Here is a 115343-nt window from a genome sequence, read left to right on the forward strand (position 1 = left end):
TACCGATCGCGGTCGATCGGCGAAGGCGTTCTCCGTCCGCGCACGATTCCGACAGCGACTAAACCTTGTTTGGACTTGAGAAACGTAGCTTGTATTAGGGTGGACGGTATGGTATAGACCGTGAGGTCGCATATGTGCACTGTTCGCGACGGAGGGACACGATGAGTTCCGGAACGGACGAGGACAGCAGTCACTGTTCGACGCCGGACAGCGACGGGGAAGTTGCGTCGGAGATCGCGATCATCTCCTTCGAACGCAAACTGGACACTGCCGAGAAGATCAAAGCCGAGATCGGTGACCGCTACGACGCGGTCGACATCATCGAGTACCACGGCGACGTCTTCGAGGAGCACTGGGGCGAGTACGACTGCTTCGTCGGCCTGATGGCCTCCGGGATCGCGATGCGGAAGACGGCCCACCTGCTCGACGACAAGTGGGACGACCCCGCGATCTGTGTCGTCGACGAGGAACTGACCTGGGCCATCCCGATCACCGGCGGCCACCACGGCGCCAATCAGGTCGCCCAGGACTTAGCGACGATGGGCGCCGTCCCGGCGATGACCACCGCCTCGGAGGCCGCGGGCAAGCAGGGCGTCGAATCGAAGGCGAAGGCGATGGACGCCCACGTCGTCAACGGCGACTCGACGGTCAAGACGAATCTGGCCGTCCTCGACGAGAACCTCGGGCCCGTCGCGCGACTCGACGGCCCTCGGGCCGTGCTGGTCAGCGACGACGTGACGGTTCTCAAGCGCAACAAAGACGACGGCGTCGTCATCGGCACCGGCAGCGTCTCCGGCGCGGACAAGGAGGCGTTCCTCGCCGCCTGGCGGAAAGCGCTCGACCAAACGGAGTACGACGTCGACGACGTCGAGTTCGTCGGCACCGCGACGCGGAAGGAAGACGAGGACGGACTACTCGAAGCCGCGCAGGAACTCGACCTCGGCGTCGTCGCTTTCGACAAGGAGACGCTGCTCGATCACGAGGGGCCGACGCCCTCGAAATCCAAGGAACTGATCGGGTGGCCAGGCGTCTCCGAAGCCTCGGCCATCGCGGGCGGGCGCGAACGGGAACTGGTCCTCGAGAAGATCAGCTACGAGGACGAGGTCACGGTGGCGATCGGCAAATGAGCGGGCGCGAGAGCGACGCCGCGGCCACGGACGCTGCGGATGCGACGACTGACGGCACGCCCGACGATCACGGGACCCTCTACGTCGTCGGCATCGGACCCGGGCTGCCGGATCACATGACCACGAAGGCCAAGCGGGTCATCGAATCCGCCGACGTCGTTATCGCCTCGAGCCTCTACCAGGCGTTCCTGCGCGACGACGGGACGATTCCGCAGGAGGAGCGAACGGACGAGGACGGGATCGCCACCCGCGAGGACGGCACCGAACAGGAGATCGTCCGCTCGACGATGGGGCGACAGATCGAACTCGCCCGCGCGGCGTTCGACTACGTCCGCGAGGGAAAGACGGTTGCCCACATCTCCGGCGGCGACCCCTCCGTGTACGGCAAATCGGACCTCATCTTCAAGATGGCCGAGGAGGAGGACGCGACGGACGTCCCCATCGAGATCGTTCCCGGCCTCACCGCCGCGCTGGGCGGCGCGGCCAACGTCGGCGCGCCGCTTTGCAACGACTTCTGTACCGTCTCGCTGTCGGACAAGTGGCGCGGCTGGGACGAGATCGAGGAGAAGCTTCGCGCGGCCGCGATCAGTGACTTCGTGATCGTCCTCTACAACTGCTGGCGCAACTACGAGAAGGCCGTCGAGATCGTCCGCGAGGAGCGGACCGACGACGCCCTCGTGGCGATCGTCAACGACGCCGGCCGCGAGGACGCCGGCCGGAACGGCGAGAGCCAGCACATTACAACCCTCGGCGAGGCCGCCGACCACGACGACAAGGTCTCCGGGATGGGCACCTCGCTGATCATCGGCAACCACGAAACCGAGACCTGGCGCAACGACGACCGAACGTATCTGGTCACCCCGCGCGGCGGGCGTGACGTCGACGACTTCTGATCCAGACACACGATTCAGCCATGAGTACGGACACTAACCCCGACGCTGACGACGAATCGACTTCGAAGTGCGGCGCACCGACGAGCGACGCCGATACCGAGGCCTCGAGTTCGGGCTCCAAGTGCGGCGGCTCCTCGAGCAACGCCGACGACTCCAGCGGGTCGAAGTGCGGCGCCTCCTCGAGTTCGTCTTCCTCTTCGAGTTCGAAGTGCGGCGCCTCGAGTTCGAGTGACGACGACTCGGGCAGCAACGAGAAAGAGGTCGGCGCGACGATCGAGGACTTCGACGCCGAGCCCGGCCAGCTGATCGCCGTCGGCCTCGGCCCCGGCCACCCCGAAGGGATGACCGAGCGCGCGAAGGACGCGCTGCTCGAGGCCGACCACATCGTCGGCTACACGACCTACATCGAACTCATCCCGGACGAGATCACCGAGCAGGCCGACGACATCTACGACACGCCGATGTGCGGCGAAGTCTCCCGGACCGAGGAGTCGATCGACCGCGCGCTGGCGGGCAACGACGTCGCCATCGTCGGCAGCGGCGATCCCAACGTCTACGCGCTGGCCGGCCTGGCGCTCGAGATCCTCGAGTCGAAGGGCGCGACGGCCACCATGGTCGACTTCGAGGTCGTGCCCGGCGTCCCGGCGGCCCAGTCCTGCGCCGCGCGCCTGGGTGCCCCCCTCGTGAACGACACCGTCTCGATCTCGCTGTCGGACCACCTGGTGCCGATGCCCGAGATCGAGTCGCGGCTGCACTCCGTGGCGAAGGAGAACTTCACGATCACGATCTACAACCCCTGGAGCCGCAAGCGCCGCGAGAACTTCGAGAAGGCCTGCGAGATCCTCCTGACCCACCGCGACCCCGACACGCCGGTCGGCATCGTCCACGGCGCGGGCCGCGAGGACGAACAGGTGCTGATCACCGACCTCGCCGAACTCGAGGAACTCGGCGAGAGCGAGATCATCGACATGACGACGACGATCGTCGTCGGCACCGAGGACACCTACGTCTGGGACGACCGGATGGTCACGCCGCGGGGCTACGAGACGAAGTACGACTACTGAGCGCTGCACAGCGGTTTCCCAACTACAATGCCACGATACGAAGTCACCATCGAGAAAGACGCCTGCGACGGCATCTTCGCCTGTCTGACCCGGGACCCGCGGTTCGTCGAGGGCGCGGACGGCCTGGCGACCGTCGATCCCGACGCGGACCCGGTCTACGACTGTGAGGGAGAAGTCACCGACAACGCGGAGCGAGTCGTCGCGACGTTCGACGACGACCGCATCGACGAGGCTCGCCAGGCCGCCGCGGCCTGCCCGACGGACGCCATCGTCGTCCGGGAGGTGGGCGAATGAGCGACGCCGAGAGCGAGACCGGCGACGAGCCGGTCGCGATCGAGGTCCCGTCGGATCCGCTCGCGGGCCACCCCGCGACGGCGTACTTCTGGGGCCACGTTGCCGGTAGCGGCGAGGTTTCGGATGGCGCGGTTCGGAACGAAGTGAGAACCGCGGACGGCGCACGGCGCAGCCGTGCGCACATCGAGGTTGTGACCAACGACGAGGAGTCCGCCCGGGTGCTCGCCGCGGTCGTGGGCGGCGACCTCGAACACGACACGATCAGTCGCGACTACGCGCACGACACGTCCATCACGCGCACTGAAGACGAGTACACGCTGTCTGTCGACGGCGACGAATCCGGACTCCTCGGCCGCAGCGGCGCGCTCGGCCTCCCCGTCGACGGCCGCGGCAACTACCGCTTCGGCGCGTTCTCGGAATACGACCGGGAACTGCTCCGCGGGCTGCTCGAGGGCTGTGGCACGATCTGCTTCAAGTCCTCCAGTGGCACCGTGGGCATCTCCTTCGTCCACGACGATCGCGAACTGCTCGAACTCGTACAGGAGCTGATCGACGGCTGTCCGGTCGGGGCCCCGTACGACGACCTCTCCGAAACGTCATCGGGCGGCTACTGGTTTGGCGTCGACGACGACGCCGCGCCCGCGTTCGGCACCTGGCTCTACGAGAACTGCGAGGCAACCGGGCTGTTCGCGCCCAGTCGCCGCCGCAAGCTCGAGAAGAGCCTTGAGCAGGCGGAGGCGTACGACGAGTAAGCGACCGACACACGAGTCACGAATCCCACTCACGATGAGCACACCCGACGAACCCGCGTCCGGCTCCGCCGCGTTCGACGACGAGGCCGTCCTGCTGGTCGGCCACGGCTCCCGGCGCGAGAAGTCCAACGAACAGGTCCGCGACCTGGCCGCCGGCCTCGAGTCCCGTCTGGGAATCCCGGTCGACGCCGCGTTCCTCGAACTCGCGGAGCCGGCGATCGACGACGCCGTCGCAAGTCTGGCGCCCGTCGCCGACCGGGTGACGGTCGTCCACTGCTCGCTGTTCGCGGCGAGCCACGTCAAGAACGACGTGCCGCTGGCGATCGACCAGGCCCGCGCCGAGCACGACCTCGAGATCGACAACGGCGCGCACCTGGGAATCCACCCCGCGATCCTGGACTTGCTGGACGACCGCGCCGCCGCGGTCGCGTCGGAGCTGGGCGTCGACCGCGAGGCAGACGACGTCGCGGTCGTCCTCTGTGGCCGCGGGTCGAGCGATCCGGACGCCAACGGCGACGTCCACAAGCTCGCCAGGCTGCTCTACGAGGGCCGGGCGTTCGACCGCGTCGAAGCGACCTTCATCGGCGTCACGGAGCCGACGCTCGAGGACACCCTCCACGGGCTCTCGAAGCACCGGCCTGACGCGGTCGTCGTCCTCCCCTACATGCTGGGAGACGGCGTCCTCACCCAGCGGGTCCGCGACCGGACGGCGGAGTTCGACGAGGAGTACCCCTACGTCGACGCGCTGGCCGGGGATCCGCTCGGGACCGACTCGCGGCTGCTGGACGTCTTCGCCGACCGCTGGCAGGAGGCCAGGTCCGGAAGCGTCGAGATGTCCTGTGACACGTGCAAGTACAAGGTCGATCTCGAGGGCTACGAGGAGGACGTCGGCGGCGCTCGCGCGATGTTACGGGCGCTGGCCCATCAGGAGGCCCACGCCGACCGCGAGGACGTCGACGACGAACCCCACAGCCACGACGCGCCGGAGAAACACGTCGCGGTCTGTACCAACCGGACCTGCGCCGAGATGGGGTCGCCGGCGGTGCTCGAGCGACTCCGACAGGAAGCCCGCGACTCCGAGCACTGCGACGCCCGCATCACCCGCTCGTCGTGTCTCGGCCGCTGCGGCGACGGGCCGATGGTCGCCGTCTACCCGGACGGGGTCTGGTACGGCGACGTCGAAAGCGAGGACGCCGAACGGATCGTCGCCGACCACCTCGATCGGGATCGCATCGTCAGCGACCTCGTCGATCAGACGCTGTAGTACCGAGACGAAAGACACGACACTGCCGATTCGATACGACCATCCACCAACACCCATGAGCTGCTACGAAATCGAAGCACTGCGACTCGGACTGATGAACGTCCTCGGCGTCGGGGACCAGCACGCCCGCGAGCACGCGGAGAAAGAACTCGAAGGGAACCTCGAGGGGCCGATCGAGGGCCTGGCGAACGCCGAGAGCGTAGCGGAAATCGAGCGCCACCTCGACGCCGCCCTCGTCGATCTGGAAGAGGAAGTCGCCGCGATGGCCGCCGACGACCCCGAGTACGACTACACGCGGGGTCGGCTGCTGGCCGTCCGCGACGCCGAGCGCGCCGTCCAGCGGCTGCAAACGCAGGGCGAAAGCATCGTCGACGGCCTCGGGGACGCCCACGACACCCTTCACGAGACCTTCCCGGTCGAGGAGTAAGCGACGATGGCCGACACCGAGAGCCAGACCGACCGCGAGACCGCGACCGACGGCTCGGCCGAGTTCCGCCGAGCGCCCCTCGGCGAGATCGAACCCGCCCGCAGCCGGCACATGTGGACCAGGTCCGCCGTGCACGCGACCGCGACCGACGGCCTGGTCGTCGCGGGGCAGTGGGACGGGACCGTGACCGCCTACGACGTCGACGTACTCAACGGGGACGCGCCCGAGTCCGACTCCGATCCGGACCCGCGATGGACGGTCGACCATCCGGACCACGCGGTCGGTATCGCGTCGCTCGGAGCTGGCACAGGCGAGGGCGACGGATCGATCGTCGTCGCCGGCCGCGGTGACCGCGGAACGATCACGGCCTACGACGCCGTGACGGGCGACCGGCGCTGGCGCTACGATACCGCCGACGACGTCGGCGACCCCGTCAAGGACACCGTCTTCTACCTGCCCTACGTCGTCGCCCTCGAGACCAGCGTAGACGCCGATGGAACGGATCGGCTCTACGCCGCCGCGCGACGCTACGAGCGCGACGGCGAGACCCGACGCTGGGACAGCACCGTGTATTCGTTCGACCCCGACGGGGAGGTTCGGTGGCGCTACGAAACCGACGCTTCCCCGATCGCGCTCGACCTCGCCGCCGACGGCGAGCGCCTGGCGGTCGGCTACAACCGCTGTCTGGGCGACCACGACGTCAGCCTGGTCGTCCTCGATACCGACACGGGAGAGCTGACGTGGACCTGGGACCCCGGGACCGAGGGCGACCGCCGGGTCGGCGACGTCTCGTTCGACGGGGAGACGATCGCCGTCGCGAGCCACGGCGACAAGCGCGGCTACCTCCTGGGATCGGGCGGCGCCGAGCGCTGGCGTGTCGACCTCGCCGTGGAGACCGAGATCGACGGCGAGCGGTTGTACGCGTATCCGAACCACGTCCACGCGGGCGACGGCCGCGTGGCGTTCGTGACCGGCAACACCTACGCGGTCGAGAGCCGCGAGACCGAGAGTCGCCATCCGAACGAACACCGGATCGCCGCGTTCGACGCTGACGGCGAACCCCTGTGGGACGACCCGGTCCGCGGCTTCGTCCACGGCCTGGCCGCCGACGGCGAGCGGCTCGTGGCCCCCTGCGCCCAGAACTTCCGGGTGCGCGACCCCGAGACCCACGCCGTCCGCTGGTTCGACCTCGGTTCCGGGGCGGGCGGCGTCGAGCGCGTCGACGGCATCGCGACGGCGGCGAGCCTGGCCGGCGACGTCGTCACCGCCGTCGAGGAACCAGTTCGGTATCACGACGACGACGAAACCCGCGGCGAGTACGCGCTCCGAGTCGGCACCCTCGCGGAGACCTCATCGGCAGCACCGATCGAACGTCGCTGACCGGGTTTCGCACGGTATTCCGATTTTCTCGCTATCGTGTTCGATAGTCGCACACGCAAGGGCAACCACCACAACGCTCACTCCCGTCTTTTCGTTCCGTACAATGACAGCGGATCTCGAACCTGACGGCGAGGATCGTTCGGATCCCGAGAGGGACGAGCGCTCCGCGGGCCGTTCACGAGCGGACGAGCAGACTGGTCCCCCGCAGCGGGTGCTGACCGACGGCGGCCAGGCGGAGATGGAAGAAGAAGCCGAAGAGACGGACGCCGACGAGGAAGCCGAACCGGACGAGGACGACGCGGAGGCCGAGGAGGCGGGAGACGAAGAGAGCGAGGAACCGGCGGACGAAGACGTAACGGACGAGGAATCCGCCGACGAAGACGAAACGGAGACCGAGAGCGAATCCGAGGACGAGACGGACGAGGAGGAAGGTGAAGCACCGGAAGAGGAGACGGAAGAAGAGGAAGGGGAAGAGGACGTAGAAGGTGAAGCTCCGGAAGAGGAAGAGGAATACCACGTCGAAGGCGCCGACGACGTCTACCAGAGCGACGAGACGTCGGGCGTCCTCCACCTCGACCTCGACGGGCTGTTCCTCGATCTGCTCGGACTCGAGGTCAACCTCGATCCGGTCACGCTGGACGTCTCGGCGCGACCCGGCGAGAACAACCTGCTCGGAAACCTGCTGTCCGCGGTCTCGGGACTGCTGGACGGCCCGGGTGCCATGGTCGATAAGGCGAAGTCGATGCTCGGCAAGCCGATCGAGTTCGTCAAGAACCTGCTGAACAAGCCCGTCGAGCGGCTCACCGGGCTCTTCGGCGGGGGCGAGGAAGCACCCGACGAGGAGGGTGAAGAGACCGAGGCCGAAGACGAGTCGCCTGGCCGGATCGCCTCGGCGGTAAGCCGGCTGAAGGCGGGCGTCTCATCGGCGGTGAGCGGGCTGAAGCAGCGCCTGGCCGGGCTCGTACCTAGCTTCCCGACCGAGGAGATCGTGTCGGCGATCGTGAGCGCGATCCTCGAACAGCTGCTCGAGCAACTCGAACCGGACCGCGACGAAGAGGCCGGCGGACAGCCGGAACCGTCACAGGCGGAGGCATCATCATGAGCGACGAATCGACAAGCGACGACTCGGAGTCACTGTCCCAGCGCATCGACGCGGAAAAGATTACCGACAACGTCGACGTCGAGAACCTGGTCGAGGGCACTCAGTGGGAAGACGAGATCGACGAGGACAAGCCCCTCGGCGAGGCCTTGGGCGGTCAGATCGGCGCGATCCTCGGGCGAGCGATCGGCGAGTCCCTCGGCCGGACGATCGGGAACATGGTCGTCGACGAACTGCTCAGTCCCGACGAGGAAGAAGCGGAAGAGGAGGACGCCGAAGAAGCTGAGGAATCCGAAGGAGAAGAAGAGACCGAAGCCGAGGACGAGGAGACAGCCGACGGAGACGAATCGGAGAGCGACGGCGAAGGGGACGAATCGGAAGCCGAGGACGGCGGTGAAGGCGACGGCGAAAACGGAGACGAAGCCGAAGACGGATCGGACGCGGACGACGCCGAGGAACAGGAGCAAGACCAAGAAGCGGAAGCCGAAGCGGAGGAGTAAGACCGTGACCGTGATCGAAACGAGGGGGAACTTCCCCGACCGTGGAGCCGCACGAGGTGATCGCCGTGAGTGACGGAGCCGGCCTGAAGAGCATGGTCGCCAAGGAAGTCAGTAACCAGGTCGACGTCGCGGATATGCTCAGCGACGGGAGTCTCGAGGACAGCATCGACGGCGGCGAGATCGGCGCCGCGGTCGGTCGCCGGTTCGGCGAGCAGTTCGGCCGCGAACTCGGCGCGTCGATCGGCCGCGAGGTCCACGAGACGATCGCGGACGGCGTCGAGGAAGGGAAGGAACTCGGCGAGATTCGGACCGACCTGGCGACGGCGATTCAGAACGCCATGCGCGAATCGGTCTCGGATATCGAGGGACGCGACTCGCTCGAATCGCTGGCCGAGGGCGTGAGCGAAGGCGGCGGCGTCGAGGGGCTCGTAGACGGTATCGGAAGCGCCATCAGCGGCGAGAGCGACGAAGCGGCCGACGCCGACGAAGCAGACGAGGACGAGACCGAAAGCGACGCGGAAGCGGCCGCCGACGAGACGGACGAATCCGAGAGCAAGGCGGCCAGCGCTCGAGACGCGGTCGAGTCGGCCGCCGAGTCGGCCGGCGAGGCCGCCGAATCGGCCGGGGAGGCCACCGGACTCGGCGACGTGCTCGGAAGCGACGAGGGCGAGAGCGACGCCGAGTCCGTGCCGGAAGCCGAAAGCGATGAGGAAACGACGACCGAGGACGAATCCGAAAGCGAGGTCGAAGCCGACGAAACGGAAGCCGAGGAAGAGCCGACGGACGAGGCGGAAGCCGAGAGCGGGGACGAAGCCGAAGCCGCGACCGAAGAGAGCGACGAGAGCGACGAACCCGAGCCGTCGATGGACGATCTCGAGGATCTCAGGCGGGACACGCTCGAGGACTTCCTCGGGATCATGTCCTACAGCGATCTGCAGTCGATCGCCAAGGACGTCGGCGTGAAGGCCAACCTCAGCCGCGAGGAGATGACCGCGGAGATCATCGAGACGGTGACGGACGACGAGTCGGATTCGGAGTCCGACTCGGAAGCGGAAGCAGAGGCCGAGTGATCGACCGAACGGCTCGCCGGTTCCCGATTCCGAACCGGCCGGCCAGGCGGCCGTGAGCGAACCGCGGCGAGCGATACCGGAGCCAAACCCATGACCGAGACCGATCACGACCAACTACGCGACCGCGTACGCGAGGTACTGAACGCGGCCGATACGTCCAGCGGATCGCTTATCGGGGGCGATTCGGACGGCGAGGAAATCGAGGAACGCGGAGACGAATCGGCCGAGACCGACCTGCTCGAGACCGCCAGACGAGCCAGCGACATCCTCGAGTCGTCCGACCCGGACGAGTTGCTCGACGCGGTCGGCTTGGATACGCTTGCGGACGGGACCGAACCGGACTCGATTCCGGAGGCCATCACCAAGGGTGAGCAGGAGAACGTCGAGGACCTCCGTCGGCTGTTGAACCTCGCGAACCTGGCCGACCAGGCCGACGACGACGGCCTCGGTGACGCCGTCGGCGAGCTCCGGGAGGCGATTAGCGAACATCGGGCGAGCGCCGACGAGTCGGCCGCGGAGGTGTCCGGTGATGGGACCGAAGGGGAAGACGACGGAGGATCGGCCGGCGAGCCCGATCAGGCGACCGACGACGACGGTGACGCGAGCGGCGACCTTCAGGACCGGCTCCGGTCGGCGATGAGTTCCTCGTTCACAGACTTCGGCGACGAAGTCCAGCAGTTGCGGGATCGACTCGAGGAGGCGAGCGGCGGCGCCATCGGCGACGACGAAGCGGACGAGAGCGAGGCGGACGAAGCGGAGGAGACGGCGGCCGACGCCGAGGCCGAGACGGAGGACGAAGCGGACGAGGAGGAAGACGAAGGCCTGCTGGGATCGGGACTCGGCTCGGGTCGGGACCGCGGGACATCCACCGGCGGCGCGTCCCGTCATTCGACGATGGCGCCGCCGCCGTCCAAACGGGCGGACATGCGCAGCCCGGCACGGTTCTCGACGATGCCCGACAAGCACCGCGACTGAACGGGATGCAAGCCGTCGCGGTCGCCCGCACTCGGTCGCGGCCGATTCGGTGAGCCAGTGGCGACCGGTGACGTTCGCGGATCGAGGCGGGCCGACGCGCGCTGCAATCACAGCTCCGCGCTCGTAGACGGCCGGGTATGGCGAGACGCATCGGCGAAACTTGGGTACGCCACTGGCTGGGCGACCATCAGGGATCACGTGCCACGCCGATGAGGACATCGCATTCAATTCGCAGTTTCAGGGGTGGTCGGAGTAAATTCTCAGTCCGCTCCGTTGCGAACCACGAATCCGATCTCTACGTAGAGAGACCGCTGTATCTGAGAGCAGCGTATCACGACCGCTCGAGTCGGTCACGCTACGAGAATCACAGATGATCCTTCGGGTCCCTTTTCGACGACGCAAAAGACGACAGTTGTGGCCCGGATCGGCCCCCAGACGGGGGAGATTGCGCCCGCGATCCGGCGACAGCAGCGACCCGAGCGAGCAAACGCGGGCCGCGAGCATTTACCGAGCAGTCCGGTACCCGGCGATGGATGGTACGAACTGACGCCGACAGGAATCGCTGGCTGATCGCGCTCTCAGCAGTGGCGATCCACCTGTCGATCGGTTCGATTTACGCGTATAGCGTGTATCAGAACCCGTTGCGCGACGAGTTGGGGTGGGCGATCTCGGACGTGTCGCTCGCGTTTACCGTCGCCATCGTCTTCCTCGCGTTGTCAGCGGCGTTTCTCGGCGGCTTCGTCGAGCGACACGGCCCGCGGATATCGGGGCTGCTCGCCGCGGCGACCTTCGGTCTCGGCATCGTCGGCGCGGGGGTCAGCGTCCAACTCGGGAGTTACGTCGGGTTCCTGCTGACCTTCGGCGTGATCAGCGGGATCGGGATCGGGCTGGGATACATCTCCCCGATTTCGACGCTGGTTCAGTGGTTCCCCGACCGGCGGGGGATGGCTACCGGGCTCGCGGTAATGGGTTTTGGTGCCGGCGCGCTCGTAACCGGCCCCATCGCGAACGCCATCATCGAGGCCGCGAGCATCCCGGTCACCTTCTACGCGCTCGGGGTCGCCTACTTCGCCCTGATGGCCGCGGGCGCGAGCTATCTGCAGAAGCCGCCGGCCGACTGGGTCCCAGAGGGTGTCGACGAGAGCGAAATCGACACCGACGCAGAGAAGGGCGTCTCCGTCAACACCGACCTCGAAGAACTGACCGCAAGCGAGGCGCTGCGGACGCCGCGGTACTACCTCGTGTGGCTGGTCATGTTCATCAACATCTCGGCCGGGATCATGCTGCTGTCCGTCGCCTCGCCGATGACACAGGTCATCGCCGAGGTCGACGCGGCGACCGCGGCGTCGGTCGTCGGTCTCATCGGCATCTTCAACGGCGGCGGTCGCATCTTCTGGGCGACCGTCTCCGACTACATCGGGCGGACGACCACGTACGGGACGTTCTTCGGCCTCCAGATCGCCGCCTTCCTGCTGATGCCCCAGATCACCCACCTCTGGCTGTTCGCGGGGCTGCTGTTCCTCATCATCAGCGTTTACGGCGGCGGGTTCGCCTGCTTACCGGCGTATCTGGGCGACCTATTCGGCACGAGGGAACTCAGCGCGATCCACGGCTACACCCTGACGGCCTGGGGCGCCGCCGGCGTCGCGGGACCGATGCTCATCTCTGAGATCGTCGAACGGACCGGCAGCTACGTCATGTCGTTCTACGTCATCACCGGTGCGTTAACCGTCGGGCTGTTCGCCGTGGGCCTGCTGTACTACCGGATCGAGGACGTCCGGGAGTCCACCCACCGGGCCGAGCCGGAGGCGGTCTGATCGGTTCGGTTTCGCGGATCCGGACTCGTCCTCAACCTCGCAGCGTCCCGTCCCTACCCCTTCCCTTGCGCCGTGACGGACGAAAGCCTATCCGTGACGGCGGGGAACGGTGACTCATGTTCGGCGATCGAACGCCGTCGGAAGCGACAGCGCAACCGGACCGCGGCCGACGCGGGCGACCGTTCCCCCTCGCGCTCGCCGCGCTTCTTACCGCAGTCGCCCTGCTGGCCCTCCGCGTTCGTCGCAGGGACGAGTCGACGCTGGACCCGCCCTTCTGATCGTCCGCCGAGTAGCGACGCGAACTCGCCGCAGACATTTGTTATATTAGTGATGTTATTCGAATCGGCCGCTCCCATTACAAGCCGTGCTTTTTCGGACGATGACATACCACCAGTGTCTGATGGACAAACGGAGCGAGTCGACCGACGGAGAGCTGGTCGTCCGCGTCGCCGGCGGATCGCGGCGCAGACGACGGAAGCAGCGCGCGCTCGACGAGATTCGCTCGGTGGCCGAGGACGTCCGCGTCGTCGAGACCGGTCCGACCGGAATCCGGAGCCACGAACCGCTCATCCTTTTGACTCGCGACGGCCGGACGGCGTTCTATCCGGCACCCGTCACGGGACGGGTTCAGTCGCTGGTCGAGACCCTAGAGCGCGGCGATCTTCCGACCGACAACGCCGTTGCAGTCGTCGAACACGACACCGACCCGACGTCGCTCCCGACGCCGGACGACGGCCCGCTCTCGGTGGGCCGACGCCGCGTCCTCGGTCGCTGCGGCTGGATCGAGCCCGCATCGATCCCCGACGACTCGGCGGCCGAGCTGGCGAGCGACCGTCCCGACGAGGCCCGGTCGCGCGTCCGAGAGATTGGCCTGCTGGGTCGCGGGCGAGGCGACTGGAGCACCGACGACCCGGTCGGAGACGAATGGGAACTCGCTCGCCAGGCGGCCGCGGCGGGCGACGCCGAGTCCGATACCGACGTCGACGCCGCTGCCGACGATCCGATCGTCGTCGTCAACGCGAACGAGAGCGACGACCGCAACGAGACCGACCGGACGCTTCTGGAGGGCGCGCCAGGCGAGGTGCTCGACGGGGCACTCGCGGTCGCCGAACTGGTCGGGGCCGCGGACGTCGTCGTCTACTGCAACGAGGCCGACGATCGGGCTCGCGAGCGCGTCCACGAGGCCGCCCAGGCCCTCTCGGAAACGCTAGCCGACCGGATCGGCCGGGAGGAACGCCCGGAGGTCGTCGTCGGGCCGGACCGGTACATCGCCGGCGAGCCGACGATGGCTCTCGAGGCGATGGAGGGCAACGACCGCCTCGAGGCCCGCCTTCGGCCCCCCTCGCCGGCCGAACACGGGCTCTACGGCCGGCCGACCGTCATCCACACGCCGCGGACGATGGCCCAGGTCCGCCAGGCGATGCTCTCCCCCGAGGCGTTCGACGCCGACGACGCCGATCCCGGGACGCGCCTGGTCACCGCGACCGGCGACGTCGACGCGACGGCGACCGTGGAACTGCCGACCGGCGGGAGCCTCGAGGACGTTCGCGAGGCGGTCGACGTTGAGGGCCAGTTCAAGATGGCCTGCGTCGGCGGGCAGTTTGGCGGGTTCGCGCGGTCGCTCTCGCACTCTCCGTCGGCGCCCGCGCTCGAGGGGGCCGGCCTCGGGACGGAGGGCGTGGTCGAACTGCTGAACGGAGACAATTGCGTCCTCGCGACGGCCGGGCGCAGGGCGAACTTCGCGATGGAGGAGAACTGCGGTCGCTGCGTCACCTGTCGCGAGGGAACTCAGGAACTCACGAACATGCTCCGAGACATCTACGACGGCGAGTACAGGGACGCGACGGTGCGCGAACTGACCCGCGTGATGGGCGAGACGAGCATCTGCCGGTTCGGCCGCACGGCGATCCGGCCGGCCGTCACGGGGATGAGCGAGTTCGAGCGGGAAGTGGCCGCCCACGCCGAGGGGCGCTGTCCCAGCGGCGAGTGCGAAGCCGGTAGCGTCGGAGGGGGACGATGAGCGGCACGGACCCGGCGAGTCACGTCGACGACGCGGAGACCGAGCGGCGGCCGACGTCGGTCGAGCGACTCCCGTCGGTGCCGGACGTGACCGATCCGCGGCCGAGCACGCCCCTGACCGAGCAGTTCGAGACCGGCACCGCCAACGACCCGGACGTGACCTCCGACGGCGACCAGATGACCCACCTCACGGTCGATGGCACGTCCGTCGCGGTGCCGCCGGATTCGACGATCATCGACGCGATCGAGGCGACGGAGCCGGCCGACGAGATCGCCGCGCTCTGTTACTACGACCGAGACACGGACCAGGCCGATCAGATCGGGCCGCGGGGCGAGTGCCGGACCTGTACCGTCCACACCGAGGAGCACGGGCTCGTCCCGGCCTGCTCGTTCCCGGCCGAAGACGGCCTCGCGGTTCGGACCGATCAGGACGACGCCGCGGAGGCCCGCGAGGTGAACCTCGATCTCCAGCTGTCGGATCACAACCTCCGCTGTACGACTTGCGGCCAGAACGGCCGCTGCGAACTGCAGGACACCTCGATCGAGCAGGACGTCGAGGAGCCCCGGTGGGGCGTCTTCGAGGACCGCGACCAGTACGAGCCCCTCGACGACACCTCGCCGGCCATCCAGATCGACCGCAACAAGTGCATCCTCTGTAATCGCTGCGTCGAGGCCTGCAACGACGTGCAGGTCGAGGGCGTCCTCCGCATGGAGGGCAACGGCCAGGACACCCGCATCGCCTTCCAGAACGACGAGGAGACCTTCGACGAGTCCACCTGCGTCTCCTGCGGTCACTGCGCCACTGTCTGCCCGACCGGCGCCTTGGTCGAGCAGGGACTGACCGACATCGCGACGATTCCCCTTCCTGGGTTCACACAGGAGAACTCCATCGGCGAGGTCTTAGAGAGCCCGAAGGCGGAGACGGCCGACCAGACGGAGGCACCGAACCGCGACCTGCCGTACGATACCGAACCCAGCGAGGCCGACGCAATCGAGGAGAAGTCCGGCGTCGCCCGCTTCATGTCGGTGGCGAAGGCCCGCGCCGGAGACGCGGCGCAGCACGCCGGCGACGCCGTCAAGCGGGCCGGCGACCGCGCGCTCGAGGAGTTCGAACACGTCTCCGAGGGGATCGCCAGCGAGGCGATGCCGGCAGGCCGCCTGTTCGACGTCGCGACGACGATCGGCGACGCGCGCCTCTCGCAGGTCACGAAGGCCGAGACGACCTGCAACTACTGCGCGGTCGGCTGTCGCTTCGACCTCTACGGCAAGGACGGCGAAGTGGTGGGCGTCCGGCCCGCCGACCCCGACTCGGCGCCAGCTAACGACTTCTCGACCTGCGTGAAAGGCAAGTTCGGCTACGACTACGTCGACGCCGACGACCGACTCGAGCAGCCGCTGATCCGGAAGGAAGACGCCCCCGACGGGCCTGTCGGTCGCGAGGGGTTCCGCGAGGCTTCGTGGAAGGAAGCCATCGAGCGCGTCTACGAGGGGCTCTCCGAGATCCGCGAGGAACACGGAAGCGATTTCCTCTCGGTTGTCTCCTCCTCGAAGACGACCAACGAGGAGAACTTCTTAAACCAGAAGTTCGCCCGCCAGGTGCTCGGGACGCCCCACGTCGACAACTGCGCGCGGCTCTGTCACTCCTCGACGGTGGCGGGGCTGCAGCAGACGGTCGGCTACGGCGCCATGACCAACCGGATCAACGAGGACATCGGCGAGACGGACTGTTACCTCATCACCGGCTCGAACACGACCGAGTCCCACCCCGTCCTCGCCACGCGTATCAAGCAGAACGTCCGCGACGGCGCGGACCTCATCGTCTTCGATCCGCGCGAGATCGGCATGGCCGAACACGCCGACCAGTACGTCCGGACGACCCCCGGCGAGGACGTGGCGTGGATCAACGGGATGATCCGGTACATCGTCGAGAACGACCTCCACGACGAGGCGTTCATCGAGGAGCGGACCAAGAACTTCGACGACCTAAAGGAGAAGGTCGAACCGTTCACGCCAGAGAAGGTCGAGGAGCTGACGGCCGTCCCCGCCGAGGAACTGAAGAAAGCCGCCGAGACGATCGCCACCGCGGACACCTGCATCTTCGGATGGGCGATGGGTCTGACCCAGCACACCACCGGGACGCGGAACGTGCTGGCCATCGCCGACCTCGCGCTGGTGACGGGTCACCTCGGCAAACCCCGCGCCGGCCTCTCGCCGTTCCGCGGGCAGAACAACGTCCAGGGTGGCGGGGGCGACATGGGACCGGCCCCGCACAACCTCCCCGGCTATCAGGACCTCGGTGACGACGAGGTGCTGGACAAGTTCGAGGACGAGTGGGGCGTCCGTCCGCCGAACGACGTCGGGCTTCGACTTCCCGAGCAGTTCCACGCCATTTCCGACGGGGACCTCCGCGGGATGTTCATCATGGGCGAGAACCCCGTCCTCTCGGAGCCCGACCTCGACAACGCCGAGCAGGCGCTGCGGAAGCTCGACTTCCTCGCCGTCCAGGACATCTTCCTGACCGAGACGGCCGAGTACGCCGACGTCGTCCTCCCGGCCGCCTCCGCCGCCGAGAAGTCGGGGACGTTCACCAACACCGAGCGGCGCATCCAGCGGGTCCGCCCCGTGGTCGACTCGCCAGGCGAAGCGAAAGCGGACCGGAAGATCCTCACCCAGCTCGCAAAGCGCTTCGGCTACGACTGGGACTACGACGGGCCGGCCGACGTGATGGAGGAAATCAACTCTCTCGTGCCCATCTACGGCGGCGTCACCTACGAGCGCTTGGAGGAGGAGACGAAGGGCATCCAGTGGCCCTGCTTCGACGAGGACGATCCCGGGACGCCGTACCTCTACGAGGACGAGTTCAACTTCGAGGACGGAAAGGCCCGGTTCGTCCCTGCCGACTACGCCAACCCGCCGGAGATGCCCGACGAGGAGTACCCGCTGACCCTCTCTTCGGGCCGGGTGCTCTACCACTGGCACACCGGCACGATGACCAGGCGGGTCGGGACGCTGATGAATCACGTCCCGGAGAGCTTCGTCACGATCCACCCCGAGATGGCCGAGGAGTTGGGTATCGACGATCAGGAGTACGTCCGGGTCCAGTCGCGCCAGGGTGAGATCGTCGTGAAGGCGAACGTCGAGGACATGTCCGACCCCGGCGTCATCTACATCCCGATGCACTTCCCGCAGGGGGCGATCAACAAGCTCACCCAGCACGAACTCGATCCAACGTCGTTCATTCCGCAGTACAAGGTGACGAGCGTCCGCATCACGCCGCTGGACGTCGACCCCGAGGAAGCGGCCAACGTGGTCTCGCCGACGCCTGGCCAGCTCGAGGGGCAGCAGGGCGACCCCGAGGAGGTCGGCGGCCGCAGCGCCGACGACTGAGCGCGGATTAACAAAGGAGAGACGAACCGGTATCCTGGACCCAGAAACACCATCTTCTTGCGTTTAAGGTCCGAATTCGAATAACGTACTTCATTTATCAGTGAAGTCTTCAAACGTGTTAGAGATCCGTGGATCAACGCTTCGCGTTTCTCTAGGAACTCAGGAAAGTTGTCTATTCGATAGAGTCTCTTCTCATTCGGGATGCAATGGCGTGCTCTGTAGTCGTCGGTGCGAGTAGCGATCTTCTATCCTGCTGAACAGCAGTAGATATAAGACACTATGGGTCAACAATCAGAACGGAAGCCGCGCTCCAGCCGTCGCAGGGGGCATGCGCCGAAATGCCCCGGGTGGAACCAGCACCCGAGACGTGGCTTCCATCCCACACGGGATTCGAAGCCATGATTGCGTACATTCTACCGGGATATAAACGTCCCGCACGACCGACGAGTCGCCCGCCTCGAGCGTCTTTGCTACCGTCGCTCGATACCGACGCAGCCGGCTCTCCCGCCGCCCGAATCCGAGCCGCGATCCGCGAACGGGGGTCGCGATGAGCGGTGACCGCCAGGCGGATGTCGACGCCAACGCTGACGCCGCCGCCGACACCGACGCCGGGGACGATGAGAGACGAACGCGACCCGACTGTCCGAACTGCGGACAGCCGGTGGGGATCGTGACGGTCATCGGACCGACCGACGCTATCGCGGCGCCCTGTGGCTGTCGCGTGCCGGCCGACGCGCTTGCGGTGCCGCGACTCGAGTAAGGCGACCGCGAGCGTCGAATCGGTATTCCGCTCTCTTACTCGGTGAAGCCGAAATCAGTCAGTCTCCTCGAGCCACGCCTGCATCCGCGCGACCAGCGCCTCGGCGAGGGCTTCGCCGAGCCGTTCCGGCGCGTCGGAGAGGTCCCAGACGTAGTCGCCGCCCCGGGAGATCGTCTCCCACTCGAGGTAGTTGCGGCGGTCCAGTTCGAGCAAGAGATCCTCGAAGATGGCGTCGTTAAGACGGAGGCCGATCGCGTCCTCGATCGACGCGGTCAGCTGCGACGTCGTCGCGACAGTGCGCTCCTCGGCGGCAGCGGCGATCGAAGCCGTCGGTGTCGGCGTCGACGGTGTCGGCGGCCGTTCGGTCATTGTCGCCCGCCGGTTGTGACCCGGTCGTATTAATCCCCGTGGTAGTCATCGGAGCCCGACCGTGCGAATCGATTGAGAATCCCACACGCTCGTGGGACGCGTGCTCCGTCGCTCGATCGGAGGCGTCGATCCCTCCAGAATTCAGGATCGGTTACGATCGCCCCGCGGTTTACGTTCTTCCGCCAGTTCCCACTTCCCTCCTACGTCGTCCCCTCTCCATTACCGACAGGAATCGTGAAGAAGAACGTTGTTCCTTCGCCTGGCTCGGACTCGACCCAGATTCGGCCATCGTGAGTCATCACGATGCGTTCGCAGATGGCGAGCCCGATACCGGTTCCCTCGCGCTCGTCGGGAGCGTGGAGGCGGTTGAATACCTCGAATATTTCGTCCGTCTTCTCCGAGTCGATCCCGATTCCGTCGTCGCGAACCGAAAACAGCCACTCGCCGTCCCGTCGCTCGGCGGAGACGTGGATGGTCGGCGGGCCATCGCCCGCATACGTGATGGCGTTGTCAAGGAGGTTCTGGAAGAGCTGGATAAGCTGGCGTTCATCGCCGCTCACGGAGGGCAGTTCGTCCGACGTGATAGTGGCATCATGTTCGTCGATTGCCATCTGGAGGTTCTCCATCGCCTGGTCGAGGACTGTCTCGCAGTCAACCGGCTCAAAATCCTCTCCATCGGTGTTTACCCGCGAATATTCGAGCAATGCATTGACCATCTCCCGCATCCGGTCTGCGCCGTCGACGGCGAACTCGATGAACTCCATTGCGTCAGCATCGAGGTCGTCTCCGTAGCGATTTTCGAGTAGCTGGAGATAGCTAGAAACCATCCGTAACGGCTCTTGCAGGTCGTGGGAGGCGGCGTGGGCAAATCGCTTGAGTTCCGCGTTCGAGCGTTTCAGTTTGGCGTTGGCTTGTTCGAGTTCCCGCTCGTATCGTTTGCGCTCTGTGATGTCGCTTGCCATACCAACCCACTCGACGATCTCGCCGTCTTCGTCCAGCATCGGCACCGCACGCGAGAACGTCCAGCCCAGGCTCCCATCGACTTGCTCTACCTGGTGTTCCAGTTCGAAGATGCTCTTGGTTCGGATCGCTTCGTCGATGGCCTCCTTGACGCGCTCCTGGTCGTCCGGATGGATGTATTTCTCGAGCCAATCGCTGGTCGATTCGCGCGTATCGGCGATGAACTCCTTGCCTTCGAGGTGGTGCATTTCGCTCCAATCGGGGCTCATTCGGTACACGACGTCCGAGCTAGCGGTGATCAACGCGCGGAACCGCTCCTCGCTCTCCTGAAGCGCCTCCTCGGCCTCCTTGCGCTCGGTGATATCGCGCGTCGTCCCGGCGATGGCCTCGACTTCCCCCTCGTCGTTGAGTACCGGTGCGAAGATGTAGTCGTAGATTCGGCGGCCGAGCTCGGCGTGGTGAAACGCCACCTCGCCGCGGACGGGCTCTTTCGTCTCCACGACCCGATCGATCTCGCGTTTGTGCATCTCCGCGTGCCACTCCTTGTAGCCGTTTTCCCGCAGGGTCTTTCCGATGGACTCCTCGAAGGTTTGCCCCCACATCTCCAGCAGTGCGTCGTTGGCGAATATGAAGCGATAGTCGAGGTCGAACGCGTAGACAAGGTCGGGCGTACTTGAGATGAGAGTCTCGTAGAGCCGCCGCTCCTGCTCGGACTCGGCGGGCACTCTCGTCATCTCAGCCTCCGCTTCCTCGCGTTCGGCGCGATCGGTATTCGCGACCGGCTCCGCGTTTTCGAAGGCGTACGCGATCGTTGCCCCTAACTCTGCGAGCGATGCTCGCTCGGCCGCGCCGAATCCGTGCGGTCGGTCGGTAGCCAGGTGCAAGACACCGTACAGCGTCTCCTCGTAAACGAGGGGGATGACCGCGCAGGTTCGATCGTCGTGTTCGAGGGCGCGGTCGCGCCGATCCTCGTAAAGCGGGTCGTCCACGGGATTCTCTTCGACCGCGAGCTCCCGTGTGCGCACGGCCTCGCTCGTCAGTTCCGCTCGGCGTGAGTCCTCGGTGATGGAGACTCCATCGAGCGTCTCCTCCGCAATCCCGGCGGAGGCCGTCGGAACTACCTCCTCGTGCTCCGGATTATAGCGGCCAATCCACGCAAAGGCGTACACCTCCGATGCCGCGAACCGCTCGCAAACGCGTTGTCGGATCTCGTGTTTGGTGATGGCCGGAATCAACGCTCGGGTGACTTCTCCTCTCACCTCATTTATATACTGTTGGCCGTCACGACTCATTTTGTCACACTATATCACAGAATTGGTTTACCCCTATCGATTTCTGAAGACGAGAGCACTCCCGGATTTCAGCGGTCGTACAGAAGGACATCGGAGTCATCTATCACGCAGCCGAAATGATAGTCACTCACGCCGGCGGCGCCGACGCGGCCAGCGCCGAGGCATTTCCCGATCGTCGTTCTATTCAGCACGGCTTGCGATACATTTTTTCAATTTGATAAAATCGGCGTCACTCACTTTGCATGCGTCGTTACCAACCGCCCCGATCCAGTTCGCGTATGGATCAGGAGACGGAAGCTCTGCGACTAGTACTGCTATCGTCGCTCGCTCACTCGGCGGCCACGAGCTTGTACCCGCCGCCGTCGTCGTCGACGGCGTCCGCCGACCCCGCGTCCGCCGGCGGGTTCGGCGCACGCTCGGCGTAGTAGATCGCGCCGTCGATCACGCGCGGCGTGCTCGTGACCACGCCGTCGTGGTCGCGCTCCCAGACCAACTCGCCCGTGCGCTTTTCGAGCTCGTAGAGCCCGCTGTCCTTCGAGCCGACCAGCACCCGGTCGCCGCAGACGGTCGGACAGCCCGTGATCGGGCGATCGGTCTCGAACGACCAGTAGCGCTCGCCGGACCCCGCGTCGAGCGCGTACAGATTCCCGTCGTGGCTCCCGACGAACACCGCGTTCAGGTCGGGATCGATCGCCGGGCCCGACATCACCAGGTCGCCCGTCTCGAACGACCAGTCCTCGGTGCCGTCCTCGAGATCGACCCGGTAGACGTGGTGGTCCCACGAGCCGAAGTAGGCTCCGCCGTCGTAGGTCGCGATCGGCCCCTTGATCTCGCCGGCGTTGCCGGGGCTCTCGGTCTCGAACGACCAGGCGAACTCGAGATCGGGGTAGGACCAGCCGTACAGGAGGCCGTCGTTCGAGCCACAGACCAGGCGACCGGCCGCGGAGTCGATCGCCGGCGTCGAGTGGGGGTGGTCGGTCGGCCGCCGCTCGGGGTCCTCCCAGAGGACCTCGCCGCCGTCCGCGTCGAGGACGAAGATACTCCCGTCCGGATCGGGGTACTCGACCGCCATAACGATCTTCCCGTCGTGATACAGCGGACTCGAGCCGATGGCGCCTCCGAGATCGCGCCGCCAGACGACGTCGCCCGTCTCGAGGTCGACGGCGTAGAGCGCGCCGTCGTAGGCACCGATGTAGGCTCGCCCGTCGGCGACCGCGGGCGTCCCGTGGATGCCTCGGCCGTCGGTGTCGGTCCCCGCGCGCCAGCGCTCCTCGCCGTCGGCGTCGAGGGCGATCAGGTAGCCGGTGTCGCCTGGGAAGACGACCCCGCCGTCGGGCAGGGGCACGGCGCTGGCCTTCGCCGCGGAGTGCGAGCCCGTGTTGAGCCGGTCGAGTCGCCAGGCCTGGTCGACGTCGTCGGGGACCGACACGTCGGGGTAGTACCCCCACCGCTCGAGCGAGTGGCGGAACTGGGCGACGCCGTCGGGAACCGTCTGTTCACGGCCGGTCTCCGCGAGGGGGATCTCCTCGTCGCCGCTCCACCCCTGACCGAGACAGCCGGCGAGCGAGGCCGACGCTCCGGCCGCGGTGCCGATCGTCCGGAGGACGCCTCGTCGACTGCGGGGTCGCTCGGCCGCCCCGCCGACGGGGTGCGGATCGTTCGTCATGTCCCGGTGCTCGCCGCGGAGGACAACCAGTGTTACTGTTGCGGGTACGTCGCGCCGGCTCCGAGCCCCCCATTCGCGGGCCTGGCCGCGCGAACTTGCAGGATTCGACAGCCGTCTCGGGAACTAAGCGAACCGCTACACGTCGACGTCGGGGCCGTCGTTGATGATGACGACGGCCTCGCCGTCGATGACCGTCTCGTCGTCCTCGCCGATGACGGTCGTGTGCAATCGGTATCGGTCGCCGCCGAGGGCCTCGACGATCTCGCACTCGGCGGTGACAGTGTCGCCGATCTCGACCGGACCGGTGAACGACAGGTCCTGCGAGAGGTAGATCGTCACGCCCGGAAACCGCGCCAGTGCGGCGCTGATCGTCCCGGCGACGAGCGTTCCGTGGGCGATCCGGCCGCCGAACCGGGTGTTTTCGGCGAAGTCGGGCTCGAGGTGGAGCCGGTTCGTGTCGCCGGATACCTGGGAAAAGGCGGTGACGTCGGCGTCGACGATCGGCTTGCTGAAGCGGACGTAGTCACCGACGCCGAGCGAGTCGTAGTCGTCCGTCGACCGTTCCATGATCCAGCTCTCGTCGCCGAACGAGACTTCGGCGACCGACGACGATACTGTCGTGTCGTCGTCCGGGACCGTCCGAGACGGGTCGTCGTCCACGGAACTGCTGAGCCCCATCGCGGCGAGGAGTGCGTTGTTGGCCTCGACGTAGCTATTGAACACGTGTTTCGAGACGTTCGTCCAGTGGTCGGTCGCGTGAGCCGCGTTGGCGGTGTCGGTATCCGGATGGTGACTGCTCATAGATAGTGTGGTAGTGGATCCCGGTTGACGTGGTTCGGCGGTGCCGAATAGCCGTTTCACGCTTTCCCCCTTGGCGGTATCGCCAAATCACATTGGAGTGGAAACGATGACTGTCCCGATCTCTGACCGGTCGCGTCGGGTCGGGGTCACGCCGCGGCCAGGCCGTCTAGAAATGCGGCCGTCGCCGCGTTGAACGTTCGCGGCCGATCCCGATTGACGAGATGGCCCGACTCCGACAGCACCAGGCACTCGCCGTCGGCGACGGCCGAGGCGATCTGCCGACCCTGGCGCTTAACCGGCGGAGCCTCCTGATCGCCGTGGACGACGAGCGTCGGCGTCTCGACGTCGGTTAGCGCGGGCGGGTCGTAGCGGTAGAGCGCACCGAAGATTTTCAGGAATTCGTTCGCAGCGATGTCGCCGACGTCGGCGATCGCGTCGGCCCTGACCTCGGGATCGACGGACAGCCACCGCTCGCCGGTCGTCGCCTGAATCGATCGCAGCATCGTTCGGAACGTCCGCTCCGGTCCGGACAGCGACAGCGACGCGGACAGCGCGGGCAGCGGCGACCAGAACGGCTTCAGTGGCGTCGGCAGGTCGACCGGCGGCATCGAGCGGACCGCGCCGCCGAGAATCGCACCCGCCGCGCCGTCGGAACGCTCGGGATGGCGATCCAGATACTCCTGGACGACCATCGATCCTAGCGAGAGGCCACAGAGGAGCGGCCGGTCGATCTCGAGGTGGGCGAGCAGCGCCTCGAGGTCGTCGGTGAAGAGTTCGATCGAGTACCGGTCCAGTTCGGTGACGCCGGTCTCGCCGTGGCCCCGAACGTCGAGCGTGACGACCCGGTACTCGTCGGCGAAGCGATCGACCTGCGGGTTCCAGGCCCGCCCGTTCATCCAGCCGCCGTGAACGAACACCAGCGGCGGACCGTCGCCAACCGTCTCGTACCAGATCGTCCCGTCCGCGAGTGCGAGTTCCGCCATCGGCACCGTCTGCCAGCCGCGGACGCTTAGAAGAACGGGTTGCGTTAGCATCTCTGAGAAAACGGGTCGAACCACGTCTCACGCCGACGCGCGGATGCGGCCCCTCAGCGGTCACCGCCCGCCTCGCCGCCGATCCAGCGGTCCCAGAACGACTCGAACTCGGACTCGTCTTCGGTGATGCGCTCCCACTCCGCGAGACCGCGTTCCTCGCGGGTTCCCGGGATCGTGTTGTCGAAGAACAGCGCCGCGATCCCGCCGACGGCCATCCCGGTCGAGCCGATGATGTAGACCGTGTCGACGACGGCCTGGCCGGCGGCTTCGATCCAGGTCGCGGTCGTTCCCGCGGCGCCGGTCGCGTCGACCACCGACGCGATCGCCCCCTCGAGCCCGACGGCCTGGCGGAACTCGAGCGTGGTCTCGAAGTTGCCCATGTACGCCGGGATCGCCAGGCCGACAAACAGCGCGAAGCCGATGATGAAGGCGTTGCGCGAGGAGTCGAGGTCGACGTGGCGCAGGTTCGAGATTCCGACGGCGACGATCTGGCCGAACATGGCGATGAACAGGCCGCCGACGATCGGGTCCGGGATCGTCGCGATCAGCTGGCCGAAGTAGCCGATGAAGCCGACGAACAGCATGACGACGGCGCCGAACTGGACGACGTACCGCGAGGCGACGCCGGTCAGTCCGATTGCGCCGATGTTCTCGGAGTAGGAAGTCGAGCCGGCGGTGCCCATCACGCCCGAGAAGACGTTCATCAGTCCCTCCATCCCGATGCCGTGGTTGATCCGGCGCTCGCTGGGCGCGCCGGAGCCGGTCAGGTTCGCCACCGCGTAGTAGTCGCCGATGCTCTCGACGATCGAGGCCAACACGCCGGCGAACATTCCGACGACGAACGCGGTCGTGATCTCGGGCGTCCCCCACTGGAAGGGGTAGATCGGGAAGAACGGCTGCGTCTCGGTGATGTCGCCGAGAGCGACGTACCCCGGGTGGCCGCTGCCGATCACTCCGAATATCGACAGCGCCGCGGCGACGGCCCAGGCGATGCCCAGTGCCAGGATGACCGGGTACAGGCGGAACGCCCTGTGCTTGACGTCGAGGTACTGGGAGAACAGCAGGATGAGGCCGAGCGTGAGCGCGAGCAACAGCCAGCTCTGGTTCGGCGTCGTGATCTGGGGCGAGTTGAACAGCGAGAGGCCGATCAGCGCGATCGTCGGCGCGACGACCACCGGCGAGAGGTACCGGCGGAGCTTCCCGACCAGGCCGAAGTAGCCCATCGCGACCTCGACGATCGCGGCGACGATGATCGCGCCCTGTAACTGCAAGAGCGCGGCTTCCCATCCGGGTTGGCCTTGGACGCCGCCGGCGGTGACGACGCCGACGATGGCCAGTGCCGGCGCGAGCATCGAGAACGGCGCGCCCTGGACGATCGGGTACCGGTTTCCGAACGTCGTCTGGGCGAGCGTCGCGATTCCGGAAACGACGAAGAACGTGCCGATGAACCTGGCCGTCACACCGGGGGGCATCCCCATCGCGTTCGCCAGGATCAGCGGGACCGCGATGTTCGCGCCGACCATCGTCAGGTAGTGTTGCATCCCCAGTACGAACGATTCGTGTATCGGCGGCCGCTCGTCGATCCCGTATTCGATATCGGACCCGACGGCGTCGTCGGTCGCTGACTCGTCCCCCGTCATCGATCTCCCTCGGATAACAGCGGAGGGCGCTCAAAGGGGTGTTGATACGCCGCGGCCGCGTCAAAAGACGACGTTCCAGATATGCCCGCAGTTCTCGCACTCGAACGTCTTCTGCAGGCCGGACTCGAGGATGTTCCGTTCGATCTCGATTCCCGCGTCGGCCAGGCACTCCGGACACTGGACGGTCGTCACTGCCTGTGTCGAGGCGACGAATTACCGTAAATTGCGCACCAATGTAATTTGGGGCGAACGTAGCGAGAGATTGAATTATCAACGCTGACGACTTTCGGCGGGCCGCCCTGGCTACCGCTAGGTCCGGTCCTCGGACGCCGCGCGCTCGGCGGCGGCCCGCACCCGCTCGGTCGACAGCGCGGCCAGGTCGACCAGGTCGCCCCCGGTCTCGCCGGCGACCGTCTCCGTGAGACCCGCCCGAGAGTCGTCGCCGGCGTCGACGACGATCACCCGTGCGTCGGTGGCCGCGAGCGCGCAGGCCGCGGCCCGCGTGTCGGCGGTCGGACTCCCGTCGGCGACGGTCGCCCGGCCGTCGGTGACGAGGACGACGACCGCCGCATCGGTGTCGGCGCGCTCGACGACTCGCCGCGAGGTCTCGAGGCCGGCCGGCAGCGGTGTTCGATCGCCCGAGGGAAGATCCTTGAGGTGGCGCGCGGCCAGGGAAACGCTGTCGGTCGGCGGCAACAGGACGTCGGCGTCCTCCCCGGCGAAGGCGACGAACGCGACCTCGTCGCGGTGCTCGTAGCTGTCGCGCAGCAACTCGAGGACGACCCCCTTGGCGGTCCGCATCGCCGGCCGCATCGAGGCGCTGGCGTCGACCGCGAAGACGATCGTCACCGACGTCTCGCCGGCGCGAACGGACCGGCGGAGATCCTCCGTCTCGACCCGCGACTCGCCGCGAGCCGCCGCCGAGCGAACGGACGCCGCGGCGTCGATCGGACCGTCACCCGACGCGGGTTCGGTGCGGACTCGGGCCCCCCGGTTGTCCGCACTCGGCGTTGTGTTCGCGCGCGAGCCTGTCGCCGCGTCGCCGGTGTTGCCCTCGGCGGACGGCGTCTCGATTTCGGGCGCCGTGGCCTCGCCGATTCCGGCCCGCTGCTGGCCCGGGACCAACGGTTGGGCCGTCTCGTCCTCCTCGCCGCCTTCGCTCGACTCGCCGGAATCGGACTCGGACCCTGAGGCCCGATCGCCCGCGTTCCCCTCCGAATTTCCGGCGCCGGTTTCGGCCGGCGCCTGCGCCTGGTCGCCCGCCGTCGATCGCTCGTCCTCCGTCGGCCCCTGATCGGGACCCGCTCCGTCGCCGTCGGAATCGGGCTCGCTCTCCGAATCGCCGCCGTCGGCGCGATCACCACTGTCGTCGTCGGCACCGTCCCCCTCGTCCCGATCGCCCGTCTCGTCTCCGTCCCCGGACTCGGGGTTCGATTCGTCACCGTCGTTCCCGTCGCCGTTCTCATCGTCGGCGTCGCCTCCATCGGAGTCGGGTTCCTCGCCGTCTTCCCGCTCGGGGGACTGCTCGTCGAACCGATCCTCGAGCAACTCGTCGAGATCGGGTTCGTCCTCGAACGGGGTGCTCCGGAGTCGGTGGGGCAGCGCGTAGGTGGCGGCCTCGTGGACGTCGGACTCGATAACCGTCGTTCGGCCCTCGAGTGCGGCCAAGGTCATGGCGGTCCGGGCCGTCGCCACGTCCCCGCGGTGGCCGTCGACGCCGGCCTCGAGGCAGAGGTCGGCGATCTCCTCCTTGAACTCGGTCGGGAGGGCGACGTCCGAGCGCCGGTCGCGGGCGGCGGTCAGGTCCTCGCGCAGCGCCGCGACCTCGTCGGCGTACTCCGTCCGCGGGTCCGTTCCGTCGTCGGTCGCGAGCGCGCGGTCGATGATCTCGACGCGGTCGTCGATCTCGCGACAGCCCTCGACGGTCGCTCGGAGTGCGAACCGGTCGCGCAGTTGGGGCCGCAGGTCGCCCTCCTCGGGGTTCATCGTGCCGATCAGGGTGACGTTCGCGGGGTGGGAGACGCTGATCCCGTCGCGCTCGACGGTGTTGACGCCGCTGGCGGCCGCATCCAGGATGACGTCGACCAGGTGATCGTCCAGCAGGTTGACCTCGTCGACGTAGAGGATCCCGCGGTTCGCGCGGGCCAACAGGCCGGGATCGAAGTCGGCCTGGCCGGCCAGCGCGTCCTCGATCGAGAGGGTGCCGACGACCCGGTCGCGGGTCGCGCCCAGCGGTAGGGTCACGAGCGGGACAGGCCTGGTCTCGATCGGTAGCTCTTCGGGATCGCGCTCGCGGCAGTCCGCACACTGCAGGCTCGGATCGTCCGGTGCGCAGCCGTACGGGCAGTCCGCGACGGCCCGCTGCTCGGGCAGGAGATCCACCAGCGCCCGGACGGCGGTCGACTTCGCGGTTCCCTTCTCCCCGACGATCAGGGCCCCGTCGAGGCCGTCGTCGGCCGCGACGGCCAACAGCACGCGCTTCAGGTCGTCCTGTCCGACGATCGCCGGAAAGGGGAGTGACGATAGCTTTTTGTCTCCGGCCTCTACAACCATACTTGAGCTAATACAACAGAGGTTTAAAAAGTCGATGACAACGATCGCGATCTACACCGCGACGGAGAACGAACTCGGCTCGATCGGCCGGGCCGCCCGGCGGCTCGAGGACGTCGACCTGGTCGTTCGCTCGGAGAGCAACCTCGACGACGAGGCCGACGTCGAGGAGTTCGTCGAGGAATCGACCGACGCCGCGGCGGCGATTTGCTGGCTGCACGGGGCCGAAGACAGCATGCCGGGCTACGACTACGCGACGGGCGCGCTCGAAGAGGCGGGCGTTCCGCTGATCGTCAAGTCGACCGGCGACGCCTTCGCGTTCGAGGACACGACGGTCGCCGAGGCGCACCGCGACCGCGCCTACGAGTACCTGGAGAAGGGCGGGACGATCAACGTCGAGAACTGCTGTCGGTTCCTGGCCGCGGAGTACGAGGGCCGCGATCTCGAGTACGACGAGCCCGCGGAACTCCCCACGGAGGGCGTCTACCACCCCGATCATCCGGGCATCGAGTACGAGGAACTGCTCGAGACCCACGACCCCGAGAAGCCGACGGTTGCGGTCTGGTTCTACGAGTCCCACTGGACCCACGAGAACACCCGCTACGTCGACGCCCAGGTCCGGGCGCTCGAGGAGCAGGGGGCCAACGCCCTGCCGATCTTCTGTAACCCGGCAACGGACACCGACGAACAGGAAGACGCTGAGTGGGTCACGGACAACTGGCTCGTCGATGATGCGGAAGAGCCCATCGTCGACGCCGTGCTCTCCTCCTTTATGTTCTCGCTCTCGATGGACGAGCGCGGCCGCAGCGCCAGCGACGAGGGCGATTCCGCGGAGGACGTCTTCCTCGACCGCCTGGGCGTCCCGGTGCTCCAGACGGTCACCACGATGCGGTCCCGGTCGCGCTACGAGTCCAGCGACACGGGCGTGATGGGCTTCGAACTCGCGCTCTCGGTCGCGCTGCCGGAGTTCGACGGTAACGTCATCACCCACCCCATCTCGGGGAAGGAACGAACCGACGACGAGGCCGGCATCGGCTCCGCGCCGAAACACCACTTCCCGATCGAGGACCGGATCGATCACGCGACCCGCCTGGCGGTCAACTGGGCGAAACTACGGCACACCCCGAACGAGGACAAACGGGTCGCAGTCGTCCTGCACAACTACCCGCCGAGCGACGACGGGATCGGGACCGCGTTCGGTCTCGACAGTCCGGAGTCGACGGTCAACCTGCTCGAGGAACTCGACGTTCGAGGGTACGACCTCGGCGGCGAGGCGCCCGACGACGGCCAGGCGCTCGTCGAGAAACTCACGTCGCAACTCACCCTGGAGGACCGCTGGGTCGCGCCGGAGGACGTCCGCGAGCTGTCGGTCGACGTGGTCTCCCCGGACACCTACGAGGCCTGGTTCGAGTCCGCCGACGAGCGGTTCCGGGAGAACGTCGTCGAGGAGTGGGGCGAGGTCCCCGACCGCCCGTTCGCGATTCCGGGCGTCGAGTTCGGCAACGTGCTCGTCACCGTCCAGCCCCCGCGCGGATTCGGGATGGACCCCTCGAAAGTCTACCACGACTCGGACCTCCAGCCGCCCCACGACTACTTCGCCTTCTACGGCTGGCTTCGCAACGCGTACGACGCTGACGCGGTCGTCCACCTGGGCACCCACGGCAGCCTCGAGTGGCTCCCCGGCAAGACCGTCGGCCTGAACGGCGAGAGCGCACCTGATCAGCTGATCGACGACATCCCGAACGTCTACCCCTACATCGTGAACAACCCCGGCGAGGGGACCCAGGCCAAACGGCGCTCCTACGCCGCCATCGTCGACTACCTGACCCCGGTCATGCGAAACGCCGGAACGTACGACGAACTCTCAGAGCTCGAGGAGCTCGCGAACCAGTACCGCGAGGCCGGGATGGAAGACGCTCGCGCCGACGACGGCGACCACCTCGAGACGCTCATCCGGGAGGCGGTCGAGGAACTCGATCTCGCGGTCGAACTCGGGATTGCGGGGACGATTGACGAGAAGGCCGACGTCCGCGGCCCGGACGAGGCCGGCTCGACGCTCGCGGAGGGTAACGTGGACGGCGACGACGTCGATATCGACGAACTCGTCGAACGCGTCCACGAGTACCTCACCGACGTCAAGACGACCCAGATCCGACTCGGACTCCACACCATGTCCGAGCCGCCGGCCGACGAGCGCCTGGTCGAGTACCTCGTCGCGCTCACCCGTCTCGAGAACCCCGGCGCGCCGAGTCTGCGCGAGAGTGTGGCCGGCGCGCTCGGCGTCGATTACGACAAAATGCTGAACGCGCCTGGCGAGTACGACGAGGCCCTCGGCATGACCTACGCCGAAGCCGCCGACGTCGTCCACGAGACGAGCCTCGACCTGGTCGAGACGCTGGCCGAACACGACTTCGATATCCCCGAATCCGAGCGCCAGGCCGGCGCGGACGACGAGGTGAACATGAACCTGCTCGTCGTCGACCTCGAGACGATCGGCGACGCGCGGGCGAAATCGGGCGCTCACGACTACCTGCGGGAGGCGCTGGCCTACATCTGCGAGGAGGCCCAGCCCCGCGTCCAGGGCGCCGAAGACGAGATTCCCCGCACTGCAGATGCGCTCTCGGGCGAGTACGTCCCGCCTGGCGGCTCCGGTGCACCGACCCGCGGCGGCGTCGACCTCCTCCCCACGGCGCGGAACTTCTACACGCTCGATCCGCGGAAGGTGCCAGCCAAGCCCGCCTGGCAGGTCGGCCGCGAGGTCGCAGAGGGTGTCCTCGAGCGTCACCGCTCCGAGAACGGCGAGTACCCCGAAGAGATCGGCGTCGTCGCCTGGGGCACCCCGACGGTGCGCACCCGCGGCGAGACCATCGCTCAGGTGCTCGCGATGATGGGCGTCGAACCGCAGTGGACCGACGCCGGCCGGATCGACGACGTCGAACCGATCCCGCTCGACGAGTTGGAGCGACCCAGAATCGACGTGACGACGCGCGTTTCCGGCCTCTTCCGGGATGCCTTCCCGGCCGCGGCAGGGGTCATCCACGACGCCGTGGACGCGGTCGTCGACCTCGACGAACCCCGCGACATGAACTACGTCAAGAAGCACGTCGAGGAGGATGCCGAAGAGTTGCAGAACGAGGAAGGACTCGACGAATCCGACGCCCGCACGGCCGCCAAGCATCGGGTCTTCACGACCAGGCCAGGCGGCTACGGCGCCGGGACGAACAAGGCCGTCGACGAGGGCAACTGGGACGACCGCTCGGACCTCGCCTCGGTTTACGTCCAGTGGGGCGGGTACGCGATGGGCTCCAGAGGGCGCGTCTCGGACGCCCACGACGCCTTCGAGCGGCGGCTCTCGAGCGTCGACGCGACGGTCAAACTCGAGGACACGATGGAGCAAGACGAGTTCGACTCCTCGGACTGGTACGCCTTCCACGGCGGCTTCATTTCCGCCGTGAGCGAGATCTCGGGCGAGGAACCGGCCTCCTACGTCGGCGACTCCTCGGACCCGGACAACGTCGACGTCTACACGAACGAGGAGAAGGTCCGCAAGGCGATGCGCTCGCGGGTCCTGAACCCCGACTGGCTCGACTCCATGGAGGAGCACGGTTACAAGGGCGCGGGCGACCTCTCGACGACCGTCGACGTGACGCTTGGCTGGGACGCCACCACCGGCGTCGTCTCCGAGACGCTCTGGGAGGAAGTCGCCGAAAAGTACGCCTTCGACGAGGATCGCCAGGCCTGGCTGCGCGACGTCAACCCGTGGGCGCTGGAGTCCATCACGGACACCTTGCTCGAGGCGATCGAGCGCGACCTGTGGGACGCCGACGACGAGACGGTCGACCGACTGCGCGACCTGAACCTCGCGGTCGAGGGCGATCTCGAGGCGCGGACGACCAACGAAGCCGTCGGCGCGGAGGTGTCGACCGATGACTGACGGCGGACAGCAAGAGTTCGAGGAGGAGTACGCCGACCTAGGCGCGACGACCCAGAACGCGATGGACATCGCGGAGACCAGCATGGACATCGTCCGGCAGTTCGTGCCGGACGAGACGCTGGCGGACCGGATCCGCCAGAAGTCGGTCCACTCGATGGGCGACATCGAGTTCCAGCACCTGATCGAGTTCACCGGGAGCGACGACCGCGGCGACGACGAAGACGCACCGGTTCGCGCCGGCGCGCGGGCCGTCCTCGACGAGGCGACCATCGTCACCGACATTACGATGTCCAAGGCCGGGATTACCTCCCGCGGCCACGACTGCGAGAAGCGCAAGGCGATCGGCAACGGCGCCGAACTGGCGAAGGAGACAGGCATGACCCGGACCGCCGCCTCGGTGCTCGAACTCGACAAGCAAGGCGTCTACGACGGCGCGATCGCGACGATCGGCAACGCGCCGACGGCCGCCTTCGCGCTCGCGGACTGCATCGAGAACGGCACCAGGCCCGCCGCCGTCGTCGCCACGCCCGTCGGCTTCGTCAAGGCAGAGGAGAGCCGCCAGCGCATCCGCGAGGTCAGCGCAGCGTACGACGTCCCCGCGATCACCAACGTCGGCCGCCGCGGCGGGAGCGGCCTGGCCGCCGCGCTGACGAACGAGTTGATCCACGTCGCGAAAGACGTCCGAACCGGCGACGTGGAGCTGGACCGCACGGCTGCGGACCGCTCGGCGGCGACCGGCGAGGACGACTGATGAGCGGCGAGTACGACCTCGACGCGGGACCGGATCCGGCGACGGTCGCGGCCGCGGATCCGGAACCCGACATCGACGAGGAGACTGACGAACCCGTCTACGCCGTCGGCGTCGGTCCGGGCAACCCGGAGTATCTCACGCCTCGCGGCGAGCGCGCGATTCGCCAGGCGGACGTCGTCGTTGGCTTCACGACCGTCGTGGAGTTCGTCGAGGACGAGACCGACGCCGAGCTGTTGACCTGCGGGTACAAAGACGAAGCCGAGGCGCTTGCGGAATTCGGCGAGCGCGTCGCCGCCGGCGAGACGGGGACCGCGGTCGCGATGGGCGACCCCAACCACTCGGGCTACCAGTTCGTCGGGAAGGTTCAGGATGCCGTCGAGCGTCAGGACCCCGAAATACCGGTGCGGGTCATCCCCGGCATTTCGTCGCTCCAGCTGGCCGCGAGCCGCGCCCGGACGCCGATGGAGGACACCGAATTCGTCACGCTCCACAAGAGCGGCGACCTCGGGGCCGACATGGACCGGCTTGCGGCCGCGGTGACGACGGAGGACCGCCACCTGCTCGTGCTCCCCCGGCCGTTCGATCGGATGCCGGGCGACATCGCCGAATTTCTGCTCGATCGGGGCGCTGACCCGGATCTCGAGGCCCTCGTGCTCGAGAAGCTGACCCACGACGACGAGCGGATCCATCGGTTCGCGCTCGCGGACCTGGCGGACCACGCCGGCGGGACCGGGCGGGAGGACACGCCGTTTTCCGATCTGGTCGTGCTCGCCGTTCGACAGCCGGTCTCGTCGGGCCGGCCGCTCGATCGGTGAGCGGAACCCGGCGGTATTCGGCGGACCCGGTTCCGACCGAGAGGACGATAAAAAACGGCCGCTCGCTATTTATCTCGGGTGTATTCGCGAAGCACCGTCGAGACGGTGTTCGAGACCTCCTCGATGACGACGGCGTTCGTCTTCCTGAGATCCCCGTCCTGCGCTTCGCTGAGGTGTTGTAGTGCCTCTCGAAGGTGGTACTCGGTCTCGGTGGTGGTGTCCCCACTCATAGTGATCAAGGGAACGTTCCTAACCGACTCGCCCTGTTAAGTTCGTTGGTGAGACGGCTGCCTGCCGTTCGAGCGCGTCTCGAACCGCTTCCCGCCGGTTCCGAACGCGGTCGCGGCCGGTCCGGCCGTCGGATCTCACCCGCACCGAACGCGATGTCCGCATCCCGAATATCTGACGGCCTCGTACCGGGTGCTGCCGTTTTCTCGTCTCGATACGGACGCCTGGCTGGCACAGGACTGCATCATGCTTTTAGACGTCTCTGTCAAGCGCATAGCTATGCCTGAACAGAGGGGAGCGGTCGGCCGAGCCCCGGCCGTTCGAATCAGCAGTTCTGCGGTCACCGCTTCGGAAGCCGTCCTCGACGAAGCGCGCGAGGTGGCCGAAACGACACACGTCGTCGAGGTCGGTCCGGTCGGAATTCCCCGATTCGAGCCGCTCGTGATGGCGACGTCCGAGGGGACGACCGCGTTCCACACCAACGTCTCTCCGCGCGAGGCGCAGTCGCTCGTCGAACTGCTCGAATCGGGGGAGCCGCCGACCGACGGAGCGCACGCCACCGTTTCGCACGACCCCGAGACGGCGACGCTGCCGCGTCCCGAGGAGGGACCGCTCGCAGTCGGTGAGCGCGTCGCGCTCGCGCGGTGCGGATGGGTCGTTCCCGCGAGCGTCGCCGATTACGACGGCGGCGATGGGCTCGTCTCCGCGTCCACCGACGCCGACGACGCTCACGAACGGATCGGCGAACTCGGCCTCCGCGGACGCGGCCGCGGCGACGGAAGCACCGATGAGCCGATCGCGGAGACGTGGACGACGGTTCGGGAGACGCCAGGCGACCCGGTCGTCGTCGTCAACGCGAACGAAGCGGACGAGAACGCGCGCTCGGATTCGCTGCTGTTGGAGGGCGCGCCGATCGACGTGTTGGACGGGGCGAGAGTCGTCGCGTCGATCCTCGAGACGCCCGACGTCGTCGTCTATCTCAACGACGAGGACGAGCTGGCGCGCGAGCGCGTCGAGCGGGCGGCGGGGGCGATGGACCGCACCGTCGACGGACTGAACGTACAGGTCACCAGCGGCCCCGATACGTACAGGGCGGGGGAGATGACGATGGCGCTCGAGTCGCTCGAGGGAAACGACCGTCTCGAGGCGCGCCGCCGACCGCCGGGGCCCGCGGAGTACGGCCTGTTCGGTCGACCGACCGCGATCCACACGCCCCGCACACTCGCACAGGTTCGGGCCGCCCTCGCGACGCCCGAGGCGATGGCGACCCAGGAGTCCGATCCCGGCACGCGGCTCGTGACTGTCGCCGGCGACGTCGAGTCACCGGCGACGGTCGAACTTCCCACGGACGGCGCGCTCGAAACCGCGTTCGAAGCCGTCCTCGGCGACGGGCAGTTCAAAGCCGCCTGCGTCGGCGGCGTCTTCGGGGGCATCACCCGCGATATCCGCGTGGCGCCGAGCGCTGGATCGCTCCGCTCGTCGAACCTCGGGACCAACGGCATCGTCGAGCGGCTCAACCACGATCGGTGCATGGTCGCGTTCGCCGGGAAACGCGCGAAGTTCGCCCGTGAGGGCAACTGCGGACGCTGCGTGCCGGGTCGCGAGGGGACCAAACAGCTCGTCGAACTCCTGCGGAACATCTACGACGGCGACTACGACCGCGGCATGATCGAAGAACTCGCTCGCGTGATGCGTCGGTCGTCGATCTGCGACTTCGGCCGCACCGCGCCGCGGCCGACGACGACCGCGATCTCGAACTTCGACAGCGAGTTCACCGCCCACACTGAGGGGTACTGTCCGGCCGGATTCTGCGAAGCCCACGCGGAAACCGAGCGCCGAACCGAACCGCGACGACCCGAGTCTACCACCCAATGAGCGGCTACAAAGATCCACACCCGCACGTTCCGAACATCGACGACCCGCAACCGGAGACCCCGCTGACCGAGGACTTCAACAAGGGGACCGCGAACGACCCGAACGTCGACGTGACGACGGCGACGACCGAGATCAGCGTCGACGGCGAGCAACTAACAATGCGCCCGGGGGCGACCATCCTCGACGCCATCGAGGGAACCGACGCTCACGAGGACGTCCCCGCCCTCTGTCACTACGAACGGGGCGACGAGGGCGATTCCGGCGATCACGGCCGCTACGAAATCGGGCCGCGAAGCGAGTGCCGAACGTGCATGGTCGAGACGGACAAGTACGGCCTGGTCCCGTCGTGTAGCTTCCCGGCGGAGGACGGCCTGACCGTCGAGACGGACACGGCCGATGCGATGGAAGCGCGGGACGTCAACCTCGACCTCCTCCTCTCGAATCACAACCTTCGGTGTACCACGTGTTCGAAAAACGGCTGGTGCGAGCTGCAGGATGCGTCGATTCAGCAGGGCGTCGAGCACCCGCGCTACGGCGTCTTCGACGACCGCGACGAGTACGAACCGATCGACTCGACGTCGTCGTTCATCCAGATCGATCGGAACAAGTGCATTCTCTGTAATCGGTGCGTCGAAGCCTGCAGCGACGTGCAGGTCGCGGGCGTGCTCCGCATGGAGGGCAACGGCCCGGACACCCGCATCGGCTTCCAGAGCGAGGCCGAAACGATGGCCGACTCGAACTGCATCTCCTGTGGCCACTGCGCGACGGTCTGTCCGACCGGGTCGATCGTCGAAGAGGGCCTCACCGACATGACGACGCTGCCGCTGCCCGGATTCGATCAGGAGAACTCCATCGGCAAGGTGATCCGCGGGGAGCGAGCCGACACGATCGAGACGAGCGAGTCGCCGAACCGGGCGGTCACGGGACGGGTGCCCACCGACGTCAACGTCGCCAGGCAATCGGGCGTCGCAAAGATGATGGCCCGAGCGAAACGGCAAGCCGGGAGCACGCGAAAACTGGCGAGCGAGAAGGCCCGCGAGGCGGCGGATATGGTCCTCGAGGGAACGGAACACACGGCCGAGTTCGTCGCGGCGAACTCCCTCCCCGAGGGGATGCTGTTCGATATCGGCCACGCGGTGGGCGACCAGCGACTCAAGCGGGTGAACAAAGCCGAGACCACCTGCGGCTACTGTGCGGTGGGCTGTCGGTTCGATCTCTACGGGAAAGACGGCGAGGTCCTCGGGACGCGGCCGGCCGACCCCGACGCCACGCCCGCGAACGGCTACTCGACCTGCGTCAAGGGCAAGTTCGGCTACGACTTCGCCAACAGCGACGAACGAATCACAACCCCGCTCATCAGAGAGGACGGCGAGTTCCGCGAGGCGTCCTGGGAGGAGGCGCTCTCTCGCGTCGTCGACGAGTTGACGGACGCGCGCGAGACTCACGGGCAGGACTCGCTCGCGGTGTTCTCCTCGTCGAAGGCGACCAACGAGGAGAACTTCCTGATGCAGAAGTTCGCCAGGCAGGTATTGGAAACGAAGAACATCGACAACTGTACGCGGCTCTGTCACTCCTCGACGGTGGCGGCGCTGAAACAGACGATGGGGTACGGCGCGATGACCAACCGGATCAAGGACGTCGGCAACGCCGACTGCTACCTCATCACGGGTTCGAACACGACCGAGAGCCATCCCGTGCTGGCGACGAAGCTCAAACAGAACGTTCGGGACGGGGCCGACCTGTTCGTCTTCGAGCCCCGGCGGATCGAGCTCGCCGAACACGCCGACCAGTTCACGCGCACGGAGGGCGGACACGACATCGCGTGGATCAACGGCATGATCCGCTACATCATCGAGAACGACCTGCACGACGAGGCGTTCATCGAGGAGCGCACGAGGGGCTTCGAGGACGTCAAGGAGAAGGTCCAGCCGTTTACTCCCGACAAGGTCGAAGAACTCACGAGCGTCTCGCCCGAGGAGCTCGAAAATGCCGCCGAAACGATCGCCACGGCCGACACGTGCGTGTTCGGCTGGGCGATGGGAATCTCCCAGCACACCTACGGCACGCAGACGGTGCTCGCGCTCGCCGATCTCGCGCTCGTAACCGGCCACGTGGGCAAACCGAACGCGGGGATGTCGCCGTTCCGCGGCCAGAACAACGTGCAAGGGGGCGGTGGCGACATGGGAACGATACCCGATAACCTCCCAGGCTATCAGGACGTGACCGACGACGAGGTGCTCGATCAGTTCGAGGACGCGTGGGGCGTCCGGCCGCCGGACGAACCGGGTCTCCGCGTCACGGAGGTGTTCGACGAGGTCGACAAAGGCAACGTTCACGGGATGTACATCATCGGGGAGAACCCCGCTATCTCCGAACCCGACCTGACGAACGCGCGCGAGAGTTTGCAGAAACTCGACTTCCTCGTCGTTCAGGACATCTTCATGACGGAAACGGCGGAGTACGCCGACGTGGTCCTCCCGGCGGCGACCTTCACCGAGAAGTACGGAACCGTCACGAACACCGAGCGGCGCGTGCAGCTGGTCCGGCCGGCGGTCGAGCCGCCGGGAACGGCTCGGGCGGACTGGAAGATTCTGCAGGACCTCGCCGGGCGAATGGGCTTCGACTGGGAGTACGATTCTCCGAGCGACATCATGGACGAGATCAACGATCTGACGCCGATCTACGGCGGGATCACTCACGAGCGCCTGGAGGAGAAGGGCGACGGACTGCAGTGGCCCTGCTTCGACGAGGACGACCCCGGCACGCCGTACCTCTACGAGGACGAATTCAACTTCGAGGACGGGAAGGCCCGGTTCATCCCCGCCGATCTGGGCGAGCCCACCGAACTGCCCGGCGAAGAGTTCCCCATCGCGCTCACCTCGGGCCGGGTGCTCTACCACTGGCACACCGGTCAACTCACCCGCCGCAGCGAGGGGCTGATGGGCCACGTCGGGGAGAGCTACGCGGAGCTCCACCCGGAGACGGCCGGACAGATCGGCGTCGCGGACGGCGAGTACGTCAAGGTCGAGTCCAAGCGGGGATCGGTCGTCGTCCGCGCGGAGGTGACCGAACGTACGGCCCCCGGAAAGGTGTTCATCCCGATGCACTTCGCGGAGGGTGCAGTCAACGAACTCACCCAGGAGAAACTCGACCCGGTGAGCCGGATCCCGGACTACAAACTGGCTAGCGTGCGAGTCAGTTCGATGGGGCCCGATCCCGATACCGAGCCGATCGGCGCGCCGGGAGAGTCCCCGCCCGGGACGCACTCCGACGACGACTGACTGGCGAGCGATCGCAGGCAGTATCTCTATTCGCACTGCCGGTCACGGTTCGCGTACCATGACCGTCGAACTCACCGAGGACCTCCTGGGGAAATCGGTCACCACCGATAACGGACAGGAGATCGGGACCGTTGCCGAAATCGACGAGGACAACATCTACATCGATATGATGAGCGACGGCGATAGCGAACACGACAGGGACATCGCCGCGGACGAGATCAAGGAGATCACCGACGACGAAGTGATTATATCCGAACCCGAGGTGCGTTAGCAGCCGGTCACCGCGAGAATCCGAGGAAGGGGGAGCGGAAGGTGATGCAGTCGGCGGCACGCTCGATCCGTTCGAGCAAGAGCGGATTATAAGGCCAACGTCGTGGAACCGAGCGTATGGCAACTCCAAACGGCGTGCAAACGAGCGACGAATCGTCGCGATCGGTCCGATCGATCTGCCGCTGCGCCCTCGTCAGCGTCCTCGTCCTCGGAGCGTTCGTCGCGGTCACGAGACTCCGCGCTCGGTCCCGCAACCGACCCCAGTTCACCGCACCGTTCTGATCGGCGGAGCCGAACCGATAGCGCCCATCGAGCACCCGCTGAGTCCGCGGATAGCACTGAGAACAAGCGACGTCCGCGGGATCACTCGAGTACGTCGCGAACCGCCGCTCGACGTTCGGCGAAGGTCGCGTCGTCGAGAATCGGCGTCGTCAACGCGAGATCGAGTTCGACGTCGTCGGCCAGGCCGATCCAGGCGCGACAGCCCCGATAGGATCCCCGTTCCTCGACGAGTCGCGGCGTCTCGAGTTCGGCGACGCGGAGCAGGAGGACCCGCAGTTCGTCGTCCGGATCGTACTTGTCGCGGAGTCCCGCCGGCGTGTAGACGTAGTGGCGGGCGAGGGCGTCTAGGTCCGCCGTCGGGACGCTAAACTCCTCGCGAACGTCAGCGACGGCGCGGATCGGGACCCCCGCCTCGGGTTTCGCGCTCGCCTGGTGGTAGTAGTCCTCGTATCTGGCCTGGTAGCGTTCGGGCGCCTGGTGGCTGTAGGCCGGGTAGAGGACGAATCGGCCGTCGATGGTCCCCGGGTCGAGCGTGGGGTGGCGGACGAGCACGATCTGTGCGCCGTCGAGTAAGGCGTTGACCACGCCGGCGCGCTCTTTCAGTGCGGGAATCGTCTCGGTCGCGGTCGTCGCGTCGCTCATCGGTGTCGGGTTTCCGAACGGTGACGGCCCCCAATTCGGTTTCGGTCCAGCGAGACACTAGTCTGACCGACGGATTCAAGTTCAGTTGTGGAAACGCAAGCACAATGATGAACGGATTCGTCCTCGGCGGCGTCAGTTCCGGCGTCGGGAAGACGGTCGCGACGCTGTCGATCATCCGGTCGCTGGCGGACGCCGGCTACGACGTCCAGCCCGCCAAGGCGGGGCCGGACTTCATCGATCCGAGCCACCACGAGGCGATCGCGGGCCGCCCCTCCCGAACCCTGGACCTGTGGCTCGAGGGAGAAGACGGCCTCCGACGCAACTATCGCCGCGGCGAGGGCGATATCTGCGTCGTCGAGGGGGTCATGGGACTGTACGACGGCGACGGTTCGAGCACTGCGATGGTCGCGGAGGCCCTCGATCTGCCTGTCGTCCTCGTGGTCGACGCCAAGGCCGGCATGGAAAGCGTCGCGGCCACCGCCCTGGGGTTCGAGAACTACGCCGACACCATCGGCCGCGATATCGAGGTCGTCGGCGTCGTCGCCCAGCGCGCCCACGGCGGCCGCCACGAGCAGGGGATCCGCGACGCCCTGCCCGACGACCTCGAGTACTTCGGACGGATTCCCCCGTCGGACGACCTCGAAATTCCCGACCGCCACCTCGGCCTCGAGATGGGCGACGAGGCGGCGCTGCCGACCGACGCGCTCCGCGAGGCCGCCGAATCGCTCCGTCCCGAGCGCCTAGCCGCGGTCGCGAGCGAACCGCCCGCGTCCGAGACGGAACCGTCGACCGGCGTCCCCGCCGACCCGGTCGACGCCACGGTCGCCGTCGCCAGCGACGCCGCCTTCTGCTTCCGGTATCCGGCGACGATCGAGCGGGTCCGCGAGCGGGCCGACCTGGCGACGTTCTCGCCGGTCGCGGGCGACCCCGTCCCCGACTGCGACGGGGTCTACCTGCCCGGCGGCTACCCCGAACTCCACGCCGACGACCTCGCGTCAGCTGGCACGCTCGATGAACTCGGCGACCTGGCGAGTGAGGGAGTACCCGTCCTCGGGGAGTGCGGCGGCCTGATGGCGATGAGCCGATCGCTGACGACGGCCGAGGGCGAGCGCAGCGAGATGGCCGGCATCCTGCCGGCCGACGTGACCATGCACGACCGGTACCAGGCGCTCGATCACGTCGAACTCGAGGCGATCGAGGGGTCCCTGACTGCGGACACCGGCGAGACCGTCCGCGGCCACGAGTTCCACTACTCGAGCGCCGATGTCGACAGCGATGCCCGCTTCGCGTTCGAGACCGTTCGCGGCGACGGCATCGACGGCGAGCACGACGGCCTCACGGAGTACGAGTCGCTGGGCACGTACGCCCACGTCCACCCCGAGAGCGGGGCGTTCGATCGGTTCCTCGAACGCGTCGAGCCGCCGCGGAAGTGATCGGACGGCGGTAAGCGACGGCCGACCGTCCGCCGTTGCCGTCACCGTCGCTTGGTCCTCGCCGCGATCCGCGTCCGATTTCCGCTCGCGAACTCACGACAGCGATTCTCCAGCCGTTCTTTCAGTTCGGGCGTAAGTCCATCGTCCTTCGACAACTACTGTTGTGCTCCCTCAACCTCACCTGAGCAAGCACAGTTGTCCTACCCCAAACAAAATTGTTTTAGGGGTGGCCGCTGTTCCACCGGGTGATGCCACCCATCGCGCTGCCCCACGACGCGAAGGCCGGTCCGACGAAGTCGGAGGTCCGGGCCGTCGTCCGCTCGAAGCTCGCGCTCGGGCCGGACGACCACTTCGCGGAGGTCGGCTCCTGTACGGGGGCCGTTACGATCGAAGCCGCACAGCGAGCGGGTCGGGTGACCGCCCTAGAGCGGAAGGCCGAACGCCTCGAGACGACCGATCGGAACCTCGCCGCCAACGAGGACTCGATTCGGGCCGACGTCGAACTCCGGAACGCAGAGGCGCCCGAGGGCCTGCCCGACGACGCCGACGCGCTGTTTCTCGGCGGGAGCCGCAACTTCGAGGCGGTCCTCGACCACGCCGTCGAGACCGACGTCGACCGCATCGTGATGAACGTCTCGCGGCTCGAGGTCGCCGGAAAGGCCACCGAGGCCTTCCGCGAGCGCGACATTCTCGAGGAGGTCGTCCAGTTTCAGGTGAGCCACGGCTACGAGCTCGCCGGCGCGACGAGCTTTAATTCGGATAACCCGGTCTACATGCTGGTCGGGAGCGCGACGCCCGACGCGGACGGCGACGACGAGAACGGCGGAGAGACGGTCGCCGCCGACGGCGGCCACATCGTCGGCGACGATACGACGCTCGGAGGTGCCCAGCGATGACCCTCTACGGCGTCGGCCTCGGCCCAGGCGAAGCCGACCTAGTGACCGTCCGCGGGAAGGACGTTCTGGAGCGCGCCGACGTGGTCTACTCGCCTGGCCGCCTCTCCAGAACCGTCGCCCTCGAACACGTCGACGAGGGGAAGATCGGGGATCTTGACTTTCCGATGACGAAAGACGAGGAGAAACTGCGGCGGGCCTGGAAGGAGGCCGCCGCGGAGGTCGCGCCGAAGGCCCGCGAGGGCGACGTGGCCTTCGTCACTCTGGGCGATCCGAACGTCTACTCGACGTTCGGTCACCTGCACCGGACGATCGACGCCTTCCACTCCGACGTCGACCTCGAGATTGTCCCCGGCGTGAGCGCGGTGACGGCCTTCGCGACCGCGATGGGGATTGAGATCGAGGCCGGCGCGGGCCTCTCTTTACGGGAGGCCGCCGCCGGCGCGAGCCCGACGGGGCCGGATCGGATGATCCTGTTCAAGGTCACCGACGCGCCGGCGACCCACGAGGGACTCGTCGAGGCCGGCTACGACGTGACCTACGGCCGCCGGCTATTCATGGAGCAGGGCGAGACGATCGTCACTGACGACCCGGCGGAGATCGACGAGCGCGACTACTACACGCTCGCCTACGCCGAGAAGGAAACCCTCGAGGTCGAGCCGGCGACGGCGGCCTTCGAAACGGAACGTACCGGTACCGAGTCGGAGCTGCGCTCCGACGGCGGCCGCGAGCTGAGCGACGAGGAACTCGCCGCCCTCGAGCGCGCCGAGGGGTGCGAAGGCGGCGACTGCGACGGCAGGGAGCACCGCGGCCGCGGAGGGAATCGATGACCGACGACGCGTCGTCGGACCCGACCCCGGATCCTCAGGCGGCGATCGACTCTCAGGGCGACCGCCGGGAGGACCTCGACGATCGGGTCTTCGAACACAGCGCCGGCGACGAGCAAGAGGGTATCCCCTTCATCGGCGCTGGCCCCGGGAACCCGCGACTGCTGACCGTCGCCGGAAAGGAACTGCTCGAGGCGGCCGACCTGGTCGTCCACGCGGGCTCGCTGGTCAACAGCGAACTGTTAGACGAGTACTGCGGCCACGCGGAACTGGTGAATTCGGTCGGCAAGGACCTCGAGGAGCTGATTCCCCTGATGCGGGACGCCTACGAGGACGGCGACGACGTCGTCCGCCTCCACAGCGGCGACCCCGCGATCTACGGGGCCGCGCTCGAACAGATGGACGCGCTCGAACACGAGGGCGTCCCGACCTACTTCGTGCCCGGCGTCACGTCTGCCTTTGCGGCCAGCGCGACGCTGCGGACCCAACTGACGCTCAACGAGGTCTCGAACCACGTCGCGTTCACCAGGCCCCAGGGCAAGACCCTGAGCGCCGAGGAGGACCACATCTCCGACTTCGTCGAGATGGGCGACGTGACGACCTGCATCTACCTCGGGACCCACGCCGTCCGGGACACGATGGATCGGCTGCTCGACGACGATCACGACCCCGAGACGCCGGTCGCGGTGATCTACCACGCCTCCTGGCCGGACGAGGACGTGATCGTCGGCTCGATCGAGACGATTGCGGACAAAGTCGAGGAAGCGGGGTATCGGGCCTCCGCCCTGGTCGTCATCGGCGACGCCGTGACGGGTGCGGGCTACGAGCGTTCGTATCTCTACGGCGACTGGGCGAACCGCGGTTCGGAGGGCGCATCGGACTGAGACGATTCACCGGAGTGGCCAGGCGCGAGGCGTGACCAGTCGATGGTCGTACCGGGGCCGTGATACCGTTGATACAGTCCGCCCGCTCGTACTCGGCGGTGAACGACGCGTTGTTCGAGCCTCGAACGCGACGGTCCCGCGGCGGAGCCAACTCCGTACCGATGAACAGTCCCGAATCCGGTATCGACGGCGATCGACGAGACGTCGCTAAACGTCGCGAGCGATCGAACGGGAGCGTCGATAAACGGCGACTGGAGACGGGCAGTCACGGGCGTGTCGTCGGTCTGGTTTCTCTCCCATTTTTCTTCTATCAGAATCCGATCGAACAATTTATGTAAAAAGTCGCCAGTGTACACATGTACCCGATTTGTTATGACCCGAGACGCGGACTACAACGGCGACGCGAGAGGTCTTTCCCAGTTCGAGAAAAACCGATTTTTTAAGGGCAAGCTGATGACGCCGCGCGACATGGAGGCCGAGCAAACGTATCACGCCGACCGTCTACAAACGCTCAACCGATACATCGACGGCACGGGCATCGTGTACGGGCTCGAGATCCAGTCCGTTACGGAGACCGAAGACGGCCTCGACGTAACCATCGACGCCGGTCTCGCACTCGATGGGCACGGCAGACCGATCGTCGTCGAACAGGTAACGACGAAATCGCTCCCGTCTCCCTCGGGCGACGAACTTCACCTGTTCGTCCGGTACAGCGAGACCGCCGTCGAAACCGTTCCGGTACCCGACACCGACGGAGCGATCGATGAAGAGGCGGTTCCGAACCGCGATGTCGAAGTGTTCGAACTGACCCATCGCGAGGAGTCGCCGGAGGACCCGACGGCGACGACGGCACCGAATCTCGATCTTTCGGACCTCGATTTCGACGCCGCGGATCCACAGACCGTCGCCAGAACGATCGCCGAACGATACCACGACCGACATCGTTCCGGAACGGCAGACGAGACGGATCCGGCCGTCTATCTGGGTGCATTCGAACGAACGTCCGCCGGATCCTGGGCGCCGGCGGAGGACGGATCGGGTCGTTCCTACGTGTACGACCACGACATGCTGTTTGCGGCACTCGTCAACCACCTCGCTGACACCGACAATCCACACCGGACGCCGGTACAGGAGCAGGTCGAGGAGCGCCCGGACGACCTTAGCGGTATCATCGGACGACTCGACGCGATGGAAGAGACGGTCGAGGAACTGGAACGTGAACGTGATCTGTTGGCCGGATACGTTCTCCGAAAGACGATAAAAGATCGCGTGCGCTTTTTCGAGACGTTGAGCGAACGTCTCGAACCGTACTCGGGCGAAGGATCCCGACTCGCGCGCGAAATCGCCGAGGTATCCCGAGACGGATTCTATACGACCACCGATCGAGAGGACGCATACCGGCGGCAACTCTCAACACTCATGGATCGCCTGATTCAGCTCGGTGAACCCCTCGAACGGGTCGTTACCGAAGAGAGCCTCGAACGGTACCTGAAGTCGGTTTCGCACCTTCAAGCGGCCATCGAGTCGGACGGACCCTTGCTCGAATTGGTTAACGCCCACGATCAAGTGTGCGAGGCTGCTGATTCCCTCGATATTCTCGTCGATGTCGTCCCCGAAGCGTGAACCGAGTCTTCGAGACCGGTAGTCACCACCCCGCGTGAAACCGCGACTCCTCTAATGCCATGAAATGGCGTTTTGTGCCCTCTCGTGGTATCCGTGCTGCTAATGCTGAAGTGTATATTAATCAAAAAGACTTATATTGTAATAATTTGAAACAGCGATATCACAGTACGATAAGTGGGTGGAAATTAGAAATGCCAGAGTATCAGTCCCCAGGCGTATACGTTGAAGAGGTCAGCGGCGGGAGCAAGTCCGTCGACGGAGTCAGTACCAGCACAGCCGGATTCCTCGGTCAGACCCACCGTGGCCCCGTGAAGCCACGGCTCGTGACGAACTACACGGAATTCGAACGACTGTACGGCTCGAGTCCGAAACACTCACATCTCGACGTCGCCGTCGACGGATTCTTCAAAAACGGTGGCAGCCGCTGTTATGTCGGCCGCGTCACCGCTGCAGATCCGAACGACACTGCGACGACGACGCTCGTCGACGATAGCGAAACCGAGATTCTCGAGGTCGAAGCGAACGGACCAGGCGAGTGGGGAAGTTCCATCGCCGTCGTCGTTCGTGACGGCCAGCGTCCGGATCAGTTCGATATGGTCGTCCGGTACTGGTCGTGTGATCTCGAAGAAGTCAGTCAGCCAGGCTCCGATCGTCCCGATCCAGCACCGGACGTCGAGGAGTTATTTGACGGACTGTCGACCGATCCGCAGTCGAGCCAGTTTTACGAGAAACAGGTCGCCAACTCGGTGCTCGTTGACGTCGAGTACCTCGACGATGGCCGCCCCGTCAACGGACTGACGTGGCTAACCCGTGGCAGTCCGACGGCGTATTCGGACGGCGGACTCGTCGAGACCGATGGCGAGGAGACCGTCGTTCACATCCCGGAAGACCTCGATGGGATGGACTACGGCGATCTCAGGGGGCTCGCGAAGCCCTTCGAAACCGACAGTAATCCCTCCAAAGACGAACTCATTGACGATCTTAGCGAGATCCGTTCCGGAGAGCGTGAGGTCGATGTCAAAGTCGTCACGGAGGAACCGGAGAAACCCGAGGCGGAGGGTGAGGTCACCCTGAGCGATTACGAAGGAATCGACCAGCCCGGTCTGCGAACCGGGCTGGCCGGATTCGAGGCCCTCGACGATCTCTCGATCGTCTGTGCCCCCGATGAGAACGACGTCACCGGTCTGACGGACGCGATCGTCGCCCATTGCGAGAACATGGGTGAACGGTTTGCGATCCTGCAGGCGCCACAGAATCCCGGCCCGGTCTCGGAGATGGAAACGCCGGTCGACTCCACGTACGCCGCGTACTATTACCCGTGGCTCACCGTCCTCGATCCCGTCACGAACCGCGAAAAGCTTTCCCCGCCAGGCGGTCACATCGCCGGCATCTACGCTCGAAGCGACGCCCAGCACGGCGTCCATAAGGCACCCGCGAACGAAGTCGTTCGCGACATCGTCGGTCTCCAACACGAGATCACCAAGGGAGAACAGGACGTCCTCAACCCGAAGGGTATCAACTGTATCCGCAGCTTTCAGGGACGCGGGATTCGTGTCTGGGGTGCTCGAACCACATCCAGTGACCCCGAGTGGAAGTACCTCAACGTCCGTCGACTGTTCCTGTTCATCGAGCAGTCTATCGACGAAGGAACGCAGTGGGCGGTCTTCGAGCCGAACGACAAGGACCTCTGGGCGCGCATCCGGCAATCGGCCGAGAACTTCCTGACCACCGTCTGGCGTGAGGGCGGCTTGCAGGGTTCGACCGCGGACGAGGCATTCTACGTCCGCTGTGGCGAAGAGACGATGACGCAAGATGACATCGATAACGGTCGTCTAATCGTCGAGATCGGCATTGCACCGGTCAAACCGGCTGAATTCGTCATCTTCCGGATCAGTCAGGACACGGGAGACGCCTGACGTTCCGATCGACATCTCGTCGATACAATAGATATCTAACCGACAACAATATCATACAAATTCAAGAACACAATAATGCCAGAACATGGACCACTTCCGAGCACGGAGTTCGCCGTCGAACTCGACGGCGTAGATATTCCCGGCTTCCTCGAAGTCAAACTCCCAACCCAGGAGACGGATCAACAGGACTACCGCGAGGGAGACGATCCGAAACACTCGAAGAAACTCTTCGGCGACGTCCACTACTCGCCGCTGGTACTGGCCCGTGGGGCCGAGGAGGACAACGAACGCCTCGACGAGTGGCGGAAGGCCGTCGAACAAGGCAACGAAGATGAAGCGCGAAAGAATATCGCCGTCATCGTGAAGGACAAGACGGGTGAATCGGCTCTCCGCTTCGAATTTACGAACGCGTGGATCCGCAAGTACGAGCCACCGACGCTCAACGCGCAAGCGAGCGGCGGAGCGGAAGCGATCGCCGTCGAAACGTACACGATCGAGTTCGAAGAGATGGAACGAAAGAACGTATGACACGTTCGGAGATGGCTCCGAACCGCGCGTTCACGGTCGGTCACAACTGGTACGGTGACGACTGGCGGGTCGACGAAGCGGGTTGTCTCCACACGGGAACCGCCACACCGTTCGCCGAACGCACCGTGACTACGCACAACGGAACGCAGTAATCTATGACCGGGCAACCACTCCAGACCGAGTTCGAGTTCACGCTTCCGCGAGGATACGTCGACGAAGACGGAACGCTCCACAAGGAAGGGCGGATGCGTCTTGCAACAGCGGCCGACGAGATCCAGCCGCTGAAAAACCAGCGCGTACAATCCAATTCGTCATACCTGACGATCGTATTGCTCTCACGCGTTGTAACGGAGCTGGGGTCTCTCGAAACGATAGACGAACAGGTCGTTCAGAACCTGTTCGTCACTGACCTCGAATACCTGCAGTCGATGTACGAACGGATTAACAACCGCGGACGGAACGCCGTCGAGACGGCTTGTCCGGACTGCGGAACCGTGTTCGACGTCGACGCAGAAACGGGGACGCAGCTTCGCCCAGCCGACGGTGACGATGGGGTCGAGATGACGTTCGATACGATTGGGTCGACGACGGATGACTCGACCGACGGCGACATCGAAGAGGTCGAAGCGGGAAACCCGACCGAGTGATGCAGCGGTACGATCCCGATACCCTCTTCGAGGAGGTCGCGTTCGTCGCCTACCACTTCGGTTGGAGTCACGACGAAGTGCTGGAACTCCCCCACTGGGAACGACAGCGATGGTGCGAGGAGATCAGTGACATCAACGAACGAATGAACGAGACGGTCGCTCCGGATCACCAACCCGATCGCGGTGGGGGCGGCAGCCTTCTCGACGACGACGGTGACGGGATCGTACTCCAAAATTCACTGGAGGACCTCTAGGCCGCATTCGACGCCATTCAGAAAAGGACGACAATGGCAGATACACCGTATACGGGCGAAGACAATCCATACGCACAGTACAACTTCGAGGTACAGGTCAACGGCGATGCCGTCGCTGGATTCGCCGAAGTCTCTGGCATCACCATGCAACTCGAGACGGTCCAGTACCAGGAGGGCGGCGTGAATGACCACGTTCACACGCTTCCCGGAACCTTCGCCCACGCAAATCTCGTGTTGCAACGCGGGATGACGAACGATATCTCCTTCTGGGAGTGGATCCAGGAGGTCATGAGCGGCAACGTGACGCGAAAGAACATCGTCGTGAAGATGCAAGATGGCTTCAACGGCCAGAGCGGCTGGGGATGGGAGTTTAAACGCGCCTACCCAACGATGTGGCGTGGCCCCGATCTCGTCAGTACTAACCAGGGACTGGCAATCGAGTCGATCGAGTTAACCTACGAGCAGTTTTCGAAGCTGTCCGGCCTCCCGGAGTAAGCGTCGGGCCCAGAGACTAGTAGTAATATGATGGAATTGCGCCTCTCAGACCACGGGTCAGCGGCAATACTAGGAAATCGTACCGGCGGTGAAGTAGATCGCACACCCGGTCGATCGGTCGGTTCCGAGACCGGTGGGCAGAACGAATACGTGGAGGGAGAGACCTAATGGCTGCACCGACTGCGATTCAGGAGACGACGAACCTGTTGTTGAAGCTGCTTCGACTCCGGTTGGCGCGGAATAACGACGACGAACTGTTGAACAAAGAGCAAATACAGCCGATCCCGCCGACAGCTGTCGACGACGAATCGACGGTCCGCCTTACGATCTACCTCTTCGGCGTCTCGAAGACCGGATCGCTCAACACCGGAACGACCCGTGTCTCCGAGAACCGGAAGGAAAAATCCCCTCTCGGTCTCGAACTTCGTTACCTGTTGATGGCGTTTCCGAGTGGCGAAGACGGAAGGGACGGAGTGCTAGACCAACATCGGCTGCTGGGCCTGGCGATGCAGACGCTCTATGATGCCGAAACGATCGAGCCCGAGGAACTCCCCGACGCGCTGGGCGACGAACGGGTGACCGTCACCCTCGAGCAGCGGGACCCGACGGAACTGACCGACCTTTGGGCTACCTTTCCCGAGCTACCGCTTCACCCGTCTGCGACCTACGCGGTCCGGCCCGTACGGATACCCTCGACGCAGTCGACCCCGTTCGAACGGGTCAGCGAGCGTGACGTACAGGTATCGCAAGGGGCCGAGTCCGAAGCGGACGACGGCGATGAGGACGGTGAGACGCCGGATGTGGACATGGACGACCGGGATTCGGGTTCGTGGCGGTCATCAACCTGATTCGACGCCGATCACTCCTCGTCAGCGTCGGCGGACCCGTTCCCGTACGTCCGTCTGAGTTCTTCTCGCCAGTCGCGCTCGACCCCGGCGCTTTCGTAGCTGCGACGTTTGTCCTCGTACTCCTGAAAGTCGACTTCAAAGCCGCCACCGCCGGCTTCCCTGGCGTACTGAAGCGCGAGGATGACGTGATCGAACGTGATGGTAACCCCGTCGAGGGTGGCCGTTCCGTCCCCGAGCGGGCGGCCGTCGTGAGCGGAGGACGCCGCGATGTAGGCGGCGTACTTGGCGATCTTTCTGATGACGGCAGGGGTGGCCGTGATCCGGCCGAGGAACTCGTAGTCGAAGTCGGCGGTGTCGACGGTCGCGTCGTCGGGGAACGCGTCGCGCCACAGTTCGCGCCGAATGCGTTCCTGGGGCTTTCCGAACTCGATCGCGTGATCGATCCGGCGTTTGAACGCCGAGTCGATGCCCGCCTCCTTGTTGGTCGTCAATAGGACGATGCCGTCGAACGACTCGAGGCGCTGGAGCAGAAAATTGATCTCAGTGTTGGCGTATCGGTCGGTGGCGTCTTTGACCTCGGCGCGTTTGCCGAAGATCGCGTCGGCCTCGTCGAACAGGAGAATAGCGTTGGAGCGTTCGGCCTCGTCGAGGAGAGTGGCCAGGCGGCTCTCGGTCTCACCGATGTACTTGTTGACCACCTGTGAGAGGTCGACGCGATAGAGGTCAAGGCCGGTCTCGTTGGCGATGATCTCGGCGGCCATCGTCTTCCCGGTGCCGGGCTGGCCGTAGAACAGCGCGACGACGCCGTCGCCGCGGTCGCCTGGTTCGCCAAAGCCCCACTCGCTGGTAACCGGGCCGCGATACCGAAGGTGGCCGCAGAGTTCCTTCAGGTGCGTTTTGGGTTTGTCGTTGAGAGCGATGTCGTCGAAGGTGTAGCCGGGTTCGATGGGGTCGGCCAGCGCCTCGAGGCTACTCGCCGAGTAGCGTTTGCACGCCTCGTAACAGTGGTCGCGGGTGAGTGCACCGTCGACGGGGGCGAACGGTTCGACGGTCGAACTCGATTCGACATCGTCCCGGCCGTCCGCGTCTTCGCGGTCGTCGACAGCACCATCGGTGCGACAGAGGTATCTGGCGGTCCGAACGGCTCGGCGGATATCGCGCTGGGGGAGTCGGAAATCGGCTGCGAGTGTCGAACACAGCGAATCGTCGGCAAGTTCCGCGCTGTACTCCTCCCAGACGGCCAGGCGCGTCTCGTAGTCGGGAAACGGACACTCGCAGGTCTCGAGACGGTGACCGGTGAGATCGACGCCTGGCGTCCAGGGTTCGGTGTGGGTGAGAAAGACGTCACCGGGAGCGTCGTCGAGGCGATCGACGAGCTCGTCGACTGTCGGGCTGGCGTCGGCGTCGGTGATCGTGGGTCCGTCCGCGTCGTCATCGACAGTCGGGCCGTCGGCGCGGTCGGTGACGGCTTCCAGATTTTCGAGGTGGATCACGGCGTCGCGGAGTGCGGCCTCGCGACAGAGACGGCGGTCGAGGGCATCGTCCGCAAAGATGTCCGCAGCGTCGGCGCGGAGGATGGGGGTTTCGGAATCGGTGAGTGCGCCTGGGAGTCGGTTCGTACCTGTACCGTCCTCGCCGGAGAAGTAGAAGACCGTTGGCGTGGCATCGTGAGAGCGGCCGTCGATGGTCTCGAGGGTTTCGGCAGTCTCCGCAGGAAAGACGAGGTCGTCGAGGGTACGGTCGTGGTGTTCGACGGTGACGACCGCGGCGAGTGAGGGGCCGAGACTGTCGTCACCTTTGAGGTAGCGGACGACGCGGTCGTCGACGGTCAAGACATCGTAGCTCTCGGGACTGGACGGATCGTGGGCGGCTCGCTCGAGAAGTGCGTACTTGAACAAGGGAGAATTGCGGGAGAGAGGGGAGGTCGTCCGATCGGTCTCGGCGTCCGTGGCCATGAGCGCGAGCAACGTCTCGACTATCTGAACGGTCGGGTACGTGGGCGTGTCGAGACCGACAAGCGATCCGTAGTTGGTTAGAATGCGGCGGTCAAACGTCGGTGCGAGCACGATTAGGAGGGCGTCGAGTTCGACTCGAGAGAGGGTAAACGCGCGCCGGACGGACTCCAATCGGAGGTCGACACCTGTTTCGAGCGCGGCTTCGACGTTTGCGTCGATTTTTTCGGTGCGAGCGGTGAGTTCCTCGTGAAATGACGCCAATGCCGCCGATTCGTTCGTGTCGGTGCAGTCGGCCGAGAGCGCACGGATACGCGCGCCTGCCGTCGAGAGCCGACGTCCTTCCGGTCCACTTCCAAGCAGCGAGCAGTGATCCTGTGCTCGTTCAAGTACCCACTGCAGCCGATCGAACTCGGACTGAAGGCGCTCGCTGAAGTGGTTATACATAGCGGGAAATGTGATCTCAGAAATAAATAACACTTTGTTTCGACCTCCCGTCCGCTGATTGGTAGCGATCGCGGTACGGTCGCCCGCGACTTGCCGACTGTTCTAATCCGGTCGCCGATCGAGAGCCGTCGATAAATGGAAAAATATTATATTGATACTATCAAAATAATTCTAAAATGCCTCGACAGGAAAGTGCTCTCCGCCTGGTCACCGAGCGGACCGAAACGGAGGGGCAGTAGATGGGATCGAAGAAGACACGCAAGCGAGCAGCGAAATCGTCGGAGAGTGCGACTGAGTCGACGCCAGTCCAGCGGACGGCGACTCACTCGAACGGGACGGTCTCGGGGTCGCAGGCGCAAGCGGCGAGTAGCGACCTGCCCGGGGTGGTCGACGTCCACGGACCGAATCCGGACGAGTTGTACGGCGGGAACCCGATGGCAGCGTGCGACGTCGGCGGGACCGCGCCGGCACCGACGCCCAGCGAATACAATATCCAGCGCGCTCTCAACGGGACCAACACGACCAAAGACGACGTCCCGGACACGGTTCTCGAAGTCCTCGGGCAGGGTGGCAAACCGCTCGAGATGCCGATCCAACGCGCCCTCGAAGAGCGCATGGATGCGGATTTTTCGAACGTCCGTATCCACACGGGCACGAAAGCCGCCGAGGCAGCGGACGCCATCGATGCGAAGGCGTTCACCTGCGGCACCGACATCGTGTTTAATTCCGGTGAGTACGCACCGAAGAGCCCGGAGGGGCAGTTCCTGCTGGCCCACGAGTTGGCCCACGTCCGCCAGCAGACCGGTGCGGCGATCAGCATGATGCCGAAGTCGAATGCCGATCTCGAGATCGATCCTGATCCGCAGTTAGAACGGGAAGCCGATGAAGCGGCGGCCGAAGCGCTGTCGGGTGATGGGCCGGTGGTTGTCAATCGGATGGGGGCGAACGTGCATATCCAGCGCACAGCGGAGAAGGCTGAAACGCTGCAAGCACAGATCGATGACCTCCAAGAGCAGATCGGACAGAATCAGGAGGGGATCACCAATAACCAAGACCGAATCAATGAGATAGAAGCAGGAGTCACCACGGGAGGTGAAACCGACGAGGGGTGGGTAAATCTCCTCGGAAAATCTGCCGGAAAAGGAACCGTCGGCGGATTAATCGGGGCAACCGTGTCAGCGATGACCGGAAACCCAGCCCCAGCCGTTACGGGATTCGTTAGCGGAGCCGCCTCTGATATCGGAAAAGCGATCTACGGTAAACTCTTCGAGAAGGGGAACAAGACGATCGCGGATCTCGAAATTCCGGATGCCGTCAAAGAAAAACTCGTCGAAGCGCAGGTTTCCGTCGAAGAATTCCTGCGAAATTCCCCGTTTGGAGAATCCATGGAGAGAGCGCACAATAGTGAGCACATTGACGATACAAAATTCTAAATTGAGATCATGGATGGGAAAATAATTGGTGAAGACGATGTTGATATCGGTGTAGGGATTTCCGACAATAACGGAGCTCAGCATCAAATAGAAATGCATAAGAAAAATGGAAAAATCTACGCTCACCAATGTGAGAACTATCCTGACAAAGTAGCCGATAGAACGCTGGAAGAAAACGAGTACAACGCACAGGCTCGAAAATTCGCCCAGTACTACGTCTATCTCGAGCGCGGGTACGACACGGTACGGCCGCGGCGAAACCACGCCGAGCGGATTAATGCGGCCCGCGTTGCTCTCGGAGCAGCCCCGCGAAGCGAGTTCAAGGAGCTCTGCGGGGACCTGTATTGGCAACTGCGAAGCCACTACGAGGACAGTGAGCGAATTATCGAGATCCCCGAAGCGGCAGCAAATCACCGGGCGGTCGTGTATCGAACGAACGTCTATCTGGGCCTCGATCCAACCGAGACGGACCTGCACGAGGAAGCCACCGAGTTAGCGGCCACCTATGGACTGGACCGCCCCGATCGCTCGCTCTCGGAGCGTTCCGTGACGGACCTCTCTGCGAATACCCTCAACAACTGGGTCGCTTTCAGTCAGGATCTCGGGAGGCTGGCGGTCGAGAAAGAAGCGGACCTTTCGGAGGGGTTGTACGTCGATGCAGTGTCGCCGGTGTACATGCAGTACCGCGACGCTGCTGGGAACGTCCACACGACCGATGTCGAGAATCCCTACGAGCGCGACCCGGACACCCGGATCGAGATGCCGGTTGTCAACCCTGGATCACTCGACGAGTTTCAGGACTATATCAACTACCACCTGGCATGTCAGGTACGCGATTCCTTCGTCCGAATGGGACTGGAGCCACCGGAACCGTTCCAGATCCTCGGACACGGCGATGTCAACTCCGCAATCCGGTACAAACGTCTGGATATGTATCCGAATTACATTGATCCGGACGAAGAGACGGCGTTCGCCTAAGCAGCGGTACGGGCCGTCTATAATATCGTCGTCTCATCGCCGACAGTCTGGATAACCCGTAGTCGAACGTGGAAGTAGCGTTGACCGTTCGAGCGCGGACGGGCCACGAAGATGGAGCTGAGTTCAGTTTTCGGATCAACGATTCGCGATCTGACGGTGTGGTCACGGTGAGCACCGAGAGGTTCGGTGCCTCGCAATCGGACGCCGAGATGACGCCGTGACGGCGGGACGTTCGGGGCGATTGACCCCCGTCCCTGCTCGGGAAATCGCGATCGGTGCGACGCGGCGAGCGCGACCGCAATCCGCTCTCGTCCGTCTAGAGGATCAGCAGGAGCCCGCCCACGACAGCCGAGACGTACAGCGTGATGACCGCGGCGTACGTCGCGTACTCGCGCCAGTCGAACCCCGCCATCGAGAGGATCCCGGCGAACAGGAACCCGAGCCAGAGGTTCGAGACGCCGGCCGCGTACATTACCGCGACGAGCGCGGGCACCGGATCGCCGCCGGCCGCGACCGCCTGGCTCAGGAGCACCCAGACCGAGCCCGGATCGGGGACGGCCAGGCCGAGCGCGAACGCGACGACGTACGAGGCGACGGCGGGGACGCCGGTGGCGGCGAGGGCATCGCCGATCGGGCCGTACAGGTCCGCTTCCGAGAGCAGCGAGACGACGCCCGCGTAGAACAGGAACGGGATCGCCACGTGGGTGGCCCACCGCGTCGCGTCTCGGGTCTTCGACTTGAACGCCATCGGCGGCCCCTGGACCGCCAGGCCGACGATCATCAGCGTGAAGGCGAGCCACGGCAGGGTCAAGGCACCGCCCGTTGCGAAGTGCCACCCCGCCGACGCCAGACCGACGGCGGCTGCGAGGAGGCTGATGCTCTCGGCGTTCTCGAGGCGGTCGCCCAGTTCCCACGACTCCTCGCTGCGGGCCGGCGCGTAGTGGTCGAGCGTCTCGGCGATCGAGCCCGCCAGAATCCGGTTTCGCTCGTCGAGTTCCGCGACGTCGGCCTCGTCGCTCGGCGCCAGGGCGGCCAGAACGAGCGGGATCGTGACCACGAGGACCGCGCTCGCGAGGAGGTTCGCCGGATGGAGGACGAACTCGGACATCGCGATGGTCCCGACCTCGTCGGCCATGACATTCGCCAGGCCGCTCCGATCAGCGAGCAACAGCGCACCCGGGCTGGTGGGGCCCTGGTTCGCGACGACGAGCGCCGACAGGCCGCCGGTGAGCACGAGCGGGTAGTGGATCGCGGTGCCGTGCTCGCGGGCGCGTTCACAGAGCGCCTGGCCGACGAGGATTCCGCCGATGAGGCCCAACGCCCAGTTGAGCCAGCCCAGCAGGAGCGAGACGAACGCGGTCGCGACGATCGCGCCCCGCTGGCTCGTCGGGAGGACGGCCGCGAGCCGGTCGAACGCCGCGCCGACGCGGGGCGACTCGACGACCGTCGCGGAGAGCAGCCAGAAGAGAAGCAGGAACATCTGCAGGGAGAAGAAGTCGTAGAAGCCGGTGCCGAACAGTTCGAGTTGGGTCAGCGGGTCGAGGACGGGCGCGGTGACGAGCAGCGCCAGGACCGCCAGCAGCAGCCCCGCGACGAGCGAGTCGGGGAAGTACTTTCCGAAGGCGGGGACGAACGGCGTTCGGTCGGCATCGGTCGTCGCCGCGAGATCGCGGCCGGTCGCGGCGGGGGTGCCGCCGTCGGTGTCGACGGGACGGTCGCGGGTGTGGTCGTCGGTGTCGTGATCGCGAGCGTCGGGATCCGAATCGGACGCGGCGTCGGCGGGGGAGTGGGAGTCGCCGGCCATCGCGATCACCCGAGTACCCCCATCAGGAGTGCGCCGCCGCCCATCACGACGCCGACGAAGATGAACAGGACGGCGACGTAGCCCATCATATCGCGGATGGTCAGCCCGGCGATCCCAAGCACCGGGATGGCCCAGAACGGCTGGATCATGTTCGTCCATTGGTCGCCCATCGCGAACGCGATCAGCATATGATTCATCCGGGTGCCTGCGATCTGCTGCGTGGCCGACGCGTAGATCTCGCCCATCACGGTCCACTGGCCGCCACCGGAGGGGACGAAGAAGTTGACGACGCCGCCCGAGACGAACACCAGCAGGTACCAGGTCGTCTCGGTCGCGTGCTGGGCGGCGGTCTCCGCGATTAATTCGACCAGGCCCGAGTAGACCATGATGCCCATGATGCCGCCGTAGAACTGGAACTGGATGATGATCTGGCTGGCCCCTTCGATCGCCTCGCGGAACACGTCGACGTAACTGCGCAGCGAGCAGTGCGCGAGGAAGCCGAGGCCGAACATCGCGGAGATGAGGACGTTGATGTTGAGCACGTCCATGAACGGCTCCGTCGCGAATAGGTGGCCGAGGTAGGCCCAGATGAGCAGGCCGGTGGCGACACAGATCGCGGTGCTATCGAGCAGGAAGGCCTTCGGCCGCGAGTCCCGCAGTCGGTGGGGCGCCGCGGTCGCGGGTTCGGCCTCCCCACCGTCGGCGGCGGTCTCGCGGGCGGCCCGGAGCGTCTCCTCGGGAACGGTCGTGACGTTCTCCCGCTCGGGCGCCATCAGCGGCATCAGTACCACGACGACCGCGACCACGCAGGCGACCAACAACAGGTTGAACGGGTGGAAGATCGTCTCCGAGACGGGGATCACGCCCATCGTCTCCTCGGCGAAGTGGCCGTCGGTCGCGACGAGCAACAGCGAGGCGGCCGACAGCCCCTGGTGCCACGGGAGCAGCCCCGCGTAGGCGGCCGCGACCAGCAGCGGGTAGTGGACGTCGACGTCCTTTTCGGCCATCGAGATGCCGACCTCCCGCGCGAGGATCGCGCCGGCGATCAGGACGACGCCCCAGTGAAAGAGCCCCAGCAGTTGGCCGCACAGGGCCACGACGAACACTGCCCCGGTCTGGCTGTCCGGGACCGCCGCGATCCGCCGGAGGACGCGTTTCACCGGTGGCGAGTCCGCGAGTGCCCACCCGGTCAGCAGCGCCAGCGTGGACTGCGTCGAGAACGTGATGACCTCCCAGAAGCCCTCGCCCCAGTGGGCCGCGACGGCGCCTGGCCCGGTGTCGGTGACGACGACCGCGATGACCATTGTCAGGAAGGTCAACAGGAGTGCGAAGATGAACGCGTCGGGCAGATAGCGTTTGACTACCTCACTCGCGACGTCGCCGAGGCGGGTGAAAAAGCCGCGGACTGGGCCCCGCTCGCTTGACGCGGGTGCGCTCATCGTTTGCCTCGTCGCCCTCGCCGGAGCCGTTCCCGATCGACGCGCAGTTTCGGAGCCGATAGCTGTCGCTGAACGCTGTTTCCCGCTGTCATATACACCTTACATGCGTATATAGCCGGACGGAAAAAGGCTGGTCCAAAGTAATTTGCAACTTGTCGGTACGTCGGGCCGCCGGGGCACGAGCGCTCAGCTCTCCGGTCCAGCGCGTCGGTCGGGCGATGCCGCCGTTGCGCTGGATCCGGCCGAGGAGTTCCGAGTCCAAACCGTATTTATCGCCGCGGCCAAAAGGGGAGCACGATGGAACGCGGGTCGCGGGAATCGTTTACGCGCATGGGGACGCTGGGGATCGAAGAGGAGTGTTTCGTCGTCGACGAGACCGGCCGCCCCACCAGCGGGACCGACGAACTCGTCTACGAGCACGAGCCGCCCGAACTCCTCGAGGACCGTCTGGACCACGAACTGTTCAAATTCGTCATCGAAACCCAGACGCCGCTGATCGAGAACCCGAGCGACGCCCGCGAGTCCCTGCTTGCGGTCCGCCAGGCGCTGGTCGACCACGCCGAGGAGCACGGCTATCGGATCGCCGCCGCCGGACTCCACCCGCTCGCAAAGTGGCGCGAACTCGAACACGCCGAGAAACCCCGCTATCGCGCCCAACTCGACCGGATCCAGTACCCGCAACACCGCAACACGACCGCCGGCGTCCACGTCCACGTCGGCGTCGACGACGCCGACAAGGCGGTCTGGATCGCCAACGAACTGCGGTGGTACGTCCCGATCATGCTCGCGCTCTCGGCGAACTCGCCGTACTGGAACGGGTTCGACACCGGGCTCCAATCGGCGCGCGCGAAGATCTTCGAGGCCCTGCCGAACACCGGGATGCCGACCTATTTCGAGGACTTCGAGGCGTTCGACCGGTTCGAACGCCGGATGCTCGAGACGGAGTCGATTAACGACCGCGGCGAACTCTGGTACGACGTCCGCCCCCACACCGCCCACGGCACCGTCGAACTCCGCACGCCGGACGGCCAGGCCGACCCGGACGTCGTGATGGCCTTCGTCGAGTACGCCCACGCGCTGGTCGAGGCGTTAGCCGAGGAGTACGAGGACGGCGCGGACGGCTACCGGCACCGCCGGGAACTGCTCGACGAGAACAAGTGGCGAGCGCTTCGGTACGGGCAGGACGCCTCCTTCATCTCCCGCGACCTCGAGTCCACCGTCGACTTAGGCGAGGTCGTCGACCGGGAGTGCGAGCGGCTCGGGATCGACGGGATCAAGCGCGTCTACGAGCGCGAAAGTGGCGCGAATCGCCAGCGCCGGTTGCTCGAAGAGGTGGGGCCGGACGCGCTCTGTGAATCGCTGTTCCTGCAGACGGAGTGAGCGTCCGACCGCCGGACGGCCTGAAACACTCGATCTTCTCGACCCCCGATTCGTCCGACTTCTGACTGCCGCAAAGGTTTAACTCCGCGCGAAGCCTCGTCCTGCACGAGTCGCCACATGAGTTCCGACGACACCGACGAGCGCCCAATCGACGCGGGGGACGGAGACGAATCGCTCGAGGGACCCGACGACGCCGTCGACGGTGAGCCCGACCGCAACCCCGCGGTCGAGGAGCTCGATCAGCGGATCGTCGACCTGCTCTCGTGGATCCTCGACACTGAAACGCGCGCGAAAATCTACGTGTACCTGCTGGCCAATCCCGGGAGCACCTCCGAGGAGGTCGCCAAGGGGACTGGCCTCTACCCCAGCACCGTCCGAGAGGCGCTGGCGGAGCTCCACGAGGAGGGCCGCGTCACACGGGAGAAACGCGCCAACGAGGGCGCCGGCAACAATCCTTACGAGTACACGGCGATCCAGCCCAGCGACCTCGTCGGCGGCGTCGTCGACCAGGTCCAGCAGGAACTGAACACCATCTTCACGCTCGACCGCGTCCTCGACCGGGAGGACCGCGAGTCCCCGGCCGAACTCGAGGAGGACGTCGAACCGGTGAAGATCACCGTCGACGACACCGCGCCGACGATCGGCGACGAGTCCGAATCCGCTGCCGCCACCGACTCCGAACCGGACCCGGATCGCGACGCCGAGCCCGTCGAGTTCGAGGACGACATGGAGATCGAGACCGTCGACACGGAATCCGAGTCCGAGTCCGAATCGGACAAAGACGAATTCGACTCCGAAAGCTCCGAACCGGACGACTAACCGGAGTCGCACCCGCTCACCGTCGCGCTCGTCACTCCTCGGGTTCGAGGATCGCAGGCCGCTCCAGTACCAGGTCTCGGTCGACTGCTTCGACGGTCGTCGTCGGCCAGCGGCCCGTCGCCGTCAGCACTTCGATTTCGTCGTCCGTGACGAGTGCGGTGTCTTCACTTTTCGCGCCCTGAACCGTCGGGTTCCAGGCGTAGGCCATCGGTTCCTCGACCGGCGCGTCGTGATCGGGCGTGGCGATCCACTCCCGACCCGCGAAGCCGGCAGCCCCGCCCTGATGGTGGTTCTCCCACTCGCCCTCGTAGCCGACGGCGGCGTAAGCATCCTGAATGGCGGCGAAGACGTCGCCGGCGGTGCCGTTGGTGTTCTCCGAGTCGGTGGCCGCGTCCCGCGTCGCCGCGAGCGCCGTCGCCTCGACGCGAGCGGCCGCCTGGTGGCGCTCCGCGAGCCAGGCCGGCGGATCGAAGGCGACGGTCCGAGTACAGCTCGCGTGGAGGCCGGCCCGTTCGGCGGTCACCGAGAGGAGGGCGTAGTCGCCGATTTCGGCCTCGGTCGGCGTGTAGTGACGATATCGCTGAGCGCGCTCTGCCCCGCCGACGAGGACGACGGGCGCCTCGATGTCGCGGGCCGAGAGAGCGACCCGGAGGGCTGCGGCGACCTCGAGTTCCGTATCCTCGCGGCGCAGCTCCCGACAGACCGACTCGACGGCGGCGGCCGTCTCGCGTCCGAGATCGCGGTACCGCTCGCGGTCGCGTTCGGTCAGCGGCTGGCGCAGCGCCGTCGGGTCGACGCGCTCGAGCTCCGGGACGTCGATATCGGCGGCAGCCCGCTCGTCGCTCCCGACGCGGTCGGCGATGGCCTCGGCAAGCGACGAGGCGTGCCAGGCGAACCGCTCGACCGAAATCTCGTCCGTATCGAGATCCGGCAGTTCCTCCGCGAGGATGCGGTCGGCTTCGATGTTGTTCGTCAGGAGCGTCGGCTCGCTCCCGTCGTAGCCGATCGCGGCGACGCCGGCGTCGCCCTCGCGATCGACGACGTTGTCGCCGCCGGTCAGCCAGGCGAAGGAGTTCGGGCGCGCGAACCAGACCGAGTCGAGTCCGTTCGACTCGAGGTACGTCTCGAGTCGTTCACGTTTGTCCATGTCGGGTGCTGGCGAGGGCGGGTCTTGAATCCGACGGAGACGCGGTCGCGCGGCACCCGCGAGCGCGGTCGGATCGACCGTCGAACTCGGTCGGCGATTTCCGACCGTATGCGGTCCGTTCACGCCCGAGCGCGGGTTGGCGACTCGGTCAACCTAAGTACGGCCCGTTCTAACCCCCGCTGAACGACCGTGTCGTACGACAATCACACGCCCGATTCGAGAGTCCGGACGCTGATCGATCGGTTCGGCTATCCGCACCTACTGACGACGACGCTCGTACTCGTCGCCGCGACGATCCTGCTGGGCGTCGCGGCGAAGGCGACGGGGTCGGGCCTGGCCTGCGAGGCCAACTGGCCCCAGTGCGACGCCGGGCCGTACAACCTGCTGCCCGCGAACCTGCCAAGCTTCTATGAATGGTTCCACCGCTTCGTCGCGATGTTCGCCGGCTTCGCGATCATCGGCTCCGCGCTGGCCGCCTGGCGACTCCCAGACGTCGACCGGCGCGTGACCGGCCTGGTCGTCCTCGGGATGCTCCTGACGCCGGTCCAGGTCGCGCTCGGCCGCGAGACCGTCACGCAGTACACGATGAACATCCTCTCCTTGCACTTCTGGACGGCCGTGCTCATCTTCACGCTGTTTCTCGTCGCCACCGTCCTGGTCTGGGCGCCGCGGCTGACCGGCGCGCACGTCACCGGCGCGCTCGCGCTCGGGATCGCGGCGCTACCCGCACACGTCATGCTCAGCCCGGTCGTCGGCTCCGAGCTGTCGAGCTACTCGCCGACGATGCAGCTGACCCAGTACGCCGTGACGCTCGCGCTGCTCGGCGCGGCCATCGTCGCCGCGATGATCGGCCGCCGGCGCTTCGCGGGCCGGGCCGTCGCGCCGCTGCTGGCGGCGCCGCCGCTCGTGGTCGCGGTGTTGTTCTTCGGTCGCCAGGCGGCCAATCCCGCGCTGGAACTCCCCTATCTCGTCGCCGCGGTCGCGCTGCTCGTGACCTTCGTCGCCGGGATCGCGCTTACCCGAGGCGGCGGCTCGGGCGAGCCGTCCGGCGCACGCTCGCCGTAGTGACGGAGAAGTGACGGAAAAGTGACGGAGACGTGTCGGACGTAGGTCGTCGGTTCGCGTTTCGCACCGGATTTTTGCAGTCACACCTCAGCCGAGCACCACGACGATCGCGGTCCCCATCAGAACGGCGCCGATACCGAGGCCGAACAAGCCGTAGTTGGCGATCGGGTTCGCCGCCGTCGTGAGGTCGAGAGAGTACCGTCGACGGGAGAGCGGCCAGAACGGCTGGATGCCCATCGGCGTCAGCGCGTCTGCCAGGAGATGCGAGCCGATCGAGAGCAGGCCGACCAGGAAGGCGAAGGCGACGAAGCTGACGTCGGCGAACGCCGAGGACGCGTCGACGAGGACGGCGGTCAGGGCCGCGAGGCCGGCCCCCACGAGGAGCGCGAAGGGCAGCGTGTGGGTCGGACCGCGGTGCTCGATCAGCGGTAGTCGGTGGTCGGTGTCGGGGAGCGTCGACAGCGCCACGCAGGCCAGGCCGCCGACGATCGCGATCTCCCCGTATCCCCCGAGCGCGACGGCGGTACCGAGCGGCGCGTACGTCAGCAGCGCGCCGCCGTAATGGCCCACCTGATACATATGTATCAGGACAGGAAGCGCTGAATTATAAACCCACCGTCATCAGAACCGGTTTCACGGGCCCCGCGACCGCCAGCGATCAGTCCTGTACGTGTCGGCCGTTCGATCGGTCGATCGCATCGAGCGATCCTGACGGTGGCTGTCGGCGGCCCCGCCCTCGTCCGCTGCAATCGCTACGGTTATGATCGCCGACCGTTTTCCACCGTGCGTGAAAAACGTCACCGACAGGACGAGTAACCCGTTCGGACTGCGACCGCCGTTCGACCGCTCCGATCCCGGCGACCGAACGGCCGTCTTCGGCTACGGTGACGCCAACGCCGACTTTCACGTCGTCGGCGACTATCCCGGCGTCCACGGCGGCGAATCCACCGGCATCCCCTTTACCGAAACCGAGAGCGGACGCGCCATCCAGGACGTCGTCCGCGCCGTCGACTTCGCGAGCGGCCCGACGGAGCGACCGACCCTCGACAACTGCTTTCTGAGCTACGTCCACATGTGCAGCCTCACGGACGGCCAGGCGCCGACCGCAGAGGACTATGCCACCCTCGAGCGCTTCTTCGACGCCGAACTCCGCGCGATCAACGCCCACATCCTCCTGCCGGTCGGCGAGCGGGCGACCGATCGCGTCCTCCGGGAGTACACGACCCAGCGCAGGCGCTTCGACCTCGACATGGCATCGCTGCACGCCCGCGACATCCGCGGACGGGGCTTTCTGGTCGTCCCGATCAGGGACCCGTTAGAGTGGGAAGACCGCGAGCGCGAGGCGATCGTCTCGAAACTCGAGGCGATCCTCGACAGCGACTATCGCCAGACGAAAGGCGTCGCGACGCTGGTCGGCTGAAATCAGGAATCGGCGGTATCACCGTTCCTCGGTCGGTCTTCGGCGCGAAGACCATCGGCGCCGTGCTGTCCTCGACCGCGCCGCCCTCTCGATATCGGAGCTCCATTTAAGTGGAAACGCGAACATCTTCCGCGACTTCCCGATGGCTAAGAACCGCCTCACTCCGTTATACGCCGTCTCTTCGTAGGAGAACCTGTTATGAGTGATCGCATCGGTGCGCCCGGACTGGGGGTCTCGCGTCGCGAATTCGTCGCTGCCACCGGTGGAGTGGCGGCGCTGGCCGGCTGTATGGGACGGGGAGACCAGCAGAACGATCAAACGGAAGAGACCGACGAGGGGGCAGACGCGGACGACTCGGGGTCGGACCTCCCGTGGACGAGCGCGCCCGAGGTCGTCAACGTCGACGAACGGGGCGGGAGCGTCACGCTGCGCTCGGTGACGGCCCGCCACGCCGTCCACCCGATGGACTCGATGGGCGGCCCGATCGAACTGCCGCAGGTCTGGGCGTTCCAGGCCGACGACGGCGAGCCGAGCGTCCCGGGGCCGATCATCCGGACGACCGAGGGAAACGATATCGAAGTCACACTTGACAACACCGACGCCTCCCACCCGCACACGCTACACTTCCACGGCGCAAAGAAGACCTGGGAGAACGACGGCGTCCCGACGACGACCGGGATCAGGGTCGATCCCGGCGAGAAACACACCTACACCATCCCCGCGAACGTCCCGGGGACCCACCTCTACCACTGCCACTATCAGACCCACCGCCACATCGACATGGGGATGTACGGCATCTTCCGCGTCGATCCGAAGGGGTACGGGCCCGCCGACAAGGAGTACTTCTTCACCCTCAAGGACTGGGACTCCCGCGTGAACCGGCAGATGGCCGGCGAGGACGTCGACTACAGCCCCCGCCAGCGCAACCCCGACGTGTTCACGATCAACGGGAAGAGCCTCCCGCGGACGCTCCACCCCGAGGAGGGGTCGCCGATCATCGTCGACCACGGCGACACCGTCCGCCTCCACATGGTCAACGCGGGATACATGTCCCACCCCATGCACACGCACAACCACCGGTTCCGCCTGGTCGAGAAGGACGGCGGCCAGGTCCCCGAGGCGGCCCAGTACGAACGGGACGTCACGAACGTCGCGCCCGCGGAACGCCACACCGTCGAGTTCGAGGCCGACGCCGACCCCGGTATCTACCTCGTGCACTGCCACAAGGTCGAACACGCCATGAACGGGACCGCCTACCCCGGCGGGATGGTCAATGGAATCGTCTATCGGGATGCGATGGACACGGACGTCTTTGCGGACCTCATGGAGTACGCTGGCTACGAGGGCTAAGTCGGCCCTCCCGCTCCTGAACCGTTTTGAAAACAAGCCGCGAACGCGTCGAACACGACCGCCGACGAAGGCGACTGACGGACGGCGAACGACTCGACGCGGCGCTCTTCTACGGCCGCCCTTCCGTCTCCGTCGGGACGTCGGCCCCGTTTCGCGCCGGGGGCACCTCGGTGAGGCGTCGCCGACCCGACGCGGTGAGATCGTACCGGCGACAGCCGATCGATCGGATCGCTCCCCGCTCGTGGAGGCGGTCGCAAACGTGCTCGACCGTCACCGGATGTTCGTCGATCGTCGCCGCGAGATCGACGACGTAGAGCGGCGCCTCATCGGCGAGTGCGTCGAGGACGGCCCGTTCGAGCGCTCGTCTGACCATTATCGCTCCTGCACCTCCTCGTAGGCGTCTAAGAGCTCGCGGTATCTGTTCCGGACGGTCACGGAACTCACGCCGGTCTCCTCGCCGATCGTCTGCTGGGTGATGCGCTCGTTCGTCAGCCGCGCCGCCCCGTAGATCGCCGCGGCCGCCAGGCCCGCCGGGCTCCGACCGCTGTGGAGGTCGCGGGCCTTTGCCGCCTCGATGATCTCCCGGGCCAGGCGCTCGGCGTCGTCGCTGATTCCGAGTTCGGAGGCGTACTGCGGGAGGTAGTGGGCGGGGTCGGCGGGCTCGATCTGGAGACCGAGTTCGCCCGAGAGGTACCGGTACGCCCGCTGGATGGGGAGCTTCTCGACTCGGCTCACCGACTCGAACGCGACCAGCGTCCGCGGCGTGCCGTGCTGGCGCGCGGCCGCGTACAGACAGGCCGTGGTCATCGCTTCGATCGAACGGCCCGGAAGCAGGTCCTCGTCGACGGCACGGCGATAGAGGACGCCGGCCGTTTCCCGGCAGGGGTCGGGAAGGCCCAGCGCCGACGCCATGCGCTCGAGTTCGCCGAAGGCCTGCTTCAGGTTACGCTCCTTGGCGTTCTTCGAGGTGAACCGTTCGTTCCACGTCCGCAGCCGCTGGAGCTGTTTTCGCTTTCGCGCTGAGAGTCGGTTGCCGTACGCGTCCTCGTTCTGCCAGCCGATCGTCGTGCTGAGGCCCTTATCGTGCCGGAGTTCCGTCACCGGTGCGCCGACCCGTCGGCGGTCCTCGTCCTCGTCGTCGAACGTCCGCCACTCGGGACCGTAATCGATCTCGTCCGCGTCGAGGACGAGCCCGCACTCCGTACACGTTCGCTCGCCGTGTTCCTCGTCGCGTCGAATCCGGCCCGCGCACTCCGGACAGTGCGACCGCTCCCGCTCGTCGTGGTCGTCCCGCTCGATCGCGGGCGCGGTCCCGCGCGCCTCGTTCCGGGTCGATCCCTCGTCAGCCGTGTCGACGATCGTCCGAGTCATTGGTCGTGGTCGGTAGTCGCCGGAGTCGTGATCCCGCGCTCCGGTCGCGTCCTGTTCTCGCTCGAACTACGGCACAAGGGGAGTATCAACAACCGGCGGATTCCCAATCCGTGAGAACCGGCGGCTGCGTACTTGATGCGCGAATGTGTGACTGAGACCGCCCGAGGAACAACGTTTATTCGCTCCGAATCGACACCACGAGTAGAGAGATGGATCGTGACGGACCCCGGACCGCGGACGGAGCCGCTGACGGCGAGGACGAGGGTGACCTCGAGGATGAAACCGAGGCCGAAACCGAGGTCGCGGCGGAACCGTCCGTCGACGCCGGCGACGACCGCGTCGCACTCGGCCTGGCGCTACTGGCTCGCCTCGAACACGAATCGCTATCGCTCGCCGACGTCGTCGATCGGATCGAGACGGTAACGACCGATCCAACGGTGACGCGAACGATCCTCGACGAGGCAGAACTCCGCGGGCTCATCGAGCGCGACGACGGAATCGTCCGGCCGAAGAGCCGTCAGTACGTCCAGTTCGATCGAGACGTCATCACGAAAGAGGGAGAGTTCTCCTGCCAGCGCTGCGGGTCGGGACTGTCGACCGGGTACTTCATCGACCTCGACGAGGGCGAACTCGGCCCGTTTGGCTCCTCGTGTATCCGCAAAGTGACGGGCCGAGACGACTAACCTAACGGCCCTGCCGAAGTTCCGCGATCAACTGCTCGATCGTCTGCTGTTGCCGTTCGACAATCTCGGTCTGGCGCTCGACGGTGTCTTCGAGCGCCTCGATCCGCTCGAGGAGTTCGGGGTCGGCGCCGGTCGCGGTCGCGGACGGTTCGGAATCGGCACCCGACCCTTGAGGCGCGACGCCGGCATCCGACGGCGCCTCGGCACCGCTGTCGACGGAGTCTTCGAAAAACGCTCCGGTGCCGGCCTCGGCCTGTGCGGCGCCGGCCGCGCCGTCGCCCTCTCGATCGCGGTTGGGACTGCGATCCGTCGGCGTCACCGATGCGGACGCCGCTTGCGACGTCGCCTGGTCCGCTTCGGCGTCGCTCTCGACGGCGCCCACCGATTCCGAGTCGGCGGTCGCGACGTCAGTCGCCCCGCCGGCGAGCGGGTCGGTCGATTCCGCGTCGCTCGCATCGCTCGTCCCCTCGGACGCGACTTCGTGATCCTCGGGTTCCGGCGGATCCGCGTCGAGCGGATCGACGCCGCCGCCGAAGTCGACCGAACTGTCGCGGCCGATCCCGTCGTCCTCGCCGTCGCCGACGGTCTCGTTGAGTTCCTCGAGCGAACGCACGTCGTGGTACTCGAACAGGGCCCGCTTGAGCCGTTCCCGGAGATCGTTTGCCTCCTCGTTGGGCGCCTTGATCCGCTGGGGACGGCCGTTCGCCGTGAGGACGATCTGGGTGGCGACGCTGCCGTCCTCGAACGCGAGGTTCGTCACGTCGTCGAAGTGGTACTCCTCGTAGTCGTCGTCCCAGACCGCGCCGCCGATGTGCTTGACGAGCCGATTGCTCGTGATGATCAGGGTGAGCTCGCTGAATCGATAGGTCTTGACGACGGTCTCGCCTGGCTCGGTGATGTCGTTGCCGTTCAACACGCCGGCTAGGACGGGGTGGAGGACGTCGTCGGTCTTCCCCGCGGGTATCGTGAACTGTCGTTCGCCGTCGAGGGCGTACTCGAGCGTGAACTTGGTCTTGCGCCGGCCTTCTGAGAGCGTCAGCCGGTCGGCGTCGTGGGAGAATTCGTCGGCCGATTCGTCGCTCAGGAGACCGTCGGCGCGGTAGACGATCGTTCGGGTCGGCGTGATGAAGAGTTCGTCGTCGCCGCCGAGAGAGACGCGCGCCGCGATCTCCTCGCCATCGAGAGTAGAGTGGACGATGCCGGGAACGCTCATGCAGCGCAGTTGGGAACACCGTGTGATAAATCCGTGGGTCCACGTTGCACGACGAAGGTGAGTGTGATAAATCCGTGTGTCGGCGTTGCACGGCGGGCGAGAATGAGAAGGTTAAAGAATTGGTCGCCACTATCAGCAATTGAGCCCGGGTGGCTTAGCTGGACATAGCGCCGCACTCATAGGGTTCAGAGATTCGGTGCGGTTTCGCCTTGGAAGCCTCCGTATCCCACGAGGACCGCCGAGCCTCGGACCTGGGATATGCGGAGATCGAGGGTTCGGAGCCCTCCCCGGGCACTACTCAAATTCTTCACATGCCCACGTAAGAACCCCCTCTCAAGGGCGTGGACAATTCGGTTCCAAGCGTTCGGATACTGTAGCGGATGAACCAGATCCTGCAATAGCGTCTTCTAACAGAGGGGAGACTCAACGATGTTATCTTGCGTCAGTCGCCCTAACCGCTCTCGGACGTACTGCGCCGAGTATCGTATAAGGAGACAAGACTTTGGAATGCGTATCTGGGACGTTTTGCTCCGGTTGTCTGTCCATTCACGAGCCCAGTAATGTTTAAACAATCGACACGATAGTTCAAGCGGCATCAATTCAACTGTCACTACGTTGTTTGCGTCGAACTCTAAATAATGACTCTTCCCCAGGTTGTTATTATATGATATTAGAATTTTTTTATATATACGCATACATAATATCTTATATATTTTCATTTGGGATGACGGTTTGATTGGAGGGATTCTTCTGGTACTGGGGATTCTTGTAGTACCGGTTATCGTTCTGGGACTGGAACTGGAGTTTCTCCTATTGGGATGACTGTTCTTGGTTGACCGTGGCTCACGCTGATTGCTGAAACCCATTATTCGACTTCCGGCAGCAGTTGAGGTTGACCGTCTCAATTCATCCCTCGTGGCCGGTGTAGACGTCGTACCAGCGCTCGTAGCTATCGGTGAACGTCTCTCGAACATCGACATCTTCTCGCAGACGGAGGTCGTCGTTCCGGCCGATAATCGTAACCTCCGATCTCAGGGCCCCGTATACGTAGCCTATCACGGCCGCGAGGTCTCCGCCGCCGACGATGAGATCAAAGTCGGCCATCCGCCGCTGTACAACGCCGAGTGGAAAAAGCGTAGGCCGTTTGTGCGGTCGTACCGAACGACCACCAAGACATTACCACCCTCGAGGAACGATAACTGACCGCATGGCTGACGAACACGAATGCGACCTCTGTGGCCAGTCGTTCGACACGGGAGAAGAACTGCAAGAACACGCACAAGAGGAGCACGAGGACGAGATGTGAAGCGGGAACGGACCGAGACTAATTCCGTAGTAGACCTTCACTCGTCGTTATTTTTCGAGGCTCACCTTCGTAGCGACAACGCTACGTTCAGGCCGTATTACCGACGGTACGTGGACGTGATCGCCGTTCTCTCGCTCGGATGGAGTGACGTTTCCTTCGAGCGCCGTCGACCACCGTCTATCGAGCGGAGCGGATCTTGCTACCGTCCAAATGTGAGTTTGCTGCGCGCCTGGTCCGCTTTTTTCCTGCTGGTCCTCGAACGGTACGCCATGTGCATCGCCCCACCCGTCAGATACTCCGTGTTCGACGTCTCCGTTCGCGCTGTGGGTGATGGCGGTGACTGAGTTCGAAGCGTATCCGCCGATCGAGGCCTACGGCGTCGTCGGTAACCTCGAAACGTGCGGGCTCGTCGCACCGAACGGATCTGTCGACTGGTTTCCCTTCCCGCATCTCGAGTTTCCGAGCATCTTTGCCGCGATTCTCGACAACGAGCGCGGCGGTCGATTTCGGATCGGTCCGCCCGACCCTTTCGAGACGGATCGTCGGTACGTCGGCGATACGAACGTCCTCGAGACCACCTTCGATACTCCGAACGGGACGGCGACGGTAACGGACTTTTTGCCCCCGGCCGGTCGAGTCGACCACCCGAAGAAGGTTCTCTACCGCAAGGTCACTTGTACGGGCGGGACTGTCGGTCTCGAGGTCGAGCTCGACCCGCGGTTCGATTACGGTCACGCGGAGACGACGATCGAACCCGTGGAGAAAGGTATTCTCGCCGAGGGAACGGACGAACGAACGCTGCTCGAGAGCCCGATCGACCTCGAAATCGAAGACGGACGAATCACCGGCGAGCTTTCGCTCGAGGCCGGCGAAACGGAGTGGTTCCTACTTCGGTGTACGGGCGCCGAGGACGCGAATACGGATCCGGACGCTGCGCTGGAGGAGACGATCGAATACTGGACCGACTGGGCCCATAGCTGCGACCCTGACGACGACTGTGCGTTCGAGGGACCGTGGCACGACCTGGTCGTCCGCTCGGAACTCGTTCTCAAGCTCCTCACCCACGCCGAGTCGGGGGCGATCGCGGCCGCGCCGACCACGTCGCTGCCCGAGACCGTCGGCGGCGTTCGTAACTGGGACTACCGGTTCAACTGGCTTCGAGACGCCGGGTTCACCGTCCAAGCCCTGATGAACCTCGGCACCGCCGACGAGGCGAACGACTACTTCGACTGGTTCATGGATCTCTGCCAGGCGGACGGGCCGGCCTCGATCCAACCGCTATACAGCCTTCACGGCGAGTCCGACCTCGCGGAACGGGAACTCGATCACTTCGAAGGGTATCGGGGCTCCCGCCCGGTCCGGATCGGAAACGAAGCGGCACAGCAGCGGCAACTCGACATCTACGGGGAACTCCTGTTAGCCGTCGACGAGATGTACCGACACGGACGGGAGTTGAACGACGAGGAGTGGGACCGAATCCGCGACATCGTCGAATACGTTCGCGAGGTCTGGGACGAGCCCGACGCAGGTATCTGGGAGGTTCGCGGCGGAAACGAACACTTCGTCTACTCGAACGTCATGTGTTGGGTCGCCCTCGACCGCGCGATCGCGATCGCGGCCGGCGGAGACTACGATGCCCCGCTCGAGACGTGGCGGGAGACCCGCGAGACGATCCGGACGGACGTTCTCGAGAACGGCTACGATGAAGACGTCGGAGCGTTCGTGCAGTCGTATGGAACCGACGCGCTCGACGCGACGGGACTGTTACTCCCGATCGTCGGCTTCCTGCCGTTCGACGACGAGCGCATTCAGGGAACGATCGACGCAATCGAGGCCGAATTGGTCGAGGATGTCTTCGTACAGCGGTACAACGGCGATGACGGGATCCCGGGCGACGAAGGGGCGTTCGTCCTCTGTTCATGTTGGCTCGTCAACGCACTCGCCCTCTCCGGGCGCGTCGAGGAAGCACAGTCGCGATTCGAGTCGCTTCTGGAGTACCTGAATCCCCTGGGACTCATCGCGGAGGAAATCGATCCCGAGAACGGAGCGCACCTCGGAAACTACCCGCAGGCGTTCAGCCACATCGGGATCATCAACAGCGCCCTCTATCTCGGCTACGTCCGCGGGCGCGAGGCGTCCGGACCGGCGCCGATGGGAATTCGGCTCGGCGATCCGGTCGTGCCTCCCGAGGCGTGACAGCGGACCGGCGCTCGAGAGCCGAATCGCCCTCGCCCCTCGTGGGGACGCACGCCGTCGATGTCCGCCCCAGTACGGCTCCATCAGCAGCCGATCGCGATCTCCCTCGCATACTCTGGGGATGGACCACGAGCCCAGTTAGTGGCCGTGATCGTGCCCGCCGCGGGTAAACTGTCCCGAAAAGGCCCGCTGGATGACTTCCGAAAGTGCCGGGTGGATGTGTACCGATTCGCGGATATCTCGCACCGTCCCGGAGCCGGCCGTCATCGCGACGACGACCTCCTCGATCAGGTTCGACGCCTCCGGGCCGACGATATGACAGCCGAGGATCTCCCCTCGGGGGAGATGAGCGGCTTGACGACCCCTTCCGCCTTCATCGCGCTTCCGCGCGCGGTGTCCTCGTATCGGTACGTTCGCCTGGCGTAGTCGCGATCGGCGGCCTGGAGTTCGGCCTCAGTGGCGCCAACGCCGGCAACCACCGGAGAGGAAAACACGGCGAACGGCATCGCGGTGTAGTCGACCGGTTGAGGCTCGTCCCCGAAGAGATTGCGTGCGACGGTCTCGGCCTCGTGGTTGGCGTTGTGTTTCAGCAGGTACTCGCCGACGATATCGCCGAGCGCCCAGACCCCGTCGGCGGTCGTGCGCAGGTATTCGTCGGTCTCGACGAATCCCCGCTCGTCTGTCTCGATTCCCGCCGCGTTCACGTCCAGCGTATCGGTGTTCGGGACGCGTCCCGTCGCGACGAGCAGTGCGTCGCCGGTGACGGTAACGCGATCTGCGGCCCCCTCGCCGCTCTCCGGTTCCAGATACCGTTGCGAGCCGGATTCCGGATACGGTCGCGCTTCGACGGTTACGTCCCCGTTCGATTCCGAGACGGCGGTTGCCTCGTACCCGGTATACACGTCGAGTCGATCGGCGAGGCGGTCCGTGAACTCGGTAGCGATCTCCTCGTCGGCGTCCGGCAGCAAGTGCGGTCGTCGACCGATGATCGTCACGTCACTGCCAAATGTCCCGAAAAAGTGGCCCAGTTCCGCCGCGATGTAGCCGCCACCGATCACGACGAGGTGGTCCGGCGGTTCCTCGAGGCGAAGCGCCTCTCTGCTCGTCACGTAATCGACGTCCTCGATGCCATCGATCGGCGGAATTCCGGGGCGGGTCCCGGCTGCGACGAGGACAGTGTCCCCGTACAGTCGCTCGCCGTCGTGCTCGCCGCCGGTCACTTCGATCGTCCGTTCGCCGACGAACCGTCCCTCCGCCTGGTAGAGATCGTGATCCGAGGACGATTCCAATCCCTGCTGAATCGACTCGGAGTCCTCCTGGACGTCTCCGTTGACTTCTCGAACGATATCCGAAAAGGCGACGCCGTCGACTGACGCATCGATTTCGAACTCGTCGGCGCGCTCGATCGTCTCGAGGACCTCCGCGCGGTACAGCAACATCTTCGAGGGGATACAGCCGCGATTGAGACACGTCCCACCGAGCCGCCCCTTCTCCACGATGGCGACCGCCTGGCCGCGCTGTGCGGCCGCGTTCGCTACGTCCAGCCCTGATCCGGAGCCGATCACTAGAAAGTCGTAGTCCGTCGCGTTTCCGGAGACACATCCGTTGTACTGAAGGGCGGACAAGAATCGTTACTGCGCCTGTGTGTGACTCATGCACCGCCGATAATCAGTAAAGACCCTTCGTGGGGAGCAACCGAACACATGAACGATCAGCCCAACCTGACGACGGAAACGGCTCCCGAAGCCGTTCGCGACGTTCCCCCGAGCGCCAAGCTCGTAGTGAAGGTTCTCACTCACGAAGGCTCCCTCACGCAGTCCCGACTCGCGACGGAAACGATGTTACCCGCACGCACGGTTCGTTACGCGCTGAACCAGCTCGAGGACCGCGACCTCGTCACCTCGGAAATATCGTTCATGGACGCCAGACAGAAGGTGTACTCCCTGAACGACGAACAGTTCGAAGTCGCGGCTTCACAGTAATCTCAGTGGTAAACACCTGGACAGATCGAACGGGGCCAGTCGCGATCCGCGCCGATCGGCGCGAGGACTTTTCCGTTCGCTCGGTTGTATCGGACGCATGGAGCGCGACGTGCGACCGCGGGTCGCGCTAGTAGGATACGGTAGCCTCATCACTCCGGCCGAACTAGCCGCCCTTTCGGACGACGCGCCTGATCGGGCGTTTCCCGTAAAAATAGAGGGGCTGAGGCGAATCTTCGATCAGCGGACAAGCTGGCGGAGCGACGACGACGTTAAGTGCGCTGTCGCCAATGCCGTCCGAGATCCGGATGCCTGGATGAACGGCGTGCTCATCCCGACAGTCAATCGAGACGAATTCGCCACGTTCCGAGAGCGCGAGCGCTGGTACCGGCTGATCGAGGTCCCCTTCGGTGATATCGTACCGTACGACGAGGACGACCGTGACCGTCTCGAGCGAACCGACCTCGTCCTGACGACGACCGGGCTGGAGACCGACCCCGACATCGAACCGATTCCCGGGTACGTCGCAGACTGTCTCGAAAGCGCCGGCGAGTGGGGCGAGGAGTTTCGCGACGATTTCGTCGAGTCGACGGCGACGAACGCGGGGAAGCCGGTGACCGAGTACCGCGAGTAGCTCCGCGAACGCTTCCGCGTTCCGACCGGCGCCAACTTCTATTGACGTCCGCGTGGCACTGCCGACACGGTATGGGTTACCAGACGTGGTCCGAAAACCAGGCGGCGACGACGGTCGCGGTCGACGGGCACGACCTCGAAGTCGCGTACTACGACGACGGCGACGGCGAACCGGTGCTGTTCTGCCACGGCATTCCGACGTCGTCGTTCCTCTGGCGTGACGTCACACCACCGCTGTCGGACGAGTATCGGGTGATCGCGCCGGACATGGTCGGATACGGTAATTCGGCGATGCACGACGGCTTCGATCGTTCGATCCGCGCGCAGGAAGAGATGATCAACGGGTTAGTCGACGAACTGGGTCTCGAGAGCCTCACCTTCGTCGGCCACGATCTCGGCGGCGGCGTGGGGCTTCGCTACGCCGCTCACAACACCGATGCGGTCGACCGTCTCGTGCTCTCGAACGCCGTCTGCTACGACTCGTGGCCGATCGAGACGATCGTCGATCTCGGTCTACCGTCGACCGTCAACGGGATGAGCGTCGAGGACGCCCGAGAGATGCTCGAAGGGATCTTCCGCGATACCCGCTACGACGACCCGGACGAAGAGTTCGTCGAGGGGATGCTCGCGCCGTGGGACTCCGAGGAGGCGATCGTCTCGCTTTCGCGCAACGCCATCGGTACCAACACGAGTCACACGACCGAGATCGATCCGAGCGAGATTTCGGCTCGAACGCTCCTCTTGTGGGGCGCCGAGGACGAGTTCCAGCCGATCGAGTACGCCGAGCGACTGGAGGACGACATCTCGGATGCGGAACTGGTCGGACTCGATGAGGCGAGCCACTGGGTCATGGCCGATCGACCCGACGCCTATGGGGATCGGCTCCGCGAGTTCCTCGATGGGGCCTGAATCGGACTACGGCTATCCCTCGTCACACGCGGTTTCGATCAGATCGTCGATCCACTGCTCGAGTTCGTCGCCGCGATCGGTCTCGAACAACCGCTGCCCGTGATCGTCGCCCGGAAGCACCTCGACTCGCGTCGGCTCGGGCGCGTTCTCGTAGAGCGTTCGCGTCGTCTCGACGAATCGCTCATCGTCGTCCTCCGCCACGACGAACAGCGATCGCGCCCTCACAGCCGACGCGTGGTCGGTGCCCCCGCCGGGAGAGAGGGCGACCAGGCCGTCGACGTCGCCGGTCGCTGCGGCGGCGACGACAGCAGCTTCGCCGCCGATGCTTGCTCCGATGAGGACGGCGTGTTCGACGCCGACGGTCGTTCGGAGATACTCCAGCGCACCGCGAATCGCCTCCGAGCGGTTCTCCTCGGGATCGATCGCGAGCCCGAATCGATCGTCGCCGGTGAGCGCTTCGGCCTGGGACGTCCAACTCGTTCGATCCATATTGATCTGCGGAACGAAAACGATCCCGCACGGAGCGTCGTCGCTGCCGAAGGAGACTCCGTCGACGGAAACGGACTCTCCGTCCTCGAGTTCAGTTTCGATCGTGACGTCTGACTCCGGTTCTCTGAACCTGCTGAAACAGCCGGCTGAGACCGTCCCAGAAGACAGCGCGATCAGACTGAAAACCGTGGTTCGACGGTCGATTTCCGGCAAATCCATGTCTTCATCTTTCTTTCCTCCCGTGAATACTATCGTGCTGTTAAATCTGCGGGTGCAGGCGATCATCACGAGAATTCAGCGAGTGGTTGACGGCTGGCGCGTCCGTCTCCGTCGGCATCGACGTGACGGTCTATCGTGGACTTCGTACCAGCGATTCGAGAGAGACCGCTAGTGAACGACAGTACGCGTCTTCCGCTGTGACGCAATGTACGGTCGGCACATAACCGAGGTAGAATTTTATGCCCGTCCGTCAAAGTGGATGTGATGCTTATTATCCACGCGACGTTTCCGATCGATCCGGATAGCCGCGATGAAGCCCTCGAACTCGTCCGTGATCTGGCCGAACGCTCCCGTGAGGAAGACGGAATCATCGATTATCGAGTCACGACAGATGTCGAGAATCCAGACACGTTCCGGTTTTTCGAACGATACGAGGACGAGGATGCCTTTGATGCGCACGCGGAGACTGACCACTTCGAGACGTTCGAGGCGGCGCTCCCGGAGTTACTTGCAGGAGAACCAGAAGTCACTCGATTCGACGTCGAGTCGGCGTCGCCGGTCGAACTATGATAGCCGAGGCGCGGCGGTCTTGTTACTGACTAGAACTCCGAGTTGTGACGGGCATCGTTACTCCCGTCCGACCGCGATGGTGGCTGCCGATGACAACGTTCGTATCGGGTTGCGGAGTTGATGTTTCGATGTCGATATACATGACGTGTATTTCACAGAATACGATAGAATAACAACCCTTAATCGTGGTCGGCAGTGAGAGAGACGTAGCGGGATGGGATAGCCAGGAGATTCCGGCGGGCTCATAACCCGCAGATCAGTAGTTCAAATCTACTTCCCGCTATCCTCACTGAGTGGTGAGTGAATATTTGTCGAGGAATGAACTAATTCCTCTATTGAAGCGTGATATTTTAACAGCTTCCTCGAGAGAGGGTGGGATTCGTACGCGGAACCGACGACTAGAGACAGCTATCGGTCAGAATTCGAGGAGCGACGTGCTGCCACAGGGACACTCTCGACTCGATCCGATCGCGGACGCTTCGGTCCCGCTCGCGCTCGCACGGACGATCGTCACCCGGTCGCAGTCCCTGCACTTCCTGACGACCCACGTTCCACTCCGTTCCATGATCGCTATTCGGCGACGAGCGGTCATAAGCGGTCTGTGAGTTCGCACATCGTCTCCGCGTCGTTTTCACTGTAATAACGACAATCGTCTCGATGGGTCACGTCTCAACCGAACTGAGCTTTCGATACCAAATGTTGTTGGAGACACTGATATGATCGATGCCCCCCTCCATTGAGGTACGGCAGGACGGAACCCCTGCCGTCGTACCCCCACTCCTCCCCACCCCTTCCTTCCGCTACCGGTCCAGTAGCACTTCGCCTGGCGACGCTGCACAACGGCACGCGAAGACAGTGAGAAGGCGCCGATACTCTGAACCCGATCTCAGGGCCAGAGCCCGCGGTTCGCGTGGGCTTTCGTCAGTCGCGAGAGCGCGACGATGTACGCCGCGTCGCGCCAGGTCACGTCGCGGTCCTCGACCTCGGCGCGGACCGCGTTCCAGGCGGAGAGCATCTCGCTGTCGAGTTCGTCCCGTACTTCCTCGAGCGACCACGACCGTCGGTTGATGTCCTGGAGCCACTCGAAGTAGGAGACGGTAACGCCGCCTGCGTTAGCGAGGATGTCCGGGACGATCGGGATGTCGCGTTCGGCGAGGATCGCGTCCGCCGCGAACGTCGTCGGACCGTTCGCGCCCTCGACGATGAGATCGGCCTGGATATCGTCGGCGTTGGCTTCGGTGATGACGTCACCGATGGCGGCGGGGATGAGCAGGTCGACGTCCAGCGTGAGCAGTTCGCCGTTGCCGATCGTCTCGTCGGCGTACTCGGTAACGGCCTCGGGTTCCTCGTCGTGGGAGGGAATCGCGTGGGGATCGAGCCCCGATGGGTCGTAGGCCGCCCCGTTGACGTCGCTGACGGCGACGACGGTCGCGCCCCAGTCGTCGAGCAGGCGGGCCGCGTTCGCGCCGACGCTGCCGAACCCTTGAACGGCGACGGTCGTCTCTTCGAGCGGATAGTCGTAGTAGTCGCAGGCCTCGCGGGCGATGAGCGCGACGCTCCGACCGGGAGCCTCCTCGCGGCCGTAGCTGCCGCCGATGACCGGCGGCTTGCCCGTGACGACGCCCGGAATCGTCTCGGCCTCCTGCATGCTGTAGGCGTCCATGATCCAGGACATCGTCTGGGGATCGGTCCCCATGTCGGGCGCGGGAATGTCCTTGTTAGGGCCGATTACGTCGCGGATCTCGTCGGTAAACCGGCGTGTGAGCCGTTCTTTCTCCGCCGCGCTCAGGTCCTTGGGATCGACGACGATCCCGCCTTTCGCGCCGCCGAAGGGGAGATCCATCACGGCGCACTTCCAGGTCATCCACATCGAGAGGCCGATGCACTCCTCGCGGGTGACCCCCGGGTGATACCGCAACCCGCCCTTAAACGGGCCGCGAACGCTGTCGTGGTGCGCGCGATAGCCGGTGAAGACGTCGACCGTTCCGTCGTCGCGTTCGACCGGCACGGTCACCTCGTGGACGGCGGCGGGGTGCTTGAGCCGCTCGACGATGTTCGGATCGATATCGAGGTGCGTCGCGGCGTGTTCGAGCTGGCGCCTGGCCGTGGCGAGCGCCGAGGTGGAGCCGTCTTCGTCGTCGGAGTGAGAGACTGTCCGGTCGACCGTCGCGGGCGGAGTCTGAGATGACATGTGTGCTACGTTTGATCGTCGATTATTCGAGCGACATAGCGCGATTTCGATACGAGCCTGTCTGACCGCAATTCGGGCACGCGTCGGGCCGCGTATCGGTGGTCACGAGTTCACCGCAACGCAGGCATTCGTACGTCGAGACTGAGTCGCGGTCCTCCCTGAGGTCGTGCATACGTGACTGCTGACGGAGGCGATCATATTAGTATTAGGTATTAATGTTGTATAATGACGTATCCACATGATAAGTGAATTCAAAGGAATTTATGCGGTATCAATTCGGACGGTGGCACGCGAATTAAAACCAGTACGCCGGCGCCGACGGACCAAAAGCATATTCGAGTCTCAACTTCCGAGCGGCGGCGACCTGAATTGAATCAGAACGAGCCGGAACGCTTTGAAAGCGGACAGAGGAGGGAGGAATGAACTTCGCTTCGGGTGTCGTCCCGTTATTGTCGACCGGTATGAAATAGGATCGGGCAGCAACGGCGACCGTCGGTCGGGAATCGGAAGCGCGAGACACCCGCGATCGAACCGAGAATACGGTGGACGAGACCGTCGGAATCGGGCGACCGGGCGCTCAACTGCGCTCTTCTTCGGAGATGCGCCACGGCGCGTCGGCTTCGACCGGAGCCTCGTCCTTCGAGAGCGGCACGTTGTGATACAGCTGTTCGAGGTGGTCCATCGTGTGCCGGACCGAGTAGCGTTCGACGGCGGCCCTGGTTTCGCGCTCGGTCGCCAGGCAGGTCTCGATGGCACCGATCATCGAGTCGAGGTCGCCGTAGTCGAACCGCTCGCCGTTGTCGGGACCGATCGTCTGGTCGAACGGCGGCACGTCGGCCGCGGCGACGGGGGTCCCGCAGGCGTTGGCCTCGAGCGTCGAGAGCCCGAGGGTATCGGCGGTCGAAGCGGTCAGGAAGGTGTCGATCGAAGAGTAGAAGATCGGCAGTTCCTCGCGGGGGAGGAACTTCCGGATCTCGACGTTGTCCGGTGCGTTCCGTTCGAGGGAGTCCCGATACGGCCCCTCGCCGACGACGACGAAGTCGTACTCCGGGAGTTCCTCGGCGGCCCGCAGGATCTCGCTGACGTTCTTCTCCATGCTGAGCCGGCCGCTGTAGCCGATCACCGTTCGGTCGGGATACCAGTCCGCCTCGGTCGGCCGGAAGAAGTCCATGTCGATGCCCACCGGGAGCTGAACGTGTTCGACGTCGCGTTCGATCCGCTCGGTCGAGGCGGTGACGACGTCGAAGCTTCGGAGGAAAGCGTTCTCCGCGGGAACATACGCCTTCGAGAGCGCGGTCGCGACCGACTGGAGCTTGACGCTCTGGTGGAAGTACTCTTCGAGCGGCGTGTGGTGCGTGTAAATCGTCGGCAGACCGCGTCGCCAGGCGTAGTAGCGACCCAGCAGACCGATCGGCGCCGGCCCGTGGCAGTGGACGACGTCGAGGTCGGGGAGTGTCGACGGTCGCCGGAAGAGGGGAATTCGATAGCCGGCGTAGAACGGGTTCGGCAGCGATGTGACCGGGATTTCGCGCTCGCCCGGTTCGTAGTCGCCGTCCGGGTAGACGACGTAGACCTCGTGTCCCTTCCGTTCTAACTCCTCGCGCCAGAGCTTGATCGTGTACGTTACGCCGTCGATCTCGGGGAAGTAACTGTCCGTGAAGAATCCGATTTTCATTCAGATCACCGCCTCGTACAGCGACTGGTATCGGTTCGCGACCGCGTCGAGCGAGAACTCCTCGCTGCGCTCGGCCGCGTTCGATCCGAGACGACGCCGGACGGCCGGGTCTTCGAGCCGTTCGAGGGCGGACACGAACGCATCGACGCCCGATTCGGATCCCGATCCCGACCCGGATACGGACACGGATTCCGACGTCGACACCTTCAGGCAGTCCTCGCCGTCCTCGAGCCAGTCGAACGTCTCGATATCGCGGACGAGGACCGGCTTGCCGACCGTCATTGCTTCCAACAGTGCGATCCCCTCGTTCTCCTCGTGGGTCGGGAAACAGAAGATATCGCCCGCTGCGTACGCACCGCGGATGTCCTCGACGTAGCCCGTGAACGTACAGTTGTCCGGCGACTCCTCGATCAGCCGCGTCGTCTCCCGTCCCTTCAGGGAGCGGTCCAGCGGCCCGAACCAGGCGAAGTCGACCTCCGGCAGTCGACGGGCCAACTCGACGAACGTCTCGAGGCCCTTGCGCTTGATGACGTGGCCGACCAGGAAGACGGTCGGCGGCTCGAGGTCGTAGCGATCGCGGTACTCCGTCTCGAGGGACTCGAAGCCGTCGAGTTTCTCGCGGTCGACGCCGTTCGAGATGACGGTCGTCGGGACGTCCGTATAGGTCTCGAGCAGCCGTCGGTTGTACGCCGAGGGACAGACCAGGGCGTCGGCCAGGCCGTAGGCTCGCTCGAGGTACGGCTTCAGCGGCTTCGCAAGGGTGTTAGTAAAGCGGAAACTGTCGCCGAAGTCCTCGGCGGTAACGTGGGTGTGCGCGACGACCGGCACGCCCCGCGACCGGGCCCGCCTGGCGTACCAGACCGACCGCGGGCCCATGAGGTTACAGTGGAAGACGTCGGCGTCGAGAGTTGGCTCGGTCGTGTACCGCAGGTCCAACCGGTCCAGCATCTTCCGCTGGTGGGCGACGGACTCGCGGATGCCCCCGGTAACGTGGTCCTCGAATTCGAAGTAGTGGCTGATCTTCATGCCGGATACCTCGTGGCTGCGGGCACTGGTTCCCTCGACGGACGAACTCGCCGGCGCGAAGCGGCGACGAGCGGGGACTGCACTGTACTCGATCGGACCGGTGGACGGACGTTACTCGACTTCGAGCCAGGGCACCTCCATGAGCGGGGGGATGTGGGTCTCGATGTGGTGTTCCCAGACGCCCTCCTCGCCGAAGGCCTCGCCGTGGTCGGCGGTCACGACGACCCGGCCGTCCAGTTCCGGAACGAGGTCGGCGACGGCCTCCAGAGCGATCCGGAGATTCTCTTCGTAGAGCGCCAGGGCCGCCTCGCGGGTGCCGTTCGTGACGACGTCCGTGGGGTCGAGTTCCAGCCAGAGGCCCGCTTTCTGGGCGAGTTCGCTGCCCTCGAGCGTGTCCTCGACCTTCGGACGGATCGTATCGCCCAGCGAGGCGAGCGCGCCACCGCTACCCCCACCGGTTCCGGTCTCGGCCTCGGCCGCAGCCTCGGCTTCCTCCTGTTTGCGGATCCCCTTCTGGATCTGCTTGAGCTTCTGGCCCTTCCCGCGGGAGAGGTAGGGCGCGTGGGGCTGCATGTAGTGGAGTACCGTCCGTTCGGCCCGCTCGACGGCGTCCTGATGGTTCCGGAACGCGTCGGCCAGGCCCTCCGGCGGGACCGTCCCGAGGTCGTCGTCCCAGCCGCTCTTCCAGACGTCGAAGACGTTGCTGATGTGCTCGGACGCGGTCCACTCGTAGTCGCAGCTGGCGCCCCACTTGAGTTCGTTCAGCGGGATGCCGAGATCGTTGATGAAGGGGTTTCCCGAGAAGTAGGCGATGTCGTGATCGCCGATGAACGTCCGGGAGGCCCACTCCGGTGTCGACGAACCGGTACTCCAGCGCTTCTCCAGCGTCCCATCGAGGTACTCGTCGTAAACCTCGCTGAACACGTCGTACCGGCACGCATCCAGCACCAGGCAGTAGTCCCAGTCCGACTCGAGGAAGTGCTGGTCCTCCATTAGTTGCGGCTACCTTTCGAGGCGACCTACGTATTCTTATTGGTTCTTGAAAAAGTCAATCGGACAGAACTGTCGTGGCGAACCGCCGTTCCGTCGCGATCGGCTCCGACCGCCGGCGGCAGTCGAACCGGATCGTCCGCGTCCTCGACGCGATCGAACGCTCTCACTCGAGATAGCCGAGTTCGCGCAATCGGTCGCGGGTCTCCTCGTCGGCATCGGCCAGCGCGTCCGCCTGGTCCCCGGCAGTCTCGGTTGGGTCGTCCCACGCGCCGCCGACGGCGTCCTCGAATCGGGCGAGCGCCCGTTCGGCCGCGGCGACGACCGCGTCGTCGGCCGGGTCGACCGGCGACGACTCGTCCGGATCCTCGTCGAGCCGGTAGCCCTCGTCGGGGATGCGGTCCGCGCGGACGTACTTGGCGTCGGTGCTGCGGGCGGCCCGCAACCGCGAGTACGCGCGGTGGTCCTCAGGGAGTACGATGTCGGCCTCGCTGGCCTTCTGCTCTAAGTGGTGGAGTTCGATAACCGGCTGGGCGTACTCGACGAACGCGTAGTCGTCGGCAGCCTCGTCACCGTCGTCCTCGCCGTCGCTCCCGCCCACAGCGCGCTGACCCGGATCGGGGTCCGTGACGCCGTCGAACGCCCGATACTCGCCCGAGAGCAGCGAGCGCGTCGGGTCGAGGGGGACGGCGTCGCCGTCCGTCCCCGCCCGATCGACCGCGTCGGGATCGACGTCTACCGCGTCGAGAGTCGTGTGGTACAGATCGAGCAACTCGACGAGATCGTCGCGCCGGTCGGCCTCGAGATCGGGGTGTTTCACCAGCAGCGGGACGTTGATGAGTTCGTCGTAGAGGGCGAACTCGTGGCCGTAGAGGTCGTGTTCGCCGTGAAGTTCGCCGTGGTCGGCACAGACCACGACCGTCGTCTCCTCCCACTGGCCGGTCTCGCGCAGCCAGGCGAACAGGCGACCGAGCTCCGCGTCCATGTGCGCGATCTCGGCGTCGTAGAGCCCGCGGATGGCCTCCCACTCGTCGTCATCGACGTCTCGCGCGCCCGAGTTGTACTCCTTTGAGTTCTGACAGACGGCGTCGGGATCGACGCCCGGCGCGAACTCCTCGCGGTACTCCTCGGGCGGGTAGTAGGGCAAGTGGGCGTCCATCAGGTTGACGAACGCGAACCAGCCCTCGTCGCCGTCGCTGTCGTCGATGAACGACCGCGTCCGGTCGATGACCGAGGGGGTCTTCGAGTCGGCACCCTCGCCGCTGGCGAGTTTGGCGTGGGCCACCGCGCCGACGCGGACGAGCTTCGACGCGATGTCGCGGAGGTAGTCGTTGTCGTTGACCGCCTGCCAGGCGCTGGCCAGCGGCCCCGAGAGGACGTCGCGGGGGAGGACCTCGAAGAACGAGTCGTGGTCGTCGAACCCGTTGGTGAGGCCGGTGTAGGGCGTGATCCAGGCGTTCGAGGAGTAACACGCCGTGTCGTACCCGGCCGCCGAGAGGACCGACGCGAGGGTCGTCGCGTCGTCGAGGTACGGACTCCCCTGGTCGGCCCCGTGCTGGCTCGGATAGCGCCCGGTGAACAGCGAGGCGTGGACCGGCAGCGTCCACGGCGCGGGCGCGATCGCCGACTCGAAGACGGTCGCCTCCTCGGCGAACGCCGACAGTTCGGGCGTCGTTTCCCGTTCGTAGCCGTACGGTCCGAGGTGGTCCTTCCGAACCGTATCGAGAACGACAAAGAGGACGTTCGACGGAGAACGCTCCATTAGTAGCGACACTTACGCCCACACCAATAAAACGATTGACGGAGGCGGTCGCCGGGTCGCCGCACCGACGGCCGACGAGGCGCGACTTAAGCGACCGGCAGGTCCGATCAGACGTTTCAAGTTCGCTGACGATTCATAGCTGCCATGGACGAGCGTAATCGGCGGGCCCTCCTCCTCGGCGCATTCGGGGCGATTGCAGTCTTTGCCGTCCTGTTTTTCGCCGTCGGCGCGCGCAACGTCGTCGACTCGCTGCTGTCGGCCGACCCCGCTCTGGTCGCCGCGACGTTCGCCCTCGCGCTGTGCTGGCTGGCCGCCTGGAGTCTGATGCTGCGGACCGTTCTGGCCGCCCTCGGCGTCGACGTCCCGGCCGGCAAGTCGTTTTTCGTCTACGCCGGCGCCGTCTTCGCCAACAACGTCACCCCCTTCGGCCAGGCGGGCGGCGAACCGGTCGCGGCCCTGCTCATCTCGAAGGTCTCCGACGCGCGCTACGAAACGGGGCTCGTCAGCATCGCGAGCGTCGACGTCTTGAACGTCGTGCCGTCGATCTCGCTCATCTTCGTCGGCGTCGGCTACTACGCGAGCACCACCGCCCTCGGCGAGCGCTTGGAGACGGCCGTGGGCTCGGCGGTCGCGCTGATCGTCGGCATCGTCGTCGTCATGGTCGTTCTCTGGCGACGACGGGACGCAATCGTCGAGCGCCTGCCGGCCGTCGTCGCTCCCCGGCTCGGACGGCTCGGTCTCGATCGGTTCAATCCCGAGACCCTCGAGGCGGACCTCGCGGACCGGCTGGGTCGGTTCTTCGCGAACATCGAGCGCGTCGCGACCGACCGGTGGCGCCTGGCCGCCGTCGTCGGACTCTCGCTTTGCGGCTGGCTCTTCCAGACGGCCGCGCTCATGGCGGCGTTCGCCGCGCTGGGCCACAGCGTCCCGCCGTACATCCTGCTGTTCGTGATCCCGCTGGCGAACCTCGCGGGGGCCGCACCGCTGCCCGGCGGCCTCGGCGGGATCGAGGCCGCGTTCGTCACGCTGCTCGTGCCGACGACCGGCATCGAGGCCCCGGTCATCACCGCGGCCGTCCTCATCTTCCGGGGCGCGATCTACTGGATGCCGGTCCTGATCGGCGGCGTCTCGGTATCGGCGTTCGGCGTCACCGCGTTGCGGACCGGCGAGTCGGAAGACGAGCGGTAAGGACTACCCGGAACACCCGTGCCGAGCAGTTAACCCGGAGGCCCGCCGAACATCCCCCGACGGACACGAACACGAACATGGACACGGACACCGATATCGATGTACCGAGACGGCCACGTCGGATTCAATGCGTTGCTCTACGCCCCGTTCGTCCCGCTCGTGACCGCCCGCTGGTCGCTCGCGCTCGCCCTCTGGGGGGCGGCGCTGGCGATCGTCACCGCCACCCTCCCCGACGTCGACCAGGCGATCGCGCGCATCGACCACCGCGGGCCGACCCACACCGTCTGGTTCGCCTGCCTGGTCGGCCTGGTCGCCGGCGCCGGAACAGTGCTCGTCGCGCACTCGGGACAGGCGTTCGACGTCGGTGCGAGCGCCGGCTTCGGGTTCGGATTCGCCGTCGGAACCGGCGGGATCCTCGCCCACCTCGCGGGCGACGTCGTGACGCCGATGGGGATCAGCCCGCTCGCGCCGGTGTCGCGCGCCCACGTCACGTTCGACGCGTTCAAATCGAAGAACGGACGGATCAATCGGGCGGTCCTGCTCGTCGGCGCGGTCGCGTTGCTCGCGTCGCTGGCCCTGACGATCGGCCAGCCGATCGGGGTGGCTCCGGCGGGCGGCTACCCGTCAGTAGCCCCGCGCCACGCTACAAGCGCGATCGACGCCGCCCAGAGCAGGCCCGTCGCGGTCATCCCGTGGACCGCGATCCCGGGACTCCAACTCGTCTCGAACGGGAACAGCCACGGGATCCCCTTCGGCGAGAGCGAGTCGATAGCGAGGTGCGAACCGATCGCCAGGCCGGCGGCGAGCGCGATCGATCGACTCCGATCCCGGTTCCGGTCGTGGAACCGGCCGATCGCGTAGAGTCCAGCGACGACCGAGAGCGCGAACAGCGGCGTGTGGGTCGCGCCGCGGTGGACGAACGGCCAACCCCAGTTCGCGGGGAAGCAAAAGTCCGCATCGGGGACGACTCCGAGGACGAGCCCCGCCCGCGGATCGACGTCGGTGAAGCCGCGGACGAGCGCGTAGCCGACGACCGCGTGCGTGGCGAACGCGACCGCGAGAAACGACGCGCGCCCCAGGTCCATTGTGCTCCCTTCGACCGCCTCCCCGTCAAAGCTTCCGCCCGCGAGCGTGGAGTGTATGGCGGACCGGGCGTCGCGCGACCGGCCGGGACGATTTGTGAGAACCAATAACGCTTACATTTGGGACGGAATACGGACGGGTAATGGGACCGCTGGTGCCGCTGCAGCTCGAAGAAACGCCGTCCTGGCTCGAGTCGATGTTCACCTCGGAGCTCGCGTTCGCGGTGCTGTTCGGGATCTGTATCCTCGAAGGGGCGATGCTATTGCGGTTCATGCCGAGCGAGCTCGTCGTCCCGGCCGCGCTGGCGCTGATCGGATCCTCGATTCCCGAGGCGGCCGTGATCGTCGCCGTCGCGGTCGTCGGAACGACGGTCGGACAGTTTTGTCTGTTCTGTCTCGTCCGGCGCGCCGGCCGGGAGTACATCGTCCGGAAGCGGTGGTTTCCGATCACCGAATCGCGACTCGAACGGTTCGACGGCTGGTTCGACCGCTGGGGGGCCGTCGCCGTCCCCGTGAGCAATACGATGCTGTTCGTCCGCGGGCTGTTGACCGTCCCTGCCGGCCTCTCGGAGATGGACGGGCGAGCGTTCGTCGTGCTGTCGGCCGCCGGTTCGCTGTCCTTCCAGTCGATCCTCGCCGGCCTCTACCTGGCCGGGGGCTATCTGCTGGCGTGAATCAGTCGCCGCCCTGCTGGTAGACCGGCAGCCGGAACCGGACCCCCGCATCGCGGAGCCGCCACCTGATCTCGAGGCCGAGCCACGCCAGGCCGGTCAGGAGCGCGACCCCGACGGCGGCGAACTCGGACTGGCCCATCCAGACCGGCGTCGCGAACAGGAGGCCATTGTAGATCCGGTGGGGAAGGAGCGACTCGATGAGATCGCCCAGGTAGCCCAGTGGATCGAACCCGAAGCTGCTCCCGCCGTCACCGCCGCTCTCGTCGTCGACCGTCCGCGACTCGAGCCCGAGTTCGGCCGCGCTCTGTCCGCCCTCGCTTTCGTCGCCCGTCTCGAGGCGCTCGGACTCGTAGGGCAGCGTCGACTCGACCTGCCAGACGATCTCGCCGGACTCGTCGACCTCGATTACGCGGTTGCCGTGGGTGTCGGTGATCAGCGTGTTGCCGTTCGGGAGGCGATCGGCGTCGCGGGGCCACTGGATCCGGTCGTCCTCCCACTGCCAGGAGCGGGTCCACTCGCCGTCTTCGCGCTGAAACTCCTGGACGCGACCGTTCTCGGAGTCGGCGGCGATGATGGCCGGCCCACCCCGGTCCTCGGGGATGTAGTCGGGGTTGTGCTGTTCGTACTGGACGTCGTAGTCGTCCTCCTCGCCGAGCGTCCAGTCTTCCAGTAGCCCCTCCTCCCGATCGAGGAAGACGACCTGGTCCTGATTGCGGAGGCTGGCCATGATCCGGCCCTCCATCTCCCCGCTCTCGATGTACTCGACGTCGTTAATGTGGGCCCAGTCCTCTGGGTACGGGCCGCCCTCTTCGACGGGGAAGTCGCTCTGGGCGTCCCAGAGCCAGTCGACGACCTCCGTCTCCGTGTTCACGATGAAGACCTGGTCCGCGACGATGTCGGCGACGACGACGTGGGTCTCGTTGATCCGATCGACGTCGTGCCACTCGCCGGCGGTCTCCTTGTAGTCGTAGCGCTCGTAGAGGACCTCGACCTCACCGGTCTCGAGGTTGGCGCGCTCGATGACGTTCAGCGCGCACGGCGGGTCGCTACAGGTCGGTCCCTCGCTGTGGATCGTGTCCGTCGCGGCGTACTCGACGGTCAGCGGATCGCCCTCGACGGGGTCGACGTCGAAGTACTTCGTCCGCGTGTTGTTGTAGTAGCGCACCTCGCCCTCGGGCGTGTAGGCGGTAATCGTCCCGGCCCGCCCGGACTCGGTCACGACGGTGTGGTTCTCCGTCGGCGGGGCCTTCGGTACGTCCGCTTCCGACGCCGTCGAGAGACTGCTCGTCGACGCGTTAGCGACGACGGCGGCCGAGAGGAGGATTACAACGACGAACGCGATCCGAAGGCGGTTTCGCGAGAGCGCCGAGCGGAGCCGAGCGAGCGACAGTGGCGAGCGGTCAGTCACGGTTCGGTCACCCGCGGCAACGAGTGCGGCGGCTGCTGGTCCATCGGTACGTGCTTTCGAAGCGAGCTACTAGTACTTTTTCTAGGTATTCACGAAATGTGGAGATAACTCGCAGTGATGCGCGCTCGATCACGGCCCCTCACTCGCTCTCGTCGGCCTCTCGCGTCGTGAGGACAGGGACCGGCGACGTGCGAATCAGGCGTTCAGTGAAACTCCCGAGCAAGTGGCGATCGAGGCCGGTGTGGCCGTGGGTCCCCATCACGACGAGGTCGATCCCCTCCGCGTCGGCGTAGCTCGTGACCTCGCGCGGGACGGTGCCCGTCGCGACGGTCGTCTCAACGTCGTCGACGCCCGCTCGCTCGGCGATCGCCGCCCCCTCGTCGAGGACCGCCTGCAGGTTCTCCTCGAGTTGATCGGAGAGCTGGACCGACTCCACGTCGACCACCTCGGGGACCTCGTCTACGACCGACAGCAGGTGTAACGTCGCCCCGTGGTGCGCGCCGATCTCGGCCCCCAGTTCCACCGCCGCCGTCGCGTGGTCGCTGCCGTCGGTCGGCACGAGCACGTCGGTGTAGGGGAACGGCTGCGTCGCGTCGTCGGCCGCACGGACCGTCAGAACGGGGACGTCGCTCCTGTTGACGACGTAGTCCGTCACGCTACCGAGAACGTACTCGCCGATGCCCCGACGACCGTGTGCGCCCATCGCGACCAAGTCGTACTCGTCGGCGGTGGCGAACTCGGCGATCAATTCCCGAGGGTCGCCCTGAACGACGTCCGTCGTGACGGTAACGCCGCGCTCGTCGGCCAGGTCGGCAGCGTCCGAGAGGATGTCCTGGCCCTCTATCTCGAGGGCGTCGACGACGTCGGTCCCGAGGCGGGTGAGGCTCGGCTCCTTCGTGTCGGCGACGTAAAGCAGGTGCACCGTCGCGTCGCGGTCGGCCGCGACGTCGAGAGCGTGCTCGAGGGCCGCTGCGGCGGGATCGCTCCCGTCGGTCGGCACGAGGATTCGGAAGGGGGTTGGCATGGTTCGGAATTCGACGCCGACTCGCTTACTTCTGTGGGCGGAACGAGACGGGACGACCGCGCGGTCGCTCGCCGTGCGCCGTGCGGTCGGCTACCGCGGACGGGGTTCCGAAAAAGTGCGGTGGCGGCTGTCGGTGGTGGAACGTCGGCGGTGAGCCGAACTCGCGAATCGACCTCAGGCGGATTCGACGCGAATCTCGCCGTCGGCAGAAATCGTTATCAGACAGTCACTGTACTCGAAGCTCACCGACCCGGCGGAGCGGAGTCCGTTCGCGCGCGGTTCGAACAGTCGCTCCAGCGCGTCGGCGTTGATCGCATAGTGGAGCGGGTCGAGCTCGGTTACATCCTCGTCTCGGAACGTCGCGACGGCGTTCGCGACGGCGACGCTGAGCGGTTGATCGTCGAGTCTATCGTACTGCACGGAATAGTGATCTCCAATCGCGGTGGACGGTGATCGTGAACTCATCTCGGTCATTGTTCGTACGTACCCCCCAGTACGTTCGGTGGGAAGTCATCCCTCCCTTCATCAGTACCCGCAAAGAGCCTGATTGTTAACTGTGTAAGGGCTGCTGATTCCGGTGGTTAATCAGTTAACCTCGGACGCCGTCGCCCCCTCGAACAGTGCGGCGAACAGTTTCCGTTCGACGGCGCGAACGTGCTTGTGAAAGGCCGGCGAGGAGATGTCGAGCGAGTCGGCGATCTCTTCGCCGGTCGCGGCTCGGGGCCACTCGAAGAACCCGCCGTGGTAGGCCGTCTGAACGACCTCCCGTTGCCTGTCCGTAAACGTCTCGAGCAAGGCGTTCCGCGCGGGCCCGGCGAGCGCCGACGGATCGTCGGCCGCGTCCTCGCGACGGGCGACCATCGACACCGACGGGCCGCTCCGGTTGATGCCGGCCAGCACCTCGCGGATCCCGACCGCGTCCGGCACGTCGATGATCGCGCGCCCGCCGGACTCGTCGGCGACGAACTCGCGCAGCCGAGCCCCGTGCGCGTCGACGACGGATCCAAGGAAGGGATCGGTAACCCGGAGCTGAAGCAGCGTCTCGGCTTCGTCGACGACGATACTCGAGACCTCGTCGGCGCCGTCGACGGCCATCAGATCGACGGCCGCGTCGACGTCGTCGATCGTCCGATCGACCGCGACGAAGACGAGTTGCGAATCGTCCGCTTGCGCGGTCGCACCTTCGTAGGAGACGCGGGTTCCGAGGTGGTCGGCGAGCCGACACAGCGTCGTCTCGGTGTCGACCTCCAGTTTCACCTCCGTGCGGCCGTCGCCCACCAGCGCGTTCTTCCGCTTGACCGCGTCGATCGCGTACCCGATCGTCTCGCCGAGTTCCGCGAGGGTTTCGCGGAGCGTCTCGTCGAACGCGTCCCGCGTTACCCCGTAAATCGATAGCACGCCGTAGAGGAATCCGTCGTAGCAAAGCGGCACCGCGTAGACGGACTGAACGTTCCGCGAGAGCGCAGCGCTGCGCCACTCGCCGTCGTGGATCGACGCCGCGACGTTCTCGACGTAGACCGGCTCCCGCCTGCGGGCCGCCCGCCCCGCCGGCTCGGCCGCCGAGTCGTCGACCGTCGTCGCCGTCACCGCGTCCAGATAGCCGTGGTCGCGGCCGGCGCGGGCCCGCGGCCGCAGACTGTTGCCGCCGGGATCGGGCTCGCCGATCCAGGCCAGCGAACACTCCTCGCGAGCGGCGAGCCGCTCGGGAATGCCGCGTTCGATCTCGTCCCGGGAGTCGGCCAGTAGGAGGAGCTGTTCGATCGCCTGGCGGACCTCGTTGGCCTCGTTGAGCCGTTCGAGGTGACGGTTCTGTTGCGTGAGTTCGCCCTCGCGCTCGTGGAGCCGGCGGGTGCGGCCGATCCGGTCGAGCGCGGCCTCGGCCGTCGTCGCGAACAGTTCAACGAGTTCGACGGTCTCGGCGTCGTACTCGCCGGCTCCGGTCGAGAGCGCGACGAGCACCCCGTGCTCGCCCAGCGGGACGTAGAGGCCGCTGCGCGCGTCGGTCGTCTCGTCGTAGACCGCGTCGGCGTCCCTGACGTCGTCGTAGACGGCCGACTCGCCGGTGACGAACGTCTCCCAGGCGATGCTGCCGTTGGGATCGAGCCGCGGCGGCGAGCCGAACGTCGACTCGAGCGTCGGCGACCAGGCCGCTGGCCCGAGTTCGTTGTCGCAGTCGTCGAACTGGTAGACGACGGCGTCGAGGTCGAGAACGTCGGCCGCGACGTCGACGATGTACTCGCAGGCGTCGTCCTTCGAGTCGACCGTCAGCAGGTGACTGGTCGCCTCGTGGAGCGCGTTGAGCGCCGCCTGGTACTGGACGCGCTCGGTGACGTCGTTGGCGACGCCGATGACGCGGTCGACGGAACCGTCGTCGGCCGCGATCGGCCGGTACCAGTTCTCGAAGACGCGGTCCTCGATGTGCCTGCGCGAGTGGATCGCCTCACCGTCGAGCGCCGCCCGTGCGTCAGCGCGCGTGTCGGGATAGTCGTCGAACCGCTCGAAGAAGGACTCGCCGACGAGTTCCGCCGAGTCGATACCGACGTTCTCGAGGCCACGTCCCTCCGAGAGTGTGAAGGTCCCGTCCTCGTCGAGGACGAACAGGACGACGGGGACGTTCTCGACCATCGTCTGGAGCCGCTCGGTCCGCTCGGCCAGGTTCCGCTCGCGCTCGATCCGCTCCGTAACGTCACGCCAGTAGACGGAGACCCCCGACGGCGAGGGGAAGATCCGCGCCTCGATCCAGGCGTCGTAGGGTTCGAAGTACGCTTCGACCGTCCGGGGCTCCTGGCGGTCCATCGCCTCGACGGCCTTCCGCTGGAACGCCGTTCCGTGCAGGTTCGGGAAGACGTCGAGGATCTTCCGTCCGAGCAGTTCGGACCGCTCGAACCCGAGCTTTTCGATCGCGCGGTCGTTGACGTAGGTGAAGCGCCAGTCGGCGTCGAGCGCGTAGAACGCGTCGGTCACCCGTTTGAACGACTCGGTCAACTCCTGTTCGATCCGGCGGTACTCCGTGATATCTCGGATCGAGGCGACGACGCCGTCGACGACGCCGTCTTCGATCCGGTTCGTCAGCACGGCCTCGTGGACGTACCAGGCGCCGTCGCCGTGGCGACACGTGTATTCGATGGTCCGCGACGTATCGCAGTCGGCCTCGCGGACGGCGTCGAATTCGGCCAGCACCGACTCCGTATCGTCGGGGTGGATGTACTCGCGGAAATGGGTCCCTTGGAGGTCGTCCACGTCGTACTGTCCGACGCGTTCGACCGCGGGGCTGGCGTAGGTGATCGTTCCGTCGGGGTCGAAGACGATCAGCAGCTCCGAGAGCTGCTCGAGCACCGTCTGGTACCACTCGACGCGACGCTCCCCCTCGCGCTGGAGCGCGTCGAACCGGACCGCTCGCCGCAACCGGTGGACCAACAGCGGCGGCTCCTGAATGGTCGTCTTCGCGAGGATCGCTGCAGCGCCGTCGTCGCGGAGCTGGTCGACCGACTCGTTTTGCGCCGGGTCGACGGCGTAGACGACGGGACACGTCCCGTCGACGGCGTCGAGGACGTCCCGTTCGTCGGTCAGGACGCAGTCGACGGCGGCTACCTGTTCGTCCGCGAGGTCGGCGGCGGTCGAGACCGACCCCGCGACGGTGACCGGTTCGTCGGCGAGCCCCGTCGTCGCCGTCCGGATCCACTCGGAGGAACCGACGGCGAGGGCGCGAACGGGTGTCGTCTCGGCATCCTCGAGACCGCGAGCCATACGCTTCATGAGAGGGGCGCGGGTAAAAATCTCGCGTCGGTTTCAGGTTTAAAGTCGAAATCGGGTTCGAGTTCGAGACCGATTTCGTATTTGGAATCCAATCCGGGTCCGGAGCCGGCTCCGACGAGCGATCAGAATCCGACCGCGAGCCCGTCCTTTCGCGGCTCGGTCGCGCCGGCGAGGACCCCGTTCCGGCGACGAACCAGCTGTGCGCCCCCGAACATCATCGGCGGGAGGACCCGCACGTCGTGGCCCCGCCGCGCGAGCGGCGCCGCGTTCGGGAGCCGCTCTTCGACGCCGAGAGCGCCGTCCTCGCGGTAGCGCCACCGCGGCGCGTCCAGCGCCGCCTGCGGCGCCATCCCGTAATCGACGATATTCGAGAGCACCTGCATGTGCCCCTGGGGCTGCATGTACCCGCCCATGACGCCGAACGCGGCCCAATCGTCTTCGCCGAGCTTCGCGACCGCCGGCACGAGCGTGTGGAACGGCCGCTTCCCCGGCTCGAGGCTGTTCGGGTGGGTCGAATCCAGCGAGAACGACGCCCCCCGGTTCTGGAGCGCGATGCCCGTCTCGCCGGCGACCAGGCCGCTGCCGAAGCCGGCGAATCGGGAGTTGATGTAGGAGACCAGGTTGCCCTCGTCGTCGCCGACGGTCAGCAGGACCGTGTCGGCGTCCTCGGCACGAGCGTCGGGGACGCCGATCTGGGGGTCTCGAATCGGGTCCGGGCCGATCGCCCGCGCCCGCTCCCGAGCGTAGGCCTTCGAGGCCAGCGGCGGCACCGTCTCGTACGCCGGATCCGCGACGTAGCGGTGGCCGTCGACGAACGCGAGCTTCGTCGCCTCGGCGAAGGCGTGGATCCGCTCGGGCGAGTCGTAGTCGTGTTGCCCCGCGCCGATCTCTTCGGCGATGTTCAGCGCCTCGAGGGCGATCAATCCCTGGTTGTTCGGCGGCAGTTCGTACACTTCCGCGCCGTTGTAGGTCGTGCTGATCGGCTCGACGAACTCGGGTTCGAACGCCGCCAGGTCGTCCCGTGTCATGAAGCCGCCCGCCGACCGGATCTCCGCAACGATCTCGTCGGCGATCGCGCCCTCGTAGACGACGTCGGCACCCGCTTTGGCGATCGTCCGCAACGAGTCACCGAGTTCGGGCAGGGTGACCCGCTGTCCGGGGTCCGGGCTCTCGCCGTCGACGAGGTACGCCTGGCGGGCGTGCTCGTCGGCGAATAGGTTCTCCGCCTTCGTCCAGTGGTGAGCGATGACCGGCGAGACGGGGTAGCCCTCGGTCGCGTACCGGATCGCGGGCTCGAGGACGTCGCCCAGCGATTTCCGGCCGAAGCGGTCGACCGTCGCCTCCCAGCCGCGGGCCGTGCCGGGCACCGTCACCGCGTGCGGTCCGAGGAAGGGCATTCCGAGGTCGTCGCCGCTCGCGTCGCCGTCGACGGCGTAGCCGCGGGATTCGGGATAGTACCGCTCGACGTCGTCGTCGCTCTCGAGGGCGCTCCTGACGGCATTGATCGTCGCTCCGGCCGGCGCGCCGCCACAGGCCCGCATGGCGCCGACCTCGCCGTCGGCGGTCCGGTAGAGTGCGAAGACGTCGCCGCCGAGTCCCGTCGAGGTGGGTTCGACGACGTTTAACGCGGCCGCAGTCGCGACCGCGGCGTCGAACGCGTTGCCGCCTTCGCGGAGGATCGAGACGCCCGCTTGAGCCGCCAGCGGCTGGCTCGTCGCGACCATCCCGCGGGACGCGTAGACGGTCGACCGCCGCGAGTCGAACCGATCGAGATCCACGGCATCGTCCATGCCGGGGGTGCGATATCTGGTACCAAAACTCTAGGGGCGGCTGAGAGTCACTCGAGCGTGAGCGGAGCGTGTTCGGCCCGGTAGCCGTCGTCGGTCGCGTCGACCGACTGCACTTCGCGCAGCCGGATGCCCCGCTCCATCTTGGTGACGACAGGCGTATCGTAGTGCTTCGCGTCGTACTCGAATCCCTTTCCATCCTCGCGGCGGCGCTCGACGAACTCCCGGTGGCGCTGGAGGCGCGTCCTGCCGACCGAGCGCGACAGCGCAGGCACCTCGTCGACGCGATCCTCGAACCGCTCGAGGAACGCGTCCTCGAGTTCGAATCCGACCGAGTGGCGGCCGGCGCACATCGCCGCGAGCGTTGTCGTTCCGGTCCCCCAGAAGGGATCGAGGACGGTGTCGCCGTAGGCCGAGTACATACAGATCAGCCGGTAGGGGATCTCGAGCGGATAGGCCGCGGACCGCTCCCGGAGTTCGCCGGCGTGGTCGAGGGCCTGCAGTTCGCCGGTGACCTCGGTCCAGACGTCGGAGAACCACCGGTTGCGCTCCTCCCAGAAGTACGCGGCCTCGTACCGCCGGTCGGCCCGCGGCTCGAACGATCGACGGTCGCCGCCTTTCCGGAAAATCAGGACGTACTCGTGCTCTAAGGTGACGTAGGCATTGGGCGGGATCATCCCGCTGCCCATGAACTTGGCCGTGCTGTTAGTCGGCTTGCGCCAGAGCACGTCCGGCAGCGGCTCGAACCCCCGCTCCTCGAACGCCTCGAGCACGCGGGCGTGGTTCGGGTAGACCCGAAAACTGCCGTCGACCGACCTGGTCGCGTCGCCGACGTTGATACAGGCGATTCCCCCGTCGACCAGCACCCGTTCGAGTTCGTCCCAGACCCGCCCGAGCTGGGCGTGCATCGCGTCGAACGCGGCGCGACCGTCCCCGTCAGCCAGCGCGTCGCCGATGGCGGGATCGAGCTCCGTGAAGAGGTCGTCCCACATCTCGATCATCGGATACGGCGGGGACGTGACGACGAGTTCGACCGACTCGTCGGCCACCTGCGAGAGATCACGGGAATCACCGACGAACACGCGGTGAGTCGTCTCCATTGGCTTCACACTGTCGGCGTCGGTCCCTTAGCTCCTTCGTCAGGGCGACGACGGCGAAGCGACGCGAGCGCCGCGGCTCGAGTCGGTGCAGCGAACGGAGAGCGAAAATCGAGCGACGAATGCGAGTCGCCGATTGCGCGTGCGGAGTCGATCGTACGAACTGTCCCGGATCGGTCGCGCTAGTCGGTCGATTCGTTACTCTTCGGTCTCCTCGGCTTCTTCGGATTCCTCGATATCTTCCGGCGCTTCGGCCTCCGCTTCGTCCTCGGTGTCACCGCTCGTCGCCGGCTCGAACTCCTCGATCGGTTCCCACTCCTCTTCCTCGCCCGAGGAGAGCCGGCGCCGGAGGACCGCGGCCCCCGCGAGTACGCCCAGTCCGAGCAGGAGCCGTGGGAGCAGCGACGAGCCGCCCTCGCTCTCCTCGGTCGTCGGTTCTATCGTCTCGGTCTCGGTTGTCTCCTCGGCCGTCTCCATCACGTCCTCGATGATATCCGGCTCCTCCAGGTCCTCGATCGGAGACTCCTCGAGTTCAGACGATTCGCGACCCACCAGGAAGCCGACGGCCGCGCCGAGGCCGAACAGTGCGCCGGCGAGCGGGAGGCCGCCGCCCGAGCGCGACCCCTCCGCTTCCTCGACGGCCTCGAGAATCGAGTCGCGCATAGGCGAGTCCATGCCTCTGTTGACCGCTTCCTTCACGATGAGCTCTGACAGCGTGTCCTGTTGTTCCGTCTCGGGCATAATCCGCCACGACCACACCTCCGTACATAGTTCTATTCACCGTTTCCGTCGTGCTGACCGACACACCGGACGTTAGCGATGGATTAATCGACCGAGGGAACGCGAGAGGGGACCAGTTCAGCCAAGTGATAACTTGGCTCTTGTCCGACCCCCGTCGACGGACGGGCCGCGTCGCAATTCGTCAGCGGAGAACGAAGTCGCCGGTCGCCGACGGCGATTCGCACGACCAATCTTTCGTTGACCGCGCCTCGCTCGCGCCAGGCGAGCCGCGGTCGCGTGTCCGCGACCGGAAACGATGGGCTCGATCGTGCCAGCGCTCCCGTCGCTCGCCCCCGCCGTTTCTTTCCTCCGCTCCCCTTAGCGGTATAAACGATGGCGGCCGGCGCTATAAAACAGTCTCGGGAAGCCGTCGCTCGCGCCGTGCGTGAGAATGCGTTCCATAACGAAAGGGGCGGCACCGAAACGGGACACGATATGAGCGTCATCCGCCAGCCGACCGTCCTCGGCCGATCGACGCGGCGACGCGTGGTTGGCATCACCGCCGCGGTCTCGGCCGCGGCCGTCGAGACGGTCGCAGTCGGGTGCTGGTTCGGTCTCGTCGTCGGCTCGCGGTCGACGTCGACCGCGCTCGCGGGACTCGGGGTGCTCTTCTGTGGCGCGTTGCTCAGGACGGGCCTGTTCGGGGCGACGGTCAGCGAACTCGACGACCTCCTGCAGCCACGGCGCCTCGGCGCGGCGCTCGCGCTCACCACCGGCTGGATCGTGTGGCTGCTCGTGGCCGAACTGATCGGCGCCGCTGCCGGCGTCGTCGTCGCGACGGGCGTCCTCGCGAGCATCCTCACCGCGCAGTTCGTCCTCGAGCGCCGCGTCTTCCGGCTGCACGCGAGCAACCGCGTGACGTTCACCCCCGTGATCCCGGGCCTGTTGATGGCCGTCGGCGCGGCGACGCTGCTGGCGTCCGCCTGGTTCACCGACTGGGGGCTCTCGGCGCCGCCGCTCTCGCTGGGCCTCACGACGGTCGCGATCCGCGTCGAGGCGGTCCAGATCGGCGTCCTCGTCTTCGGGCTCTTCGCCTTCCTCGCGCATCAGCGGCGGTTCCAGCGGATTCTCGATCCCTGATCCCGGGCGGAGTCGATCACGCGTGCCCGCGAGCGACGGCGCGCTCTCGCGTTACTTCCCCTGCGCGCCGACGTTGTGGTCGCTCTCGAAGGAGTCCGGGTCCGGTTCGATGTCCGCGTACTGCACCGCGCGGCGGCCGAGCGTCACGACCCGCTTCTCGAGTTTCGGATCAACGAACTCGCCGTCTTCGAAGGCCGCGCTCGCGTTCGGGATCGCCGCCTCGTGGGGGATCACCCACGCGTTCAGCGCCCGACAGACGGATCGCATGTGCTCTAACGTCGTCACCGGGAAGGGCCCGCCCGAGACCGCCAGCAGGCCCACGGTCTCGTCCGCGAACTCGTCGAACCCGCAGTAGTCGATGGCGGTCTTCAGCGGCGAGGAGTAGGAGCCGTGGTACATCGGCGAGCCCAGGATAATCGTATCGGCCGCGCGAACGCGCGCCGCCAGGCGCTCGGCGTCGCCCGCCGCCTCGCGGTCCCGGTTCGCGTCGAAGGCCGGCAGTTCGTACTCGCGCAGGTCGAGGAGTTCGGTGCTCGCACCGGCGTGCTCGGCCGCCGAGAGGACGTGTTCGAGCGCGGTTCGGGTGCGACTGTCATCGCGGAGACTGCCGCAGATGGCGGCCACCCGCACGTCGCTATCGCTATCGGCGTCTCCGTCGCTGACACGGCCGCTATCACTGTCGCTCATGCCCCTCCGAACGACGGGGAGCAAGAAAAACCACCCGACGGTGCCGATTTCGAGCGGCGAGGCGCGCCGGCGACCCGACGCCGACGGGCGATCACCGTCGCGCCCACGATCGGCGACGTCCTGACGGCCGACCAGGCGGTGATCGTGCTGCTCGCGGGGAGCCTGATCTCACTGCCGATCGAGACGGTCAAGCGCTCGATTCCCTTCCAGTTCGGCATCTGGGGCACCGCGTTCGGAACGAAGGTGGTCGCCGTCAACGTCTGTCTGAAGGCCGCGTTCATCCTCGTCGCGATCGGCGTCTTCGCCGTCGTCTGAGGGTGCGACGGACGGGAGCGTCAGCCTCCCTACCCCGGATCTACTGCAGGAGGTGCGACCGCTCGGCGGTGTCAGCCGAGAGATCCGGAACGAAACTGGACCGGACGAAACCACAGGAAAGCGATCGAAACCGACGGTCGATCGAATCGACTTCGCCTTACGCGCTCGATGCGGTCGCGTTCGACGACTGGAGGCTGCCGTACACGCCGGCCAGCGACAAGATCGCGATGAGGGCCCCGGCAATGCCGTTGATGCCGATCACCAGACTGCGATCGACGCCGAGGACGTGCGGCGCGGCCGCGATCCAGATCCCGATCAGTGCCAGAATCGCCGCGAGGACGATACTGGGCGACCGGTGTTCGCCCGTCCGGTACGCGTGGAACGAGGCGAGGATCGCGGTCACCGCGCCGACGAGTGCGTTCTGGATTCCCATCGTCCCGGTGATCGTGAAGACGGCCGCCGACACCATGACGAACGCCCCGAGCGCCGCCGACAGTCCGGCCGTTCGTTCAACCAATACAGAACTATCGTCCGTGGATCGTGTCCGGCTCATCGATCGATCCTACGGGACGCCAGATATTTGAGCCCACCGACAATGTTCCGGCAGTGGTACGTCAGTGGATGCCGCTCTCGGTGCCGACGCGGGACTGACGCCAGCGACCGCCGTCTAGACGAGCCAAACGATCACCCTCGCGAAGCGTTTCGGGACCGGGAACGGGAAATCGGCCGGGCCGTGGCGGATCGATCGGCGATCCGGAGCTCGCCGATCGGTACTGGCCGTATTCGAGCGCGGCTGCCGCCGTCTGGCTACTTCAGGCTCGCCGTTTATCGCACTCAACAACGGACTACTTCGTATGGGAGAATTCACCGACCGCCTCCTGATCCTCATCATCGCCGTCGTCGGGCTCGGGAGCCTGATTATCGCCTGGCTCGGCGGCTTCGTCGTCGCCGAGATGGGCGGCTGGATGGAGATCGGCGGCCTGGCCGTCCTGGTCGTGCTGTTCCTCGTCGCGTTGGTCGGCGTCTGGCACGAGTTCAACACCGTCGAGACGGAGTCCCGGTGAGACCGGTCCGATTCGGTCGCGGGCCGACGAGCGCGTCGCTCGAGTTTGCGGCCCGCGAACGCGACCGCCGGGTGGGCGACGACTCGCGACGTCCTTGCAAGTCACCCCCCTATTCTTATTTCTGCCTCGGGATTGTGTAACGATATGCGATATCGGGAGCGGTCGATCAGGAGGGGGCAGCGCCGACAACACGTACATAAACGGCTCGCCGAACTCGAACGCGAGCTCGAAGAAACCAGGGATCGGGTCCGGCAGCTCGAAAATACATTACGGGGGGTGGTTCAAAACGCGAACGACGTTTCGATCGGCGGCCCCTGTAAGTGCGGCAAGAGCTTGCTACTGATTCGTCAACAAAAGATCTACTGTCCGCATTGCGGCTATAACCGAACGATGTAGGGTCCGCTTCGCGTTGTTTCGTCCCAGTTTCGCCGCTCGACACCAGCTGTGTCTCCGTTCGCTGCCAGAGACAGTCGCAAACCCGTGAGAGTTGACGTTTTCCGTCCGCAGCGAGATGAGTTGCTATGGCGTCCGCAGAGAAGCGTCCCGACAGCGAGACGAACGACGTCATCGAGATTCTGTTGATCGAGCCGAATCCCGGTGACACACGCCTCTTTACGGAGAATCTCCGAGACGCAAAACTCACGAACACCGTCCATGCGGTCGACGACGGCGAGGCGGCGCTCGATTTCCTCCATCAGCGCGGCGACTACGAGGACGAGACGTGCCCGGATCTCATCCTCCTCGAGCCCCAGTTGCCCGGCACGAGCGGCATGGCAGTCCTGTCCGAACTCAACGGCGAACCGGCCCTGAACGACATCCCCATCGTCGTGCTCACGAGTTCCGAAGTAGGCGAAGAGATCGTGAAATCCCACGGGCTCGAAGCGGACGCCTACATCCGGAAACCGGTCGACGCCGAGGACTTCGTCGAGTTCGTCCAGTCCGTCGAGGACTTCTGGTTCGCGATCGTCCAAGAGACCGACGACGCCGACGACTGATCGCCAGGCCCGTCTCTCCGTTCGAACGCGATGCCGGCTCCTGGTTCCCTCGATCGATCACCGGTTGTCGTCGTCCGGCGCGCCTGGCGGCCGACAGCGAGTAACGGGGAGGATGAGGAGTGCGCCAGAGTGTTGACGCCACGTCGACCACTGAATTGGGAACTGTAGTGTCGCTTGGTGACTACTTTTCGATTTATCACCAACACACGTTGGAATCACATCTATACGCGAACGGCTACCAATAGTGAGTAGGCAGGGAGGCAGAGCAGTACAGCACGGTCACCGTGTTCGTTTCCAATCCGTTGCTACGCGTGCTTCCTCCCCACCACTCTGCCGCCCTGCCGCTTCGCGTGCCATTCCGGAGCGACCGTGTTCTCGAGGCCCGAACGCAAACGGGTTCGATCAGCGGTCGCACCGGTGCTCTTCCCGATCTAATAACGCTGAATCGCGTGCTGATGGCTCACTACTTTGTTCGCGAAGAAGACCGATCTCGGAGGGTCTCGAATGACGTCTGGGAACCTGCGCGTCGCGCAGAACCGCAGTCTCGGTCGAATTACTTCGCCCAATACGCGCCGCTCACGATGTTGTTTGTAGTGAGGATATGGGGTCGGAGGGATTTGAACCCCCGATCGACTGATATCTCCGGTGCGCCTCGGAACTCCAGAGGGTCATCACACGGACACTGATCAGGTGCCCGATCAGTATATCAGTCTGGAGTGTCGTCCCGGGCGCGGTGCCTCTGGAGTCAGTCGCCATGCCTGGCTTGGCCACGACCCCGCGTCCCTCTGTTGGGGAATCCACCCTAAAGTGGTTTCGATTTGCGGCAGAATCGGGCTACAGCCACGGGGCCCGACCCGCGGTGTCGGTCGCGTCGTCGCCCGGATAGGCGCTCGTCTCGGTCTCGTCATCTCCCTCGCCGTCGTCGGTGGTCGACTCGTTCGAGCGGTCGCCGCCGTCGGTCAGCGCTCCCATCTGAGCGGCCGCGTCGCCCGAATCCGTCTCCGCGTTCGCGTCGTCCGCGTCGCGGAACGGGAAGTCGACGGCGAAGACGGCCGCGACGATCAGCGCGGCCAGGGGCGCCTGGCCGAACGCCATCCCGAGCAGGGACAGCGGGAGCAGACCGAGCGCGACGGCGCTGCCGAAGCGGAACCGGTCGATGTCCATGTACTTCCGGAGGAACGGCCCGGCGAGGGCGATCGTCAGCGCGAAGGCCACGCCGACGGCCGCCGCCAGCGTCGCGGAGGCGACGAGCGAGGGATCGGTCATCAGGTTGAACGACGCGCCGGACGGATCGATACTGGCGACCAGGCCCAGCCCGATGACGACCACGGGATTGGGGAGGTAGTCGCCGATGGTCGCGCTGGCGGTCTTGGCCGCGATGGCGGCGATGACCAGCGCCGCGAACCGCTCGAAAATGACGATGTCGAGCACGCTTCCGATCGCCGGCGCGAGCGCGGCTTGCACGGCCGCGAGCAGTATCAGCGGGATGCCGACGAGCATGACGACGGTCGCCTGCTCGCGGGGCGTGCCGTCCATCTCCGCGAGGATGACGGCGACGGTGGCGCTCCCGCCGAATATCAGCAGGCCGACCTGAATCGCGCCCAGCGGGTCGTCGAGCGCGCCGGCTAAGATCAACGCGGGGAAGACGCCGTCGACTAACGGCAGCATCATCACTAACGCCAACAGCCTGGCGTCACCCCCGACTATCTGTTCGAGGCGGAGAGCGACCGGGTGTTGCGACGTACTCATCGGTTAGGGCCGATGGCCGTGACCCGTGGCCAGTGGGCGATAGGAATGCCGATCCCGTACCGATCGATCCGCACACCAGGTGATCGGTTTCGGATTGGGATTGGGATTCTGGCCATTCGCTGTGAGTTTTGGTGTAAAATTCCCGAACGCAAAGGAGGCGACGGAGTCGAAGCTCGTCCGGCCGTCGGTTCGGGCTGCGGATGCACTCACAGCGTACATACCCGAACACAGGAGCGGATTGTCAATAAACGTTGCGTGGGATTACGTTTCACGATCCGTCGGATCTCAGCCGATGACGGTCATATCCGTACGAGAATGAACAAAGTTTCGACGAGAGTCGACGTTCGTCATGCTAGAACGGTTAGTCCCGCTCGACCGAGGTCGAGTACGGAACCGGGGCGGGACGGAGGTGAGACGGTCGCACCCGGCCTGGCGATCGACGATCGCGACCGTACCCGATCCCGCCCGGCCCCAGTCGGCGTCGACGGCCGAATTAGCTGCTGACGGCCCCGTTAACAGTTCGCAACCGGAGATGTCTCGCAACGTTTTTGGCTCGGGAGTTCGGACGGTTTACATGGCGAACGACGTTCCCGAGCACGAGCCCTATTCTTCGAAACTCCAGGTACCGGAAGCGCTGACGTTCGACGACGTGCTCCTCCGCCCGAAGGAGAGCCGCGTCGAACCCGACGACGCCGACCTCACCTCGCGCGTTTCGCGGAACGTCGAGGTCTCCGTTCCCATCCTCTCGGCCGCGATGGACACCGTCACGGAGAGCGGCATGGCCATCGCGATGGCCCGACACGGCGGGCTCGGCGTCCTCCACCGGAACATGAACATCGACGAGATGGTCGACGAGATCGAGCGCGTCAAGAGCGCCGACGAGCTCATCATCCCCCACGACGAGGTCGTCACCGCCGATCCCGAGATGACCGTCCGCGAGGTCGACGAGCTGATGGCCCGCGAAGGCGTCGGCGGCGCGCCCGTCGTCAACACCCGCGGCGAAGTGCTGGGGATCATCTCGAGTACGGACATCCGTCCGCACCTCGAGGTCAACGAGGACGACGCGGTCACGGAAGCGATGACCGACGAGGTCATCACCGCGCCCGAGGACATCAACGCCCGCGACGCGTTCGACCTGATGTACGAACACAAGATCGAGCGCGTCCCGGTCGTCGACGACGAGAACCTGCTGGTCGGGCTCGTCACGATGCAGGGCATCCTCCAGCGCCGGGAGTACCAGGAGGCCGTCCGCGACGAGAACGATCGGCTCCGCCTGGGCGTCGCCGTCAGTCCCTTCGAGGAGGACCGCGCGCTCGCGGCCGACGAGGCCGGCGCCGACGTCCTCTTTATCGACACCGCGCACGCGCACAACCTGAACGTCATCGACGGCGCCCGCGAGATCAAGGAGTCCGTCGACGCCGACGTCGTCGTCGGTAACGTCGGCACCCGCGAGGCGGCCGAGGATCTGGTCGACTTCGCCGACGGTATCAAGGTCGGGATCGGCCCGGGCTCGATCTGTACCACCCGCGTCGTCTCCGGCGCCGGCATGCCCCAGATCACGGCCGTCTCGCAGGTCGCGGACGTCGCCAGCGAACACGACGTCCCCGTCATCGCAGACGGCGGCATCCGGTACTCCGGCGACGCGATCAAGGCGGTCGCCGCCGGCGCGGACGCGGTCATGCTCGGCTCCTACTTCGCCGGCACCGACGAGGCGCCTGGTCGCGTCGTCACCATGAACGGCAAGAAGTACAAGCAGTACCGCGGGATGGGATCGGTCGGTGCGATGAAATCCGGCGACAGCGACCGCTATCTCAAGGAAGAGCCCGACGAAGACGACGAGTACGTCCCGGAAGGTGTCGAAGCGGCGACGCCGTATAAGGGTACCCTCAAGTCCGAACTCCACCAGCTCGCGGGCGGGATGCAGTCCGGCATGGGGTACGTCGGCGCGGCGACGATCCCCGAGTTCAAGCAGCGTAGCGAGTTCGTCCGCGTCTCCGCGGCCGGCCAGGCGGAGAGCCACGCCCACGACGTCGTGATCACCGACGAGGCGCCGAACTACTCGCCCGACGGCGAGTAACTAGTTCGACCGGTTTCGGCCCCCGCTCCGCGTTCGGGATCGGGTACCGATACGATGAGTCCCAACGGGCCACCTCACGCCAGTTCGGTCCGGCGGATTTTTCCGGTGGTGGTCGTCGGCAGTTCGTCGACGAACTCGATCTCGCGCGGGTACTCGTACTCAGCTAGCTTCTCGCGGACGAGATTGCGGATCTCGGCCCGCAACTCGTCCGACCCCGGTTCGCCGGCGACCGGCTGGACGACCGCCCTGATGATCTCGCCGCGGGTCTCGTCGGGGACGCCGACGACGCCGACCTGTTCGACAGCGTCGTGCTCGAGAATCGCTTCCTCGACCTCCCGTGGAGCGACGCGGTAGCCGCTCGTGATGATGAGGTCGTCGTCGCGCGAGACGAACCAGAGATACCCGTCTGCGTCGCGTTCCGCGAGGTCCCCCGTGAGATGCCACTCGTCGAGCGTCACCGCGGCCGTCTTCTCCGGCGCGTTCCAGTACTCCTCGAAGATCGCGGGATCGTCGCCGCGCCGGACCGCGATCTCGCCGACCTCGCCCGAGTCGACCGGCTCGCCCGTCTCGGTATCGATGACGGCGACGTCGTGGCCGGGCACCGGCTTCCCCATGCTCCCCGGCTTCGCGGGGAACCAGGCGCGGCAGTTCGCGACCAGCAGGTTCGCCTCCGTCTGGCCGTACAGTTCGTTGATCGCCGTCCCCGCGAGTTCCTCGTCGGCCCACTCCAGGATCTCGCCCGTCAGCGGCTCGCCGCCCGAGCAGATCGCCGCGAGCGAGAGGTCGTACCGCTCGGTCGGCTCTTCGACCTCCATCAGCATCCGGATCGCCGTCGGCGGGATGAACGCGTTCGTCACGTCGAACTCGTCGACGATCTCGAAGGCCGTCTCGGGATCGAACGAGCCCATCGGATAGCCGACGACGGGCCGGCCGTAGTGCCAGGCGGGGAAGACCAGGTCGCCCAGCGCGCCGATCCAGGCCCAGTCGGCGGGCGTCCAGTAGACCGAGTCGCCGCGGACGTCCCGTTCGAAGTACATTTGAAAGGCCGGACAGTGGCCGACCCAGACGTCGTGGGTGTGAAGGACGCCCTTCGGCTCGCCGGTGCTGCCGCTCGTGTACATGATGATCGCCGGCGTGTCGGCGTCTGTCTCGGCAACCTCGTAGTCGGTCGACCGTCCCTCGACCGCCGCATCGAAGGTCTCGACGGTGGCCTCACCGATGCGGTCGTCCTCCGGCTCCGCGTCGACGACGAGCACGTGCTCCAGGGCGGGACAGTCGGGCGCGACGGCGCGGATCGTCTCCCACTGGGTGGCGTCGACGACGGCGACGCGGGCCTCGCTGTCCCGCAGCCGATACCGGAGGGCGTCGTCGCCGAACAGCACCGACAGCGGGAGCGACACCGCGCCGCGCTTCCAGCAGGCGAGGTGGGTAAGGACGTTTTCGGGCTTCTGCGGGACGACGACCGCGACCCGGTCCCCGTACTCGACGCCCATCGACTCGAGGGCGTTCGCCACCGCGTTCGACCGCCGGTCGAGGTCGTCGAAGGTGTACGTCTCGCGGCGCCCGTCAGGGTAGGTCTGGTACAGCGCCGGCCGATCACCGTCGGAATGCTTGCCCACGAGGTCGGTCGCGGCGTTGAACCCCGCCGGAACGTCCCACGAGAACGACGTCCGAGCGTCGTCGTACGAGTCCCCCTCGACAGAGATATGCCACACCATAGCACGACATATGATGGAGGGCGAGATAAACGGTCGGGCGGGCTGCGATCGCTGCATATGGCCGGAGCCGACCCGCCGATTCAGAGCCGCGGGAACCGCGGCGCCTCGACGGTCACGTCGACGTCGGCCAGGCGCGGATCGGCGGCCAGGTCGGCCACGAGTTCGCGCTGCGGATCGGCGGTTCGGGACTGGTACAGGGTCCGTTCCTCGGTCGCGGTCTCGGACCCGGACTCGGATTCAGGCTGGGACTCGGGGACATCGTCGTCACCCTCCCGCCAGGCGACCGCGAGCCGCGCCCGGCGCAGCCTGGTCCCGGTGACCAGACGAAGTTCGTCGAGGTCGTCGAGCGGGACGGCGAAGTTTCGGTCGTCGTAGGTCGCGACCTCGGCGGGCGGGAGATCGGCGATCGCCTCCCGATCGCGCTCGCCCATGTCCGCCCGTAGGAGCAGCGATCGATAGGACTCGCCAACGAAACACCACAGCAGCCGTTCGTCGGTCAGTACCAGCTCCCAGAACTCGATGGAGTTCGGCCGCTGGCGGAACCAGTGCGAGAGTCGGGCGAGGGTGGTTTCGGTCGTCATCTGCTCTCCGGTCTCGGTGCGGGACGGCGTTCGCGTCCGGTCATCGCGCCGCGTTCGGGTCGGGGTATCGGTCACGTGCGATCACCGTTCGAGCAGCGCGTGGAGGTCGGCGGGCAGGTCGTCGCCGTCCTGGGTCAGCAACGAGACGCCGACGAACAAGACGACGGCGACGAGTAATGCGACGGTGCCGACGGGGAACTCGTCCGGGTACGGGTAGGTCGCCATGATGCCACTGGCGAGCCCCCCGTAGCCGGCGACGTCCGCGGCCATCGGGACGGCGCTGTAGACGACGTTGACGACGAGACCGCCGAGAATGGCGACGATCGCGCCCTCCTTCGTCGCGCCCTTCCAGTTCATCCCGAAGACGGCGATCGGGACGAACGCCGCGGCGAAGAAGCCCCAGCCGATCGTTCCGAGGATGCCCACCAGCGCGTCGGAGTAGTAGACGACGCCCGTCGCGAGCACCGTCAGCCCGGCCAGGGCCGCCTGCGTGACTCGGAGCTCCGTCCGGTCGTGCTCGATCGGCCGACCGAGCGCTCTCGGAATGTCCCGCGAGATGGCCGCCGCGCCGATGTTGAGGAACGAGTCGCTGGTCGACATGATCGCCGCGAGCAGCGCCGCGAGGATGAGCCCGGCGACGACGCTCGGCGTGTACTCGAGGACGAAGACCGGCCCGACCTCGCTCGCGCTGAACGTTTCTTGAATCTCGCCGGCCTCGACCATCGCGCGCATCGACAGCCCCGCCGAGAAGGCGATCAGGCTCGAGATCGCGTAGGAGAGGGCGGCGATCGGCGCGCCCCACTTCAGGATTTTGAGGTTGCGGCTCATGTAGAACTTCGTGATCAGATGCGGTTGGCCGGCCGCGCCAACCGAGAAGAGAATCCACCAGGCGACGGCCACGAGGACGGCCGTCGTCGCACCGCCCATCGCGCCGAACGGCGAAACGAGAGAGGGATCGGCGGTCGCCAGGTTTCGGGAGATGCTCTCCATCCCGCCGCCGAAGGACATGGCGTAGGTGAAGACGAACACCGCGCCGGTGATCATCGTCAGCGCCTGCAGGAAGTCCGTCCAGACGCCGGCGATCATCCCGCCGAGCATGCTGTAGAGCAGCAGGATGAGGGCGCCCCCGAGCAGCCCCCAGATGACGGGAATGCCGAAGATCGCCCGCATGACGAACTGCAGAGCCGCGAGGTTAGTCGCCAGGTAGGCGATCACGCCGACGACGACGGCCAGGCCGGTCAGGCCGCGCACCCAGTCGCTCTCGTAGCGGACGTACATCCCGTCTGCCAACGTCAGGACGTCCCGGATGTCCGCGAGCAGGCGCAGCCGCTTGGCGAGGACGACCCAGGTGATGAGAAAGCCAAGCGGCGCGGTAAAGAAGATCCAGAGCGCGGTCGTCCCGAACGAGTAAACCAGTTCGGGGCCGCCGACGAAGCCGAACCCGGACTGGATGACCGAGAACGCGGTCATCGCGAGCACCCAGGTGCCGATGCTCTTGCCCGTGATGAGGAAGTCGCCGGTCGTGTGCGTTCGCATGTAGCCCCAGACGCCGATCAGGATGACGACGAACAGGTACGCCGCCCCGAAGGCGATGATGACCGGATCGTCGGCGACCGGGATCCCCTCCGTCTGGAGCGGTCCCGGGAGCGAGACTGGGGACGGAAGCGAGAGCGCGACAGCGTCAGTCATCGTCACCCTCTGCGTCGGTCGCGCCGTCGAAGCCGTCAGTCCGCGCGGGCCGCTCGATGTGCTGGGGCGCGAGCGGCAAGTCCTCCCGTTGCTGTCGGTCCCGCGCCTCGCCGATGATGTCGTCGACGATCGCTTCACCGCCGATGCGGTCGAAGATTACTGAGTAGTAGAGCGCCGCGAACGCGGGCGCCAGCCACAGGAGCGCGAAGTAGACGAGCGTCGACGACGGCACGCCGAGCACGTACGAGTAGCTGGTAGTGGCCGGATTCCACAGCAGCCAGATTCCCGTCAGCCCCGCGAGGAACATGACGGCGAGCGTGCCGACCAGACCGGTGTAGGGCTCGAAGGGTGAGCCGCGGTCGCGTTGTTCGGTCGACGCCGATGCGACCACGGCGAGGATGAACAGCGCCGCGACGTACGAGAACGCGCGGTACAGGTCGAGGCTCGCGGTGACGAGCGCGGCCGCCGCGAGGACGCCGATCGCGGTCAGCATCGCGTTCCGAGTCACGGGCACGCACCTCGAGTAACCCGGTGGTCGTCCGCGGTGACCCGGCGCCGTTCGGCCCGGTTCCGCTCGGATCGGGGCGGCCGTCCCCGTACGGATCGTCCGTCATCATCCCGTTCGGTACGACCGCGAATTATGGTATCACCCACCGTGACCATATATTGCATACCAAACCACGAACTGCTATTTGAATGGTTCGACGGTATTGGGGCTCCGGCCGAGTAAAGACGCCAGTAGACAAGTGGTGTGCGAATAAAACGCGGCTTATCCGATCGTCGAACGGTACGTCCGCGAGGATGGGCCTAGACGGTCATGGACGGCGTCGTGAACGCCCCCTCGTCGAGTTCGGGGTCGTATTCCTCGATCGCCTGTCGGACGATGGTGTACACGGCCCGCTTGCTCCAACGGGCGGTGTTAAGGTGGAGGTCGTAGAACTCGCGGTCGTCGATGTCGATCTCGTAATAGGATTCGTAGCGACCGGCCTCGCTGACCTCGCGGACCCGCATCTCCGCCTCGGTCTCCATGCGGTCCTCGATGCGGTCCAGGCGAACCTCCTCGGGCGCGTCGAGCCAGATCCGCAGGTCCGCGCGGTCGCCGGCCAGCCAGCCCGCCAGGCGTGACTCGAGGATGAAGGGCTTGTTGGCCATCCCCCATTTCTCGGCGATCTGCTGGAGGCGCTGGTCCAGCGCGCGGTCGATCTCGTCGGACTCCTCGGCCTTGGCGGTGAGCTGGTTGAGACTCATGTCCCGGTCCTCGGCGAGTTCGCGGAAGATGTCGCCGCCGGAGACGTACGGACAGCCGATCGCGTCGGCGAGGCGTTCACACAGCGTCGTCGCGCCACAGCCCGGTGGCCCGGAGACGGTGATGAAAAGCGTCGTGTCGAGTTCCTCGATCGAACTGTCGTGCGCAGCCATACGTGGATGCTCTCGGCCCCTCCTGAAAAGGTTCCGGCTACGACCCCGGGTGCGAGTCGTCGGCGCGGTGGTGCCCGGCCGGGAACGGCCCCGAGCCGGCAGTTTCGATTCCGAGTACGATCGACGACCCGGAAGAGTAACGCCTACGGTCGCGCGCCCCCGAAGGCCGCACGTGAACCGCCGTACGGTACTTCGAACCGCCGGGGTAACCGCCGTCGCGGGGCTCTCGGGCTGTATCGAGGCCCTTCAGGAACACTACGAGGGCAGTTTCCAGGGCCTGGTCCCCATCGAGATCCACAGCGAAGCCGATCACCACTACAACGTTATCCTCGAGGCCTACGCAGTGGACGAAGACCGCCAGACCTACGACGAGAGCTACACGGTGCGGGCCGGCGAGACGGCCTCGCCGCCGCATCTAGACGCGGCCGAGCAACGCTTCCGCGCGACGAAGATGGAACGCGAGACCGACGAACAGCTCACGAAGGAAGCGACCGTCACGCCGAACGTCGATCTCATCTCCGTTCGGCTCACCGACGACGATCTGATCCTCGATGTCGAACGCGGCGAGGAGGACGACGAGCCGGCACCCGAATCCGAGCCGAGCAGGTTCGACGAGTAACGCTCCCGACTCGACCGGCCCGTCCGCTCCGCCGCGGTCGTCTCCGGGCGCCACCGGGCTCGAACGACCGGAACGAACCCGAACTGACTCTGCGATCAGGGATACGGGTGGAACGACCGGTCGAGCCGCGGCTCGAAGCCCAGGTCGACCGGGACCGTCCGCGCCCGTTTGCCGAAGAACGGCTCGCCGGTGAACAGCGGTTGCGCGCCGGGAACGACGACCCGAACCGCCTCGAAGCCGATCGACTCGACGTCTCGGGTCGTCAACCGCGCCGCGTACGGCGTCAGGCCGGCGTCGGCCGTCCGCTCGCACAGCGCGTCCAACAGATCGACGCCCGTCGGCACGGAATCCGGACCGACGCTCGCCGCGGGCACCATCTGGTCGATGTCGACGAACTCCCGTGCCCGCTCGGGGAAGGCGGCGTAGTCGCCGATCGCACCGCCCGCGGAGTCGGCCTCCTCGGGCCCGAGGTTCCGCAGTTCCATCCAGTTCTGAATCGCCTCCGCGAGTGCCGACTCCGCGGCCGCCGCGGCGTCTACTCCGGCCGCCGAGCCGGCCGCGAAGGCCGGCCAGGCGTCGCCGGCCGGCGAGACGGGTACGCCCCCGGAGAGTTCGTCCAGATCGCGGTGGACCGCCACGGCCACGACCGGCACGTCGACGTCTTGGGTGACCAGCAGCGGCGTCACCGACAGCCCCTCGCTCCGGGCGCGGCGCGCGAGCCGCTCGAATCCCAGCGTTTCGACGGACAGCCCGAGCGGTTCGAACGTCGAGTACCAGGCGAGCATGGTCGCGTCGCGCTCGATCACCTCCGTCAGCCCGGCCGCGAGGGCGTCGACCGTCGAGGAGCCCAGTCCCAGCCCGGTCGTGATCGGCGGGACCAGGGACTCGCCGGGCTGGGGGAACTGGACCGCCGCGGCGGGCAGGTGGACGGATTCGCCGGTGGCAAGGTCCTCGCCGGGTACCCAGCGGTGCTCGTCGCTCGGATCGTACGCGGGCGCGTCGTCCGGCCGGACGAGATCCGTCGGGGTGACCGCGTTCTCGAGGTCGGTCTCGCTCGCGCGGACGAAGTCGTCCTCGCGGTAGACGCCGGCGCAGTAGCGCTCGAGGCCCTCGCCGACGGCCTTCATCAGCGCGGCGTTCCAGTCGTCGGCGACGCCGGCCGCCTGGCGGGGCGCGCTCGCCGCGCTGTAGGCCGTCGTGTCCGCGACGGTCGCCAGGTAGTAGGGCGCGGGGAACGACTCGATCTCGCCGATGCTCGCGATGGGACCGACACGGTCGTCGATCGCCGCCTCAGCGTGCTCGACCGCGGCGTCGAGGTCGAGGGAGTCGGCGTCGCGATCGAGGCTCTGGTCGCGCCCGCCGTCCGCACAGTCACAGCCCGGGACCGGGAGAAAGCGTCGCCTGGCGTGGGGCACTTCGCGGACGTGGCCGACGATCGACCGCTCGTCGCCCGAGAGGACGCGCACACACTCCCGGCCGGCGATTGCGCCGGCGAGCCGCGCCGCGCTGCGGTCGGCCTGCGGGCCGTCGGCTCGCTGCCCGTCCGCGAGATTCGATGCGACGCGCGCGCTGAGACAGTCGAAACAGCCCGTCGCGGGCGCGAAGCCGGCAACGGCGGCGTCGACGCCGTCGATCGGCTGGCCGCCGACCCCGCCGATCTCGACGGCGAGCCAGGGCGTGTCCCCCTCGCGCGCCGCCTCGTTCGCCCGCTCGAACGTCGCCGCGCCGGCGACGTCGCTCACGATCGCGAATCGGGCGTCACTGAGCGCCTCCGGGGTCGCGTCTGCGACGGTAACGTCGACGTCCCCGAGCGCGGCGACGACGGCCTGGCGGACCGGATCGTCGCCGACGACGTGTACTTGCATATCCGAACGCTCACAGGCGGACGGCAAAAGAGTCGCGCTCGATTTCCGTCTCGGACCGGGCCGGGTTTGGTCAGTCCCCCTCGTTGTCGTCCGACGCCTGGCGCGTCTCCGCGATGTCGATAGTCTCGCCCGAGTCCGACGGCATGTCCTCGCCCTCCTGGATCTCCTGGGCCTCCTGTTCCATCGCTTCGACGTCCATCTCGGCCTCTTCGCCGATCTCGCCGATGATGTCGGCGATGTCGTCGAGGCCGATCAGTTCGCGGGTCTCCTCGTCGAATTCGAGACTTTCGAGATCGGTCCCATCTTCCTCGACGTCGCTGCCGGAGAGATGCTTGCCGTAGCGGCCGACCAGGGAGGTCAGTTCCTGGGGCAGGACGAACGTCGTCGACTCGCCCTGGCCGATCTCGGAGAGGGTCTCCATCCCCTTGTCGATGACCGCGCGTTCGCCCATCGATTCCGCGGAGCGAGCGCGGAGGACGGTCGAGATCGCGTCACCTTGGGCTTCGAGGATCTGGCTCTGCTTCTCGCCCTGCGCGCGGATGATGTTCGATTGCTTGTCCCCTTCCGCCTGCTCGACGGCGCTGCGGCGTTCACCCTGGGCTTCGAGGATCATGGCGCGCCGGCGGCGCTCGGCGGAGGTCTGTTCCTCCATCGCGCCCTTGACGCCCTGCGAGGGG

Annotated in this window: 101 protein-coding genes, 3 tRNA genes and 4 pseudogenes (1 of these 108 cut by a window edge); 61 read left to right on the forward strand and 47 right to left on the reverse strand. The window is 65.9% G+C overall.

Going from position 1 to position 115343, the window contains the following annotated elements:
* The first annotated feature begins 161 nt into the window (after nt 1–161).
* From cbiG to BMY29_RS04810, 17 genes are all read left to right on the forward strand, one after another.
* A complete protein-coding gene (gene cbiG / locus BMY29_RS04735) occupies nt 162–1127 on the forward strand; it encodes a cobalt-precorrin 5A hydrolase (protein ID WP_049990847.1) in 966 nt (321 codons plus the stop codon).
* Nucleotides 1124–2020, forward strand: coding sequence for a precorrin-3B C(17)-methyltransferase (locus BMY29_RS04740; protein WP_049990846.1), 897 nt, complete (start codon nt 1124–1126; stop codon nt 2018–2020). The genes cbiG and BMY29_RS04740 overlap by 4 nt, the downstream gene beginning before the upstream one ends.
* 20 nt (nt 2021–2040) lie before the next feature.
* A complete protein-coding gene (gene cobJ, locus BMY29_RS04745) occupies nt 2041–3084 on the forward strand; it encodes a precorrin-3B C(17)-methyltransferase (RefSeq protein WP_049990845.1) in 1044 nt (347 codons plus the stop codon).
* A gap of 27 nt (nt 3085–3111) precedes the next feature.
* Complete coding sequence (locus BMY29_RS04750; protein ID WP_049990844.1) at nt 3112–3378, forward strand: ferredoxin; 267 nt, start codon at nt 3112–3114, stop codon at nt 3376–3378.
* Nucleotides 3375–4130, forward strand: coding sequence for a hypothetical protein (locus BMY29_RS04755; RefSeq protein WP_049990843.1), 756 nt, complete (start codon nt 3375–3377; stop codon nt 4128–4130). The genes BMY29_RS04750 and BMY29_RS04755 overlap by 4 nt, the downstream gene beginning before the upstream one ends.
* Nucleotides 4131–4164: 34 nt before the next feature.
* Nucleotides 4165–5394 (forward strand): CbiX/SirB N-terminal domain-containing protein, encoded by a 1230-nt coding sequence (locus BMY29_RS04760; RefSeq protein WP_049990842.1) that lies wholly within the window; start codon nt 4165–4167, stop codon nt 5392–5394.
* 55 nt (nt 5395–5449) lie between these two features.
* Nucleotides 5450–5821, forward strand: coding sequence for a DUF3209 family protein (locus tag BMY29_RS04765; RefSeq protein ID WP_049990841.1), 372 nt, complete (start codon nt 5450–5452; stop codon nt 5819–5821).
* Nucleotides 5822–5827: 6 nt separating this feature from the next.
* Nucleotides 5828–7201, forward strand: a complete 1374-nt coding sequence (locus tag BMY29_RS04770) for a YncE family protein (protein ID WP_049990840.1) — start codon at nt 5828–5830, stop codon at nt 7199–7201.
* A 103-nt stretch (nt 7202–7304) separates the two neighbouring features.
* Nucleotides 7305–8303, forward strand: coding sequence for a hypothetical protein (locus tag BMY29_RS04775; RefSeq protein ID WP_049990839.1), 999 nt, complete (start codon nt 7305–7307; stop codon nt 8301–8303).
* Complete coding sequence (locus BMY29_RS04780) at nt 8300–8800, forward strand: hypothetical protein (protein ID WP_049990838.1); 501 nt, start codon at nt 8300–8302, stop codon at nt 8798–8800. Before BMY29_RS04775 ends, BMY29_RS04780 begins: the two co-directional genes overlap by 4 nt.
* Before the next feature lie 65 nt (nt 8801–8865).
* A complete protein-coding gene (locus BMY29_RS04785) occupies nt 8866–9870 on the forward strand; it encodes a hypothetical protein (RefSeq protein ID WP_049990904.1) in 1005 nt (334 codons plus the stop codon).
* A gap of 90 nt (nt 9871–9960) precedes the next feature.
* Nucleotides 9961–10845: a hypothetical protein gene (locus tag BMY29_RS04790; protein WP_049990837.1), complete on the forward strand. Its 885-nt coding sequence runs from the start codon at nt 9961–9963 to the stop codon at nt 10843–10845.
* A gap of 533 nt (nt 10846–11378) precedes the next feature.
* Complete coding sequence (locus BMY29_RS04795; RefSeq protein ID WP_049990836.1) at nt 11379–12662, forward strand: L-lactate MFS transporter; 1284 nt, start codon at nt 11379–11381, stop codon at nt 12660–12662.
* A 116-nt stretch (nt 12663–12778) separates the two neighbouring features.
* Nucleotides 12779–12940 (forward strand): hypothetical protein, encoded by a 162-nt coding sequence (locus tag BMY29_RS20915; RefSeq protein WP_160290107.1) that lies wholly within the window; start codon nt 12779–12781, stop codon nt 12938–12940.
* A gap of 122 nt (nt 12941–13062) precedes the next feature.
* Nucleotides 13063–14682: an NADH-ubiquinone oxidoreductase-F iron-sulfur binding region domain-containing protein gene (locus BMY29_RS04800; RefSeq protein WP_049990835.1), complete on the forward strand. Its 1620-nt coding sequence runs from the start codon at nt 13063–13065 to the stop codon at nt 14680–14682.
* On the forward strand, nt 14679–18068 hold the full coding sequence (fdhF, locus tag BMY29_RS04805; RefSeq protein ID WP_049990834.1) for a formate dehydrogenase subunit alpha: 3390 nt from the start codon (nt 14679–14681) through the stop codon (nt 18066–18068). Before BMY29_RS04800 ends, fdhF (BMY29_RS04805) begins: the two co-directional genes overlap by 4 nt.
* A 547-nt stretch (nt 18069–18615) precedes the next feature.
* Nucleotides 18616–18828, forward strand: a complete 213-nt coding sequence (locus BMY29_RS04810) for a hypothetical protein (RefSeq protein WP_049991882.1) — start codon at nt 18616–18618, stop codon at nt 18826–18828.
* A gap of 54 nt (nt 18829–18882) precedes the next feature.
* Here BMY29_RS04810 and BMY29_RS04815 read toward each other — a convergent pair whose 3' ends face one another.
* The 8 genes from BMY29_RS04815 to BMY29_RS04845 all read right to left on the reverse strand — a co-directional run bounded on the left by BMY29_RS04815 (nt 18883) and on the right by BMY29_RS04845 (nt 29143).
* Nucleotides 18883–19197: a hypothetical protein gene (locus BMY29_RS04815; protein ID WP_049991883.1), complete on the reverse strand. Its 315-nt coding sequence runs from the start codon at nt 19195–19197 to the stop codon at nt 18883–18885.
* A 200-nt stretch (nt 19198–19397) separates the two neighbouring features.
* Nucleotides 19398–21449, reverse strand: a complete 2052-nt coding sequence (locus BMY29_RS04820) for an ATP-binding protein (RefSeq protein WP_049991884.1) — start codon at nt 21447–21449, stop codon at nt 19398–19400.
* A 328-nt stretch (nt 21450–21777) separates the two neighbouring features.
* A complete protein-coding gene (locus tag BMY29_RS04825; protein ID WP_049991885.1) occupies nt 21778–23115 on the reverse strand; it encodes an outer membrane protein assembly factor BamB family protein in 1338 nt (445 codons plus the stop codon).
* A gap of 135 nt (nt 23116–23250) precedes the next feature.
* Nucleotides 23251–23916: a MaoC family dehydratase gene (locus tag BMY29_RS04830; RefSeq protein ID WP_049991886.1), complete on the reverse strand. Its 666-nt coding sequence runs from the start codon at nt 23914–23916 to the stop codon at nt 23251–23253.
* 146 nt (nt 23917–24062) lie between these two features.
* Nucleotides 24063–24899 (reverse strand): alpha/beta fold hydrolase, encoded by an 837-nt coding sequence (locus BMY29_RS04835; protein WP_049991887.1) that lies wholly within the window; start codon nt 24897–24899, stop codon nt 24063–24065.
* A 104-nt stretch (nt 24900–25003) separates the two neighbouring features.
* Nucleotides 25004–26590: a uracil-xanthine permease family protein gene (locus BMY29_RS04840; protein ID WP_049991888.1), complete on the reverse strand. Its 1587-nt coding sequence runs from the start codon at nt 26588–26590 to the stop codon at nt 25004–25006.
* Nucleotides 26591–26650: 60 nt separating this feature from the next.
* Complete coding sequence (locus tag BMY29_RS21575) at nt 26651–26782, reverse strand: hypothetical protein (protein ID WP_275041261.1); 132 nt, start codon at nt 26780–26782, stop codon at nt 26651–26653.
* A gap of 117 nt (nt 26783–26899) precedes the next feature.
* Nucleotides 26900–29143 carry a VWA domain-containing protein gene (locus tag BMY29_RS04845; protein ID WP_049991889.1) on the reverse strand — a complete coding sequence of 748 codons (2244 nt, stop codon included), beginning with the start codon at nt 29141–29143 and terminating at the stop codon, nt 26900–26902.
* A gap of 34 nt (nt 29144–29177) precedes the next feature.
* Between BMY29_RS04845 and cobN the strand changes: the two genes are divergently transcribed.
* Genes cobN through BMY29_RS04860 form a run of 3 tightly spaced genes read left to right on the forward strand, consistent with a single transcriptional unit; the run spans nt 29178 to nt 34640 of the window.
* Entirely contained in the window at nt 29178–33074 is a 3897-nt protein-coding gene (gene cobN, locus BMY29_RS04850) for a cobaltochelatase subunit CobN (RefSeq protein ID WP_049991890.1), read from the forward strand.
* Nucleotides 33067–33825, forward strand: coding sequence for a precorrin-8X methylmutase (locus BMY29_RS04855; RefSeq protein ID WP_049991891.1), 759 nt, complete (start codon nt 33067–33069; stop codon nt 33823–33825). Before cobN ends, BMY29_RS04855 begins: the two co-directional genes overlap by 8 nt.
* Complete coding sequence (locus BMY29_RS04860) at nt 33825–34640, forward strand: cobalt-precorrin-7 (C(5))-methyltransferase (RefSeq protein ID WP_049991892.1); 816 nt, start codon at nt 33825–33827, stop codon at nt 34638–34640. Before BMY29_RS04855 ends, BMY29_RS04860 begins: the two co-directional genes overlap by 1 nt.
* Before the next feature lie 65 nt (nt 34641–34705).
* Here BMY29_RS04860 and BMY29_RS20920 read toward each other — a convergent pair whose 3' ends face one another.
* Nucleotides 34706–34870 carry a hypothetical protein gene (locus BMY29_RS20920; RefSeq protein WP_173424948.1) on the reverse strand — a complete coding sequence of 55 codons (165 nt, stop codon included), beginning with the start codon at nt 34868–34870 and terminating at the stop codon, nt 34706–34708.
* A gap of 277 nt (nt 34871–35147) precedes the next feature.
* Here BMY29_RS20920 and BMY29_RS04865 point away from each other — a divergent pair, with 277 nt between their 5' ends.
* The 4 genes from BMY29_RS04865 to BMY29_RS20925 all read left to right on the forward strand — a co-directional run bounded on the left by BMY29_RS04865 (nt 35148) and on the right by BMY29_RS20925 (nt 40576).
* Nucleotides 35148–36743, forward strand: a complete 1596-nt coding sequence (locus BMY29_RS04865) for an NADH-ubiquinone oxidoreductase-F iron-sulfur binding region domain-containing protein (RefSeq protein ID WP_049991893.1) — start codon at nt 35148–35150, stop codon at nt 36741–36743.
* Complete coding sequence (gene fdhF, locus BMY29_RS04870) at nt 36740–40024, forward strand: formate dehydrogenase subunit alpha (RefSeq protein WP_049991894.1); 3285 nt, start codon at nt 36740–36742, stop codon at nt 40022–40024. Before BMY29_RS04865 ends, fdhF (BMY29_RS04870) begins: the two co-directional genes overlap by 4 nt.
* A 58-nt stretch (nt 40025–40082) precedes the next feature.
* Nucleotides 40083–40295, forward strand: coding sequence for a DUF2171 domain-containing protein (locus BMY29_RS04875; protein ID WP_049991895.1), 213 nt, complete (start codon nt 40083–40085; stop codon nt 40293–40295).
* 116 nt (nt 40296–40411) lie between these two features.
* Complete coding sequence (locus BMY29_RS20925) at nt 40412–40576, forward strand: hypothetical protein (RefSeq protein ID WP_160290124.1); 165 nt, start codon at nt 40412–40414, stop codon at nt 40574–40576.
* A gap of 81 nt (nt 40577–40657) precedes the next feature.
* On the opposite strand, the gene BMY29_RS04880 is transcribed toward BMY29_RS20925, so the two are convergent.
* Entirely contained in the window at nt 40658–41218 is a 561-nt protein-coding gene (locus tag BMY29_RS04880; protein ID WP_049991896.1) for a DUF1802 family protein, read from the reverse strand.
* A gap of 107 nt (nt 41219–41325) precedes the next feature.
* Between BMY29_RS04880 and BMY29_RS04885 the strand changes: the two genes are divergently transcribed.
* The 12 genes from BMY29_RS04885 to BMY29_RS04940 all read left to right on the forward strand — a co-directional run bounded on the left by BMY29_RS04885 (nt 41326) and on the right by BMY29_RS04940 (nt 51566).
* Nucleotides 41326–42651: a cobyrinic acid a,c-diamide synthase gene (locus BMY29_RS04885; RefSeq protein ID WP_049991909.1), complete on the forward strand. Its 1326-nt coding sequence runs from the start codon at nt 41326–41328 to the stop codon at nt 42649–42651.
* A gap of 248 nt (nt 42652–42899) precedes the next feature.
* Entirely contained in the window at nt 42900–43547 is a 648-nt protein-coding gene (gene cbiT, locus BMY29_RS04890; RefSeq protein ID WP_049991897.1) for a precorrin-6Y C5,15-methyltransferase (decarboxylating) subunit CbiT, read from the forward strand.
* A complete protein-coding gene (locus tag BMY29_RS04895) occupies nt 43544–44374 on the forward strand; it encodes a cobalt-factor II C(20)-methyltransferase (RefSeq protein WP_049991898.1) in 831 nt (276 codons plus the stop codon). Before cbiT ends, BMY29_RS04895 begins: the two co-directional genes overlap by 4 nt.
* Nucleotides 44371–45255, forward strand: a complete 885-nt coding sequence (locus tag BMY29_RS04900; protein ID WP_049991899.1) for a cobalt-precorrin-4/precorrin-4 C(11)-methyltransferase — start codon at nt 44371–44373, stop codon at nt 45253–45255. The genes BMY29_RS04895 and BMY29_RS04900 overlap by 4 nt, the downstream gene beginning before the upstream one ends.
* Nucleotides 45256–45627: 372 nt before the next feature.
* Nucleotides 45628–46878: a CIS13 family contractile injection system protein gene (locus BMY29_RS04910; protein ID WP_049991901.1), complete on the forward strand. Its 1251-nt coding sequence runs from the start codon at nt 45628–45630 to the stop codon at nt 46876–46878.
* 191 nt (nt 46879–47069) lie between these two features.
* Nucleotides 47070–48794: a phage tail sheath family protein gene (locus BMY29_RS04915; protein ID WP_049991902.1), complete on the forward strand. Its 1725-nt coding sequence runs from the start codon at nt 47070–47072 to the stop codon at nt 48792–48794.
* Between the two features lie 75 nt (nt 48795–48869).
* Complete coding sequence (locus BMY29_RS04920; RefSeq protein WP_049991903.1) at nt 48870–49322, forward strand: CIS1 family contractile injection system inner tube protein; 453 nt, start codon at nt 48870–48872, stop codon at nt 49320–49322.
* A complete protein-coding gene (locus tag BMY29_RS20930; RefSeq protein ID WP_173424949.1) occupies nt 49319–49474 on the forward strand; it encodes a hypothetical protein in 156 nt (51 codons plus the stop codon). The genes BMY29_RS04920 and BMY29_RS20930 overlap by 4 nt, the downstream gene beginning before the upstream one ends.
* Nucleotides 49475–49477: 3 nt before the next feature.
* Nucleotides 49478–49969: a hypothetical protein gene (locus BMY29_RS04925; protein WP_049991904.1), complete on the forward strand. Its 492-nt coding sequence runs from the start codon at nt 49478–49480 to the stop codon at nt 49967–49969.
* Entirely contained in the window at nt 49966–50223 is a 258-nt protein-coding gene (locus tag BMY29_RS04930) for a DUF6760 family protein (protein ID WP_049991905.1), read from the forward strand. Before BMY29_RS04925 ends, BMY29_RS04930 begins: the two co-directional genes overlap by 4 nt.
* Nucleotides 50224–50256: 33 nt before the next feature.
* Complete coding sequence (locus BMY29_RS04935; protein ID WP_049991906.1) at nt 50257–50718, forward strand: CIS5 family contractile injection system inner tube adaptor; 462 nt, start codon at nt 50257–50259, stop codon at nt 50716–50718.
* A gap of 167 nt (nt 50719–50885) precedes the next feature.
* Nucleotides 50886–51566 carry a Pvc16 family protein gene (locus BMY29_RS04940; protein ID WP_049991907.1) on the forward strand — a complete coding sequence of 227 codons (681 nt, stop codon included), beginning with the start codon at nt 50886–50888 and terminating at the stop codon, nt 51564–51566.
* Nucleotides 51567–51577: 11 nt separating this feature from the next.
* Here the strand turns inward: BMY29_RS04940 and BMY29_RS04945 are convergent, their stop codons facing one another.
* A complete protein-coding gene (locus BMY29_RS04945) occupies nt 51578–53965 on the reverse strand; it encodes an ATP-binding protein (RefSeq protein ID WP_049991908.1) in 2388 nt (795 codons plus the stop codon).
* Between the two features lie 434 nt (nt 53966–54399).
* Here BMY29_RS04945 and BMY29_RS21390 point away from each other — a divergent pair, with 434 nt between their 5' ends.
* Complete coding sequence (locus tag BMY29_RS21390; protein WP_244887442.1) at nt 54400–55398, forward strand: eCIS core domain-containing protein; 999 nt, start codon at nt 54400–54402, stop codon at nt 55396–55398.
* A gap of 9 nt (nt 55399–55407) precedes the next feature.
* Nucleotides 55408–56376: a DUF7958 family protein gene (locus tag BMY29_RS04955; protein ID WP_049990490.1), complete on the forward strand. Its 969-nt coding sequence runs from the start codon at nt 55408–55410 to the stop codon at nt 56374–56376.
* Between the two features lie 316 nt (nt 56377–56692).
* Here the strand turns inward: BMY29_RS04955 and BMY29_RS04960 are convergent, their stop codons facing one another.
* Nucleotides 56693–58180, reverse strand: a complete 1488-nt coding sequence (locus BMY29_RS04960; protein ID WP_081985468.1) for a TIGR00366 family protein — start codon at nt 58178–58180, stop codon at nt 56693–56695.
* A 5-nt stretch (nt 58181–58185) separates the two neighbouring features.
* Nucleotides 58186–59619: a short-chain fatty acid transporter gene (locus BMY29_RS04965; RefSeq protein ID WP_049990489.1), complete on the reverse strand. Its 1434-nt coding sequence runs from the start codon at nt 59617–59619 to the stop codon at nt 58186–58188.
* Nucleotides 59620–59916: 297 nt separating this feature from the next.
* Between BMY29_RS04965 and BMY29_RS04970 the strand changes: the two genes are divergently transcribed.
* Together BMY29_RS04970 and BMY29_RS04975 are read left to right on the forward strand one after the other, a co-directional pair.
* A complete protein-coding gene (locus tag BMY29_RS04970) occupies nt 59917–60999 on the forward strand; it encodes a glutamate--cysteine ligase (RefSeq protein ID WP_049990488.1) in 1083 nt (360 codons plus the stop codon).
* A 117-nt stretch (nt 61000–61116) separates the two neighbouring features.
* Nucleotides 61117–61818, forward strand: coding sequence for a helix-turn-helix domain-containing protein (locus BMY29_RS04975; RefSeq protein WP_049990487.1), 702 nt, complete (start codon nt 61117–61119; stop codon nt 61816–61818).
* A gap of 31 nt (nt 61819–61849) precedes the next feature.
* Here BMY29_RS04975 and BMY29_RS04980 read toward each other — a convergent pair whose 3' ends face one another.
* On the reverse strand, nt 61850–62965 hold the full coding sequence (locus BMY29_RS04980; protein ID WP_049990486.1) for a M24 family metallopeptidase: 1116 nt from the start codon (nt 62963–62965) through the stop codon (nt 61850–61852).
* A gap of 189 nt (nt 62966–63154) precedes the next feature.
* Between BMY29_RS04980 and BMY29_RS04985 the strand changes: the two genes are divergently transcribed.
* Nucleotides 63155–64030, forward strand: a complete 876-nt coding sequence (locus tag BMY29_RS04985; RefSeq protein WP_049990485.1) for a COX15/CtaA family protein — start codon at nt 63155–63157, stop codon at nt 64028–64030.
* Between the two features lie 87 nt (nt 64031–64117).
* On the opposite strand, the gene BMY29_RS04990 is transcribed toward BMY29_RS04985, so the two are convergent.
* Nucleotides 64118–64609, reverse strand: a complete 492-nt coding sequence (locus BMY29_RS04990; RefSeq protein WP_049990484.1) for a metal-dependent hydrolase — start codon at nt 64607–64609, stop codon at nt 64118–64120.
* 181 nt (nt 64610–64790) lie between these two features.
* On the opposite strand from BMY29_RS04990, the gene BMY29_RS04995 reads away from it, so the two are divergent.
* Together BMY29_RS04995 and BMY29_RS05000 are read left to right on the forward strand one after the other, a co-directional pair.
* Nucleotides 64791–65450: a uracil-DNA glycosylase family protein gene (locus BMY29_RS04995; protein WP_049990483.1), complete on the forward strand. Its 660-nt coding sequence runs from the start codon at nt 64791–64793 to the stop codon at nt 65448–65450.
* 198 nt (nt 65451–65648) lie between these two features.
* The gene (locus BMY29_RS05000) at nt 65649–66800 is read left to right on the forward strand and encodes a multicopper oxidase domain-containing protein (RefSeq protein WP_049990482.1); all 1152 of its coding nucleotides are present in this window, start codon (nt 65649–65651) and stop codon (nt 66798–66800) included.
* A gap of 109 nt (nt 66801–66909) precedes the next feature.
* On the opposite strand, the gene BMY29_RS05005 is transcribed toward BMY29_RS05000, so the two are convergent.
* Entirely contained in the window at nt 66910–67173 is a 264-nt protein-coding gene (locus tag BMY29_RS05005; RefSeq protein ID WP_049990481.1) for a hypothetical protein, read from the reverse strand.
* Nucleotides 67173–68171, reverse strand: a complete 999-nt coding sequence (locus BMY29_RS05010) for a transcription initiation factor IIB (protein ID WP_049990480.1) — start codon at nt 68169–68171, stop codon at nt 67173–67175. The genes BMY29_RS05005 and BMY29_RS05010 overlap by 1 nt, the downstream gene beginning before the upstream one ends.
* A 209-nt stretch (nt 68172–68380) precedes the next feature.
* Here BMY29_RS05010 and BMY29_RS05015 point away from each other — a divergent pair, with 209 nt between their 5' ends.
* Entirely contained in the window at nt 68381–68854 is a 474-nt protein-coding gene (locus tag BMY29_RS05015; RefSeq protein ID WP_173424911.1) for a DUF5830 family protein, read from the forward strand.
* A 1-nt stretch (nt 68855) separates the two neighbouring features.
* Here BMY29_RS05015 and BMY29_RS05020 read toward each other — a convergent pair whose 3' ends face one another.
* Nucleotides 68856–70067, reverse strand: a complete 1212-nt coding sequence (locus tag BMY29_RS05020; protein WP_049990479.1) for a DUF7115 domain-containing protein — start codon at nt 70065–70067, stop codon at nt 68856–68858.
* Between the two features lie 143 nt (nt 70068–70210).
* Here BMY29_RS05020 and BMY29_RS20935 point away from each other — a divergent pair.
* Nucleotides 70211–70361: transfer RNA gene (locus BMY29_RS20935), tRNA-Met, on the forward strand.
* A 612-nt stretch (nt 70362–70973) separates the two neighbouring features.
* On the opposite strand, the gene BMY29_RS05025 is transcribed toward BMY29_RS20935, so the two are convergent.
* Nucleotides 70974–71171, reverse strand: coding sequence for an NAD-binding protein (locus BMY29_RS05025; protein WP_049990478.1), 198 nt, complete (start codon nt 71169–71171; stop codon nt 70974–70976).
* Between the two features lie 103 nt (nt 71172–71274).
* On the opposite strand from BMY29_RS05025, the gene BMY29_RS21775 reads away from it, so the two are divergent.
* Nucleotides 71275–71373: a C2H2-type zinc finger protein gene (locus BMY29_RS21775; RefSeq protein ID WP_449289539.1), complete on the forward strand. Its 99-nt coding sequence runs from the start codon at nt 71275–71277 to the stop codon at nt 71371–71373.
* Nucleotides 71374–71703: 330 nt separating this feature from the next.
* Nucleotides 71704–73569, forward strand: coding sequence for a glycoside hydrolase family 15 protein (locus BMY29_RS05030; RefSeq protein ID WP_049990477.1), 1866 nt, complete (start codon nt 71704–71706; stop codon nt 73567–73569).
* A 138-nt stretch (nt 73570–73707) separates the two neighbouring features.
* Here the strand turns inward: BMY29_RS05030 and BMY29_RS05035 are convergent.
* A pseudogene (locus BMY29_RS05035) lies at nt 73708–75194 on the reverse strand (dihydrolipoyl dehydrogenase).
* A 78-nt stretch (nt 75195–75272) separates the two neighbouring features.
* On the opposite strand from BMY29_RS05035, the gene BMY29_RS05040 reads away from it, so the two are divergent.
* The 3 genes from BMY29_RS05040 to BMY29_RS05050 all read left to right on the forward strand — a co-directional run bounded on the left by BMY29_RS05040 (nt 75273) and on the right by BMY29_RS05050 (nt 77090).
* Nucleotides 75273–75551 carry a MarR family transcriptional regulator gene (locus BMY29_RS05040; RefSeq protein WP_049990476.1) on the forward strand — a complete coding sequence of 93 codons (279 nt, stop codon included), beginning with the start codon at nt 75273–75275 and terminating at the stop codon, nt 75549–75551.
* 313 nt (nt 75552–75864) lie between these two features.
* Complete coding sequence (locus BMY29_RS20510) at nt 75865–76182, forward strand: hypothetical protein (protein ID WP_049990475.1); 318 nt, start codon at nt 75865–75867, stop codon at nt 76180–76182.
* Nucleotides 76183–76253: 71 nt separating this feature from the next.
* Entirely contained in the window at nt 76254–77090 is an 837-nt protein-coding gene (locus BMY29_RS05050; RefSeq protein ID WP_049990474.1) for an alpha/beta fold hydrolase, read from the forward strand.
* Between the two features lie 12 nt (nt 77091–77102).
* On the opposite strand, the gene BMY29_RS05055 is transcribed toward BMY29_RS05050, so the two are convergent.
* Entirely contained in the window at nt 77103–77579 is a 477-nt protein-coding gene (locus BMY29_RS05055) for a dienelactone hydrolase family protein (RefSeq protein WP_143067650.1), read from the reverse strand.
* 483 nt (nt 77580–78062) lie between these two features.
* Between BMY29_RS05055 and BMY29_RS05060 the strand changes: the two genes are divergently transcribed.
* Both BMY29_RS05060 and BMY29_RS05065 read left to right on the forward strand, forming a co-directional pair.
* Complete coding sequence (locus BMY29_RS05060) at nt 78063–78368, forward strand: putative quinol monooxygenase (protein WP_049990472.1); 306 nt, start codon at nt 78063–78065, stop codon at nt 78366–78368.
* Nucleotides 78369–78576: 208 nt separating this feature from the next.
* Nucleotides 78577–78651, forward strand: a tRNA-Met gene (locus BMY29_RS05065).
* 132 nt (nt 78652–78783) lie between these two features.
* Here the strand turns inward: BMY29_RS05065 and BMY29_RS20940 are convergent.
* The 7 genes from BMY29_RS20940 to BMY29_RS05090 all read right to left on the reverse strand — a co-directional run bounded on the left by BMY29_RS20940 (nt 78784) and on the right by BMY29_RS05090 (nt 86012).
* Complete coding sequence (locus tag BMY29_RS20940; protein ID WP_160290103.1) at nt 78784–78933, reverse strand: hypothetical protein; 150 nt, start codon at nt 78931–78933, stop codon at nt 78784–78786.
* A gap of 321 nt (nt 78934–79254) precedes the next feature.
* The gene (gene gdhB / locus BMY29_RS05070) at nt 79255–80559 is read right to left on the reverse strand and encodes a glutamate dehydrogenase GdhB (RefSeq protein WP_049990471.1); all 1305 of its coding nucleotides are present in this window, start codon (nt 80557–80559) and stop codon (nt 79255–79257) included.
* A 22-nt stretch (nt 80560–80581) separates the two neighbouring features.
* On the reverse strand, nt 80582–80731 hold the full coding sequence (locus BMY29_RS20515; RefSeq protein WP_143067651.1) for a rubrerythrin-like domain-containing protein: 150 nt from the start codon (nt 80729–80731) through the stop codon (nt 80582–80584).
* 405 nt (nt 80732–81136) lie between these two features.
* Nucleotides 81137–82234 (reverse strand): glycosyltransferase, encoded by a 1098-nt coding sequence (locus tag BMY29_RS05075; protein WP_049990470.1) that lies wholly within the window; start codon nt 82232–82234, stop codon nt 81137–81139.
* Nucleotides 82235–83260 (reverse strand): glycosyltransferase family 4 protein, encoded by a 1026-nt coding sequence (locus BMY29_RS05080; RefSeq protein ID WP_049990469.1) that lies wholly within the window; start codon nt 83258–83260, stop codon nt 82235–82237.
* 111 nt (nt 83261–83371) lie between these two features.
* Complete coding sequence (locus BMY29_RS05085) at nt 83372–84253, reverse strand: hypothetical protein (protein WP_049990468.1); 882 nt, start codon at nt 84251–84253, stop codon at nt 83372–83374.
* A 163-nt stretch (nt 84254–84416) separates the two neighbouring features.
* Nucleotides 84417–86012: a sulfatase gene (locus tag BMY29_RS05090; protein WP_049990467.1), complete on the reverse strand. Its 1596-nt coding sequence runs from the start codon at nt 86010–86012 to the stop codon at nt 84417–84419.
* A gap of 144 nt (nt 86013–86156) precedes the next feature.
* Between BMY29_RS05090 and BMY29_RS05095 the strand changes: the two genes are divergently transcribed.
* Together BMY29_RS05095 and BMY29_RS21395 are read left to right on the forward strand one after the other, a co-directional pair.
* Nucleotides 86157–87200, forward strand: coding sequence for a lysylphosphatidylglycerol synthase transmembrane domain-containing protein (locus BMY29_RS05095; RefSeq protein WP_049990466.1), 1044 nt, complete (start codon nt 86157–86159; stop codon nt 87198–87200).
* Between the two features lie 99 nt (nt 87201–87299).
* Nucleotides 87300–87815: pseudogene (locus BMY29_RS21395) on the forward strand (metal-dependent hydrolase); the annotation flags it as partial.
* Between the two features lie 20 nt (nt 87816–87835).
* On the opposite strand, the pseudogene BMY29_RS21400 reads toward BMY29_RS21395, so the two are convergent.
* Nucleotides 87836–88285 (reverse strand): annotated as a pseudogene (locus BMY29_RS21400) (metal-dependent hydrolase); the annotation flags it as partial.
* Between the two features lie 149 nt (nt 88286–88434).
* Here BMY29_RS21400 and BMY29_RS05110 point away from each other — a divergent pair.
* Entirely contained in the window at nt 88435–88956 is a 522-nt protein-coding gene (locus BMY29_RS05110; protein WP_081985470.1) for a DedA family protein, read from the forward strand.
* 1 nt (nt 88957) lies between these two features.
* Here BMY29_RS05110 and BMY29_RS05115 read toward each other — a convergent pair whose 3' ends face one another.
* From BMY29_RS05115 to BMY29_RS05145, 7 genes are all read right to left on the reverse strand, one after another.
* On the reverse strand, nt 88958–90364 hold the full coding sequence (locus BMY29_RS05115) for an aryl-sulfate sulfotransferase (protein WP_049990463.1): 1407 nt from the start codon (nt 90362–90364) through the stop codon (nt 88958–88960).
* Nucleotides 90365–90503: 139 nt separating this feature from the next.
* Nucleotides 90504–91388, reverse strand: coding sequence for a universal stress protein (locus BMY29_RS05120; protein ID WP_049990462.1), 885 nt, complete (start codon nt 91386–91388; stop codon nt 90504–90506).
* Nucleotides 91389–91562: 174 nt separating this feature from the next.
* Nucleotides 91563–91862, reverse strand: coding sequence for a HalOD1 output domain-containing protein (locus BMY29_RS05125; protein ID WP_049990461.1), 300 nt, complete (start codon nt 91860–91862; stop codon nt 91563–91565).
* Nucleotides 91863–91973: 111 nt separating this feature from the next.
* Nucleotides 91974–95135 carry a PAS domain S-box protein gene (locus BMY29_RS05130; protein WP_049990496.1) on the reverse strand — a complete coding sequence of 1054 codons (3162 nt, stop codon included), beginning with the start codon at nt 95133–95135 and terminating at the stop codon, nt 91974–91976.
* A gap of 131 nt (nt 95136–95266) precedes the next feature.
* Complete coding sequence (locus BMY29_RS05135) at nt 95267–96934, reverse strand: gamma-glutamyltransferase family protein (RefSeq protein ID WP_049990460.1); 1668 nt, start codon at nt 96932–96934, stop codon at nt 95267–95269.
* A 47-nt stretch (nt 96935–96981) separates the two neighbouring features.
* On the reverse strand, nt 96982–98031 hold the full coding sequence (locus BMY29_RS05140; protein WP_049990459.1) for a DNA-methyltransferase: 1050 nt from the start codon (nt 98029–98031) through the stop codon (nt 96982–96984).
* A gap of 195 nt (nt 98032–98226) precedes the next feature.
* Nucleotides 98227–98769, reverse strand: a complete 543-nt coding sequence (locus BMY29_RS05145) for a hypothetical protein (protein WP_049990458.1) — start codon at nt 98767–98769, stop codon at nt 98227–98229.
* A gap of 474 nt (nt 98770–99243) precedes the next feature.
* Here BMY29_RS05145 and BMY29_RS05150 point away from each other — a divergent pair, with 474 nt between their 5' ends.
* Nucleotides 99244–99888, forward strand: coding sequence for a hypothetical protein (locus BMY29_RS05150; protein WP_049990457.1), 645 nt, complete (start codon nt 99244–99246; stop codon nt 99886–99888).
* 51 nt (nt 99889–99939) lie between these two features.
* On the opposite strand, the gene BMY29_RS05155 is transcribed toward BMY29_RS05150, so the two are convergent.
* The gene (locus tag BMY29_RS05155) at nt 99940–100575 is read right to left on the reverse strand and encodes an NADPH-dependent FMN reductase (protein ID WP_049990456.1); all 636 of its coding nucleotides are present in this window, start codon (nt 100573–100575) and stop codon (nt 99940–99942) included.
* Nucleotides 100576–100662: 87 nt separating this feature from the next.
* Here BMY29_RS05155 and BMY29_RS05160 point away from each other — a divergent pair.
* Nucleotides 100663–100890: pseudogene (locus BMY29_RS05160) on the forward strand (nucleoside recognition protein); the annotation flags it as partial.
* Nucleotides 100891–101047: 157 nt separating this feature from the next.
* Here the strand turns inward: BMY29_RS05160 and BMY29_RS05165 are convergent.
* Nucleotides 101048–101443, reverse strand: a complete 396-nt coding sequence (locus BMY29_RS05165; protein WP_049990455.1) for an SPW repeat domain-containing protein — start codon at nt 101441–101443, stop codon at nt 101048–101050.
* Between the two features lie 301 nt (nt 101444–101744).
* Between BMY29_RS05165 and BMY29_RS05170 the strand changes: the two genes are divergently transcribed.
* Together BMY29_RS05170 and BMY29_RS05180 are read left to right on the forward strand one after the other, a co-directional pair.
* Nucleotides 101745–101954, forward strand: coding sequence for a hypothetical protein (locus tag BMY29_RS05170; protein ID WP_049990454.1), 210 nt, complete (start codon nt 101745–101747; stop codon nt 101952–101954).
* Nucleotides 101955–102475: 521 nt separating this feature from the next.
* On the forward strand, nt 102476–102949 hold the full coding sequence (locus BMY29_RS05180; RefSeq protein ID WP_049990453.1) for a response regulator: 474 nt from the start codon (nt 102476–102478) through the stop codon (nt 102947–102949).
* Nucleotides 102950–103551: 602 nt separating this feature from the next.
* Here BMY29_RS05180 and BMY29_RS05185 read toward each other — a convergent pair.
* Nucleotides 103552–103726, reverse strand: a tRNA-Trp gene (locus BMY29_RS05185).
* Nucleotides 103727–103783: 57 nt separating this feature from the next.
* Nucleotides 103784–104698: a DUF5794 domain-containing protein gene (locus BMY29_RS05190; RefSeq protein ID WP_049990452.1), complete on the reverse strand. Its 915-nt coding sequence runs from the start codon at nt 104696–104698 to the stop codon at nt 103784–103786.
* A gap of 574 nt (nt 104699–105272) precedes the next feature.
* Between BMY29_RS05190 and guaB the strand changes: the two genes are divergently transcribed.
* On the forward strand, nt 105273–106775 hold the full coding sequence (gene guaB / locus BMY29_RS05195) for an IMP dehydrogenase (RefSeq protein WP_049990451.1): 1503 nt from the start codon (nt 105273–105275) through the stop codon (nt 106773–106775).
* A gap of 74 nt (nt 106776–106849) precedes the next feature.
* Here guaB and BMY29_RS05200 read toward each other — a convergent pair whose 3' ends face one another.
* The 5 genes from BMY29_RS05200 to cmk all read right to left on the reverse strand — a co-directional run bounded on the left by BMY29_RS05200 (nt 106850) and on the right by cmk (nt 112182).
* A complete protein-coding gene (locus BMY29_RS05200) occupies nt 106850–108493 on the reverse strand; it encodes an acetate--CoA ligase (protein WP_049990450.1) in 1644 nt (547 codons plus the stop codon).
* Nucleotides 108494–108573: 80 nt separating this feature from the next.
* Nucleotides 108574–109074: a hypothetical protein gene (locus BMY29_RS05205; RefSeq protein WP_049990495.1), complete on the reverse strand. Its 501-nt coding sequence runs from the start codon at nt 109072–109074 to the stop codon at nt 108574–108576.
* Nucleotides 109075–109155: 81 nt separating this feature from the next.
* A complete protein-coding gene (locus tag BMY29_RS05210) occupies nt 109156–110763 on the reverse strand; it encodes a sodium/proline symporter (protein WP_049990449.1) in 1608 nt (535 codons plus the stop codon).
* On the reverse strand, nt 110756–111271 hold the full coding sequence (locus BMY29_RS05215) for a hypothetical protein (RefSeq protein ID WP_049990448.1): 516 nt from the start codon (nt 111269–111271) through the stop codon (nt 110756–110758). The genes BMY29_RS05210 and BMY29_RS05215 overlap by 8 nt, the downstream gene beginning before the upstream one ends.
* Before the next feature lie 299 nt (nt 111272–111570).
* Nucleotides 111571–112182 carry a (d)CMP kinase gene (gene cmk / locus BMY29_RS05220; RefSeq protein ID WP_049990447.1) on the reverse strand — a complete coding sequence of 204 codons (612 nt, stop codon included), beginning with the start codon at nt 112180–112182 and terminating at the stop codon, nt 111571–111573.
* A gap of 172 nt (nt 112183–112354) precedes the next feature.
* Between cmk and BMY29_RS05225 the strand changes: the two genes are divergently transcribed.
* Nucleotides 112355–112801 (forward strand): hypothetical protein, encoded by a 447-nt coding sequence (locus BMY29_RS05225; RefSeq protein ID WP_049990446.1) that lies wholly within the window; start codon nt 112355–112357, stop codon nt 112799–112801.
* A 95-nt stretch (nt 112802–112896) separates the two neighbouring features.
* Here the strand turns inward: BMY29_RS05225 and BMY29_RS05230 are convergent, their stop codons facing one another.
* A complete protein-coding gene (locus tag BMY29_RS05230; protein ID WP_049990445.1) occupies nt 112897–114666 on the reverse strand; it encodes a YcaO-like family protein in 1770 nt (589 codons plus the stop codon).
* Between the two features lie 70 nt (nt 114667–114736).
* On the reverse strand, nt 114737–115343 hold the 3' portion of the coding sequence (locus BMY29_RS05235; RefSeq protein WP_049990444.1) for an SPFH domain-containing protein. The gene runs 533 nt beyond the window's last position; 607 of the gene's 1140 nt are visible here — the last part of the coding sequence; its start codon lies off the right edge, out of view — the gene reads right to left on this strand; the stop codon is at nt 114737–114739.

Source organism: Natrinema salifodinae (genome assembly GCF_900110455.1).
Lineage (GTDB): Archaea > Halobacteriota > Halobacteria > Halobacteriales > Natrialbaceae > Natrinema > Natrinema salifodinae.

Bases quoted from the DNA above. Each gene is read 5' to 3' on its own strand.
- cbiG (WP_049990847.1), top strand. From the start codon at position 162: ATGAGTTCCGGAACGGACGAGGACAGCAGTCACTGTTCGACGCCGGAC.
- BMY29_RS04740 (WP_049990846.1), top strand. From the start codon at position 1,124: ATGAGCGGGCGCGAGAGCGACGCCGCGGCCACGGACGCTGCGGATGCG.
- cobJ (WP_049990845.1), top strand. From the start codon at position 2,041: ATGAGTACGGACACTAACCCCGACGCTGACGACGAATCGACTTCGAAG.
- BMY29_RS04750 (WP_049990844.1), top strand. From the start codon at position 3,112: ATGCCACGATACGAAGTCACCATCGAGAAAGACGCCTGCGACGGCATC.
- BMY29_RS04755 (WP_049990843.1), top strand. From the start codon at position 3,375: ATGAGCGACGCCGAGAGCGAGACCGGCGACGAGCCGGTCGCGATCGAG.
- BMY29_RS04760 (WP_049990842.1), top strand. From the start codon at position 4,165: ATGAGCACACCCGACGAACCCGCGTCCGGCTCCGCCGCGTTCGACGAC.
- BMY29_RS04765 (WP_049990841.1), top strand. From the start codon at position 5,450: ATGAGCTGCTACGAAATCGAAGCACTGCGACTCGGACTGATGAACGTC.
- BMY29_RS04770 (WP_049990840.1), top strand. From the start codon at position 5,828: ATGGCCGACACCGAGAGCCAGACCGACCGCGAGACCGCGACCGACGGC.
- BMY29_RS04775 (WP_049990839.1), top strand. From the start codon at position 7,305: ATGACAGCGGATCTCGAACCTGACGGCGAGGATCGTTCGGATCCCGAG.
- BMY29_RS04780 (WP_049990838.1), top strand. From the start codon at position 8,300: ATGAGCGACGAATCGACAAGCGACGACTCGGAGTCACTGTCCCAGCGC.
- BMY29_RS04790 (WP_049990837.1), top strand. From the start codon at position 9,961: ATGACCGAGACCGATCACGACCAACTACGCGACCGCGTACGCGAGGTA.
- BMY29_RS04795 (WP_049990836.1), top strand. From the start codon at position 11,379: ATGGTACGAACTGACGCCGACAGGAATCGCTGGCTGATCGCGCTCTCA.
- BMY29_RS20915 (WP_160290107.1), top strand. From the start codon at position 12,779: ATGTTCGGCGATCGAACGCCGTCGGAAGCGACAGCGCAACCGGACCGC.
- BMY29_RS04800 (WP_049990835.1), top strand. From the start codon at position 13,063: ATGGACAAACGGAGCGAGTCGACCGACGGAGAGCTGGTCGTCCGCGTC.
- fdhF (WP_049990834.1), top strand. From the start codon at position 14,679: ATGAGCGGCACGGACCCGGCGAGTCACGTCGACGACGCGGAGACCGAG.
- BMY29_RS04810 (WP_049991882.1), top strand. From the start codon at position 18,616: ATGAGCGGTGACCGCCAGGCGGATGTCGACGCCAACGCTGACGCCGCC.
- BMY29_RS04815 (WP_049991883.1), bottom strand. From the start codon at position 19,197: ATGACCGAACGGCCGCCGACACCGTCGACGCCGACACCGACGGCTTCG.
- BMY29_RS04820 (WP_049991884.1), bottom strand. From the start codon at position 21,449: ATGAGTCGTGACGGCCAACAGTATATAAATGAGGTGAGAGGAGAAGTC.
- BMY29_RS04825 (WP_049991885.1), bottom strand. From the start codon at position 23,115: ATGACGAACGATCCGCACCCCGTCGGCGGGGCGGCCGAGCGACCCCGC.
- BMY29_RS04830 (WP_049991886.1), bottom strand. From the start codon at position 23,916: ATGAGCAGTCACCATCCGGATACCGACACCGCCAACGCGGCTCACGCG.
- BMY29_RS04835 (WP_049991887.1), bottom strand. From the start codon at position 24,899: ATGGCGGAACTCGCACTCGCGGACGGGACGATCTGGTACGAGACGGTT.
- BMY29_RS04840 (WP_049991888.1), bottom strand. From the start codon at position 26,590: ATGACGGGGGACGAGTCAGCGACCGACGACGCCGTCGGGTCCGATATC.
- BMY29_RS04845 (WP_049991889.1), bottom strand. From the start codon at position 29,143: ATGGTTGTAGAGGCCGGAGACAAAAAGCTATCGTCACTCCCCTTTCCG.
- cobN (WP_049991890.1), top strand. From the start codon at position 29,178: ATGACAACGATCGCGATCTACACCGCGACGGAGAACGAACTCGGCTCG.
- BMY29_RS04855 (WP_049991891.1), top strand. From the start codon at position 33,067: ATGACTGACGGCGGACAGCAAGAGTTCGAGGAGGAGTACGCCGACCTA.
- BMY29_RS04860 (WP_049991892.1), top strand. From the start codon at position 33,825: ATGAGCGGCGAGTACGACCTCGACGCGGGACCGGATCCGGCGACGGTC.
- BMY29_RS20920 (WP_173424948.1), bottom strand. From the start codon at position 34,870: ATGAGTGGGGACACCACCACCGAGACCGAGTACCACCTTCGAGAGGCA.
- BMY29_RS04865 (WP_049991893.1), top strand. From the start codon at position 35,148: ATGCCTGAACAGAGGGGAGCGGTCGGCCGAGCCCCGGCCGTTCGAATC.
- fdhF (WP_049991894.1), top strand. From the start codon at position 36,740: ATGAGCGGCTACAAAGATCCACACCCGCACGTTCCGAACATCGACGAC.
- BMY29_RS04875 (WP_049991895.1), top strand. From the start codon at position 40,083: ATGACCGTCGAACTCACCGAGGACCTCCTGGGGAAATCGGTCACCACC.
- BMY29_RS20925 (WP_160290124.1), top strand. From the start codon at position 40,412: ATGGCAACTCCAAACGGCGTGCAAACGAGCGACGAATCGTCGCGATCG.
- BMY29_RS04880 (WP_049991896.1), bottom strand. From the start codon at position 41,218: ATGAGCGACGCGACGACCGCGACCGAGACGATTCCCGCACTGAAAGAG.
- BMY29_RS04885 (WP_049991909.1), top strand. From the start codon at position 41,326: ATGAACGGATTCGTCCTCGGCGGCGTCAGTTCCGGCGTCGGGAAGACG.
- cbiT (WP_049991897.1), top strand. From the start codon at position 42,900: ATGCCACCCATCGCGCTGCCCCACGACGCGAAGGCCGGTCCGACGAAG.
- BMY29_RS04895 (WP_049991898.1), top strand. From the start codon at position 43,544: ATGACCCTCTACGGCGTCGGCCTCGGCCCAGGCGAAGCCGACCTAGTG.
- BMY29_RS04900 (WP_049991899.1), top strand. From the start codon at position 44,371: ATGACCGACGACGCGTCGTCGGACCCGACCCCGGATCCTCAGGCGGCG.
- BMY29_RS04910 (WP_049991901.1), top strand. From the start codon at position 45,628: ATGACCCGAGACGCGGACTACAACGGCGACGCGAGAGGTCTTTCCCAG.
- BMY29_RS04915 (WP_049991902.1), top strand. From the start codon at position 47,070: ATGCCAGAGTATCAGTCCCCAGGCGTATACGTTGAAGAGGTCAGCGGC.
- BMY29_RS04920 (WP_049991903.1), top strand. From the start codon at position 48,870: ATGCCAGAACATGGACCACTTCCGAGCACGGAGTTCGCCGTCGAACTC.
- BMY29_RS20930 (WP_173424949.1), top strand. From the start codon at position 49,319: ATGACACGTTCGGAGATGGCTCCGAACCGCGCGTTCACGGTCGGTCAC.
- BMY29_RS04925 (WP_049991904.1), top strand. From the start codon at position 49,478: ATGACCGGGCAACCACTCCAGACCGAGTTCGAGTTCACGCTTCCGCGA.
- BMY29_RS04935 (WP_049991906.1), top strand. From the start codon at position 50,257: ATGGCAGATACACCGTATACGGGCGAAGACAATCCATACGCACAGTAC.
- BMY29_RS04940 (WP_049991907.1), top strand. From the start codon at position 50,886: ATGGCTGCACCGACTGCGATTCAGGAGACGACGAACCTGTTGTTGAAG.
- BMY29_RS04945 (WP_049991908.1), bottom strand. From the start codon at position 53,965: ATGTATAACCACTTCAGCGAGCGCCTTCAGTCCGAGTTCGATCGGCTG.
- BMY29_RS21390 (WP_244887442.1), top strand. From the start codon at position 54,400: ATGGCAGCGTGCGACGTCGGCGGGACCGCGCCGGCACCGACGCCCAGC.
- BMY29_RS04955 (WP_049990490.1), top strand. From the start codon at position 55,408: ATGGATGGGAAAATAATTGGTGAAGACGATGTTGATATCGGTGTAGGG.
- BMY29_RS04960 (WP_081985468.1), bottom strand. From the start codon at position 58,180: ATGGCCGGCGACTCCCACTCCCCCGCCGACGCCGCGTCCGATTCGGAT.
- BMY29_RS04965 (WP_049990489.1), bottom strand. From the start codon at position 59,619: ATGAGCGCACCCGCGTCAAGCGAGCGGGGCCCAGTCCGCGGCTTTTTC.
- BMY29_RS04970 (WP_049990488.1), top strand. From the start codon at position 59,917: ATGGAACGCGGGTCGCGGGAATCGTTTACGCGCATGGGGACGCTGGGG.
- BMY29_RS04975 (WP_049990487.1), top strand. From the start codon at position 61,117: ATGAGTTCCGACGACACCGACGAGCGCCCAATCGACGCGGGGGACGGA.
- BMY29_RS04980 (WP_049990486.1), bottom strand. From the start codon at position 62,965: ATGGACAAACGTGAACGACTCGAGACGTACCTCGAGTCGAACGGACTC.
- BMY29_RS04990 (WP_049990484.1), bottom strand. From the start codon at position 64,609: ATGTATCAGGTGGGCCATTACGGCGGCGCGCTGCTGACGTACGCGCCG.
- BMY29_RS04995 (WP_049990483.1), top strand. From the start codon at position 64,791: ATGATCGCCGACCGTTTTCCACCGTGCGTGAAAAACGTCACCGACAGG.
- BMY29_RS05000 (WP_049990482.1), top strand. From the start codon at position 65,649: ATGAGTGATCGCATCGGTGCGCCCGGACTGGGGGTCTCGCGTCGCGAA.
- BMY29_RS05005 (WP_049990481.1), bottom strand. From the start codon at position 67,173: ATGGTCAGACGAGCGCTCGAACGGGCCGTCCTCGACGCACTCGCCGAT.
- BMY29_RS05010 (WP_049990480.1), bottom strand. From the start codon at position 68,171: ATGACTCGGACGATCGTCGACACGGCTGACGAGGGATCGACCCGGAAC.
- BMY29_RS05015 (WP_173424911.1), top strand. From the start codon at position 68,381: ATGGATCGTGACGGACCCCGGACCGCGGACGGAGCCGCTGACGGCGAG.
- BMY29_RS05020 (WP_049990479.1), bottom strand. From the start codon at position 70,067: ATGAGCGTTCCCGGCATCGTCCACTCTACTCTCGATGGCGAGGAGATC.
- BMY29_RS05025 (WP_049990478.1), bottom strand. From the start codon at position 71,171: ATGGCCGACTTTGATCTCATCGTCGGCGGCGGAGACCTCGCGGCCGTG.
- BMY29_RS21775 (WP_449289539.1), top strand. From the start codon at position 71,275: ATGGCTGACGAACACGAATGCGACCTCTGTGGCCAGTCGTTCGACACG.
- BMY29_RS05030 (WP_049990477.1), top strand. From the start codon at position 71,704: ATGGCGGTGACTGAGTTCGAAGCGTATCCGCCGATCGAGGCCTACGGC.
- BMY29_RS05040 (WP_049990476.1), top strand. From the start codon at position 75,273: ATGAACGATCAGCCCAACCTGACGACGGAAACGGCTCCCGAAGCCGTT.
- BMY29_RS20510 (WP_049990475.1), top strand. From the start codon at position 75,865: ATGAACGGCGTGCTCATCCCGACAGTCAATCGAGACGAATTCGCCACG.
- BMY29_RS05050 (WP_049990474.1), top strand. From the start codon at position 76,254: ATGGGTTACCAGACGTGGTCCGAAAACCAGGCGGCGACGACGGTCGCG.
- BMY29_RS05055 (WP_143067650.1), bottom strand. From the start codon at position 77,579: ATGGATCGAACGAGTTGGACGTCCCAGGCCGAAGCGCTCACCGGCGAC.
- BMY29_RS05060 (WP_049990472.1), top strand. From the start codon at position 78,063: ATGCTTATTATCCACGCGACGTTTCCGATCGATCCGGATAGCCGCGAT.
- BMY29_RS20940 (WP_160290103.1), bottom strand. From the start codon at position 78,933: ATGGAACGGAGTGGAACGTGGGTCGTCAGGAAGTGCAGGGACTGCGAC.
- gdhB (WP_049990471.1), bottom strand. From the start codon at position 80,559: ATGTCATCTCAGACTCCGCCCGCGACGGTCGACCGGACAGTCTCTCAC.
- BMY29_RS20515 (WP_143067651.1), bottom strand. From the start codon at position 80,731: ATGCACGACCTCAGGGAGGACCGCGACTCAGTCTCGACGTACGAATGC.
- BMY29_RS05075 (WP_049990470.1), bottom strand. From the start codon at position 82,234: ATGAAAATCGGATTCTTCACGGACAGTTACTTCCCCGAGATCGACGGC.
- BMY29_RS05080 (WP_049990469.1), bottom strand. From the start codon at position 83,260: ATGAAGATCAGCCACTACTTCGAATTCGAGGACCACGTTACCGGGGGC.
- BMY29_RS05085 (WP_049990468.1), bottom strand. From the start codon at position 84,253: ATGGAGGACCAGCACTTCCTCGAGTCGGACTGGGACTACTGCCTGGTG.
- BMY29_RS05090 (WP_049990467.1), bottom strand. From the start codon at position 86,012: ATGGAGCGTTCTCCGTCGAACGTCCTCTTTGTCGTTCTCGATACGGTT.
- BMY29_RS05095 (WP_049990466.1), top strand. From the start codon at position 86,157: ATGGACGAGCGTAATCGGCGGGCCCTCCTCCTCGGCGCATTCGGGGCG.
- BMY29_RS05120 (WP_049990462.1), bottom strand. From the start codon at position 91,388: ATGCCAACCCCCTTCCGAATCCTCGTGCCGACCGACGGGAGCGATCCC.
- BMY29_RS05125 (WP_049990461.1), bottom strand. From the start codon at position 91,862: ATGACCGAGATGAGTTCACGATCACCGTCCACCGCGATTGGAGATCAC.
- BMY29_RS05130 (WP_049990496.1), bottom strand. From the start codon at position 95,135: ATGGCTCGCGGTCTCGAGGATGCCGAGACGACACCCGTTCGCGCCCTC.
- BMY29_RS05135 (WP_049990460.1), bottom strand. From the start codon at position 96,934: ATGGACGATGCCGTGGATCTCGATCGGTTCGACTCGCGGCGGTCGACC.
- BMY29_RS05140 (WP_049990459.1), bottom strand. From the start codon at position 98,031: ATGGAGACGACTCACCGCGTGTTCGTCGGTGATTCCCGTGATCTCTCG.
- BMY29_RS05145 (WP_049990458.1), bottom strand. From the start codon at position 98,769: ATGCCCGAGACGGAACAACAGGACACGCTGTCAGAGCTCATCGTGAAG.
- BMY29_RS05150 (WP_049990457.1), top strand. From the start codon at position 99,244: ATGAGCGTCATCCGCCAGCCGACCGTCCTCGGCCGATCGACGCGGCGA.
- BMY29_RS05155 (WP_049990456.1), bottom strand. From the start codon at position 100,575: ATGAGCGACAGTGATAGCGGCCGTGTCAGCGACGGAGACGCCGATAGC.
- BMY29_RS05165 (WP_049990455.1), bottom strand. From the start codon at position 101,443: ATGAGCCGGACACGATCCACGGACGATAGTTCTGTATTGGTTGAACGA.
- BMY29_RS05170 (WP_049990454.1), top strand. From the start codon at position 101,745: ATGGGAGAATTCACCGACCGCCTCCTGATCCTCATCATCGCCGTCGTC.
- BMY29_RS05180 (WP_049990453.1), top strand. From the start codon at position 102,476: ATGGCGTCCGCAGAGAAGCGTCCCGACAGCGAGACGAACGACGTCATC.
- BMY29_RS05190 (WP_049990452.1), bottom strand. From the start codon at position 104,698: ATGAGTACGTCGCAACACCCGGTCGCTCTCCGCCTCGAACAGATAGTC.
- guaB (WP_049990451.1), top strand. From the start codon at position 105,273: ATGGCGAACGACGTTCCCGAGCACGAGCCCTATTCTTCGAAACTCCAG.
- BMY29_RS05200 (WP_049990450.1), bottom strand. From the start codon at position 108,493: ATGGTGTGGCATATCTCTGTCGAGGGGGACTCGTACGACGACGCTCGG.
- BMY29_RS05205 (WP_049990495.1), bottom strand. From the start codon at position 109,074: ATGACGACCGAAACCACCCTCGCCCGACTCTCGCACTGGTTCCGCCAG.
- BMY29_RS05210 (WP_049990449.1), bottom strand. From the start codon at position 110,763: ATGACTGACGCTGTCGCGCTCTCGCTTCCGTCCCCAGTCTCGCTCCCG.
- cmk (WP_049990447.1), bottom strand. From the start codon at position 112,182: ATGGCTGCGCACGACAGTTCGATCGAGGAACTCGACACGACGCTTTTC.
- BMY29_RS05230 (WP_049990445.1), bottom strand. From the start codon at position 114,666: ATGCAAGTACACGTCGTCGGCGACGATCCGGTCCGCCAGGCCGTCGTC.